Source organism: Bradyrhizobium nitroreducens (assembly GCF_002776695.1).
Classification (GTDB): domain Bacteria; phylum Pseudomonadota; class Alphaproteobacteria; order Rhizobiales; family Xanthobacteraceae; genus Bradyrhizobium; species Bradyrhizobium nitroreducens.
Genome location: NZ_LFJC01000003.1, coordinates 2541760 through 2654372, shown reverse-complemented (window position 1 = coordinate 2654372; position 112613 = coordinate 2541760). Strand labels below are relative to the sequence as shown.

The window sequence follows — 112613 nt, the reverse complement described above, 5'->3', positions numbered from 1 at the left end:
CTCTTTGGAATCATCCTGTCGACGTGCCTGATCGGATCGGCGCATGCGCAGTCGGTGAACTGGACCTGGACCAACCAGTACGGCTCGACGCTGGCCATCACCAGCTTCAACCAGAACACGGGCGCGATCGCGGGGACCTACACCAACAACGCGGCGAACAGTTGCGATGAGGGCAAGCCACAGGGCGTGACGGGCTGGCTGGCCTACGGCAACTCCGGCACCGCGATCAGCTTCTCGGTGAATTTCCTCGGCTGCGGCTCGACCACCGTCTGGACCGGACAGCTCAATAACTCGTCTGGATTCCAGGGCCTGTGGTATCTGTCCCTCGGCGAGGCCGTCGCATGGAACGGCATCAGCGCGGGCGCCGACACCTTCACGTTCAACAGCGGCGACAAGGCCCTGCTGACGAAGGGCGGCGTTGACCTGAAGGCCGCCACCGAAAAGCTGTCGAACACGAAGAAGTAGGCGAGCGGCGAAGGTGGTGCGGTGGATGAGCTCGCGGCTGCGCGAAGCGCAGTCCGCACCGCATCATCCACCACCTTCGCTCGGCAAACGCGAAGACATGGTGGGTTACGTCCTGCGCCTGCGCTTCGTGCAACCGCAAGGCTAACCCACAGTCACCCCCGTCGCGCCGCTTCCAATGCCTGCGGCGTGTCGATGTCGAGGAAGGCGCTCTCGCCGTCAACCGGCACTTCGGCCACCGCCTCGGTGTGCTTGGCGATCAGATGACGCGCGCCGACGTCGCCGTCGAGCGTCATCAACTCCCTGAAGAAGCGGCGCGACCACAGCACGGGGTTGCCGCGGCGCCCCTCGCTGACCGGCACGACGATGAGATTGCCGCGATCTGGCGCGAAGCCGTCGATGAGGCGGTCGATCAGGCCGGCATCGATCAGCGGCATGTCGCCGAGACAGACCAAGGCGCCATCGCAAGCCTCCGGCACGGCGGCGATGCCTGATTTGACCGAGCTCGCAATGCCGCCGGCGAAATCGGGATTCTTGACGAACCGGACCTTCAACCCCTGAAGCGCCTGCTCGACCAGCTCGGTCTGGTGGCCGGTGACGACGATCACCTCGGACGCCTTTGAAGCGAGCGCCTGCTCGGTCGCGATCCGCACCAGCTTCTTGCCGTCGAGCTCGGCGAGCAGCTTGTTCGGCCCGCCCATACGAGTGGAGCGTCCCGCCGCGAGCACGATGGCCGCGACGCGGCTGTTGCCTTCGACCGCGGGCGTCGCACGGGGCTGCGGGCGCGTCACGATCTCCATCAGCAGGCCGCCGACGCCCATGCCCATCAGCTCGGCGCGCGTCACCTTGATGCCGGCGAGCAGCCGCATCAAGACCCAGTCGAAGCCGTTCTCGACCGGCGAGCGCGCGCAGCCCGGTGCGCCCAGCACCGGCACGCCGCCGACCCGTGCGATCAGCAGGAGATTGCCGGGATCGACCGGCATGCCGAAATGCTCGATCTCGCCGCCGATTCCGGTGACGGCCGCAGGGATCACGTCGCGGCGGTCGGCGATCGCGGACGCCCCGAACACGATGACGAGTTCGGCGCCAAGCGCGAGCAATTCCTTGATCGCGGCCGACAGCGCGGCTTCGTCATGCTGGACCCGCCGCTCGGCGATGATGCCGGCGCCGGCCGGCGCAAGCCGCTCGGCGGTGACGCGCAGCGTCTTGTCGATCACCTTGGACGACAGGCCCGGCAGCAGCGTCGAGACCACGCCGACGCGCTTGATCACGTAAGGCGCGATTCTGAGCCCGTCCTTGCCCGCAGCCTTCACCGCGGCATCGCGCAAACTTCCCTCGACGCCGAACGGGATGATCTTGACGGTGCCGACCATCTCGCCCTCGACCACCGGCTTGTAGGCGGAGAGCGTCGCAAAGGTGATGGCCTCGTCGATGTTGTTGATGCGGTCGACCGCGGCGCGGTCGATCACCAGCACGCCCGGCTGTGCGGCGAACAGATTGGCGCGGCCGGTGAAGGCGCGCTCGACATGGATCCCTTCGCCGCCGACGGCCAGCGCGATGCTGGCGGCCGCAACGTCCTCGGAGACGTCGCCCGCCTCCATGCGCACAACGACGATGTCCTTGATGCCGGCGCGCGTGAGCTGCTCGACCTCAGTGGGGCCGATCGTCGTGCCCTTCTTCAGCACCAGCGGTCCCTGGCGCAGGGTGTGGACGGTCACCCCGCCGATCGCATCGTTGGGACTCGCCGGGCCGAATTTCATGCGGCTTCTTCTTTTTCTTTGGGAGGCAGACGGAGCACCGCCGTGATCTCCGCCATGATGGACACCGCGATCTCCGACGGGGAGACGGCGCCGATCGCCAGCCCGATCGGCGCGTGAATGCGCGCGATGTCGCTTTCCTTCGCGCCCTGCGCCCGCAGCCGGTCGCCGCGCTTGGCATGCGTCTTCCGCGAGCCGAGCGCGCCGATATAGAAGCAGCCGCGCTCGAAGGCATGCAGCAAGGCGGGATCGTCGATCTTGGGATCGTGCGTCACCGCGACGAAGGCGGTGTAGGCATCGACATTGAGCGGCGGCAACGCGGTGTCGGGCCACTCGGCCACCAGCGGAATGTCCGGAAAACGCTCGGGGCTTGCGAACGCCGTGCGGGGATCGACGACGGTGACGTCATAGCCGAGCGAGCGCGCCAGCGGCGCCAGGGCCTGGCTGATATGGACCGCGCCGATGATGACGAGCTTTGCGGTCGGCGCGTAGACGTTGAGGAACAGCTTCCTGCCGCCAACTTCGACATTGGCGCTCTTGCCCATGCGAAGCTGCTTTTCCAGCTCGGCCCGCAGGGGATCTCCGGCAAAATCCTTCGCCTTCACGAGGCGCTGCTCGCCGCTCTCGGTGTCGGTGACCAGGATCGCCGGCCGGCGCGCGGCCCGCTCGGCATTGAGTTCGTGCAGGATCTCGAGCTTCACGGCTAGCCGACCTTCTCGACGAAGACGCGGATGGTGCCGCCACAGGATAGCCCGACGTTCCAGGCGGTCTCGTCGGCGACGCCGAACTCCAGCATCCTGGGCTTGCCACTCTGGATCACGTCCATGGCCTCGGTGACCACGGCACCCTCGACGCAGCCGCCGGAGACGGAGCCCAAGAACGTGCCGTCGTCGTTGATGACAAGGCTCGAGCCCGCCGGGCGCGGCGCCGAACCCCAGGTCTCCACAACGGTCGCCAGCGCGACGCCATGACCGGCCTTCTGCCAGTCCTCCGCCGCCTTCAGGATATCCTCGTCGCGATCGAGCATCGGTGGCCTCTCAAGCTGCGGAGCGGATCAGGCTGCGGTGATGCGGCGGCAGCGGCCGGGAGAGCGTGGTGATCAGCTCCTGGATCGAACTCAAATTATGCACGGGGCGGAATTCGTCAACGTGCGGGAGCATCATTTTGATGCCCTGCGCCTTGGCCTCGAAGCCGCCGAACCGGAGCAGCGGGTTGAGCCAGATCAGCCGGCGGCAGGACCGGTGCAGCCGGTCCATCTCGAAGGAGAGCTTGGAATCGGCCTCCCGCTCCAGCCCGTCGGAGATCAGGAGCACGATGGCGCCCTGGCTCAGCACCCGCCGCGCCCACAATTTGTTGAAGTTGTGCAGCGAGGCCGAGATGCGCGTGCCGCCGGCCCAGTCCTCGACCGAGGCCGAGCAGCTCGCCAGCGCCTCGTCCGGATCGCGCTGGCGCAGCGCGCGGGTCACGTTGGTGAGGCGGGTGCCGAACAGGAATACCGAGACGCGCTTACGCGCGTCGCCGATGGCGTGGAGGAAATGCAGGAACAGGCGGGTATATTCGCTCATCGAGCCCGAGATATCGAGCAGCGCCACGATCGGCGCCGGCTTCTCGATCCGCCCGAGGCGATGGATGTCGATGATGTCGCCGCCGGTGCGCAAGGACGCGCGCAACGTGCGGCGCAAATCGAGGCGCAGCCCGCGCGGATCGGTCAGGTAGCGGCGCGTCAGGAGCTCGGCCTGCGGCAAGTGCATCCGCTCGATGGCACGCAGCGCCTCGGTGATCTCGGCGGCGCTCATCTGCGCAAAATCCTTCTTCTGAAGGATCTCCTTGTCGGAGACCGACAGGCGCAGATCCTGCTCCTGGTGCTGCGGCGTCTCCGTCATCCGCGGCTGCGACATCGCCTCCTGCACGCGGCGCGAGCCGGCTTTCGGCTTCTTCTTGGCCTCGTCCGGCAGCGGCACCGAATCCAGCATGTGCTTCCATTCTTCCGAGGCCCGGAAGAACAGGTTGAAGGCCTGGCTGAAGATCAGCGCATGCTCGTGGCGCTTGACGAAGATCGCCTCCAGCGTGGTGAAGACGTCGGCACGGTTGCCGATGTCGATCACCTGCAGCGCGCTCATGGCATCGATGACAGCGCCCGGCCCGACCGGCATGCCCGCCGCGCGCAGCGCGCGGGCGAAGCCGACGATGTTGTCGGCGAACTGCTCGGTCTGCTCGGGGGCAAGGTGGTTGATGGCCATGTTTCAGCACTCTCAGCCGTCATTCCGGGGCGCGACGAAGTCGCGAGCCCGGAATCCATTCATCCACTAACTCTGCGGCCCGATGGATTCCGGGCTCGACGCTTACGCGTCGCCCCGGAATGACGAGTTAGTTATGACGCGCGAACGTCAATTCTCGCTCGTCGCTTCCTTCAGCACCTTCTGCAGCGTGTCGCCCTGCATGCGGGTGATGTCGTCCTGGTACTTGAGCAGCGCGCCCAGCGTGTCGCCGACCACTTGCGGGGTCAGCGAGCGGGCATCCAACTCGGACAGGGCGGTGGCCCAGTCGATGGTCTCCGCAACGCCCGGGGACTTGTAGAAGTCCTGGTTACGCAGCGCCTGCACGAAGCGCACGACCTGCTGCGACAGCTTGGCCGAGATGCCGGGCACGCGCGTCTTGACGATCGCGAGCTCGCGCTCGGCGGCGGGATAATCCACCCAATGATAGAGGCAGCGCCGCTTCAGCGCGTCGTGAATCTCGCGGGTGCGATTGGACGTGATGATGACGATCGGCGGGGCCGGTGCCTTCACGGTGCCGAATTCGGGGATGGTCACCTGGAAGTCGCTGAGGATTTCGAGCAGGTACGCCTCGAACGCTTCGTCCGCACGGTCGAGCTCGTCGATCAGCAGCACCGGCGGTCCCGCGACGTCGGGCTCCAGCGCCTGGAGCAACGGACGCTTGATCATGTAGCGGTCGGCGAAGATGTCGCTCGAGAGCTGATCGCGATCGGTATCGCCGGCGGCTTCCGCCATCCGGATCGCGATCATCTGCGCAGCGCTATTCCACTCGTAGACCGCGGAGGAGACGTCGAGGCCCTCGTAGCACTGCAGGCGGATCAGCTTCCGCCCCAGCGCCGCCGACAGCACCTTTGCAATCTCGGTCTTGCCGACGCCGGCCTCGCCTTCCAGGAACAGTGGCCGGCCCATGCGCAGCGAGAGGTACGTCACCGTCGCCAGCGATCGCTCGGCGAGATAGCCGCGCGACGTCAGGAGTTCGAGCATCGCATCCACCGATGCCGGCAAAGCACCGGAAGAATTGGTCGCTGAAGTCATGAAAAAGCCAGTCTCGCTACGCCCTCACCGGGACAAGTTTTGCCGTGGCGTGAGATGAACTCACCCCTTGGCATTGGCGGCATCGAGGGCACGCCGCGTCAGCACCCCGATGAGGTGCGCGCGGTATTCGGCGCTGCCATGGATGTCGCTGTTGAGCCCTTCCGCCGGCACCTCGATGCCTTCGATCGCCTTCGACGCGAAGCGCTTCTTCAGCGCTTCCTCGAACGCCTCGACGCGGAACACGCCCTCGGAGCCGGCGCCGGTCACGGCAACCCGAACGTCCGACGGACGCCGCGCCACGAACACGCCGACCAGCGCATAGCGCGAGGCCTGGTTGCGGAACTTGATGTAGGCCGCCTTCTTGGGCAGCGGGAACATCACCTTGGTGATGATCTCGTCGGCTTCCAGCGCGGTCGAGAACAGGCCCTGGAAATACTCCTCGGCCTTGAGACGGCGCTTGTTGGTGACGATGGTCGCGCCCAGCGCGAGCACGGCGGCCGGATAGTCCGCGGTCGGATCGTTGTTGGCGAGCGAGCCGCCGATCGTGCCCTTGTGGCGCACGGCGGGATCGCCGATCTGGCTCGCGAGATTCGCGAGCGCCGGGATCGCTTCGCCGACGATCGCGGAGCCCGCGACCTCGGCGTGCCTGGCGGTGGCGCCGATCACGAGCGAACGGCCTTTCATCTCGATCGTGTTGAGCCCCTCGATATGGGAGAGGTCGACCAGATGCGGGGGGCTGGCGAGGCGCTGCTTCATGACGGGAATCAGCGTGTGACCGCCGGCGATCACCTTGGCGTCTTCGTTCTTCACCAGGAGGTTGGCGGCCTGCCGCACGGTCCCGGGGCGATGATATTTGAATTCGTACATCTGAATGTCCTGGTCGCGGGAGGCGCGTTACGCGAGATCGGATTTCGCCATCGCCTTGGCCCCGGCGGAGATCGAGGTGACGATGTTCTGGTAGCCGGTGCAGCGGCAGAGATTGCCTTCCAGTTCTTCCCGGATCGTATGGTCGTCCAGCTCGTGGCCCTTGCGATGCACGATGTCGATCGCGGTCATGATCATGCCCGGCGTGCAGAAGCCGCACTGCAGGCCATGATGCTCGCGGAAGGCCTCCTGCATCGGATGCAGCGGCGCCCCGTCGGCGGCCAGTCCCTCGATCGTCTTGACCTCGTGGCCATCGGCCATCACGGCAAGCGTGGTGCAGGACTTCACGGCCTTGCCGTCGAGATGCACGACACAGGCGCCGCACTGCGAGGTGTCGCAGCCGACATGGGTGCCGGTCAGGTGCAGATTCTCGCGCAGGAACTGCACCAGGAGGGTGCGGGGATCGACGTTGGCGGTAACAGGATTGCCGTTCACGATGAGGGAGATTTTTGCCATAAGCACTCTCTATCAGCGCCCCGACGGGTCCCGTCGAAGCGGTTCTTATAATTATTCCAACCCATCATATGGGCCATTATGCCCCGGGGCAACATCGCCCGGGGTGCAAGGCGCCATGCCGAAGGCGATGACCTTCAGCTCTGTACCGCCTTGGCGAAGTTCGCGAAAAACTCGTCGGCCAGCTTCTTGGCGGCGCCGTTGATGAGGCGCTGGCCGAGCTGCGCCAACTTGCCGCCGATCTGCGCCTCGACCTCGTAGGAGAGCAGCGTGCCGCCGTCCTTCTCCGCGAGCTTGACCACCGCGCCACCCTTGGCGAAGCCGGCGACCCCGCCCTCGCCCTCACCCGAGATTCTGTAGCCGTTCGGCGGGTCGAGATCGCTGAGCGTGACCTTGCCCTTGAAGCGTGCCGACACCGGGCCGACCTTCATTTTCGCCGTTGCGCGGAAGCCGCCGTCGTCGGTCTTCTCGAGCTCTTCGCAGCCGGGGATGCAGGCCTTCAGCACCTCGGGATCGTTGAGCTTGGCCCACACGGCCTCGCGCGGCGCCGCAAGCTGGACTTCGCCGTTCATCGTCATGGCCATGAGGGTACCTCCCGGATCGCGCAACTATAGTGCTGATCAAGTAACGCAGGGACGCGGCAAAGGAAAGGGCGGCGCCCGGTCACGAGCAATGCATATTCGCAACTGCAAAAAGACGTGTGCGGGCGGTGGGGGATTGGCACGGCCGGGCCATGATGATTAGGTCGCGCGCACCATGAGCACTTCCCTCTCCCCCCTGCTCGCACCGATGCTGTCGAGCGCCGCCATGCGCGCGGTCTGCGACGACCGGTCGACGCTCCTGTACATGCTTGATTTCGAGGCAGCCCTGGCACGCGCCGAGGCCGCCACGGATGTGATTCCCGTATCGGCGGTGGGCCCGATCGAGGCCGCGTGCAGGGCCGATGGCTTTGACGTGGCCGCGTTGGCGGAGGCCGCGACGCGATCGGGCAATCTCGCCATTCCCCTGGTCAAGATGCTGACCGCCAATGTCGGCAAGGCTGACAAGGAGGCCGCGCGCTACGTGCATTGGGGCGCGACCAGCCAGGATGTGATCGACACCGCGACCATGCTCACGCTTCGCGCCGGCATCGATGCGCTGGACGCCGACCTCAGCCGCGCCATCAAGGGCTTTGCGGCGCTGGCGCGCAGCCATCGCAACACTGCGATGGTGGCACGGACCTGGCTCCAGCACGCGCTGCCGATGCCGTTCGGTCTCAAGGCCGCCGAATATGCCTCGAGCCTCGCCCGCACCCGCTGCCGCCTGCGGCGGCTGCGCCGCGAGGGCCTCGCGCTGCAATTCGGCGGCGCCGCCGGCACGCTCGCCGCCCTCGGCGACAGGGGGCTCGCGGTGGCCGAACGGCTTGCGCAGGAGCTGAACCTGCCGCTGCCGGAGGCGCCCTGGCACACCCATCGCGACCGCATCGCGGAGGCCGCGTCCGGCCTGGCCATTCTGGCCGGAAGCTGCGGCAAGATCGCGCGCGACGTCTCGCTGCTGATGCAGACCGACGTCGCCGAAGCATTCGAGCCCGCCGGCGAAGGCCGCGGCGGCTCCTCGACCATGCCGCATAAGCGCAACCCGGTCGCCGCGGCCAGCGCGCTGGGCGCCGCGACAATGGCTCCACAGCTTGCGGCGACGATCTTCGCGGCCCAGGTGCAGGACCACGAGCGCAGCGCCGGCCCCTGGCACGCGGAATGGCCGACGCTGCCGCAACTGATGCTGGTCGCCTCGGGCGCGCTGGCCGCGATTGTCGACATTGCGGAGGGCCTGGACGTCGACGCCGCGCGCATGCGCAGCAATCTCGATGCGACGCATGGCCTGATCATGGCGGAAGCCGTCACCTTTGCGCTGGCGGAGAGGATCGGCAAGAGCGATGCGCATCATCTCGTCGAGGCCGCCAGCAAGCGCGCGGTTGCCGAGAAGAGGCACCTGCGCGAAGTGCTGTCGGCTGATTCGCAGGTCACCGTGCATCTCTCGCCGGAAAAACTTGCGGCATTGTTCGAGCCGATGGCCTATCAAGGGGCTTCCCAAGCCCTGATCGACCGGCTGCTTGACAGCCTCGACCGCGAATAAGAACTGAACAATACGACGGAGACGCCGCATGCCCATGATCGATGCCGACGGATGCCTGCTCAACGTCTCCGTCGAGGGCCGCGACGGCGGGCCGACCCTGATGCTCTCCAACTCGCTCGGCTGCACGCTTCAGATGTGGGAGCCGCAGATGAAGGCGCTGACGCAGGTGTTCCGCGTCATCCGCTACGACCGCCGTGGCCACGGCAAGTCCCAGGTGCCGCAAGGCCCCTACACGATGGAGCGCTTCGGCCGCGACGTGCTCGCGATCCTCGACGATCTCAACATCGAGAAGGTGCACTGGTGCGGCCTGTCGATGGGTGGCATGGTCGGGCAATGGCTGGGCGCCAATGCCCCTGAAAGATTCGGCAAGCTCATCCTCGCCAACACCTCCTGCTACTATGCCGAACCGACGAAATGGCTGGAGCGCATCGACGCCGTGAAGAAAGGCGGCATCGCCGCGGTCGCCGACGCCGTGATCGCAGGCTGGCTGACGCAGGATTTTCGCGAGCGCGAGCCTGACATCACCGCGAGGATGAAGTCGATGCTGCTTGCCTCGCCCGTCGAGGGTTATCTCGCCTGCTGCGAGGCGCTATCGACGCTCGACCAGCGCTCGCTGCTGCCGAAGATCAAGAGTCCGACACTGGTGATCGCCGGCCGCCACGACATGGCGACGCCGATCTCCGCGGGAGAGCTGATCCGCTCGAACATTCCCGGCGCCAGCATGACCATCATCGACGCCGCGCACATTTCCAACGTCGAGCAGCCGCATGCATTCACCGACGCAGTGGTGGGCTTCCTGACGCAGCGCTAACCACCATCACCGTCATTCCGGGACGATGCGGAGCATCGAACCCGGAATCTCGATCCGCATTCATCACCTCGAGATTCCGGGCTCGCCTCTCCGAGGCGCCCCGGAATGCCCGATCCGGAGAAACACAATGGACGACCAGAAGCGCCGCGATGCCGGCATGAACGTTCGCCGCAGGGTGCTGGGCAATGCCTGGGTCGACAAGTCGATCGCGAACCGCAACGCGTTCAACACCGATTTCCAGGACATGATCACGCGCTATGCGTGGGGCGAGATCTGGACGCGACCGCATTTCGACGAGCGCACGCGGCGGGTGCTGGTGATCGGCACCATGGTCGCGCTCGGGCAATGGGACGAATTCCGCCTGCATGTGCGCGCGGCGCTCGCCGAGGGCGGCTTCACGCCCGAGGACATCAAGGAAATCCTGCTCCAGCAAGCGATCTATTGCGGCGTGCCGGCTGCCAACCACGCCGTGAAGGAAGCCTCAGCGATTGTGCAGGAGCTCGGCCTGCTCAAGAGCTAGCGGCTGAAGACTTGCCGGCTGAAGGTTTGGCGGCGCGCCGGCCTCGACCGTCTTCGGCGGCGCCACCGGCTTTTCGATCACGAGCACAATCGCGGCACCGAGCAGCAGCAAAAGTTCGGTGGCGTGCAGCCGGAGCGCAGCCATCTCGCCGACTTTCGAGGCCATCACCATGCTGGCAAACGAGAGCAGGCTGCCGATCGCCAGCGCAATGCCGAGCGCCTCGTCGCTGCCGCCACTCTTCCGCGTGCGGGGAATGCAGAGCAGCGCGAGATAGATCACGAAGAACGCCACAACGGTCAGCCGTCCCAGCGCCAGCAGCCAGGCGGCGCGCACCGTGTCCATCCCTGCCATCTGGAGATGATCGCTGAGATACAGCGCAACGGCGACGCTCGGCCGCTCGTAGAGCCCGTGCACCGGTGCCACGATGATACTGAAGGCGACGAGGGTCCATACGGGAATGAAATAGGCTGCCAGCAGCGCGCCGTTGACCGAGCCGATCCGCCAATTCCTGAACATGCCGCTTCCCGCTTGATCTGGCCGTAGGCCTTCGACGGAAGGCAGCGGCTTCGCCGGAGCTAACTCGCATCAGACTGTGGCGGCAATTTAAACCCTTTGTTTACCTTAACCGGGCCCCTGGGACGTCGTCATTCCGGGATGGTGGTCAGTACCCGGAATCTCGAGATCCCCGGGGGGCTCTTCGAGCCGTTCCGGAATGACGGAGTGAGACCCAAAAGAAAGAAGGCCCCGCCTTCCGGCGGGGCCCTCGTCACCCTCAATTACTCCTGGGCTCCCAAACTAATTGTCCTGATCGCGCTGGCCGCCCTGATGCTGGCCGGGCCTGTCGCCCTGGCGCATCGGGTCGTTCTGCTGCTGCTGTCCGGGTTTCTGACCGCCGCCCTGCTGCTGCCCGGGGCGCTGCTGGCCGGGGGTCTGACTCTGCTGGCCCGGATTCTGGTTCTGCTGCTTCGTCATTCGGGGAACTCCCTTGTTGGACGTCAGAGACGAGATAACCGCCGCGATCCATATTGGTTGCCCCGGGAACCCAGTTCCTCGCAGGTGCGGAACCCGAAAACGCAAATGACCTCTGTACAAGACCTTCTGCCGAGAGGTTGACCTGTTGCAGCCGCCAGTTCCCTCCTGTTACAAAACCGGAAGAATGCTTAGGGGCTGCCGGGGCCCAAAGAAACGGCCCAATAAACCCACTCTCCTAAGAGCTCTTCCTTTGAGCCCGCGTCAGGTTTGGTACGGCAGCCCATGGATTATTTCGCCCAGCAGCTCATCAACGGCCTCGTGCTCGGCTCCATCTACGGCCTGATCGCGATCGGCTATACGATGGTCTACGGCATCGTCGGCATGATCAACTTCGCCCATGGCGACGTCTTCATGATCGGCGGCTTCATCGCCCTGATCACCTTCCTGATCCTGATCTCGCTCGGCCTCACCGCGATCCCGCTGATCCTGCTCGTGGTGCTGCTGGTGTCGATGGCGATCACCGCGCTCTATGGCTGGACCATCGAGCGCATCGCCTACAGGCCGCTGCGTCACTCCTTCCGCCTCGCCCCGATGCTGTCGGCGATCGGCATGTCCTTCGTGCTGACCAATTACTCGCAGGTGGCGCAAGGCGCACGCGTCAAGCCGATCCCGCCCGTCATTACCGGCGGCTATACCCTGCACGAGAGCGCGGACGGCTTCGTCATCCAGCTCTCCAACATCCAGATCATCGTGGTCATCACCACCATCGTGCTGCTGGCGATCTTCACCTGGCTGGTATCGCGCACAAGGCTTGGCCGCGACATGCGCGCCTGCGAGCAGGACCAGACCATGGCGGCGCTGCTCGGCGTCGACGTCGACCGCACCATCTCGATGACCTTCGTGATCGGTGCGGCGCTGGCCGCGGTGGCGGGCCTGATGTACCTGCTCTATTACGGCCTGGTCGATTTCTTCATGGGCTTCGTCGCCGGCATCAAGGCGTTCACCGCTGCCGTGCTCGGCGGCATCGGCTCGCTGCCGGGTGCCATGCTCGGCGGCCTCGCGATCGGCCTGATCGAGACGTTCTGGTCGGCCTATTTCTCGGTCGAGTACAAGGACGTCGCGGCGTTCTCGATCCTGATCGTGGTACTGATCTTCATGCCGACCGGCCTGCTCGGCCGTCCCGAAGTCGAAAAAGTCTGACGGTCGCACGCGTGAAAGCTCCCTCGACCCACCCGGCTAAACCTGCAACGAGCATCCCCGCTCTCCTGAAGACAGCCTTCGTCAACGCGCTGATCGCGCTGGTGCTGTTTTCGCTGATGATCGGCATCCGCACCGAGGCGGGCTCCTCGGGCCAGCTCACCTATTGGACCCGCTTCGGTGACCTCGCATCCATCGTCGCCGCCGTGTTCGGCGGCTCGATCGTGATCGAGCTGCTCAGGCAATGGATCGGCCCGACCGGCGCCGAGAACCTGGTGCCGCCCGCGGTGAAGAGCGGCGTGTCGTTCATCGGCCGCTACCTTGCGCCCGCGCTCCTGATCTTCACGCTGCTGGTGCCGGTGATCTTCTATAACCAGCGCTATATTCTCGATCTCGCGATCCTCGTGCTCACCTATGTCATGCTGGGCTGGGGCCTGAACGTCGTGGTCGGGCTCGCCGGCCTGCTCGACCTCGGCTACGTCGCCTTCTACGCGGTCGGCGCCTACTCCTATGGATTGCTCGCCACCAATTTCGGCTGGTCGTTCTGGATCTGCCTGCCGCTGGCCGGAATCCTCGCCGCGTTCTGGGGCGTCCTGCTCGGCTTCCCGGTGCTGCGCCTGCGCGGCGACTACCTCGCCATCGTGACGCTCGCCTTTGGCGAGATCATTCGTCTCGTCATCATCAACTGGCAGGATCTGACTGGCGGCCCCAACGGCGTCTCCGGCATTCCCCGCCCCTCCTTCTTCGGCATCCCGCTCGACAACAGCGATGACGGCCTCGCCGCCAAGCTCGGCATCGAATATTCGCCAACCCACCGCATTATCTTCCTGTTCTATCTGATCCTGGCGCTCGCGCTGCTCACCAATTGGGCGACGATCCGCCTGCGCCGCCTGCCGATCGGGCGGGCCTGGGAAGCCTTGCGCGAGGACGAGGTCGCCTGCCGCGCGCTCGGCATCAACACCACGACCACCAAGCTCACGGCGTTCGCGACGGGTGCGATGTTCGGCGGCTTTGCCGGTGCGTTCTTCGCCACCCGTCAAGGCTTCATCAGCCCTGAATCCTTTACCTTCCAGGAATCGGCGCTGGTGCTGGCGATCGTCGTCCTCGGCGGCATGGGCTCGCAACTCGGCGTCGCGCTGTCCGCGCTCGCCATGATCGGCGGCTTCGAGCTGTTCCGGAGCCTGGAGACCTATCGCATGCTGGTGTTCGGCATGGCCATGGTGCTGATCATGATCTGGCGGCCGCGCGGCCTGATTGGCCATCGCGCACCGACCGTCTATCTGACCAAGGCACAGGCGATCTCCTCCGACCTCGTCAAGGAAGGGCACGGATGAGCGGCGACAAGATTCTCACCGTCGACCGGCTCACCATGCGTTTCGGCGGCATCGTCGCCGTGCAGGACCTGTCATTCTCGGCGGCGCGCAAGAAGATCACCGCGCTGATCGGGCCGAACGGCGCCGGCAAGACCACGGTGTTCAACTGCATCACCGGCTTCTACAAACCGAGCGGCGGCGCCATTCGCCTCACCCATGACGACGGCAGAACGGTCGCGCTGGAGCGCCTGAACGATTTCCGCATTGCCAAGCAGGCCAAGGTCGCCCGCACCTTCCAGAACATCCGCCTGTTTCCCGGCATGACCGCGCTGGAAAACCTGATGGTGGCGCAGCACAACGCCCTGATGCGCGCCTCCGGCTTCACCTTCCTCGGCCTCATCGGTGCGCCCGGCTATCGCGACGCCGAGAAGCGCGCGATCGATCTCGCCACCGACTGGCTCAAGCGGGTCAATTTGCTCGACCGCGCCGACGATGCTGCCGGCAATTTCGCCTATGGCGACCAGCGCCGGCTCGAGATCGCGCGCGCGATGTGCACCGAGCCCGCGCTGCTGTGCCTGGACGAGCCCGCCGCCGGCCTCAATGCGCGCGAGAGCGCGGCCTTGAGCGAGCTCCTGCTCTCGATCCGCGACGAGCTCGGCACCTCGATCCTCCTGATCGAGCACGACATGTCGGTGGTGATGGAGATCTCCGACCACATCGTGGTGATGGACCATGGCGTCAAGATCGCCGAAGGCACTCCGCGCGAGGTCCGCGACGATCCCAAGGTGATCGCCGCCTATCTCGGCACCGACGAGGACGAGGCCGCAGCCGTGATGGAGAGCGGGTCGTGACGTCGCCCACTCCCCTGCTCGCGATCCGCAGCCTTCGCGCTGCCTACGGCAAGATCGAGGCGCTGAAGGGCGTCGACGTCGAGATCAATGCCGGCGAGATCGTGGCGCTGATCGGCGCCAACGGCGCCGGCAAGTCCACGTTGATGATGACGATCTTCGGCAAGCCGCGCGCCCGCGCCGGCCAGATCCTGTACGAAGGCCGCGACATCACCGATGTTCCCACTCACGAGATCGCGCATCTGCGCATCGCGCAATCGCCGGAGGGCCGGCGCATCTTCCCCCGCATGAGCGTGGCGGAAAACCTCCAGATGGGAGCGGATGCCACCGAATGCACGGATGCGGAACGCGAGGCGACGCTCCAACGCGTCTTCACGCTGTTTCCGCGGCTGAAGGAACGCTATGCCCAGCGCGGCGGAACCTTGTCCGGCGGCGAGCAGCAGATGCTGGCGATCGGCCGTGCCTTGATGAGCCGTCCCCGCCTGCTCCTGCTCGACGAGCCCTCGCTCGGTCTCGCCCCGCTGATCGCGCGCCAGATCTTCGATGCAATCCGGACCCTGAACCGGCAGGACGGCCTCACCGTGCTGATCGTCGAGCAGAACGCCAACCACGCCCTCAAGCTCGCCCATCGCGGCTATGTCATGGTCAATGGCCTGATCACCCTGGCCGGCACCGGCGCCGAATTGTTGCAGCGCCCGGAGATTCGGGCCGCCTATCTGGAAGGCGGCCGGCACGGCTGACGGAGCCGCAGGGCGCCCGCGTGCGGCCGAATGTGGCGAGATATCTGCGCCAATGCCCGTATTTTGCCGGTGACTTCTCCTCGAATTCATTCAAGAATGGCGCCCGGTTTGGACCGGGCATGCCCGGCAACTTCCACAGGCGACCACCCGCGAGGTATCTCATGAAATCACTGAAGCTCATCGGTCTGGCATTCGGCGTATCGATCGCGCTGTCGAGCGCGGCATTCGCGCAGGATGTCACCGTCGCAGTCGCAGGTCCGATGACCGGCGGCGAGTCCGCCTTCGGCCGCCAGATGAAGAACGGCGCCGAAATGGCCGTGGCCGATATCAACGCCGCCGGCGGCGTCAACGGCAAGAAGCTCGCGCTTTCCGTCGAGGACGATGCCTGCGATCCGAAGCAGGCGCGCTCGATCGCCGAGAAGATCGCCGGCGCGAAGATCCCGTTCGTGGCCGGGCACTATTGCTCGTCGTCGTCGATCCCCGCCTCCGAAGCCTATGCCGACGGCAACGTGCTCCAGATTACCCCCGCCTCCACCAATCCGAAGTTCACCGATGCGGGACTTTGGAACGTGGCGCGCGTCTGCGGCCGCGACGACCAGCAGGGCCTGGTCGCGGCGCAGTACATCGCCAAGAACTACAAGGGCAAGAACATCGCGATCCTCAACGACAAGACCACCTACGGCAAGGGTCTTGCGGACGAGACCAAGAAGGCGCTCAACAAGGCCGGCATCACCGAGAAGATGTACGAGTCCTACAACAAGGGCGACAAGGACTTCAACGCGATCGTCTCGCGCCTGAAGCGCGACAACATCGACCTCGTCTATGTCGGCGGTTACCACCAAGAGAGCGGCCTGATCCTGCGCCAGATGCGCGACCAGGGCCTCAAGACGATCCTGATGGCCGGCGACGCGCTCGCCGACAAGGAGTACGCCTCGATCACCGGCCCGGCCGGCGAAGGCACGCTCTTCACCTTCGGCCCCGACCCGCGCAACAAGCCGACCGCCAAGAAGATCGTCGAGGCCTTCAAGGCCAAGAACATCGACCCCGAAGGCTACACGCTCTACACCTATGCGGCGATGCAGGTCTGGTCGCAGGCGGCCAAGAAGGCCGGCACCACGGACGCCAAGAAGGTCATGGCTGCGATCAAGGCCGGCAAGTGGGATACCGTGATCGGCCCGATCGAGTATGACGCCAAGGGCGACATCAAGCAGCTCGACTATGTCGTCTACAAGTGGGACGCCAAGGGCGGCTACGCCGAGATCAAGGGCAACGGCACCTGAGCGCGGCGCGGGCCCTCGAGCCCGTCATGCGAACCTCGTCAACGCCCCGGCTTGCCCCGGGGCGTTTTTTTCGCGGCAGTATCAAACGGCTGCGGGCAGCTCGCCGGTAGCCGCGGTCTGGGCCTTGCGAAGCGCCTGCAGGAGATCGTTCGGTCGAAACGGCTTTTGCAGGCAAATCACGTTGGCGAGGTGGGGCGACTGTTCCATGAAATCCAGCGCCGTCATTCCGGACACCGCAACGATGGGAAGCCCCGGCGCGCGCTCCCGCAGGGCCGCGATGACGTCAACACCGCTGATGTCGCCAAGGAAGATATCGACGATCGCCGCGTCAAACGGGCTTTCCGCGAAGGTCTTCAGCCCGGCCGCGCCATTGTCGGCCTCGGCAACCTCGTAATGGTTGACCCGGAGCACGATCGCGACCATCGCGCGCACGTCCTTCTGGTCGTCGATGATGAGAACGCGAGGCATGGGAACAACTCCCGCAGATCGACCAAATCGTATGATTCAAACCTGGAACCCGGCACAGTAGCAGGGCATTATGACACCGCCCAGTAAAGCGCATCTTACCTGATCCCTGTTCCGCGTTCCCACCCAAATTAAGTAAACTGTAACCTTCGGTTGAGTCGTCGCTGCAACAGTTCGCGACACGCGCGCGGAACGGGTTACCGTGAAGGTCAGCCTGCCCGGATCTTGGAATGCGGAGATGCTCAAAACGGGTCTGCACGACATGAATGCGCCTGCGATCGACCGAAGCACCTTTCTTTCAACCCTGCCGGCCACGTCGGCCGACCGAACCGCGGCCTTATGGATCGTCGGCATTTCCTCGATCCTGTTCGCCCTGGCCGTTCCGTTCGCAGGTATCCCGTTACTTCCGATCCCGGCCTTCGTCGCGAGCTATCAATCGGCCCTGGCGGTCAGCGACATCGTCACCGCCGTGCTGCTGCTGTCGCAGTTTTCGGTGTTGCGGACCCGCGCGCTGTTGTGGCTGTCGAGCGGCTACCTGTTCACCGCCGCGGCGGCGCTGGTGCACGCCCTCACCTTCCCCGGCCTGTTCACGCCGACCGGGCTGTTTGGGGCGGGCAGCCAAACCACCGTCTGGCTCTACATGATCTGGCACGGCGGCTTTCCGCTCTTCGTCCTCGGCTATGCCTGGCTGAAGGAAAAGGACGGCGGCCCCAGGGTCAGAGGCACCACGCGCAACGCGATTTACGCCATCGTGCTCGGCGTGGTCGCGGCCATGGGGGCCTTCACCTGGATCGTCACCGGCCAGCACGATCTGTTGCCGGTGCTGCTTCGCGACGGCCGTTACACTGCGACCATGATCGGGGTCGTGTCCTTCGTGTGGTCGCTGAGCTTTGCCGCGCTCGTTTCACTGTGGTTCCGCCGCCCGCATTCGGTGATCGACGTCTGGCTCATGGTCGTGATGTGCGCATGGCTGTTCGACATCGCGCTGTCCGCGATCGTCAACGTCGCACGTTTCGATCTCGGTTTTTATGCCGGCCGTCTCTACGGCCTCTGCGCGTCGAGCTTCGTGCTCGCCGTGCTGCTGATCGAGAACGTTCGCCTTCAGGCCCGAACGGTGGGTCTCGTCGGCAGGCTGCGCGAGCAATCGGCATCGGATCGGGACTTCTACGGCAAGCGGCTGGCGCTCTATGGCGCCGTCGTCGAATCCTCCAACGATGCCATCATCACCCAGTCGCTCAACGGCGTCGTCACCGGCTGGAACCGCGCCGCCGAGGACCTGTTCGGCTATTCCGCGGCGGAGGCCATCGGCAAGCCGATCGACATCATCGTACCGAACGATCGCAAGCCGGAAGTCAGGAGCATTCTCAACCGCATCAGCGGCAACGAATCGATCGCCCAGCACGAGACGGTCCGAATCAGAAAGGACGGTCGCGAGATCGATGTCGTCCTCAATGTCTCGCCGCTGAGGGCGGAGGACGGGCAAATCATCGGCGCCTCCAAGATTGCCCACGACATCACCGAGGAGAAGCAATCCAGGGAAAAACTTCGCCGGGAGATCGAGGAGCGGCAACGCATCTTCGAGACCTCGCAGGACCTGATCCTGGTCACCGACGGTTTCGGCAATTTCATCCAGGTCAGCCCGAGCGTGAAGGACATCCTCGGCTTCAGCCCGGAAGACATGATCGGACACAGCGCGACCGAGTTCATCCACCCCGACGATCTCGACAAGACGCGGGAGGAGATGCGCGCGGCGCGGCGCGGTGCGGTCAAGCGCAGCTTCGAGGCGCGCTACTATCACTACGACGGTCACGAGGTCACACTGAACTGGATGGGCACCTGGTCGGAGCCCGTGAAGCGCCATTTCTTCATCGGACGAGATCTGACGGAGAAGCAGGCCGCCGAGGCTCAATTCCGCCAGGTGCAGAAGATGGACTCCATCGGCCAGTTGACCGGCGGCGTCGCGCACGACTTCAACAACGTGCTGACCGTCATCACCGGCACGATCGGTATCCTGGCCGACGCCGTCGCCGACCGCCCCGAGCTCGCTGCCATCACCAAGCTGATCGACGATGCCGCCGAGCGCGGCGCGCAGCTGACCAAGCATCTGCTCGCCTTCGCCCGTAAGCAGCCGCTCCAGCCGCGCGAGATCGACGTCAATGCGCTGGCGCTCGAAGCGGCCAAGCTGCTGCACCCCACCCTGGGCGAGCAGATCACCATCGTGCCGCAGCTCACCGAGGATGCATGGCCGACGCTGGTCGACCCCGGCCAGCTGTCCACGGCGATCCTCAATCTCGCGCTGAACGCCCGGGACGCCATGCCCGAGGGCGGGACCCTGGTGCTGGAAACCCGCAACATATTCCTCGACGACGGCTATGCCAGCATGAACCCGGACGTCGTTGCCGGCAGTTACGTGATGATTGCCGTCAGCGACACCGGCTCCGGAATCCCGCCGGAGCTGATTGACCGCGTGTTCGACCCCTTCTTCACCACCAAGGAGGTCGGCAAGGGCACCGGACTCGGGCTCAGCATGGTGTTCGGCTTCGTCAAGCAGTCGGGCGGCCACATCAAGATCTACAGCGAGCAGGACCACGGCACGAGCGTGAAGATCTACCTGCCGCGCTCGAGCGGCGTGCAGGAGACCGAGATCGAGGCGCTGCAGAATGCGCCCATCACCGGCGGCAGCGAGAAGATCCTGATCGTCGAAGACGATGCGCTGGTGCGGCAGTATGTGGTGACCCAGGTCAGGAGCCTCGGCTATACCGCGCTCGAGGCCGCCAACGGCGCGGATGCCCTGACCATCATCGACAGCGACAAGACCATCGACCTGCTCTTCACCGACATCATCATGCCGGGCAACATGAACGGTCGTCAGCTGGCCGACGAAGCCGCCCGGCGCCGCCCCGACCTCAAGACGCTGTTCACCTCGGGCTATACCGAGAATGCCATCGTCCATCACGGCCGGCTCGATTCCGGCGTGCTGCTGCTGGCGAAGCCCTACCGCAAGTCCGAGCTCGCCAAGATGCTCAGGACAGCCCTTGCCAGTTGAGCCTGCGGCATCCCTGCGCTATCGCTGAAGCGCAACGCCTTCAGCCGACGGAGCCGCCTTGAAGAATCTCCTCACCGATATCGCCGGCGTCCGCGTCGGCCATGCCGAGGATGCCAAGGTCGCCTCCGGCACCACCGCGATCATCTTCGACCAGCCGGCAGTCGCAGCCCTCGATGTGCGCGGCGGAGCCCCCGGCACGCGGGAGGATGCGCTGCTCGATCTTGCCAGCACGCAGGAACGCGTCGATGCGATCGCGCTGTCCGGCGGCTCTGCCTTCGGGATCGAGGCCGGCGGCGGCGTGCAGGCCTGGCTCGCCGAGCAGGGCCGCGGTCTCAATGTGCGCGGTGCGGTGATCCCGCTGGTGCCGGGTGCGATCATGTTCGACCTGCTCAACGGCGGCAACAAGTCCTGGGGCCGCTTCGCGCCGTATCGCGATCTCGGCTACGCCGCGGCGGCGGCCGCAGGTGACGATTTCGCACTCGGCAGCGCCGGCGCGGGCCTGGGAGCCACCACCGCGACCTTCAAGGGCGGGCTCGGTTCGGCTTCGGCGGTTCTCGCCAGCGGCATCAAGGTCGCCGCGATCATGGTCGTCAACGCGGTCGGCAGCACGACCGTCGGCGAAGGGCCGTGGTTCTGGGCGGCGCCGTTCGAGGAGAACGGCGAGTTCGGCGGGCGCGGCCTGCCGCCCAAATTCACGCCGGACATGCTGGCGATGCGCATCAAGGGCGGCCCCGCAGCGAGCGCGCGCGAGAACACCACGATCGGTGCGGTCGTCACCGATGCGACACTCACCAAGGCCCAGGCCAAGCGGCTCGCGATGATCGCGCATACCGGAATGGCCCGCGCGATCTATCCGGTGCATGCCCCGACCGACGGCGACGTGCTGTTCGCGGCTGCGACCGGTGAAAAGCCGATCGAGCCGCTGGTCGGCCTCACCGAGCTCGGCACCGTCGCCGCCAACGTGGTCGCGCGCGCCATTGCGCGGGGCGTGTACAACGCAACCGCGCTGCCGTTTACAGGTGCGCAAGCGGCGTGGAAGGACAGCTTCGGCTAGAAACGAAACGGCGAGCACAGCGCTACCTTGGCGGACCAGGGTGTAACACCATGCCGTCTTCGGTGATCCGCTTCTTTCGCTATGCGCCCGACACGCGCGAGCTGAAGGTGACCTTCGTCAACGGACGCCTCTATGTCTATGAGGACGTCCCGTCCGAGGTGGCCGCCGCGTTCAGGGAGGCACGCTCAAAGGGGGTGTTCTTCAATCACGAGATCCGCGACCGCTATGCCTGTCGTGACATCACGCACGAGCATGCCGGCTAATTCAGATGCCGCTTACACGCTCATCGACATGGACGAGCCGGCAGCCGCCGAAGCGCCCTGCCCCTGCCCACCTTGCTGCTGCATCAACTGCGCGAACAGATCGTAAGCCGAATTGCGGGGGCTGGAGGCGCCCGGGACCGTCGTCGACATCTTGAAGCCGTCTGCATAGGTGACGGTGGTGGTGGTCGAGCCGTCCGCGGCCGTCGTCGTGGTCGAGGTCGATCCGCCGCCGGACTTCGACGAGGAATCCGATCCATCGCCCGCGCCGCTGGCACCTTGCGCGTGATGGTGGCTGCCGTGCCCGCTCTTCAGCGCCTTCGACATCTCGTCCAGGCTCACATTGCCGTCCGCATTGGAGTCCAGCTTGGAGAACACGTCGTCAGCCTGCGCGAGGTTGGTCCCGCCGGCGCCCAGCGCGTCCTCGAACTCGGATTTGGTGATGCTGCCGTCGCCGTCCGCATCGATCTGCGAGAACAGATCCTTGAGTGCAGCATCCCGGCTGTTCGACGTCGAGGAGGTGGAGCTCGCGGAGGTCGAGCTCGTCGCACCGCTGGTGCTATCGGCCGATTGGCTCTGCGCGGCGATCAGCGCGCTCATGGTCTCCGGCGAAATTTGCGCGCAACTGCCTGAATTGACGGAGGAGGTCGCGCCGCTGGTCGTGCTGCTTTTGCCGCTGTCGATCGCAAACGGATTGGTCGCGCCCTGCGCAGACCCCGTCTTGTGCGTCGAGGAGGACGATTTCGAGTTCGTCAGTGACTGGATCGCGTCGAGGGCGCTCGAGACGGCACCAAGGGCGAACAACATTGCACAACTCCAACCAATGCGGCATGCCGCGGCCAATGTTCTGCAGGCGAGATCAGCAAGCGTCGTGCCAGCGCGAAAAGTTCAATGAAATCTGCTGCTGCCGCACCCCAGGCGGCCTCGGCACATCGGCAATTCGTGCCGGTCGCGGCAGAAATTTCCGCCCACAGGAAGCACGCCTCCCTGCATTGCCCGCCGTGGAGGCCCATGTTAGGCGAGGCCCATCTTTCACGGCTCCTTCCGGGAAACCGCGCCATGACCCAAGCCTTCGTCCCCCGCCCCCTGGCCATCGCACCCTCGATCCTGGCCTCGGATTTCTCCAGGCTCGGCGAGGAGGTGCGCGCGGTGGACGCCGCCGGCGCCGACTGGATCCATCTCGACGTGATGGACGGTCATTTCGTTCCCAACATTTCCTACGGCCCCGACATCATCAAGGCGATGCGCCCGCACACCAAGAAGGTGTTCGACGCGCATCTGATGATCTCACCCTGCGATCCCTATCTCGAGGCCTTCGCGAAAGCCGGCTGCGACCACATCACCGTGCATGCGGAGGCCGGTCCGCATTTGCACCGCTCGCTGCAGGCGATCCGCGCGCTCGGCAAGAAGGCCGGCGTCTCGCTCAATCCCGGCACGCCGATCAGCACGCTCGAATATGTCCTCGACCTCGTCGACCTCGTGCTGGTGATGTCGGTCAATCCCGGCTTCGGCGGCCAGGCCTTCATCCCCTCGGCGATCGGCAAGATCCGCGACATCCGCGCGATGACCGCGGGACGCCCGATCGACATCGAGGTTGACGGCGGCGTCGGCCCCGATGTTACGGGTGCGCTCGCCGCGGCGGGCGCCAACGCCTTCGTCGCCGGCACGTCCGTGTTCAGAGGCGGCACCCAGGACGCCTACAAGGCCAACATCGCCGCGATCCGCAACGCGGCGCTGGGAGCACGCGGCGAAGCGATTTGAGCCAGATCGAGCGGCGCAAGCGAACGACCGGAAATCTCGCGGCTTTTACGGGTGTTGCGACGCGCAATGCCTAAAATTGCAACCTTGATCCGTACTCATCCGGACTTCACTGATTCGCGCAAATCACCGCAAGTGACTCCTGCCTGCTTTTGACGGGAGCACATCATGGCAATGACCCTGATTTGGACTGGCGTAGCGTTGTGGCTCGGATTCAACGTGGCGGTTGCAGCTCGCAGCCTCTATGTGGCGCAACCGGTGAAGATCGCGACCTCCGCCCGCATCGTCCACCTTCATCGCCGCCGGAGCTGAGTGCCATGCAGATCGCACTCGTGAAGCGCCAGCCGAAACGCAGGTGCCGCATTCCGCGCCGTCCGCATCCGGGCCTCGATTACTTCTTCGGCCGCCTCGAGCGCACCGACGGCACGCTGGACGACGATGCGGGGCTCGACACGACGGACCTCGACCACTCCTTTCCGTCTCAACGCCGACACTGAGATTTACTTTCCGGACCGCCCCATGAAACCGCACTGCCCGAACTGCCTCAAGGAAATGACCAAGGCATCCGCGTCGCGTAATCTGTTCAATTGCGAGCCCTGCCGCGAGATCATCCAGTATTTCGGCGGTAGCGCAGATCACGGCGAGCCCGGCCCGCAGTTCTCCTGGCCGATCCGCCGCAAGCGCGTCGCCCACACCGCTCACGCGGCTTGAACTCGTCGCCTGCCGAGGTCGACCGGCAATGAGCCGAGCGGGCGCGGTCGCATCGCGCCCTCGAGATCATGCTCGGTTTGCCTGCCGCTGCGCGGCAAGAGGCGTACAAGAGGCGTAGAACTGCCGATGCCTCCCAATACCTTCGCTCACAGATTGTAGGACGATTACTTTTCGGCTAAATTACATCGGCTCTTAGCCAGATTAGCCAAAGGTCGCGTCTCATGCCTGGAGCGGTCTATCGGACCTTCGCGGTTCGCGTCTGGTGCGGCTCCAAGGAGGAGCCTGACGCGCGCATTATCCAGCAGCCGGATCACGTTGCGCCGCAAGCCCGGAGTGAACGGAAGGAGACCGCGCTCTGGGTCCAAGTGTGGGGCTCGACCCCGGGAGAAACGAACCCAGGCGAGCCGGAACGAGTTACGTATAGCCCCGACCTTTTTGTTCGGAAGGACGCAAGCGGCGAGCCGGTCAATCTGCTGGATCAAATCAAGGATCGGCAGGGAGGGGATGCGGTCCTCTATCAGGTAGGTGCGATCCTCGCCGAACTCATTTTCCCCAAGGCCGTACGCTCCAACTTTCTGGCGAGCAGGCGCAAGGTCAAGGACGTCGGCGAGCGGTTGCGGCTGCGGCTGGTGCTGCAGGTGCCCGAACTCAAGTCCCTTCCATGGGAGTATCTCTATCTGCCGCCGAAGGAGGAAATCTGCGACCCTTCGGGCTTTCTGGCGCTGGATCAGGACATCTCCATTGTCCGTCACGAAGACATCGGAGGTGAGGAACCATCGACGCCGCACGGCGGCAAGTACCGTTTGGTTGCCGCGTTCGCAGGCCCGGATGGTCAGCCAAAGCTGAACCTCGAGGGTGATCGCGAGGCCATCGCCGCCGCGCTTGAAGCAATCTCGAAGAATTCCAAAGGCGTCATCGTCTCGACGGCCTGGGGCGGACAGGGGACCCGCGAGGAATTGGAACGACTGCTCAAGGGCCCTTGCGACGTGTTCCATTTCTCAGGCCATGGCTATTTCTGGGAAGGAGAAGGCAGCCTGCTGCTCGTGGGGGCGGACAGGAAGAGCGAGAAATATGAGGGGAGCAAACTCGCGCAACTCCTCGGCGATGCCAAGGTGAAGGTGGCTATCCTGGAGGCCTGTGAGAGCGCAGAGCGCGGCGACAACCCGTATGGCGGAGTCGCCGCCGCACTCGTCCTCAAGGGGCTTGCGGCGGTGGTTGCGAGCCAATACCGGCTACGCGACAAGAACGCCGTTGCCATCGCCAAAGCGATCTATCCCCGCCTGCTGTCCGGCGAGACCATTGACCACTGCATCTTCCAGGCTCGCAAGAGCATCTTCCAGCAATCGGCCCTGGGAGATCGCGATTGGGGCGCGCTCGTACTCTACCTGCGGGGTGATCAAGGTGTGGTCTTTCCACAACAAGAAACCGAAGATCGAAAAGTATCGGCACCTTGCATCGAGGCGCCACCACTTCAAATGCCACTGATCGGTCGCGCCGACCAGCTCGAACAGCTCGCGGCGCAGGTCAAACCCGGCGTCAACCTGTTCCTGCACGGCAATTTCGGCGTTGGAAAGACCAGTCTGGCAGCGCAGCTGTTCAATCAGGTTTCGACCAGCGCGCCGATCGAACGCGGCCGCATCTGGCATCGCCTTGGAAAAACCACCCCCGAACGCGCCATCGAGTCTCTTGCGAGACTCTTTCCGGGCCGAAAAGTCTCGGAGGCCGACGGGCTGGCCGCCAAGACCGAGGCCTTCAAGGCTTTGTTGGCGAGCTTTCCGGGATTGCTGATCGGACTCGACGAAGTATCCGATCAGACGATCGGACGTGCCGTGCTGGATGCCACAAATGGCTGCGCTGTGATGATGAACGGCACCGCGCCGCTCAAGCTGAACGGAGTACAGGATGTCAAAGTTAAGCCGCTGAGTGCGGAGGCTGCCAGAGAGCTGTTCCTTTCACTATGCCAAGTGTCTGCAGCCGACCTGAACAAGGCTGACTTGATTTTGGTGGACAAGATCTGCAAGCGCATGGGTCGCCTTCCGCTCGGAATCAGGCTGGCGGCCTCCAAATGCGCGGAGGGCGACTCGTACAAGACCCTGTGGTTGCGGCTCGAGACGGCCCCCGAAACGATCTCGAACGACGAAGTTCAAGTTCTGTTCAAGGCAAATTACGACGAGCTGGCGTCGCTTCCATGTGCTCAAAGGCTTCTGGTCAGGATAGCGAGCTTCCCGGCTCTCGAGGCTTCGTTCGCAGCCTTGCAAGCCGGCGAGAAGATCAAGGAGTTCTTCCCAGCCAAGGACAAGCTGATATCACTGGGTCTGCTCGATGCCATAGGCCCCGATCGCCTCAGCCAGCACCCGCTGCTCGCCGAACACGGCAATCCTGCCCTGGATCGAGAGCAGGTCGCCTCCGAGCGTAGATATGCCGAACAATGGCTCGAAAAATACGCCAGAGACAATCGGAAAAACCATCCGATGCTGGAGAAGGAGCAAGACAACCTACTCGGACTGCTGGACGACTTCGTCCAGAGCGAAGAGCCAGGCCACCTCGACCGGGTCATCGCAACTTTGCGCAATCTATTCGACTTTCTGCGTATCAGGGGACTTTGGTCGGAGGCGTTCGAGAGGATCGATGCGTGCCTGAGCAGCGAGCAGTATCTGAGCGATGAAAATCGCGGATGGGCCTTCCTGCACCGCGCGATACTGCACACACTGCTCGCTCGCTATGACGATGCGCTCAGCGATCTGGTCAGGGCCGCGCAACGTTTCGAGTGTGATGGCGATAGCGTCAATCTTGGACGCGCGCTCTACCGACGAGGCGTCGTTCACGTTCTCAAGGGCGACCTGATGCTGGCAGACCAGGATCTCCGGGACGGCATTGCGCACATGTCGTTCGATCCGTTACTGGCTGGCGCCGATCTCGCGGGAGCATTTGCGCGACAAGGCGCTGTCCTGGCCCAGCAGGGACGCCGGACTGAGGCGCAGGAGGCGTATCGACGTTCCCTGCGATTGGCGGAGCAGATCGGCGACGACGAAGAGCAAACGCGCGCCCATCTCGGTCGGGGCGCCATGAATCAGGCTACCGATCCCGCGCAGGCACTAGCCGACTTCGACCAGGCGCGCCGCCTCGCGGAAAAGACCGGCGACCAGATCCAGCGCGCGAGCATCCTCCACCTGATCGGCTGCCAGCACTACTACTCGGAGCACTATGAAAAGGCGCAGGCGTGCTTCGCTGATGCGATGCGGCTGTTCCAACAGTTCGGCTACCAGAACGGTATTGCCAAGTGCCTCGTCGCCTTCGGCAACCTGGCGCTCGCGGAACGCCGCTACGACGAGGCCAGACGGAACTACGAACAGGCGATCGAGCTGAACACCTCGCTCAAACAGGCAGGAGCCGCGGCTTACGCCACCTACCAATTGGCCGTCGTAGCGCAGCGCGATGGGCGTTTGGACGATGCCGAGCGCGGCTACGATGAATGCCAGAAATATGCGCACGCGGAAAAGGATCGTGTACTCGAGGCCGCCGTGGCAGCGCAGCGCGCGAAATTGATGCTTCAGAGAGACAAACCACAAGCCGCCGCATTGCTCGCTCGGAAGGCCTCCGATCTGGCAAAGGCTCTGGACGACAAGCTGACGCAGATTACGGCTTCGTCGGCACTTGCCGTCGTGCTGGGGACGCTGAAGCAGGAGGGGGCCCAGGAGGCGATGGCCGCAGCCGCGACGGCCCGCGCAACGATCAAAGGTGTAGAGGGCGAGCTTCAGAGTTTGAGCGATGCCAAGACGACGACGGAGATTTCCGACCGAATTTTCAACTCTGAACTTCCCGCTCCAAGCAGTCCCGACAGAATTCCCGACCGGATCATCGCCAACGAAATACCCGATCGGGTTATGCATGATTTGACTTACGACGACAGCGACGATGATGGCGGCGGCCTGATATAGGGAGACGAACATGACGGCGTCAGCAGATAAGGCTTGGCACGATTATCGTGATGCGATCGAGGACGCTCGAAGTTCCGCGACCCCGGGGGTCGAGCGCTCCGGCGGAATTTCGGGCGAGATTGGCAATCTCGATCGGATCATGGAAGCGTCGGTCCGATTGCACGAGGAACTCGCGCTCGCGCAGACGACGAGGACCGCCGACATCCAGGATCTGGCGAGCATGAAGTTGCTGGCCGCCGCGGCGTATGATCTCGGCCTCGCAAAGGATCTCATCGACAAGAACAAGAGCGGCGGCGAGAAGTCGGAAACTGAACGATCGGCTGTCGCGGTCTTCGTCGACCCCACGCTGCGAGAGGTTCTCGACGCGCCGCTGGAACGTGGAATGAAATCGTTCCTGACCGAGCGATCGGCCGGGCCGCCGGACGTCAACGCGGCGCGCGCCGGCCTGGGCAAGAAAGCCGAGACCGTCATTCGTGGCATTGTCGATCGGTCAGCCAGGGTCCTGATGTTCACCGGGACTGGCGTGACGACCTTCGGCCTCGGGCCGGCCCAGGAATGGGCCTCGGCACTCGCTCAGGAAATCGGCGATATTTCGGGACGCCTCGGGACGTTTGTCCGCTATGCCGTCAGGCTGGTCCGTGAAGCCATTCAGAAACTGTGGAGCGCTTTCGGAAAGGACCAACAGAAGGAAATTCAATCCGAGGCGAAATCATGGATTGATAGCGTCCTCGGAAAGCCGCAGGACATCGTGAGCGGCCTCCTGAAAAGCGTTTACGCTGCGGACGAACTCGGCAAGGAGATCGCCGACGAAATCGCGGGCAAATCGCCATCAACCGCTGCCGAACAATGGAACAAGGCAACGGGTGACTTGGACGAGCTCCTCGCCCGCTACGAAAAATCGTGCGCCACACTCGAATGGGTGGTGCGCGGCATCGGTTGGGCCAAATCGGCGTTGATGACACTTTCACCGTGGGGACCCGCAATTGCCTACGCCGGCTATGTCGGGGCCGTCGGCTACACGGTGTATTCCGGAGGCGACTATCTTGACGCGAAGAGGTTCAGTGCGAGATGGCTCAATCAGGTCTCAGGCGTTCGCGGCATTATCAAAGCGATTTGACTTGCCCACGACATGAGACGCGGCGGATGTCGTCGTGTTCGACGGCAGTTCAGTCCGCGGCCGGATATTGGCTCCCGGTCACGGAAGCTTAAGCGGAGTCGCGTCCCGGCGTCGATATCGCGCCCGCCTCGTCGGCATCTCCTGCCATCCGCGGCGGCCGTACCACGGTGACCGTGCAACCGGCCTCCGAGGCCACCTTGGCCGAGACGCTGCCGAGCAGCGTGCGACGAAACGAGCTCTGCCGCGCGCCGATAATGACATGGTCGACATGGTTGACCTCGGCAAACTCCAGCAGCGCGGCCGCGGGATCGACGGCTTCCAGCACGTGAACCGATAGCCGGCTCTCATCCAGCTTGAGCGGCGTCGCCCAATGCCTGAGCGCGACCAGGCGGTCGATATGCTTGTTGGAGCCCTGCTCGTCCAGGGTCCGGTCGATCGCGATCCGGCTCAGCTTGAGCACGTTGACACAGGCAAGCCGCGCTGACGGCAAGGTGGCGAGGATGCGCTCGGTGGTCACGCGCAGCGCCTCGTTCAGCTCGGCTGCCCCTTCCACCGTATCGAGCGCGACAGCGAGGATCGGGCTCGACGCGATTTGGGCAGCGACATCCGATTTCACGCGCGGCGCCATGACGCCCAGATTGAAGCGGCGGCGCCAGGCGACGCTGAGCGGATCGCGCTTCATCCGCTCCGAGCGCGTCGTGAGTCTGATCTGATCCGGATGGGTGAGATCGAAGGCAAGCTGGGACGCCGTCGGATAGCGCCGCACCGGCTCGATCTCGAGGCACCGCAACACCACTTCCTGGAGCCATGGCGGATAGTCCGCGCGCAAGCTTCGCGGCGGATGCGGATCGCGCCACAGCCGGCGCCGCATCGCACGCAACGTCTCGCCCTCGCCGAACGGCCGCTCGCCGGTCGTGAAGAAGTACAGCAGCACGCCAAGCGAAAACAGATCGCTGCGCGGATCGTCGCGTACTCCCGACAGCCGCTCGGGCGCCATGTAGGGCGCGGTGCCGTAAGGCAGGCGGAACTCCTCCTGCAGCAGATCCGGCAGATGGTTGTGATGCGACAGGCCGTAGTCGATCAGCACCGCCTCGCCGCTTTCGCGGGACATGATGCTGCTCGGCTTGATGTCGTGATGGATCACGTTCTGCCGGTGCAGATCGGCGAGCGCGGTCGCGATCCTGGCGACGAGCTGCCGTGCCTCGTCATACGGCAGCGGCAGATCAGGCAGCCGCTTGTAGAGCGTCGTCCCGGAAATCCGCTCAATCACGACATAGGCTTGGTGCGCGAAATCGCCGGTGCCGAAACAGGCCGGCACGTGCGGCCCCGCGAGCCGCGGCAGGATCATCATCTCCATCTCGAAGGAGACGATCGCGGCGGGGTCCTCGCCCTCCGACACCCGCGGGATCTTCATCAGCAGCGGTACGTCGATGCCGGGATGGGTCACCGTCCATAACGTCGCCATGCCGCCGGCGTGAACGCATTCGCCGATGGTGTAACCGTCGATCTCCGCACCGGATTGGACCAGCGATTTCGGCATCGGCTCCTAGCGCCCCTGCGACAACCGATCGGCCAGCCAAGGCGGCAGGCCGTTGTCGCGGATCCTACCCGCCGCGGTCGCGATGTCATAGGGCGCGCGGCAATAGGTGATCTGGCACGATTCGGTGTCGAACAACACGAAGGCCGCCGACGGATCGCCGTCGCGGGGCTGGCCGACCGAGCCCATCACGGCGAGCCATTGCCGCCCGCGCAGCAGCTGCACCGGGACGTCGGTCTTCGGCACGAAGCTCGTCATCTTCGCCGTCACCGACATCGAATAGAGCGCGGGACGATGGATATGGCCGCAGAACGTGACATGGGCGGGGGTCGCGATCAGGCTCTTGGCCGCGTCCGCCGTCGAGCGGACGTAGTGCCAGCGCTGCGGGCTCGAGGCTTCCGCATGCACGAAGAGACAGTCGCCGTCGTCGACCAGCATCGGCAATTCGCTCAGGAACCGGCGCTGCGCGGTGTCGAGGCGGCCACGGGTCCATTCGATTGCGACCTGCGCCTCGGCGTTCATCGTCTCCGCCGATGAATTGACCGCCTGATCGTGATTGCCGCGCACGGCGATGGCCCCCTGGCCAACGAGCTCCATCGCGGTATCCACCACCCATTCGGGATCGGCGCCATAGCCGACGAAATCGCCGAGCAGCACGAACTGCTCCGCGCCCTTCGCACGGGCGGCCTTCAGGCAGGCCTCGAAGGCTTGCCGGTTGCCGTGGATATCCGAAAAGACAGCGAGAAGCACGCACCCTCCACCCCCCAATTCTTATTGAAGGCCGATAAGGCCAAATTGAGGGATGTCAACAAGATGCGCCAGCGCTGGGCGGTTGACCAGCGCCCGGCGACACGATGATGAAGGGCCTATTGCTCGTCTTTCGGGGGCATCCGGGGCGGCGGTATCGGCGTGAACACGGCGCCTTGCGCGCCGGCCGGCGGTGCCATGAACTCGCCGGTCGAGGAATCGCCGCCGCTCGTCTCCATGATCGTCTTGGGCGTCACATATTCGCGGACCATGTCGATCAGGCTGCCGTCGCCCCCGCCGAAATCCGCCGCCCGGCCACCTTGCGGATGTCCCTGAGCGATCTCGTTCTCCGCGGCATGAGTCTTCTCGGCGAGCCTGTCGTTGTAGGGCACGCGGAACGCCCGCGGGATACCGCTCGGACGATTGTCCTCATCCAGCTGCTCGACCCACAGATAGATCGAGCCCGGATCGCCCTGCAGCGAATGCGGCTCGACGATACGGGCCTTCAGCAGCTTGAAGGCCGTCGGCAACCGGTCGGAACTGGCCCAGCCGAGCAGCCCGCGCATCTCGGTGAAGCTCACGACATAGAAGGCGCTGGTCACGACCACCGCGACCGCCTTCAGCGACCAGTGCAGCCGCGCATAGACCAGCACCACCAGCAGCAGCGCGCCGATGACGGCGTAGGCGAGCGACAGCGTGAGGATGACCGTCTGCAGGTTAATCACGGCGGATCCTCACGGGGTTCTTGCTCACGCCGGTCCTCGGGTCGAGATCGGCGCCGTTGCGCCAGCCGCTACGGAACGTCTCCAGCAGCGATTTCGGCCGCTGGTCGACATTGACGACCTTGCCCTCGGCGTCGAGCCGGAACCGCACCGCGGTCTTCTCGTCGCCGGTGTGGTCGAGCGTGAACTTGTTGTCGAACACCACCTGCGCCGTCGGATTGAGCTTCTGCACTTTGATATTGGCCGTGACGGGCTCGCCGGTCGTCGCCACGAAATGCGAGACGTTGACGGTGTATTCGCCGGCGAGGATGCCGCGCACGGTGACGATCTCCTCGCGGATGGGCGAGGCGATCTTCTTGCCGGCGACCATGATGAAGTCGTTGGCTCCGCCGCGGTCGTCGCGGTCGAGGGTGAGGAAGCCGGCCTCGCGATGGCGATACCAGGCTATGTTTCCGGCGGGATCCTGCACGAACAGGTCGAGGTCGTCGGGGTGGTTGTCCGGCCAATCCAGCGTGATGATGAACTCGGCCTTGGAGTCGATCTTGCCTTCCTTGGCGTCCGGCGAGACCGCGAGCAGCGCGAGGAAGAACAGGAATGCGATCACCTGGAGCGCCTTGAACAGCATCACGCCCAGCGGATCGAACGGCTCCTCGCGCGGATAGAGACCGAAATCATCCATCATGGCGTTCCGGCACCCTTGCGCTCCAGCACCGGCGTCACGTAGGTCTCGGTCAGCACCACCGCGTCCGAGAACACCCGCTGGGTCGCGGCATCCAGCATGTAATACTGGATGCGGACCAGGATCGAGCCGACGAGGCCGGCCAGCGTCGTGTACATCGCGACCGCCATGCCATCGCTCATCAACCCCATCGAGGAGCGCATCGCCACCTTGTCGGCGGCATCCAGCCCCGCGATCGGCGCCAGCATGATGATGAAGCCGATGATGGTGCCGAGCAACCCGAGCTTCATCAGCGTATCCGAGACGAAGGCGCCGAACCCGTTGGAGCCGCGCAGGCGGTCGGCAAGCGTGCGCAGCAGCAGGGTCTGGTCGACGGGGCGATAATCCTGCGCGGCAGCCTTGGTCACCAGGCTCTCGATATGATCGCGCACCAGCCCGCGCGGCAGCGCCGTCGCACGCGCGTCGAGCACCTTGCCGCCGTCAGGCGCCGCGAGCGCCTCGCGGCAGCGCCGCGCCGCCGCCCCCTCCCGTGCGATCGCCCGGGTGCGCAGGAAGCAGTGACCGCAGGTGAGGATGTAGAGCACCGCGATGACGCTGGAGATGTAGGTGCGGTCGGAGGTCAGCATCAGGTTGATCAAGCCGAACCGCCACAGCAGCACGACGGCGAAGATGGAGAGACCGGTGAAGATCATCCAGAACAGCAACGCGCTGCGCTCGGACGGGTCGGTCGTTGCAGGCGCGATCGGTCCAATCGTCATCGAACTCATGCTGCACTGCTCCTCGCTCGCAACGTTCAGCCTATCAAGCTTCCTGTCCAATTAGATCAAAGCCGCCGTATCAGGTCCAAAGACCCATGCCCAATCCGGCTTGGGAAATTTGCCCGAGCTGCAATCCTGCCACACCCCGCAATTGGCAAGGCGCGGCGGCGTTGTTAGGCTGATCCTATCAAACGTCGGGGGTCATCGCATGCGCCTCGTGCTTCAGCTTGTCGCCCGTCTGCTGCTCATCGTGGCTCTGTGCCTGGGTGCCGCGACGGTATGGGCTACGTTCGACGCCTATCGCAGCGTCGACCGGGCGACTGCGGCCTCCGCGCAGCGGGTCGGGCAGGCCCTTCAGGCATTGTACTGGCATGAGTTCTTGTTGCGCAGCAGCAGAACGCGCGAGCAGCTCCTGCCGGTTCCGGAATGGCGCACCCTTGAGACGATGAAGCTGATCTCGCCGGGCGTCTGCGTCGAGTTCCAGCCGGCCATCGCATTTGAAAAGCCGCTCTGCGGCCAGAGCGAGGGGCTCGGCAAGACCCCGCCGCGCTGGTTCGCATCGATCGTGCCGATCTTCCTCGGCAGCCACGCCGAAGTGGTGCGGCCGGTTAGCCCCCGCGCTGCTTCGGCCGGAACGGTGGTTGCGACGCCGGACGCCGCGGCTGCGATTTCGCTCGCCTGGGAGTACATCCTCAACGTGATCGACGTCGCGCTATTGATGGCGGCGGCCATCGCGCTGCTGGCTTCGCTGGCGATCGCGCATGCGCTGGCACCGGCGCGGGCGATCGTGACCGCCCTGCAGCGCATGGCGCGCGGCCAGTATCGCACCAAGCTGCCGCGGTTCCGCTCGATGGAGCTGGCGATGATCGGCAGCGCCGTCAGCGAGCTCGGCGGCCGACTGGAGGAAGCCACCGAGCAGCGCGCCGCACTGACACGGCGCCTGATCGAGATCCGCGACGACGAGCGTCGTGCGCTCGCCCGCGAGCTGCACGACGAGTTCGGGCAAAATCTGTCGGCCATCCTCGCCTTTGCCAACACGATCGAGAACGCAAGCGCGAAGGACAGCAAGAACGATGGCGTCGCACAGGATGCCCGCATGATCTCGCAAGCCACCCATCACCTGATGGCCTCGCTGCGCGATGCGCTGAAGCGGCTACGCAATCCCCTGCCCGAGGAGCTCGGGCTGGAGGCCAGCCTCGTCAATCTCGTCGACAGCTGGCGCTCGCAGAGCGCGGCGCAGCCGACCATCCAGCTCGACCTCAGGGGCGATCTCACCGACATCAGCGGACCGGCCGCCACCACCGCTTATCGCGTCGCCCAGGAATGCCTGACCAATGCGCTGCGCCACAGTTCGGCGCGCGAGATCTCCTTGCGCGTCGAGCGCTGCGCCGGCGAGGACGACGCGCTGCTGATCCGGGTCGAGGACGACGGTGGCGGCGATGCGGAACGCGTCGCACAGTCGGCCGGGTTCGGCCTCACCGGCATCCGCGAGCGCGTCGCGGCCGTCGGCGGATCCCTATCGATCCTGCCGGCCCGCGGCGGCCTCAGCGTCGCCGCCACCATCCCGCTCGCCGCATGAGGCCGACATGAGCGAGGTGGCAGCAACAGGCATTTCCGTGCTGCTGGTCGACGACCATCCGATCGTCCGGCAAGGCTACCGGCGCGTGCTGGAAAGCCAGGGCGACCTCCATGTCGTCGCGGAAGCCGACAACGCGGCGGACGCCTACGGCGCCTTCAAGGCGCACGACCCCGACGTCGTCTTGCTCGATATTTCGATGCCGGGCGCGAGTGGGCTGGAGGCGATCCGCAATATCCGCGCGCGCAGCCCGCGGGCGCGGATCCTGGTTTTCACCATGCACAACGAGGCCGTGCTGGTGAAGGCCGCGTTCGGTGCCGGGGCCAGCGGCTTCGTCACCAAGAGCAGCGAGCCGTCCGCCGTGGTCGGCGCCATCCGCGCCGTCGCCCGCGGCGAGCGCGCCATGAGCGACGACATCGCGCATATTCTGGCCGAGGACAGTTTGTCGGCGGGCTCAGCGCTGGATCAGCTGGGCGAACGCGAGATCGAGATCCTGCGCCAGTTCGCCGGCGGCGCCACCACCGAGCAGATCGCCGCACACCTCAATCTCAGTGTGAAGACGGTGCAGAACTATCACTATTTGATCAAGACCAAGACGGGCGCCCGCACGGATGCGCAGTTGGTGCGCCTTGCCGCGACATGCGGGCTGACGAGGATCTAGGTGGGATATTGAGACGCGCGCTCTTCCTTCTTCCCCTTGTGGGAGAGGGAAAAAGCGTCAAGCCCTCACCCCCCGCAGCAACAGCGCGAGTGTTGCATCGACGCGCGCGGGAAGATCGGCATCCTTCCACTCGTCGGCATGGGCCGGATGGTGGAAGCGGCTGGTGGCATCGTAGATCGCGCGCGCGGTGGCCTTGACGTCGTCTATGGCGAAGACGCCCTGTGCCACACCGTCGGACAGGATGGCCACGACCTGGTCGGTCAGGGTATCCTTGTGGCATTTGACGGCCGCGCAGGCCTCGCGCGCCAGCGTCAGATAGGTATCGAACATCTCGGGGTCATCGAGCACGCGCGACCGCTTGGCCGCGAACAGCGTGCGCAGCCAGCGCTCCAGCCTCGCCGGCGCCGGGCCCTTCTCCTCGGCGATCTGGCGCAGCGGCGCATCGATGCGGTCCAGCCAGCGCTTGGCGACGGCCTCGCGCAGCGAGGCCTTGCTCGGGAAATGGCGATAGACGCTGCCGTGGCTCACATCGAGCGCACGGGCCACGTCGACCACGGTGGCCTTGGCAAGTCCAAAGCGCCTGAGCACGTCCTCGGTGACTTCGAGGATCCGCTCCGGCGTCAAGACAACGGCTTCATTCATGCCAGCACCATGTTCCCGTTCAGGGCTCAGTTACTCCGGCAGTAGGGCTGCTTCCGAAGCGCCCGTAGCCGGTCGGTTCGGAAAGCCTATGCCTTAATGAGGCAGTTTTGCAGCCTGCGCCGCGATCTGGCGCGCCACCAGTAAATTGAGCCATTGCCCAATCACACCGGTCAAATTGAGGATTTCGGTCGTCATCGTCGTAAGTCTCCATTCGTCCGCGGGTCCCCGTTCTTCAATTCGCCCTTCGATCCGAGCTTGGTTCGGATGTCGGGCTCCCCGGGGCTTGTCGCGGGACGCCCAATCGGAGCGTCCGGGAACGGATATACACGTCCCGCTGACAGATTTCAATATCTGTCAGTCAATGATCCGTGATTGACAGTTAATATTTGCGGGCCGGGGTCGCTCCCTGCCGACCGGGTCCGGTGGAAAGCTCGGCGATCCCCCTCGCCCAGGGCCCAGACCGTTTGTTTCGCCCTGCCCGCTCTGTTAAATCACGGCGTAAAAAGCATTTTGGCCGGCGTCGCCCCCTTCAGGACCGCCCGCCCACCTTCCTGGAGCCGTCAGATGATCCCCCGCTATACCCGCCCGGAAATGGCCTCGATCTGGGAACCGCAGACCCGGTTCAAGATCTGGTTCGAGATCGAGGCGCATGCGGCGGACGCCCTCGCCGAACTCGGGACAATTCCCAAGGAAGCCGCCAAGACGGTCTGGGCCAAGGCCAAGGACGCCGTCTTCGACGTCGCCCGCATCGACGAGATCGAGCGCGAGACCAAGCACGATGTCATCGCCTTCCTCACCCACCTCGCCGAGATCGTCGGCCCCGAGGCGCGGTTCGTCCACCAGGGCATGACCTCCTCCGACGTGCTCGACACCTGCCTCAACGTCCAGCTCACCCGCGCCGCCGACCTGCTGCTTGCCGACCTCGACAAGGTGCTGGCCGCGCTGAAGAAGCGTGCCTTCGAGCACAAGATGACGCCGACCATCGGCCGCAGCCACGGCATCCATGCCGAGCCCGTCACCTTCGGCCTCAAGCTGGCTTATGCCTATGCCGAGTTCACACGCGCCAAGGAGCGCCTGATCGCGGCGCGGAAGGAAGTCGCGACCTGCGCCATATCAGGCGCCGTCGGCACCTTTGCCCAGATCGATCCCCGCGTCGAAGAGCACGTGGCGAAAGCCATGGGCCTCGTTCCCGAGCCGATCTCGACCCAGGTGATCCCGCGCGACCGCCACGCCATGTATTTCTCGACGCTCGGGGTGATCGCCTCCTCGGTCGAGCGCATCGCGGTGGAGATCCGCCACATGCAGCGCACCGAGGTGCTGGAGGCCGAAGAGTTCTTCTCCGAGGGACAGAAGGGCTCCTCCGCCATGCCGCACAAGCGCAACCCGGTGCTGTCGGAGAATCTCACCGGCCTCTCCCGCATGGTGCGCGCCTATGTGACGCCGGCGCTGGAAAACGTCGTGCTCTGGCACGAGCGCGACATCTCGCACTCCTCGGCCGAGCGCATGATGGGCCCGGACGCCACCGTGACGCTCGATTTCGCGCTGGTGCGCCTCGCCGGCCTGATCGACAAGCTGCTGGTGTACCCCGCCAACATGCAGAAGAACCTCGACCGCCTCGGCGGCCTCGTGCACTCGCAACGCGTGCTGCTGGCGCTGACGCAGAAGGGCGCGAGCCGCGAGGATTCCTACAAGCTCGTGCAGCGCAACGCGATGCCGGTCTGGCGCGGCGAAGGCGACTTCCTCCAGCTCCTGAAGAAGGACGCCGAGGTCAGGAAATATCTGGGCGATGCCGAGCTCGATGAGCTCTTCGACCTCGGCTATCACCTCAAGCACGTCGACACGATCTTCAAGCGCGTGTTCGGCGAGAGCTGAGCACCGCTTGCGTCGCCCGGTGAGCCACGCACGTGGCTGCCAGGGCATGTGCCATTTCGGCCTATAGTCGCTTCAGCAGCCATTTCACCAGCGCAGGGCTGCCGATGGCGGCGGCGCTGAAGGCGCACATGTTGCCGTCGACATAGCCCGCACGGCCGCGCCCCTGCACGTAGCGCTTGCTGAAGAAGATCGTGTGCGGCTTGTTGCCGGCGTCATCGACGAAAACGAGCTGCCAGCGCAGATCGGGCTGGTAGGACAATCGGGCCGGCGCCAGCGCCTTGACAGCTGCCGCCAGTTCGGTCGCGTCGCGTTCGGCCAGAACCAGGGTCTTGCGTTCGCTGGCGTAGCTCGAAAAATGCTCCGGCGAGATCGGGATGCTGGCGAGCAGGCGATCGGAGATCTTCAGCACATCGATCCGCTTGATCCGGCCTGCCTGGATCTTCTGACCGATCGATGCGATCGCCGCCGCCGCCGATCCGATATCGCAGGCGAAGGCCGGACTGGTCACGATCGCGAGGCAGGCCGCCAGCACGAGACTATCGCGTCCAAACTTCATGGCTTGCCCCCGTCCCCGGCCTATTGAGGCCTCATCTTATAGTCGTCGAACGTCACGACGAAAGCCCGGCGACCATTTGCGGACTGCGATGCCGCGGAGTACGCTTGCCGTCGTCGCCCTCCTGCAAACACAGAAGAAACGGACCGTTCCCATGCCCATCGTCAACCGCGTTGCAGCCCTCTCCGACGAAATGGCCGCCTGGCGCCATGACTTCCACGAGAATCCGGAATTGCTCTACGAAGTCCACCGCACTGCCGGCATCGTCGCCGACAAGTTGCGCGAGTTCGGCTGCGACGAGGTGGTAACGGGTATCGGCAAGACCGGCGTGGTCGGCGTGATCCGCGGCCGCAAATCGGCGTCCGGCAAAACCATTGGGCTCCGCGCCGACATGGACGCACTGCCGATCATGGAGACCTCAGGCGTGCCTTACGCCTCGAAGGTCCCCGGCAAGATGCACGCCTGCGGCCATGATGGCCACACCGCAATGCTGCTGGGCGCGGCCAAATATCTCACCGAGACGCGCAATTTCGACGGCACGGCGATCATGATCTTCCAGCCCGCCGAGGAAGGCGGCGGCGGCGGCAAGGCCATGGTCGAGGACGGGCTGATGACGCGCTGGAACATCCAGGAGGTCTACGGCATGCACAACATGCCGGGCCTGCCGGAAGGCCATTTTGCAACCACCCCCGGTGCGATGCTCGCCTCCTCCGACAACATCCAGATCACGGTCCACGGCAAGGGCGGCCACGCCGGCGCGGGCCCGCACAAGTCCGTCGACAGCGTGCTGATCGGCTCGCAGATCGTCAACGCGCTGCAGTCGATCGTGGCGCGCAACGTCGATCCGCTCAAATCCGCCGTCATCTCGATCACGCAATTCCACTCCGGCACGGCCTTCAACATCATCCCTGAAGTCGCCGAGCTCGGCGGCACCGTGCGCACGCTCGATCCCGAAGTGCGCGATCTCGTCGAGCGCCGCATCGGCGAAGTCGCCGACAGCGTCGCCCGCGCCTATGGCGGCTCGGCCGAGACGAAGTACACGCGGATGTATCCGGTGACGATGAACCATGCGCGCGAGGCCGGCCTTGCCGCCGACGTCGCCCGCGACATCGTCGGCGCCGATCGCGTCAACGACAAGTTCATCCCGATGATGGGCGCCGAGGATTTCTCCTTCATGCTGGAAGCGCGTCCCGGCGCGATGGTGCTGGTCGGCATGGGCGACGGCAACGAATGCCACCACCCGGCCTACGTCTTCAACGACAACATATTGGGCCACGGCGCCTCGTTCTGGGTGCGCATGATCGAGACGCGGATGCCGGCGTAATCGTCACGCCGCCCGAATCGCCGCGAAGAAGCCTTCGACCTCGGAGCGGAGCACATCCGTCCGACTCGAAAGCTCCTTGGAGGCCGCCAGGAGCTCGGAGGCCGTGATGCCGGTCTCCCTGGCGGCATTGCTCACGCCCCCGATATTGCTCGATACGTCATGTGTGCCCTGCGCGGCCTCCTGTACGTTGCGCGCGATCTCGGCGGTGGCCACGCCCTGCTGCTCGACCGCAGCAGCAATCGCCGTCGCGACCTCGTCGACGGCGGCGATGGTTGCGCCGATCTGGCGAATGACGCCGACGGACTCCGTCGTCGCCTGCTGTATCGAGAGGACCTGCTGGCCGATCTCGCCGGTTGCCCTCGCCGTCTGCTCCGCGAGCGCCTTGACCTCGGATGCGACCACCGCGAAGCCGCGGCCGGCCTCGCCGGCGCGCGCAGCCTCGATTGTCGCATTCAGCGCAAGCAGATTGGTCTGGGCCGCGATCGTGTTGATCAGCTCGACGACGTCGCCGATTCTCTGAGCTGCCCTGGCCAGACTCTCGATGGCGGCACCGGAACGGGCAGCCTGATCGACGGCCTCGCCGGTCATCCTGGTCGATTCCGAAACCTGGCGGGCGATCTCCTTGATCGAAGACGCGAGCTCCTCGGTCGAGGCCGCCACGGCCTGCACGTTGGTCGAGGCCTCTTCCGAGCCGGCAGCCACCACGGTCGATTGCCGGATCGAGCGCTCCGCGCTTGCACTGAGTACATCGGCCACGCCTTGCAGACCGGCCGCCGAGCTGCCTAAGCCTCCCAGCACGATCTTCATCCGGCCGTCGAAATCCTGAATGGCGGCGGCGATGGTCTCCTGCTGCTTCTGTCTCTCCGCAAGCATCGCCTCCTGATAGGCGGAGATGGCAATGTCCATATCCAGCATCACGGCGGCGTTGAGGGCGCTGAGCACGCTGGCCATTCGCATCGGCGTCCATCGATATTTCCTGACGGCCAGCGCCACCAGCCGGCAGAGCACGAAATTGTACCCGCCGATATACCAGCGCGGCTCCAGCCCGATCTTGTTGTGCATCAGCCCGATCATGCGCACGCCGCGCATGTAGTCGTGATCGAAGCGGCCATTGAACAGCCGCGCCCAGTGCGAGCTCTGGGCCTTTTTCAGCCGCTGCATGTCATCGCCGATCAAGGCGGCAAGCCGCGGCTCGCTCGATACATGCTGGTAGAACCCGTCGAGGATATCCGGCAGCGCGGGCTCGGCCGCCGACCAGAATCCGCGCAGGAGTTCGCCTGTCTCGGCACCGATGCGCATGAAGCGCATGCGGCCGTCGCGATCCTGGCTCTCATCATTTGCGGTCTGCGCGAGTGTCATGATAACGCCCTTTGCAATTCATCGGAGGCGAAACGCTGCGAACGAACAATCACGCGGAGACTTCAATGCCGGCGATTATCATCGCTTTCGGTTAAGCTTGGCTGAGCGCGAAACAACACAGGTGACCCGGAGTTGATGCAGATTAATAACGCACATTAAAAACAGCGCCGCCGCATCGTCTCGCCCGGGCAATCGTCACAGGGGGCAATCGATGCGACGCTCTTCACGCTTCTTCAGACAACCTCCAAATTTCTGCCCTCCGAAATATGCAACAAAATGAGCGGTTGACTATGCGAAAATGTTACGGATCATAGTGGCCATGACCTCGGGAGAATCCGCGACGATGCGGCAGCACAGCGGCGACTTCAGCAGAATATGAAGGACCTTTCGCCTTGTGCAACGTGCCCGAAGAGCGGCGCCTCCGGATTCTGTGCGGCGATATTCGATAACGCGGCAGCGACTGAATCGATCGGCGCATCCGATTGGCAGCATCATCTCGTGGTCCCCGCCGGAAGGCAGCTGCTGACCGCTAACCAGGCCTCTCCCGACATCTATGTTTTTTGCGCAGGCTGGGGATTTCGATTTCTTCAGATGCCGAACGGACGGCGCCAGATCCTCGGCTTCCTGCTGCCAGGCGATGTCCTCGCCGGCTCGCTCCTTCACGAGCGCCTGCATTTTTCGGTCAAGGCGCTGACGGCGATCCAGGTCAGCACGATGAAGCGGACGGAAGTCCACGCACGTGTCGCGATGAACGTGCGCATTCTCTGGGCCGCGGCGGAGTGTTGCGCGAACGAGGCCAGGACGGCCGACGAGACCATTGCCGCACTCGGCCAGTTCTCGGCGGAGGAGCGCATCGCCCATCTGTTCCTGCAACTGATGAAGCGGATTGCGAGCCGTAACGTGATCCGCGACGAGCGCTATCGCGTGCCGCTCCGCCAGCAGCACATTGCCGACGCCGTGGGACTGACGCCGGTCCATGTCAGCCGCGTGCTCAGCGCCTTCAGGGAACGCCGCGTCGCGGATTTGTCGAACGGCGTGCTTGAAGTATTCGATCTGCGTGAGCTTCAGCGACTGGGTGCGCTGAACTGAGCCCGAGCCTCAATTCGCGGCGGCCATCGCCGTTCGCAGAACACGGCCCGAATCGTCCGGAATCGCCGCCGTGCACTTGAACTGGCGGTAGGGTACCGGGCGACCAAACAGATATCCCTGCGCGAAATCGATTCCCATGGAACGAACGTGCTCGAGCTGGGGTTCGGTTTCTATTCCCTCGGCCGTGACGCTGATGCCCAACCCCTTCGCCAGCACGACCGCCGACGCAATCACCGCCGCACATTCGCGCCTGGACAAGCCCTGTATGAAGGACTTGTCGATCTTGATCTTGTCGAACGGAAAATTCGTCAGATAGCTCGCCGACGAGAATCCCGTGCCGAAATCATCGAGCACGAGCGTGGCACCCATGGACTTCAACCGCCGGAACGTCTGCAATTGCTCGGACTGCTGCTCGAGCAGGACGGTTTCGGTGACCTCGATCTGCAGCCGCCGCGGATTCAAGCCCGACCGAAGCAGTGCCTGCAGGACGACATCGAACAGATCGCCGCGCTTGAACTGGGTCGCGGATACGTTGACCGCGAGCTGGACATGGGGCGGCCAGGACACCGCATCCAGGCACGCCCGTTGAATGATCCATTCGCTGAGCGGCTGAATCAGACCGGTGCGTTCGGCCAGCGCAATGAACCGGTCGGGCGCAACGAGACCATCGACGGGATGGCGCCACCGCACCAGCGCCTCGGCCGTATGGACCGTGCGGCTTTCGACGTCGAGGATGGGCTGGTAGTGCAATTCGAATTCCTGCGCCGAGATCGCGCGACGCAGCTCCGCCTCCAGGACTTTCTCCCCCTTGATCGCCTCGAGCATTGCAGGCTGATAGAGGCGATGGCCGTCACGGCCCGCGGCCTTGACTTCATAAAGGGCCAGATCCGCCTTTTTCAGGAGATCGGCGCTGCTCGAGCCGTGCTCCGGACAGAGCACGATCCCGACGCTTGCACTGATGTCGAGCTGATGGCCCTCGATCTCGAACGGCGCCGCCATGACATCGACGATGCGGCGACCGAGATCCTGCGCGGTCTCGTATGCGTCGTCACCCACACGCCGGATCATGGCGAACTCGTCACCGCCCAATCGCGCGACGAGATCCCGGTCCGTGGCGAGCGAACGCAGGCGCGAGGCGACCGCCTTGAGCAGGTGGTCACCGACGTCGTGCCCAAACGTATCGTTGATACGCTTGAAGCCATCGAGGTCGATCAGATGAACGCCCAGGCGGTCCGGCTGCACGTCAGGCTCGGGGCCAATTCCTGCCTGATCGAACAGCGCACACCGGTTCAACAGGCCGGTCAGGGAATCGTGCGTGGCGGCGAACGAGAGCTTGGCTTCGGCTTCCTTCCGCGCCGTGATATCGACCCGGATGGCCATATAGGCAACGGGCTTGCCGTCGGGACCGAGCTGCGGCGTGATCACGGTATCCACCCAATACAGCCTGCCGGATTTGGCAAGATTGCAGAGTTCGCCGCGCCAGACATGGCCGCCCGCCAGACAGCGGTACATGTCGCGAAAGAGCTCCTTGGAATGGACGCCCGATTTCAGAATCCGATGATTTTGCCCAATCAGCTCCTCGCGCGAATAGCCGCTGATCGAGCAGAAATTGTCGTTGACGTAGTTGATGATGCCCTTCACGTCCGTGATCGCGACGATGACGGCCTGATCGATGGCATATTGCTTCTCGATCAGCTCCTGCATCGTTTCGTTGGCCCGGATCTCGGCCAACCGCTCGCCGGTAACATCCCGATGCACCTCGACCAGGCCGCCGCCGGCCATCGGGTGCCGCGAGACCGAGATGAACCGGCCGTCGCGGAGCTCGTGGACCGACGTCGCCGCGGCGTCGAACCCATGGATGGCGTCGACGACGCTCTCCGAAAGGCCGCGCTTGGCCCTCCTTGCTTCGGTGATCTGGCGCAGTCGCGTTCCGGGTTTGACGTCGGCGCGCGTTAAGCCATACATGCTCGCGAATTGCTGGTTACTGGCGATGACCCGCAAGTCCGCCGCGAACACACAAAGGCCGGCGGGCACGCTTTCGATGGCGTGGTCCAGCACAGTTGTCGACTTGGGCCGGTCCGCCGATGCCAACAGCCAGACAAGCCCGACGCACAACAGCGCGACATAGGCGGCCAGCGCCCCCGTCCCGATCTGCATGACGATCGCCGCAGCAAGCAGCAGCACGAAGCCCGCCAAACCGCCGATTCTCTCCGAACGACCTAATGAGTGCATCAGAGTTCCCTCCCGGCTCTGATGCGAACACCCACCTATCTAAGATGAACTTAAAATCAAAACCTCGCGCCCGCGTTGCGGCCGCAAGCTTTGGTTGCGGTAAATGTTTGAATCGGCCGCTTGATCGGTGTTCTTAACCTGGATCAAGATCAGCTCCGGCCCTGCTGGTCTCGCCACCACGATCGTCACATGCAGGCGCAGGCGACTCTCCTGGCCAGCCCCGGATCCATGAACCCGGTCCAGCGCGCAGCAGCAATGACCGGCGGCGGAATCTCTTCGCCAGATCACGATGCGACGACATATCGCCGCATCATGCCTGGTCTGGAGATCGCACGCCGCCTTACGCCTGCACGACCTCGTGCCGCATCACGAACGGCGCGAGCAGCGTGTGCACCTCGCCAGCAACCGCCTCGCGCTGGTCCGCCGGCAGACCGGCGAGCGTGACGGTCGCGATTGACCCGTGACTGCCATGGGCACCGACCTTGACCTTGCAGTCGATGCCGCGCTCGACCAGCGGCGCAAGCACCTTGGTGAAGACGCGCTCGGCCGCGTCCCAGCGCAGCTGCGGCTTGAACACCTTGCCGACGCCGGTGACCGGCATCGGGTCGATCGGAATGACCTGGACCGGAACGGCGGCGCGCTCCGGCGTGCGCTCGCGCACCCACGTCTCCAATTCGCCCGGCTCGACGGTCGCGCCCGGCTTCAGCTGCACGTAACCTACCGGCAATTCTCCGGCATAGGCGTCGGGCTGGCCGACCACCGCGGCGAAGCCGACGGCGGGATGGCGGAACATGATCTCCTCGATCGGCGCCGGGTCGATGTTGTGACCACCGCGGATCACGAGGTCCTTGGCGCGGCCGGTGATCCAGAGATAGCCGTCCGCATCGAGGCGGCCGAGATCGCCGGAATTGACCCAGACGTCGTCGACGAAGGCACCCTTGTTGTGCTCGTCGTTGAGATAGCCGCCGAACACACCGGGCCCAGCCATGATGACGACGCCGATTTCGTCCGGCTTGCAGTCGCGGATCAGGCGGCCTTCCGCATCCAGCTGCACGATACGCACGCGCGCGTAGGGCATGGGCAGCCCGACCGAGCCGAGCCGGATCGGCCGGCCCGGGTAGGCGAGCGTGTGCACGCTCGATGTCTCGGTCATGCCGTAGACCTCGACCACCGGCAGCTTGAGCTTGTCCTGGATCGCCGAGCCGACCGCGACGGGGATCGCCGAGCCGCCACCGGCGGCATATTTCAGGCTGGAGATGTCGGCATTACCCGGCGGCACCGCGAGCGTCGCGGCGAGCACCGTCGGCACGCTCGACAGCGCCTCGGGCCTGAAGCGCTCGACCAGTCCCCAGATGTTCTTCACCGCATTCGGATTGCGCCAGCCACTCGGCGACAGCACGACCAGCGAGCCGCCGCTCGACAACGTCAGCAGCACCTGCGTCAGCGATCCCCCGACGTGAAACAGCGGCATGCCGAACAGCAGGTTCGAACCGGGCTTGGACTTCAGCAGCAGACTGAGCGCCCAGGCCTGGTAGACCTGATTGGTGTGAGTATGCCGCACCAGCTTCGGCGTGCCGGTGGTGCCGCCGGTGTGGAAATAGGCGGCGATGTCGCTGCCAAGAATCTTGCGCCCGCTGACCAGCCGATCCGACGGCTGCTGCCTGATCAGATCACTGAAGGCGAAGACGCCCTTGTCCGGATCGCCGCCGCCGAACACCTGCACGATTGCCTTGAGGTGCTTCAATTGCGGGCGGATCTGCTCGACCTTCTGCCAGATATCGGTGCCGGGCATCGGCCCAAGCGCGACCAGGATCTTGGTGTTCGCAGCCTCCAGAATCTCCGCGATCTGGTGCGGCTCCAGCAGCGGATTGACGGGATTGGCGATGCCCGCCACCTCCGCGCCGAAGAGCGTCACGAAGGCATCGGGCACCAGCGGCAGCATGAAGCTGATGACGTCGTCCTTCTCCGCGCCCAGCGCGTGATACATGTTGGCGGCCTGCGTGACGCGCGCGATGAAATCGCGGTACGTGACAACCTGCGGCGTGTCGGCCGGATCGGCGTTCTGCAGAAACTGGATCGCCGCCCCGTCGGGGTTGCGCGCCGCACCCAATGTGATCGCCTCATAGGTGCTCTCGGCCGCAACGCGCTCGGCGTAAGGGACTTGCTCGAAAGCGCGGACTTCCGCGTCCGTCAACAGATCCGGATAGTCGCTGCCGATGAGCCGATCGAGCGCGTGGATGCCCGCCATGGAATTCCGTCCTCCCTCAGATGCAAATCCCGGCCGCCCTGTCTTTTGACATTTTGGTTCGGCGCGGTCTCGACCGATGGCCGGTCGAGCGGGAACAGAATGATGGATGATCGAGCGTTCGTCCATGGCCCAGCGGCCGTGGCGATCAAACTTGCCTGTGAGATGTTTGAACCTCCGCGCCCGGTCCGGGGACCTAAAACAGGCATCAGCTTCGCCTGCCAGCGTCCTGCCGCAAGACTCGAGGTGATCATGACGAGGCCCCAGCAAGACCGCAAGACAGTGCTGATCGTCGCGCTCGCCGTTGCGGCCGCGATCGCCCTGCCCCGGGCCTCGCGCGCCGAGGACAGTCAGCTCGACAAGATGCGCGCCAAGATCGCGGCCTTCGTCGGCGACAAGATGGAAAAACTCGGCGGCTCGCGCATCGTCTACAAGGTCGATGCCGACGGCCTGCGCGAGAGCGTGATCACGGATTGGCGCGACGACGTCTACAAGACCCTGCGCGAGAACAAGATCGCCTTCTCCGGACTTGCGATCCGCGATGGCGGCGTCGAACTGAAGATCGCGGACGCCAGGGCCCGCGACATGCTCGCGCGCAAGCTCGCCTCAGCCGCGGAGGGATTGCCGTCGCATGCGCTCACCGTGACAGATGGCGGCGACGGACTGGTCCGGCTGGCACCGACCGAGGCCGCTTCCGCGGCACGGCTGCGCGATCTCGTTGAAGATTCCGTCGCCATGATCGAACAACGCCTCAAGGATTCAGGCATCAGGCTCGCCAGCGTCCAACCCGACGGCACCGACCGCATCCGCATCTTCGTGCCGGGCGAAATGAATCCGGAGCAGACGACTGCGATCTTTGCCCGGAAGATCAAGGTGGGCTTCCGCCTTGTGGACCTTTCGATGCCGGGCGAGCAGGCGCAATCCGGCACGCCGCCCGAAGGCAGCGAAGTCCTGCTCGGCTTCAAGGACAACAAGCCTTATCTCGTCGCCAAGGGCAGCGCGCTCGAGGGGGACGACGTCAGCTATGCGGGCCCGGGCTTTGCGACCGGCACGAAGGAACCGATCGCCTGGTTCCGCTTCAACGGCCGCGGCACGCGGCGCTTCGCCCACCTCACCGCAGAGAATGTCGGAAGGCCCTTCGCCATCGTGCTCGACGACAAGGTGGTTTCCGCCCCCGTGATCCGCGAGCCCATCACCGGCGGCTCGGGCCAGATCTCCGGCAACTTTACCCTGGAGGAAGCGAGCAGCGTCGCCATGTTGCTGCGCGCCGGCTCGCTCCCCGGTCACCTTGACCTCGTCGAACAGCGGGTCGTGCAGCCCGCCGCCAAGCCGTAAGGCGACGGTCGGCCTGCGCGCCAGGCTAGCCGGGGGCATGCAAGGTTGACTCAAGACCGGAGCCCGTGCCGCCAGTTCCGAATCACCGGCATTTCAAGGTCATACGCACAACCAACGGGCAATTGCCGAAACGCCCGATCGGGCTAAAATTTGCCTCTTGCGGCATGACGGCCGAAAGCGTCATTCAAGCGGTCGTCATTCGATTTCGGCTATACCAATACGGACCAGGACTGAAGGCCTTACGCGGGGTTAGTACCATGCCGTCCGGCAGCGCAGACATTTCCTCGATCCTCGACCGCATTCTCGAAGCGGCCACGGACAATCTCAGGATCGCAAAGATCCTGGTCCAGATGGGGCTCGATCCCAACGACGTCACCTGGGATGCGATCTTCAACCGGCTGCTGGAGATCTTCGTCCACAACATCACGCTCGCCAATATGTTCGCCGTGGTCGGTGCGGTCTTCTTCGTCGCCACCCTCTTGATGCGGACGATGGTGCCGCTGCGCGTCGCCAACATGATCGGCTGCGCATTCTTCGCCATTTTCGGCGCACTCTCCGCCAATGTCGCGACGTTCCTGCTCTACCTCCTGATGCTTCCGATCAACGCCCTGCGCCTGCGGCAGATGCTCAAGCTGGTCAAGAAGGCGCGCCATGCGGCCGAGGGCGACATGTCGATCGAGTGGCTCAAGCCGTTCATGACCGAACGCAAATATCGCCGCGGCGACACGCTGTTCAAGCTCGGCGATCCCGCCAAGGAGATGCTGCTCACCGTCACCGGCAAGTTCCTGGTCAAGGAGATCAATGTCGAGATCGGGCCTGGCGCGCTGATGGGGGAGCTCGGCTTCCTTACGCCGGACAACCGGCGCACCGGAACGATCGAATGCATCGAGGACGGACAGGTGCTCACGATCACCTACGACCGGCTGCTGGAGATCTACTTCCAGGATCCGCAGTTCGGCTATTACTTCCTGGTGCTGACCAGTCAGCGCCTGCTGCAGAACATCGATCGCCTGCAGAACCAGCTGAACGCAGCACGGGCCGCCACGACGAACCGGATCGCGTGACCGCGGCTCAACTCAAGAGCAGCGCCATGCCCGGATCGCCCTTTTCCATCGCTCGCCGGTAGGCAGGCCGCGCCCCGATGCGGCCGAGATATCTCACCACGTTCGGGCAACGCTGGAGGTCATAAGGCTGGAAGTAGCGCATCGTGGTGAGCGAGAAGCCGATCATGATGTCGGCGGTGGTGAAGGTGCTGCCGGCGAGATATTCGGCATCGCGGACGCGCGCATCGACCAGATCGAAGGCGCGGTCGACACGCCCCCTGGTCGCGACCAGCATCGGATTGTCCTCGGCGAGCTTGAGCCGGCTCAGGATCATCAGGCGCCCCATGCCGGCCTGCAGCGTGCCGTTGGCGAAGTGAAACCAGTACAGGAATTGCGCGAAATCAGGATCGTCGGGGCGGAGCACGAGCCGGCCATTGCCGTATCTGGCCATGATGTAGTCGACAATGGCGCCGGATTCGGCGAGCACGATATCGCCCTCGGTGATAACGGGTGCCGCCCCGATCGGATGCAGCGCCTTGTAGTCGGGCGGCGCAAGCATGGTGACGGGATCGCGGGCGTAGCGCTTCAGCTCGTAGGGAATTCCAAGCTCCTCGCAGAGCCAGACGATGCGCTCGGACTGCGACCTGCCAAGATGATGGACGGTGAGCATGACGCCTCCTGCGCGCGCAAATCGGACCAGCCGGAAGGCATCCTACCGCCTCGCGCCAGGAAAGCGCGCGCCGCACCTCCCTGTCCCCCCGGGAATTTGCGGATATGACGGGCCAAGCAAGAAATCAACCGGGCCAAACGCGTTCTGGGTGCCCTCGCCGCAAAACCGCCCCAAAAACCGAATGGTAACCATGCAGGGCTAGGGTAACCGTGTGACCAATTCTCCGACGATCCTGGTATTCGATTCCGGCCTTGGCGGGCTCACGGTGCTGCGTGAGGTCGTGGCGGCGCGCTCCGATGCCCATTTCGTCTACGTCGCTGACGACGCCTTCTTCCCTTACGGCCACCACAGCGAGGACGAGATCATCGCCCGCGTCGTGCCGCTGATGGGGGAGCTGATCGGCATGCATGATCCTGATATCGTCGTCATCGCCTGCAATACGGCGTCCACCCTGGTCCTGTCTCACCTGCGCGCCGCATATTCCGTGCCTTTCGTCGGCACCGTGCCGGCAATCAAGCCGGCCTGCGCGCAGTCGAAGACCCGCCGCGTCTCGGTGCTCGGCACCAAGGGCACGGTGAAGCGCGAATACACCAAGGCGCTGATCCGCGACTTCGCGCAAGGTTGCGAGGTGACGCTGGTCGGCTCGCCCGAGCTCGCTTCGCTCGCCGAAGCCGCGCTCGGTGGCCATCCGATCAGCGATAACGACATCCTTGCCGAGCTCGCTCCCTGCTTCGTCGGCGATGCCGAGGACGCCGGCGCGCGCACCGACACCATCGTGCTCGCCTGCACCCATTATCCACTGCTGCTCGACCGGCTGAAGCGGCTGGCGCCGTGGCCGGTCGACTGGATCGATCCGGCGCCGGCGATCGCCCGCCGCGTCTCGGATCTGCTGGGTGCGCCTGGCCGCGACATCGCGCAGGCCGGCGCCGCGATGATCTTCACCTCGAACCGCGTGCACGGTCTTTCGGCCACGCTGACGCCGTTCTTCGGCGGCCGCGCGCTGGCCTGAGCTTGCGCTGCGACGGCGCGCTGCTAGGTTTTGCCGTCACTCCCTAGCCGCAGGCCTTTCGATGCCAGTTCCGTCCACGCCACTCAACCGTCTCCGCCAGCTCTGGCGCGAGGGCCGTCCCGCCTTCGGCGCGATCGCGACGATCCCGAGCGTGCAGATGGTGCAGATCATGGCGCGCTCGCTCGACTGGATCATCGTCGATCTCGAGCATGGACCGATCGGTCTCACCGAAGCACACGCGATGATCGCCGCGACGACGGGCACGCCATGCACGCCCTTGGTGCGGATCGCCGCCAACGAGCCGTGGCTTGCGAAGGCCCCGATGGACATCGGCGCCTTCGGCATCAACTTTCCGATGATCACGAACCGCGCTGAAGCGGAGAAGGCGGTGCGCAGCGTGCGCTATCCGCCGCGCGGCGATCGTCTCTGGGGTCCGTTCCACGCGCCGTTCCGCTGGGGCCAGTCGATGCCGGATTACATGGCCAGTGCCGACGACGAGATGATCTGCATGGTCACCATCGAGCATATCGAGGCCGTCAACCGCATCGACGAGATCATGGCCACACCCGGAATCGACGTCGCGGTGATCGGCCCCGGCGATCTCGCGACGTCCATCAACAAGCGCGGACAGATGGACGATCCGGAGCTGCTGGAGCTGGTCGCACGGGCCGAGGCCGGCATCCTCAAAAGCGGCGTGCCGATCGGCGGCGTCGCTCGCACCGCCGATCAGGCCAACGCCCTCATCGACCGCGGCTATCGCGCCATCGCGCTCGGCTTTGACTGGTCGCTATTCCAGCGCGGCATCATGGCCGCGTTCGACGGGATCAGGCGCTAAACAAGCCGACGCGACCACCTTGCCGGGAACTGCCGCGCTGCTAGGGTCGTTCCCGGGAGGAAAACAACCATGCTCAAGAAGACTTTGCTCGCTCTGTCCTTTGCAGGACTTGCCTTTGCCGCCTTCGCCCAGCAGCCCGGCATCAAACGCACCCCGCTTCAGAAGGTCGAGTTCCCGGAGGGCTATAATACCATCACCGCCATTGCGGAAGTCCCGGCGGGCGGCGCCGCCGGACGCCATACCCATCCGGGTATCGAGACCGGCTACGTGCTCGAAGGCGAGCTCAATCTCCTCATCGATGGCCAGCCTGAGAAAACCCTGAAAGCCGGCGATTCCTACCAGATCCCGGCCGGCGTGGTGCACGACGCCAAGGCCCACGGCGACAAGGCCATGAAAGTGCTCGGAGTTTACGTCGTCGACAAGACCAAGCCGCTGGCTTCGCCGGCCCCCTGATTCGTCGAACCTACCGACCCTACGCGGGTTGGTTCGTGCTAGAGCAGGCGGCGAGCGGGAACTCCCTCTCGCTGCACGTATTTTGATCCGCGGGAACCGAAAGAGCGATGCGCGGGACGCCAAAAGCCATTTCGCTGCCGCGCCGCCTGATCTGCGACCTCATGCGCGCGTCGATGGACGTGCCGTTCGTGTCGCTGTCCCGTTCGCTCCATATCCGCCCCCTGCTGGAGGCCCGCGCCGGTGCGGCCGCACCGGCCGGCTGGGCGGCGATGTTCGTCAAGGCTTTCGCCCTCGTCGCCAGGGACGAGCCGATCCTGCGCACCGTCTATGCCAAATGGCCCCGTCCCACGCTCTATGAGCTGCCCAAGAGCGTGGCGCTGGTGGCCATTGCCCGGGTCGAGGACGGCGAGGAATGCGTCCTGCCGCAGCGAATCGCGGCTCCCGAGACCATGGCCATGGCCGCGATCGACGCCGAGATCCGGCGCGGCAAGACGGCGCCGATCGAGGACGTCCCGATGTTCCGCAAGATCATGCGGGCAACCCGCCTGCCGTGGCCGCTGCGGCGCCTGTCCTGGGCGATTGGCCTCAATTTCGGCCGGCAGCGCGGCAACTGGTTCGGCAGCTTTGCGGTGAGCTCGGTGGCCGCCTATGGCGGTGGCGAACTCCACCCGGTCACGCCGGGCCCCTTCATCGTCAGCTATGGGGTGGTCGAGGGCGACCAGACCATCCATGTCGTGATCCGCTGGGATCACCGGGTCACCGACGCTGCCCCGATCGCCCGGGTGCTCACCCGTCTGGAACAGGTCCTGAACACTGAAATCGCTGCCGAATTGCGGGCGGCTGGGCCAAAGCCGATCCGGGCCGTCGGGACCTGATTCCGGGCCATTCGCATTGACAGCGAACCCCAAACTCCCCTAAAAGGCGCCTGCTCGCGGGCCGATTTCGGCCCGCGAAGCGTTTCGCGACCCGTGGTCGGCTCCCTCTAGCTTTGGGGATCGGACCTGTCGGTGCCGGGCTTTGGCCCGTCACACAGGAGGGCGCGTTTCCTCAAACCATGCAACCGAAGAGGACGCGATGACTAAGCGCAGTGAGGCGAAGTACAAGATCGATCGCCGTATGGGCCAGAATATCTGGGGTCGCCCGAAGAGCCCCGTGAACCGCCGCGAGTACGGCCCCGGCCAGCACGGCCAGCGCCGCAAGGGCAAGCTCTCCGACTTCGGCGTGCAGCTGCGCGCCAAGCAGAAGCTGAAGGGCTACTACGCCAACATCAGCGAGCGTCAGTTCCACGGCATCTACGTGGAAGCCAGCCGCCTCAAGGGTGACACCGGCGAGAACCTGATCGGCCTTCTGGAGCGTCGTCTCGACGCGGTCGTGTATCGCGCCAAGTTCGTCTCCACCATCTTCGCCGCCCGCCAGTTCATCAACCACGGCCACATCAAGGTGAACGGCCGCAAGGTCAACATCTCGAGCTACCAGCTCAAGGTCGGCGACGTGATCGAGGTCAAGGAAGCCTCCAAGCAGCTCGCCCACGTCCTCGAAGCCAGCCAGCTCCCCGAGCGCGACACCCCCGACTATCTCGAAGTCGACCACGGCAAGATGACCGCGAAGTACATTCGCATCCCCGGCCTCTCCGACGTGCCGTTCCCGGTGCAGATGGAGCCCCATCTGGTCGTCGAATTCTATTCGCGCTAAGATCTGAATATCGAAAGGCCCCGGTTCGCCGGGGCCTTTTTGCTTAAGAGCCACACTTCAGTGGCCGCAATGCTTAGGAGCCGTCGCATGCTCTACACGCCTCCCCCGATCGATCCCAAGGCGCCGCCGGTGCGCATCAATCTGCTCTCGGACACGCAGACCAAGCCGACGCCGGGAATGCGCGAGGCGATGGCGCGGGCGGAGGTCGGCGACGAGCAGGTCGGCGACGATCCGACCGTGAATGCGCTGTGCGAGCGCGTGGCGAATCTGCTTGGCAAGGAAGCCGCCGTCTACATGCCCTCGGGCACCATGTGCAACGTCACCGCGACGCTGGTGCATTGCCGCCCCGGCGACGAGATTTTGGCGCACGAGACCGCGCATATCATCGCCCGCGAAGGCGGCGCGCATGCTGCGATCGGCGGTTTTCAGGTGACGCAGCTCAGGGGTCCCGACGGCCAGTTCACACCGGAAACGTTCCGGAAAGCCCTGCATCCGCGCACCCGCTACCAGCCGCCGCAGACCGTCGTCAGCGTCGAGCAAACTGCCAATATCGGCGGCGGGACGATCTGGAAGAAGGCCGCGCTCGACGAGATCGTCGCGATCGCGAAACAACACGGCCTCGTCACCCACATGGACGGCGCGCGCCTGCTCAACGCCACCGTGGCCAGCGGCATCTCCCCGCGCGACATGACCGCGGGCTGGGACTCGGCCTGGATCGACTTCTCGAAAGGACTGGGCGCACCGATCGGCGGCGTGCTGGCGGGCTCGCGCGCCTTCATCGACGCGGTCTGGCAGTGGAAGCAGCGCCTCGGCGGCTCGATGCGGCAGGCCGGCATCTGCGCCGCCGCCTGCATCTACGCGCTCGACCATCACGTCGACCGCCTCGCCGACGACCACGCCAATGCGCGTGCGCTGGCTCGCGGGCTGTCGCAGATCGCAGGCATCGAGGTGCAGGAGCCCGAGACCAATCTGGTGTTCTTCAAGCCTGACGGCGCCTGCATTGCCGGCGACAAGATGGTCGCCGCGCTACGCCAGCGCGGCGTGACGCTTGCGATGATGGACGGCCGCATCCGCGCCTGCACCCATCTCGACGTCAATGCGGCGCAGGTCGAGGAGACGATCGGATACGTCAGAGAGATCGTGCGCGGGGCGTAGTCAGCGCCCCATCGCCGCGTAGACCAGTCGCTTCAACTCGTCCTGGATGCGGCCACGCTGCGAGGGCGACTGCATCATGCAGATCACGAACATGTCGTCGGCGGGATCGATGAAGAAGAAGGTGCCGCCAACGCCGTCCCAGCGATATTCGCCTGCCGGCAGCCACGCCGTGGCTCGCCTGCGCACGGCAAAGCCGAGCCCGAAGCCGCTATCGGCCCCCGGGAAGTAGAATTCGGGGTCCTTGCGCACGCCGCTCCCCTCGCCGATCTGGTCGGATGTCATCAACGTCAGCGTCTGGCGCCTGAGATAGCGCCGGCCGTCGAGCTCGCCGCCGTTGAGCAGCATCTGCGCGAAGCGTGCATAGTCGCCAATGGTGCCGACCATACCGGCGCCGCCGGATTCCCAGCGCCGCGGCGCGGTCGCCTCCTTGATGCCGGCGACGGGACGATCGAACCAGTCGCCGGGCAAAGGTTCGGCGATCAGCGGCCGCTTGGCATCGTCGGCGACGAAGAACGCCGTATCCCGCATTCCCAGGGGATCGAGCAGCCGCTCCTTCTCGAATCGATAGAGCGACAGACCCGTGGCAACCTCGATGACACGCCCGAGCACGTCGGTGGAATGGCCATAGTCCCACAGCGTCGCCGGCTGTTCGGCCAGCGGCAGGCGCGCGAGCCGCGCGACGAATTGCGCGTTGTCGGGATCGCCGTCGAACAGGCCGGCCTGCGCATAGAGCTTGCGCACGGGACTGTCGCCATAGAATCCGTAGGTGATGCCCGAGGTGTGGCGGAGCAGGTCGCGCACCGTGATCGGCCGCGCCAGCGGCCGGAGTGCCAGCCCGCCATCGGCCTGCGCAACGCCGACCTTCACATCGGCAAGAGCCGGAATGTATTTCGCGACAGCATCGTCGAGCGCGAGCTTGCCATCGTCCACCAGCATCATCGCCGCGACCGAGGTGATCGGTTTCGACATCGAATAGAGGCGAAAGATGGTGTCGTCCGTCATCGGCTGCGCCGTCCTGGTATCGCGCAGACCGAACGTCTCGGAGAGCACGGGCTTGCCGTGCTGCTGGATCAGCAGGACCGCGCCGGGAATCCTGCCGGCGGCGACCTCGCCACGAAGAAAAGCGCTGATCCGCGCGAGCCCCGCAGTCGAGAAGCTGCGGATGACGGGGGCTTCAGCGCGGGCGGGGCCCGCCGCGCCGACCAGCAGTGCAAAGGCGATCGCGACGACGGCGCGGGCGAGCGCCTCACTTCTCCATGGCTTCATAGACCAGCTGCTTCAGTGTCCGCTGGACGCGCTGGCGCTCGGTCGGGGTCTGCTCCAGCAGCACGAAGAACATGTCCTGCTTGGGATCGATCACGAAATAGCAGCCGGAAGCGCCGTCCCATTTCAGCTCGCCGAGATCGCCGGGCGGCGGCGGCTTGGCGTTGCCGGGGTCGGTTCGGACCGCAAGGCCGAGACCGAAGCCGAAGCCGTCGCCCGGGAAGTAGAAATAGTCGCGGTCGACGCCCGAGCCCGGCCCGACCTGATCTGTCGTCATCAGCTTGAACGTCTCGGGCTTGAGAATGGTCTTGCCGTCGAGGCTGCCGCCATTGAGCAGCATCTGCGAAAAGCGCCTGTAGTCCGCCATGGTCGTGACCATGCCGCCGCTGGCAAACATGATCTTCTTGGGGACCGTCGGGTCGTTGATGCGGCCGACGCGGAAATCGGCATCGTTCGGCACCGGCTGGGCCACCAGCTTCTTCTTCTCGGGATCGGTGACGAAGAAGCCGGTGTCGACCATGCCGAGCGGATCGAGCAGCTTCTCGCGCATGATGTCGATCAGCGGTTTGCCGGCCGCAACCTCCATCACCCGCGCCAAGACGTCGGTGGAATGGCCGTATTGCCAGAGCGCGCCCGGCTGGTTGTGCAAGGGCAGCTTGGCGATGCGCTCGGCGAACTCGGCGAGATCGTAATCGCCGGCATAGATGTTGGCTTCGCGATAGGCCTTGCGGACCAGGCTGTCGCCGTAGAAGCCGTAGGTGATGCCCGAGGTGTGCGTCATCAGGTCGTGCACCGTCATCGGCCTGCTCGGCGGCACCAGCTCCAGCGACTTGGTGCCGTCCTCGGCCTTCTTCTCGACGCCGACCTTCACATTGGCGAAAGACGGGATGTATTTCGAGACTGGATCATCCAGCTTGATCTTGCCGTCTTCGATCAATTGCATCGCGACGACAGAAGTGATCGCCTTGCTCATCGAGAACAGGCGGAAGATGGTCTTGTCCGTGATCGGCGCCTTGCTGACTACGTCCTGCACGCCGAAGGCTTCGTGGTAGACCGGCTTGCCATGCTGCTGGATCAGGATGGTTGCGCCGGCGATCTTGCCGGTCGCGACCTCGTTCTTGAAGAACTCGCTGATCTTGCCGAGCTTGTCCTGATTGAAATGCGCGCCGACCGGAATCTCATAGGTGCCTTCGGCCCGCGCCAGCGACATCGCGCTGAGCGATAGCAATGCACCGCACGCAAATGAGCGCAGTCCAAAATGAAAAATCATATCCCCTCCCAGGAACATCGTCCGGCGGAGTGTACCGGCCGCGTGATCAGGCACAAGGGCTGGCGTACCGCGCCAAAGCGTCCGTATGCAGAGCGGCGCTCGATCCCGAGAAACAACAAAATATGACGCGGGCAACCAGCGGCGCAGCCGGCAGGGCTTCGATGGTCGCATGGACAGCGATCTTCGCGGCCTGATCGGCCGGGAAACGATACACGCCAGTCGAGATCGCGGAGAAAGCCAGCGAGTTCAGCCCATTGGCCTGGGAGATCTCGAGCGCGCGGCGATAACAGGAGCGCAGCGCCTCTGCCTCGCCGCGGGTGCCGCCGTGCCAGACGGGGCCAACCGCGTGGATCACATGACGTGCCGCCAGGAGGTAGCCCTTCGTGATCCTGGCGTCGCCGGTCGGGCATCCGCCCAGCGTCCGGCACTCGGCGAGAAGCTCTGGACCGGCAGCGTCATGGATCGCACCATCGACGCCGCCCCCGCTAAGGAGCGACGTGTTGGCGGCGTTGACGATGGCGTCAACGCTCAGCGTAGTGATGTCGGCGACGATGACCTCGAGCTCGGCGCCATCAATCCGGCGCGTCAGCACGGTCACGTCATCAGGCCGCGACGACGACGCCCTTGTCGGAGAAGAGCTGCTGCAATTCGCCGGCCTGGAACATCTCGCGGACGATGTCGCAACCGCCCACGAACTCGCCCTTCACATAGAGCTGCGGAATGGTCGGCCAGTTGGAGAAGGTCTTGATGCCGTTGCGCAGTTCGGCGGATTCGAGGACGTTGAGGCCCTTATAACCGACGCCGATATGGTCGAGGATCTGGACGACCTGGCCGGAGAAGCCGCACTGCGGAAATTGCGGCGTGCCCTTCATGAACAGAACCACATCGTTCGACTTCACTTCGTTGGCGATGAATTCCTCAATGCTCATTTCCATGTCCTTCCGGGGCGGAGCCCTCACCAATCATCTCGGGCCGGCCCAGCCGATTTAACCCGATACCTGCCTATATATGTAGCCCAAACCGTTGTGCATCCAAAGTAAAATGGCGGCGACAGGCCCCCTGCGGGTGGTCTGACCCCACCCTCGTCCATAGGCTGATGACATCAATATCATCGCTGAAGAGGACTTTCATACCGTAACGGAGCCCCTATCTAGGACGAACCCAGGTTGTGGAACCGGGCAACGCCAACAACGTTCTCTTGTCCTGTCTGGAGAAAAACGTGACGAAACAAGCCTCCGCCACGGCCACCGCCCCGCTTTCGTCATCGTCCGGTCAGGGCGGCCTCGTCCGGAGGCTTCAGGACGCCTTCGTCGCCGTCCGCGACGAGACCGAACGCCGGGCCGCGTCGCTATCGCCGGAGGACCAGCAGATCCAGTCCATGCCGGATGCGAGCCCGACGAAATGGCATCGGGCCCATACCACCTGGTTCTGGGAGCAATTCCTGCTCGGTGAGCACGCGGCTGGCTATCGGCCCTTCCACCCCGATTTCGCATTCCTGTTCAATTCCTATTACGTCAGCGCCGGCCCGCGCCATGCCCGCAATCATCGCGGCGACATCACCCGTCCGAGCGCCGATCAGGTCGGGGCCTACCGCCGATATGTCGATGCGGCTGTCGTCAAGTTCTTCGGCGAGGCCGGCGCGGACAAGCTGCGCGAGATCGCGCCGCTGGTCGAGGTCGGGCTCAACCATGAGCAGCAGCATCAGGAATTGATGTTCACCGACATCCTGCACGCCTTCGCGCAGAATCCGGTCTATCCGGCCTACGACCCGGACTGGCGCTTTCCGCCCGCAACGCGCGCCGGCGAGGACTGGCTGACGCTGAACGAAGGCATCCACACGGTCGGCCATGCCGATGACGGTTTTCATTTCGACAACGAGAGGCCGGCGCATCGCGCCCTGGTCGGCCCCGTCAAGGTCGCACGTAATCTCGTCACCAACGGCGAGTGGCTCGCCTTCATGCGCGACGGCGGCTACCGGGCCGCCACGCTGTGGCTGATGGACGGCTTTGCCGCCGCCAGCAAGGAAGACTGGCAGGCCCCCGGCTATTGGCGCGAGGTCGATGGCGCGTGGCAGGTGATGACGCTGGCCGGCCTCAAGCCGGTCGATCCCGACGCACCGGTTTGCCATATCAGCTATTACGAGGCCGACGCCTTCGCGCGCTGGGCCGGAAAGCACCTGCCGACCGAAATGGAATGGGAGGTCGCCGCGCGCACGGGCCAGCTCAACGACGCCTTCGGCATCGTCTGGCAGTGGACGCGATCGTCCTACTCACCCTACCCCGGCTACCGCGCCATCGAAGGCGCGCTCGGCGAGTACAACGGCAAGTTCATGGTCAACCAGCTGGTGCTGCGCGGCTCCTCGCTTGCAACTCCGGAAGGCCACAGCCGTATCACTTATCGGAACTTCTTCTATCCGCACCACCGCTGGCAGTTCACTGGACTGCGGCTCGCCGCCTACGAGTAAAATTCCGACGACAAATACGCGCCGGACAGCGCGTTCAGGAGAGTATCATGAATGTGCGCGCCAGCGCTTTAGCCGAAGCCCATCTTCCCGACGAGCAGACCACCGCCTTCGCTCGCGAAGCGATCGAGGATCTCTCGCAGCAGCCGAAAAAGCTGTCGCCGAAATATTTCTATGACGCGACGGGATCGGAGCTGTTCGAGGCGATCACGAAGCTGCCGGAATATTATCCGACGCGGACCGAGCTTGCGATCCTGAAGGAGCGCGGCAACGAGATCGCAAGGATCATCCCCGAGCACGCCGCACTCGTCGAGTTCGGCGCCGGCGCGACCACAAAAGTCCGCCTGCTGCTCAATCACTGCAAATTCGCGGCCTATGTGCCCGTCGACATCTCCGGCGACTTCCTGAAGGCCCAGGCCAACGGGCTCAAGCGGGATTTCCCCTCGCTCGGCATCTACCCGGTCGCCGCCGACTTCACCGCGCCCTTCGAGCTGCCCAAGCAGGTGGCATCCATGCCCAAGGTCGGCTTCTTCCCGGGATCGACCATCGGCAATTTCGAGCCGCATGAAGCGCAGGCGTTCCTGAAGAGCGCGCGCGCGATTCTCGGCCGCGGCGCGCAGATGATCATCGGCGCCGACCTCGAAAAAGACGAGCGCGTGCTGTTCGATGCCTATAACGACGCCGCCGGCGTCACCGCGCGCTTCAACCTCAACGTTCTCGTGCGCATCAACCGCGAGCTCGGCGGCAATTTCGATCTCTCCGCCTTCACCCATCGCGCGATCTACAATCGCGAGCGGCACCGCATCGAGATGCACCTGATCAGCAAGAAGAGCCAGAGCGTGCGCCTGCTCGGCACCAGCTTCTCGTTCCGCCAGGGAGAGAGCATCCACACCGAGAACAGCTACAAATACAGCATCGAGCGTTTTTCCGCGCTGGCGCAGGGCGCGGGTTGGCGTGTGCGCGAGAGTTGGACGGACGCGGCGAAGATGTTCTCGGTCCACGCGCTGGAAGTGGCGGAGTAGGACTCCGCACCATCGCTGTGGCGCATCCTTCGGGACGCCCGCCTTTGGCGGGCTCCTCAGGATGAGGGCAGAGTGTGTGGCAGCAGGTTCAATGGGCGCCGCCGCTCACCAGCCTCATCCCGAGGAGACCGCCACCGGGTCCGCGCCAAGCGCGGCCCGATGACAGGCTCCGCGGTCGTCTCGAAGGACGAGGCGCCTGCTCAGGCGCTCCAGGGCTCAGTGAGCCTCGGCCTCTTCGCCCTTCGATCCCAGCGACACCGATTCCCACACCGCAACCACGACCATGATCGCGCTCGTCGCCACCGACAGCCAGAGCGGCGACAAGTCCGGCGCGAACCAGCACAGCACCGCGAGCGCGATGATACCGATGCCGTGCGAGAGCTGGAGGAAGCCGCGCACCGAGTGCTTGAACAGGATGGTGCCGACCAGGAACACCAGCGGCCCGCCGATCGTGCTGACGATGGTGCGGATGTCGGAATGGCCGCTCGGGTGCTTCAGCACCAGTTCGTCCGACACCGCGGTCAGGATGATGCCGGCGACGATCGGCAGGTGCAGATAGGTGTAGGCGAGCCGCGCCAGACGACCCGATTCAGTGGACTTCGAGATCCGTTCGGCGCCGGCTTCCGCGCCCTTGTGAAAATAGACCCACCACATCGCGATGCTACCGACCAGCGCCGAGACGAAGGCGAGGATATTGCTCGCGGTCCATTCCAGCTCGGCAAAGGTCGCTCCGTTGACGACGACGGCTTCGCCGAGTGCGATGATGACGAAGAGCGAGCAGCGCTCGGCCATGTGGCCGCCCTCGACCGCCCAGGCCTCGATCGAGGAGAAACCGAGCTTGGGCACCCAGAAGCGCACCGCGGGCGAGATGTATTCGATCGTCAGGGCGACGATCCAGAACCACAGCCGGGCCTCGTCATGGGCGAGGCCGCCGAGGATCCAGAACACCGCGGACACGGAGAGCCAGACCAGGATGCGGATCGCATTGTGCCGCACCGCCGTCCGGTGCGCCGGCGTTGCCAACAGCCAGAACGCGGTGCGTCCGACTTGCATGGTCGCGTAGGCGATCGCGAACCACAGGCCCCGCCCCTCGAATGCGGTCGGAATCGTCGTCGACAGCACGAGGCCGCCCAGCATCATCAGGAAGAGCAGGATGCGAACCGGCGTCAGCTCGGGATTGAGCCAGTTGGTGACCCAGGCGGTGTAGACCCACACCCACCATAGCGCGAGGAACAGCATCGTGACATGCACGGCACCGAGCGGCGTAAAATGGTGCAGCAGCGTGTGCGAGACCTGCGTCACCGCAAAGACGAAGACGAGGTCGAAGAACAGCTCTACATTGGTGACGCGGCTGTGCTGGTCCGGCGTGATGACGCGAAACAACGCGCCGCGCGGATTGTCCGCAGCCATCATGGTCCCCCCTGGCGCAGGTCAGGTCAGGTGCAATCCCTTCAGGATCCGGGCACCCCGGTCTGCAGCGCCAGCGCGTGCAGGACGCCGCCCATCTGGCCGCGCAGGGACTGATAGACGATCTGGTGCTGCTGGACGCGGGACTTGCCGCGGAAGGATTCCGAGATCACGGTCGCGGCATAGTGATCGCCGTCACCGGCGAGGTCACGGATGGTCACCTCGGCATCGGGGATCGCCGCCTTGATCATCGCCTCGATATCGTGGGCGTCCATGGGCATTCGGGTCTAGCTCCTAATCTCATCGTCGAATCGTTTGCCGGGGTCCCCGGGCCGGCGCAGGCAAACTTAGCGTGAACGGCCTTCTACGTCACGCCTTCAGGCACTATATCTCTGATCCCATCAGGATAAAGGCACGACAAAGTGCCGCGCGCGGCAGATCGATCGAAAAGGCGTGAAATCATGAAGCTTCCAGGGCCGGACCACCCCATCACCATCACCCAGAACCCGAGGCGCGTCCGCGTCACAGCGGGCGACATCGTGATCGCCGAGACCAGCAAGGCGCTGACCTTGAAAGAGGCCAAATATCCGGCAGTGCAATATGTGCCGCGGGAGGACACCAACATGGCCCTCTTGGAGCGCACCGAGCGCACCACCCATTGCCCCTACAAGGGCGACGCCAACTATTACAGCGTCAAGGCCGATGGCAGGACGCTGGACAACGCGATCTGGACCTACGAGACGCCCTTCCCCGCGATGACCGAAATTTCCGGCCATCTCGCCTTCTATCCGGACAAGGTGAAGATCGAGGAAGTGGGGTAGCTCTGGATGTTGTCATTCCGGGGCGATGCGAAGCATCGAACCCGGAATCTCGAGATTCCGGGTCTGGTGCTTGCGCACCATCCCGGAATGACAACGCAGCCCCGCTACGCCCTGAAAATCGTGAGCCCCAGGATCAGCAGCACCAGGAAAATCACCACGAAGACGTAGAACAGGAAGCGGGCGATATCGGCGGAGGCGGCCGAGATGCCGGTGAAGCCGAGCACGCCGGCCACGATCGAGATCAGCAGGAAGATCAGCGCCCATTTCAGGATCGTCATCGCCAGCTCCAATCGGTGCCGCTCGCCTGCGGCCCTCCACGCCCTTTTCGCAAGCGCTAACTTCGCTGCGTGGAACTGGTTCCTAGTCCTGCCTGGCCTGAACACCAGCTCAAAAGAGACTAGAGCGTTTTCGAGCGAAGTGGACACCGGTTCGCGTGAAGAAAACGCGTCAAAACAAGCATCTAGAGCTTCGGTTCTGATTCAATCAGAACCGAAAATGCTCTAGACTTGCTGAATCCGGTTCCCGGCGGCACAGTCGCGCCCGGTAGCGAGAGCGCGGGGCGGCCATGACCACGATGTCACATTCAGCGACGATCGGCGCGGAAGCGCATGCCGCGCCAACGAGCAAATCGCGCAACCTCTCGCTCGATCGCGCCCGCACCTTCCTGACGCTGGTGGTGCTGCTGCATCATGCGGTGATCCCCTATACCCATTTCGGTCACACCGACCCGGCCTCCTTTGCCGGTTTCGACATGATCGTGCTCGCCACCGACAGCTTCTTCATGGCGATGTTCTTCTTCCTGTCCGGCCTGTTCACCTGGCCCGGCATCGCGCGCAAGGCGCCCTCGGTGTTCCTGCGCGACCGCCTGTTGCGGCTTGGGCTGCCGTTCGCGGTCGCGGCCCTCACCTTGATTCCGCTCGCCTATTACGCCATCGCGCTGCGGGCCGAGCCCGAGCTGACCTTCGCTGCGTTCTGGTGGAATACGGTGACGGCGGGCCCGTGGCCGAGCGGCCCGATCTGGTTCGTGTGGGTGCTGCTGGCCTTCGACCTGACCGCGAGCCTGCTCTACCGCGTCTCGGCGCATCTGGTCGATCCCGGCAACCGCGTTTCGCTGCGCGGATTCGAGCAGCCCGTCTTGTTCTGGTTGATGCTCGTCGCCGTCAGCGTCGTCGTCTATCTGCCGGCGCTGCTCTATTTCGGGACCAACAAATGGTTCGAGTTCGGACCGTTCTCGGTGCAGGCGAGCCGCATCCTGCTCTATTTCAGCTATTTCTTCATCGGCGCCAGCGTCGGTGCGGCGAATTTCGATCGCGGTATTCTCGGCGCTGACGGCCAATTGCCCAAGAGCCGCTGGTCATGGGTGATCGTCACGCTGGTCCCGTACAGCCTGATGTGGTGCATGATCTACATCAAGCGCGAGATCCTGGGTAATCCCGATCACCTGCCATACTGGTACCATTTGTTCTACGGCACGTTCTTCGTGCTGTTCTCGGCCTCGATCCTGCTCGCGATCCTCGCCTTCTTCCTGCATTCGAAGGCGCCGGGCCCGACCCTGCTCGACCGCATGCAGGCGGATGCCTATGGCATCTTCCTGGTGCACTACCCGATCGCGCTGTGGATCCAGTACGTGCTGTTCGACTACGGCCTGCCGGCGATCGTGAAGGCCGCTATCGGCTTCGTGCTCACGGTGATTTTGAGCTGGGGCCTGACGGCGGCATTGCGGAAGATTCCGGGCGCGTCGCACGTGTTGTAGACGTAGTCCGTAGCCCGGATGGAGCGTAGCGCAATCCGGGGTCTTGCCACACGCATTAGCGTTCCCGGATTACGCTGCGCTCCATCCGGGCTACGGCACTGAGTTCGCGGCGGGGTCTTACGCCGCCTTGCCGCCCATATATTCCGGCAGCCAGCCCTCGTGCGACTTGCGCAGGGCATCGATCGTGACGGGCGCTTCACCCGCGATCGCAATGGCATCACCGCCGGTGGTGCCGATGCGCACGCAGGGTACCTCGCAGCCGCGCATCTTGGCCAGCACGCGGCCGGCTTCAGTTTCGGGCACGGTGACGAGATAACGCGCCTGGTCCTCGCCGAACCAATAGGCCTGCGAGACCAGTGAGGTCGGCGCCGCCAGCAGCTTGGCCCCGATGCCGCTCGCCATCGCCATCTCGGCAAGCGCGATCAGGAGGCCGCCGTCGGAGAGGTCGTGCACGGCGGTCGCGGTGCCCGCATGGATCATGCCGCGCACGCAATCGCCGTTGCGCTTCTCGGCAGCGAGATCGACCGGCGGCGGCGCGCCTTCCTCACGGCCGCAGATGTCGCGCAAATAGACCGACTGGCCGAGCCAGCCATGGGTCTCGCCGATCAGCAGGATCGCCTCGCCCTCGGCCTTGAAGGCGAGCGACGCCGACTTGGTGAAATCGTCGAGCAGGCCGACGCCGCCGATCGAGGGCGTCGGGAGGATCGCGCGGCCGTTGGTCTCGTTGTAGAGCGAGACGTTGCCGGAGACGACCGGGAAGTCGAGCGTGCGGCAGGCTTCCGAGATGCCCTTCAGGCAGCCGACGAACTGGCCCATGATCTCGGGCCGCTCAGGGTTGCCGAAATTGAGATTGTCGGTGATCGCGAGCGGCTTGCCGCCGACGGCCGTGATGTTGCGCCAGGCTTCCGCCACCGCCTGCTTGCCGCCTTCGAACGGGTCCGCCTCGCAATAGCGCGGCGTGACGTCGACGGTCAGCGCGAGGCCCTTCGGCCCGTCCTCGACGCGCACCACGGCGGCATCGCCGCCCGGACGCTGCATGGTATTGCCCAAGATGACGTGGTCGTACTGCTCCCAGACCCAGCGCTTGCTGCACATGTCGGGCGTGCCGATCAGCTTCTCCAGCGCGGCACCGAGCGCCATCGGCGCCGGCACGTCGCGGGCGTGCACGACCGGCAGAGCGGCGGAGGGAACGTGCGGGCGGTCGTAGAGCGGCGCCTCGTCGCCGAGTTCCTTGATCGGCAGATCGGCCATGACGTCGCCGCCATGCTTGACCACGAAACGCTTGCTCGGGGTGGTGTAGCCGACCACGGCGAAGTCGAGGCCCCACTTCTTGAAGATCGCCTCGGCTTCCTTCTCCTTCTCGGGCTTGAGCACCATGAGCATGCGCTCCTGGCTCTCAGAGAGCATCATCTCGTAGGCGCTCATGCCGGTCTCGCGGGTCGGCACCGCGTCGAGATCGAGGTCGACGCCGAGGTCGCCCTTGGCGCCCATCTCGACTGCCGAACAGGTGAGCCCTGCCGCGCCCATGTCCTGGATCGCTATGACGCAGCCCTTCTCCATGATCTCGAGGCACGCCTCCAGCAGCAGTTTTTCGGCGAAGGGATCGCCGACCTGCACGGTCGGGCGCTTCTCCTCGGACTTGTCGTCGAACTCGGCCGAGGCCATCGAGGCGCCGTGGATGCCGTCGCGGCCCGTCTTGGAGCCGAGATAGACGATCGGCATGTTCACGCCGGAGGCGGCCGCGTAGAAGATCTTGTCGGCATCGGCGAGGCCGACCGCCATGGCGTTGACCAGGATGTTGCCGTCATAGCGGGTGTGGAAGCGAACCTGACCGCCGACGGTCGGCACGCCGAAGGAATTGCCGTAGCCGCCGACGCCGGCAACGACGCCGGAGACCAGATGCCGGGTCTTGGCATGCTCGGGCGCGCCAAAGCTCAGCGCGTTCAGGCAGGCGATGGGACGCGCGCCCATGGTGAAGACGTCGCGCAAAATGCCGCCGACGCCGGTGGTCGCGCCCTGGTAGGGCTCGATGTAGCTCGGGTGGTTGTGGCTCTCCATCTTGAAGACCACGGCCTGGCCGTCGCCGATGTCGATCACGCCGGCATTCTCGCCGGGGCCCTGGATCACCCAGGGCGCCTTGGTCGGCAGGCCCTTGAGATGGATGCGCGAGGATTTGTACGAGCAGTGCTCGTTCCACATCGCCGAGAAGATGCCGAGCTCGGTGAAGGTCGGCTCCCGCCCGATCAGCTTCAGGATGCGCTCGTATTCGTCGGGCTTGAGCCCGTGGGCGGCAACCAGTTCGGGGGTGATCTTGGGTTCGTTCTTCATGGCTTCAGGGGCTTTCGGCGGCGGTTTGGCCGTTCTTAGGAACATCCGGGGCTCGCGAAAAGCCCTTTATGGCCCATTTTCCCGCTGTCCCACGTTTTGCAGGCGGGGGCAGCGGGAACAGGAATTGCACGGCGCGGACGGATCGGATTTAAGGGCTAAAGACCCGCAATTGAAGGCCCATTTCCTTGCACGAATTGACCAAAGCGCCCCCGCCCCGCCGCCCTGACCTCCACGTTGCCACCGAGGGCGAATTTGTGGGCTGGCGGACCTGGATTCGCGACAGTTTTGAAGCCCATGTCGGCCCCTTCTGGCACCGGATCGAGGCCGACGGCAACGTCCGCAGCGCCTTCCGGGTCGAGAAGAAGCACCTCAACGGCTCCGGGAACGTCCATGGCGGCTGCTATATGGCCTTTGCCGACTACTCGTTGTTTGCGATCGCCACCCATGTCCTGGACAGCCGGGCGGTCACGACCAATTTCGCCTGCGAATTCCTCGACGCGGCACGCGAGGGCGAGCTGATCGAATGCACCGGCGAGGTCACCCGCGCCGGCGGTTCGCTGATCTTCCTGCGCGGCAAGATGACGTCCGGCGAGCGCGTGCTGCTCACCTTTTCCGGCACGATCAAGCGGATGAAGCGGAAGGCGCTCCCTCAGCCAAACGCATAGCTCGGCGCCTTCCCTTTTCGCGCGCCCTCGCCCAGACTTCCCGGCAAGCGCGATCGCGCCGGGGAGCAGGAACAAGGTGCCGCAGAGCACATCGGAGGCGGGTCGCGCGACGGCGTCCGCAGCAACGCCGTTGCCATCCATCGCCAACGGTGCGCGCAACTGGCGCGACTATGCGCTGCTGCTCGCGCTCGCGTTCTGCTGGAGCTCGACCTATCCGCTGACGAAGCTGGCGCTTCCCACCATCCCGCCGATCACCTTCATCTCGGTACGCTCGCTGATCGCCGCCGCCTTCCTGTTCGCGATCCTGTGGATGCGCGGCATCAAGGTCCCGACCGACGCGAAAGCCTGGAAGCTGTTCGCGAGCCAGCAGCTCATCAACTCCACCTTTCCGTTTCTGGTCATCACCTGGTCGCAGCAATATGTACCGGCGTCGAACACGGTGGTGCTGGCCTCGACGACGCCGATCTTCGCCTTCCTGATCACCTCGCTGATCACGCGGCACGAGCCGGCGATGCTGTTGAAGCTGGCTGGCGCGATCCTCGGCCTTGCCGGGACCGTCGTCATCGTCGGCCTCGACGCGATACGCGGCCTCGGGAGCGAGATCGTGGCGGAGATCGCGATCCTGCTCGCCACCATCTCGTTTGCCTGCGCGAGCATCTTCGGCCTGCGCCTGTCCGACTATGATCCGATGGTGGTGGCGGCGGGCTCAGTGCTGTTCGGCGGCCTCGTGCTGCTGCCGCCGGCGCTGATCATCGACCAGCCCTGGACGCTGCAGCCGACGCTCGAAGCGATCGTCGCCACCATCGTCATGGGCATCGTCTCGAGCGCATTCGGCTTGATGCTGTTCTATGTCTGCCTCAGCCGGCTCGGCACGCTGACCACGAATGCGCAAGGGTACTTGCGCATTCCGATCGGCGTGGGGCTGTCGGTGGTCCTGCTCGGTGAGAGCGTACCGTCGAACCTCGCACTCGGCCTGCTGCTGGTGATGGCGGGCGTTGCGGCGATGACGGTGCCGGCGGAGCGGCTCAAGCTGCGCTAGAGCTTCGGTTCTGATTGAATCAGAACCGAAGCTCTAGACTCCCGCAAGCGGGAGAGGTTAGCGAACCCGTAGCCACTGGGGTGATTCAACCCACCGCCGGCGCTCAAGTCGACAGCTGCTTCTCCGCAATCGACAGCCACTCCGCCTGCGCCTTGCGCAGATATTTCGGCGCTCGCCGCATCTGGATCAGAAGCTCGTTGAAGACCATGCGTGCCTCGGCGCTGCGGCCGACCGTTTGCAGCAGCATGCCGTAACGCACCCGCGCTTCGGCGCCGGGAAAGTAGCCGGCGAGCGCGTGATATTCCTCGAGCGCCTCGTCGAGACGTCCGACCTCGGCGAGCGCACGGGCATAGAGCAGATGCGCGTCGGCGGAGTCGAAATCCGGCCATTGCTTCTGGAGATCATCCAGCGTCGCGAGCGCGTCAGCGGGGCGCTTTGCGGAAAACTCCGCCTGGGCCTTGCGAAGCGCATAGGCGGGATCGTGCCCCATCGGCAGCTTCAGAATGTGGTCATAATGCGCTTCCGCTTCGCTGAACCGGCCGATATTCAGGCACTCCTCGGCCAGCGCCGCGCGGTTGGCGATGGTATCGGTACCGGCCAGGCGATCGGACAGCTCACGATAGCGCTTCTCGGGATCGAGCCGGTTGGCGACGCGCTGGCGCGCCTGCCGCGCGCCGGGGCTTGAAAACCATTCGGGGATGAGCTCCACCGCAATATAGGCAATCGCGCCCATCATCGGCACCAGCAGGATGATGAAGGCCCACGGCCGCAACCGCCCGGTTCGCGAAGCGTGATAGATCAGCGTGATATCCAGCAACAGAACGACGAGAGCAACGGGCATGTGACATCCGGAGCACGATGATGCGCAAGCATTCCGGATACAACAACTATCGCGGCGAAACAACTTTGAGTTGCCCTTCTCCGCACAAATTCGGCACCCGGAGCGCGCGCGCCTTGACGGCGACGACCAATCAGTCGCTTCGATCGCGATGGAGGTTCACGAAGGGAGGGAGCCGCGGTGCGGCCCCGCAATCACTTGGCGTCGTCCGCCAACATTTTCCGGTATTTCTCGACGTCGCGCGTCACCAGCTTCTGCAGCACTTCCGGCGCATGCTCGTCGGCATCGGGCGCGACGGTCGACAAATCCGCAAAGCGCTTCTTGACCGCGTCGGTCTCCACGGCGGCGCGCGCGGCCGCGTTCAGCTTGGCGATGATCGCCGGCGGTGTGCCTTTCGGCGCGAACAGACCATTCCAGCCCTGCGCCTCGAATTCAGGCAGGCCCGCTTCCGCCGACGTCGGCAGGTCGGGCAGCGTGGCGAGCCGCACGGTCGAGCCGACCACGAGGCCCTTCACCAGCTTCTCGTTGATCGATTGCGAGACCGAGGCTGCGGCATCGCAGACGCCATCGATCTGGCTGCCGACCGCGTCAGTCAGCGCAGGCGCGGCGCCGCGATAGCCGACCAGCGTCGCGTCGATCCCGGCGGCGGTAACGAAACTCTTGCAGATCAGGTAGTTCGAGGAGCCGACGCCGGCATGGCCGAGATTGATCTTGCCGGGATTGGCCTTGGCGTAGGCGATGAACTCTTTCAAATCCTTCGCCGGAAAATCCTTGCGCAGCGCGACGATGCCGAACGTCTTCGCCACCATGGCGATCGGCACGAAGGACTCAGGCGTGAACGGCAACTTGGGATAGATCGTGTAGGTCGCGGCATTGGTGCCGGCATTGCCGATCGCGATGGTGTAGCCGTCGGGCTCGGCGCGGGAGGCGCGCGCCAGCGCGGTCGAGCCGCCGGCCCCCGCAACGTTCTCGATCACGATGGTCTGGCCGAGCGCGATGCCCATCTGCTCGGCCACCGCGCGCGCGATCACGTCCGAGGTGCCGCCGGCCGCGAACGGCACGATCATGGTGATCGGACGCTTGGGGAAGTCCTGTGCGAAGGCGCCGGTTGCGAGCGACAATGACGCCAGCGACAGCGCCGCGATCGCGGCGAGCGAACGCTTCAGCACGAAGGAAATCACGCGGCCTTTTCCAGATGCTGGGCGAGACCTGCAAACAGGCCGCGGCCGTCGGTGCAGCCCATGATGTCTTCGACGTGGTTCTCCGGATGCGGCATCATTCCGAGCACGTTGCCCTTGTCGTTGACGATGCCGGCGATCGAATGTGCCGCGCCGTTGATGTTGTGCGCCTCATCCACAACGCCGTCGGCGGAGCAGTAGCGATAGAGCACCCGCCCCTCGCCTTCGAGCCGCTTGATGGTCTCCTCGTCCGCCTCGTAATTGCCCTCGCCATGGGCGACCGGCACCCGGATCACCTGCCCGGCATTGTAGCCGCGGGTGAAGGGCGTGTCGGAACGCTCGACGCGCAGATGCACGTCATGGCAAATGAACTTCAGCCGCGCGTTGCGCATCAGGACGCCCGGCAGGAGGCCGGACTCGCAGAGGATCTGAAACCCGTTGCAGACGCCGAGCACGAGGCCACCCTTGGCCGCATAGTCGCGCACCGCGTCCATCACCGGCGCGCGGGCCGCGATCGCACCGCAGCGCAGATAGTCGCCATAGGAGAAGCCGCCGGGCACCACCACGAGGTCGGTGCCTGATGGCAGCGAGGTCTCGGCATGCCAGACCATCGCCGGCTCGTGGCCCGAGATCAGCCTCAAGGCGCGCGCCATGTCGCGCTCACGGTTGATTCCGGGAAAGACGAGGATGGCGGCTTTCATGTTCGGGTTCCGATGGTGACGGGAATCGGGCTGGCCAAAGGGCCATTTCGTCAAGAGACATAGCCATTTGACGGGGATTTTACCAGTGCTAGCCTTGCCGGGCGGCCTTGTACACAGGCCATAGCCAGGGCACTTCTGCCTGGCCATTTGCCCGGGATTGAAGCCATGAACGTCCCGTCGCTACCCGCATCACCCTCCCAGCCGGTATCCACCGAGGGCATCGTCGCCGCCGGCGCCTATGTCGATGGAAGGCGCGTCGCTAATATCGCCATCAGCGAAGCCTCGAGCTGGCGGGCCAAGCCCGGCCACGTGGTCTGGATCGGACTGCATGAGCCCGACATGGCGCTGCTCGAAGCGGTGCAGAAGCAGTTCGACCTGCACGAGCTCGCCATCGAGGACGCCAACCACGCCCATCAGCGGCCCAAGATCGAGCAATATGGCGAGGCCCTGTTCATCGTCGCGCGCACCGCGCAATTGATCGAGGGCCGCATCGCCTTCGGCGAGACGCACATCTTCGTCGGCGAAGGTTATCTCGTCTCCGTGCGCCACGGCGCTTCGACGTCCTACAAGCCTGTGCGCGAACGTTGCGAGAGCTGCCCGCGGGCGCTCGCCCGCGGCGAGGACTACATCCTCTACGCCATCCTCGATTTCATCGTCGACAATTACTCGCCCGTGCTCGAGAGCATCCACGACGAGGTCGAGGGCATCGAGGACGACGTCCTCTCCAAGCCGATCAGCAAGGCGCAGATCGAGCGGCTCTACATGCTGCGCCGCGACCTGTTGCGGCTGCGCAACGCGATCGGACCGTTGGTGGAGGTCTGCCGGCGGCTGGAGCATGACGAGCTGTCGATGGTGCGGCAGGCCATGCAGCCGCTGTTCCGCGACGTCACCGACCACGTCCGCAACATCCAGGAGCGCATCGATTCCATGCGCGAGGTGCTGGCCTTCGCCTTCGAAGCCAGCCTTCTGGTCGGCCAGGCCCAGGAGACGGCGGTGTCGAAGAAGCTCGCCTCCTGGCTTGCGATCATCGCGATCCCGACCGCCCTCGCCGGCATCTACGGCATGAACTTCAAGCACATGCCGGAGCTGGAGTGGGAGTACGGCTATTATCTGCTGCTCGGCGTGATGCTGACGGCCTGCGGCGCGCTGTACTGGCGGTTTCGCAGGGCGGGCTGGCTGTGACGGAATTGCTCCGTAGCCCGGATGGAGCGCAGCGCAATCCGGGACAGTGTCACCGCAGATGCAAACCCGGATTTCGCTTCGCTCCATCCGGGCTACAAGAGCTGGCCTAAAGCATGATCCGGAAAAGTGCGAAACGGTTTTCCGAAAAGATCATGCGCAAACAACAACCTAAAGCGCGATGATGATTCATCCAAACCTCATCGCGCTTTAGCCGAGCAGCTCCACCCGATAGTTCTCGATCACGGTGTTCGCCAGCAGCTTGTCGGCGGCTTCCTTCAGCGCGGCCTCGGCCTTGGCCTTGTCGGCAGCGGCGAGCTCGATGTCGAACACCTTGCCCTGCCGGACGCTGGCGACGCCGTCGACGCCGAGCGACTTCAGCGCGCCTTCAATGGCCTTGCCTTGCGGATCGAGAATGCCCGTCTTCAAGGTAACGGTGACACGTGCCTTCACGTCAAAATCCCCTTTAGCTCTTCACCAGCACCGGGCCGGAGCCCTGCGGACGCTCGTTCTCCATGAGGATGCCGAGGCGCTTTGCAACTTCAGTGTAGGCCTCGAGCAGGCCGCCGAGGTCCCTGCGGAAGCGGTCCTTGTCGAGCTTCTCGTTCGACTTGATGTCCCACAGACGGCAGCTGTCCGGCGAGATCTCGTCGGCGACGATGATGCGCATCATCTCGTTCTCGAACAGACGCCCGCACTCCATCTTGAAGTCGACGAGGCGGATGCCGATGCCGAGGAAGAGGCCGGTGAGGAAGTCGTTGACACGGATGGCGAGCGCCATGATGTCGTCGATCTCCTGCGGCGTCGCCCAGCCGAAGGCCGTGATGTGCTCTTCCGACACCATGGGGTCGTTGAGCTGGTCGTTCTTGTAGTAGAATTCGATGATCGAACGGGGCAGCTGGGTGCCCTCCTCGATGCCGAGGCGCTGCGACAGCGAGCCGGCGGCGACATTCCGCACCACCACTTCCAGCGGCACGATCTCGACCTCGCGAATCAACTGCTCGCGCATGTTGAGACGGCGGATGAAATGGGTCGGCACCCCGATGTCGTTGAGGTGCTGAAACAGGTACTCCGAGATCCGGTTGTTGAGGACACCCTTGCCCTCGATCACCTGATGCTTTTTCGCGTTGAACGCGGTGGCGTCGTCCTTGAAGTGCTGGATCAGGGTACCGGGCTCCGGGCCTTCATAGAGAACCTTTGCCTTGCCTTCATAAATGCGACGCCGACGGCTCATGGGGATGTACCGTGTTCTGTTGAAATCCATGAATTTGGTGTGCTCCGGTTGACTAGGATTACGACCCACAGCGGAGCTGCCGTGAACGGCTGGGAACCCCATCCATGCCCTAAGGAAACCTGAGGAAACAGAACGGGAACCAAGCCTTTAGGCAACCTATCCGATTGGCTGTCCGAGCACAATCGATCCGGCCGTCCGGCGCCAACTTATACCATCTTGCCTGCGGCTTAACGGCCCGTTGTTTTGCCGATTCGTGCTATCTATGTAGGCATGCAGCCGGGTCGCCGCAACGGAAGGCTCCCGCTCCATTCAGCAGGGGATTTGGAACAAGGTATGAGCGAGATCAACAAGCGCGAGGAAGGCTTTGAGAAGAAGTTTGCCCTCGACGAGGAGCAGAAATTCAAGGCGGAGGCCCGCCGCAACCGGCTGCTTGGGCTGTGGGCGGCCGAGAAGCTCGGCATCTCCGGCGACGCCGCCACCGCCTATGCCAAGGAGGTCGTCGCGGCTGATTTCGAGGAGGCCGGCGATGCCGACGTCGTGCGCAAGTTGACGGCCGATTTCGCCGCCAAGAACGTCGCCGTCACCGAGCAGACGATTCGCGCCAAGATGAGCGAGCTGCTCGCAGTCGCGGCCGCCGAGGTGAAGGCCGGGAAATAAGTGACTTAGACGAGGCGCCGGCGCGCAATACCCTTGCGCGCCGGCGATCGTTTTCCGATGTCCCGTGTAATCGAGGCGTCCAGCCCGGCATAGTTGCGCCGGATGGTCTCGAGCAGGCTTTCAGCCGCAGTGCTCAGAAAGCCGCCGCGACGCGTGACGAGGACGATGTCCTGCTCCGCTGCAAGGTCGCCCACGGCGATCGTCGCGAGCGAGGCCGCACGCAGCTCTTCCGCCATGTGGCTTCGCGCCAGCAGCGCGAGACCGAAGCCCGCCTCCACGAGCCGCTTCTGCGCGGTGAGGCTGTCCACGGCCGTCCACTCCACTTCGCCAAGCCCCTGCGTGAGAAACAGCGCGAATACGTGAGCCGCAGCGATCTCGCGACGCCCGCGCGTTTCCGGGAATGCGATCCAGCGTTCACCGCGAAGCTCCGCGAGGCGCTTCACGCGCTTGCCGGCCAGCGGATGGTCGGGCGCACAAGCGACCTGCAGCGCCTCGGTCAGCACCAGCTCGCAGGCGAGATCGCCGGAACGATCGGCATTGTAGCGCAGGCCGATCGTGGCCTCTCCGCGCCGGATGAGATCGCTGACCTCCGTGCTGGTCGCCGTCCGCAAGGTCAACGTGACCGCCGGATTTTCCCTGGCGAACCGCTTCATGATGGTCGAGAGGCGACCATCGGCGAGCGTGCCGGTCACGGCCAGCGAAACCGGCCCCGCATTCTGCTTCGTCAATGCACGTATCGCCTGTTCGGCATCCTGCGCCGCGGCGACCGCGCGCTCGGCATAGGGGATCAGCACGCGCCCGGCATCGCTGAGCCGGGTGCGGCCTGCCACGCGTTCGAACAAGGGCACGCCGAGCTCCTGCTCCAGCAACGCGATACGGCGCGAAATCGCCGGCTGCGAACGGTGCAGGAACTTCGCGGCATTCGAAATCCCGCCCCTGCGATGAATGGTCAGAAAGGTGTTGAGGGCGTCACTGTCCATCCCAACCTCATGCAAAAAGCTGATGATAGCTGCAAAGATAACAAATTTGGCGGATGGAGAAAACGCGCCTAAGGCTGCCTGGACCGACAACACGGAGACGAGCCATGACGAGCCAGTTGGACAAGGCGACGGCGTTTCGCGCGCTGCACGAGCGGCGCGGCGCCTTCATCATTCCCAATCCATGGGATGCAGGCACGGCCAAGCTGCTCGCGGCGATGGGCTACGAAGCCCTGGCAACCACGAGCCTCGGGGTCGCCAACACGGTCGGCAGTAGCGGCGTCAGCCTCGATGTCATCCTCGCCAACGCGCGCGCGATCGTCGATGCCACCGAACTGCCGGTCAGCGTCGATCTCGAGAATTGCGGCGCAGACGAGCCGAAGCGTGCTGCCGAAGCAATTCGGCGTGCCGCCGAGGCCGGCGCCGTCGGCGGCTCGATCGAGGATTTCAGCGGCGACCGCGATCGCCCCATCTACGACTTTTCCCACGCCGTCGAGCGCGTCCAGGCCGCCGTGGAAGTGGCGCGCGCGCTGCCAATTCCGTTCACGCTGACTGCACGGGCCGAGAACTTCCTGCACGGCCGCAAGGACATCGACGACACGGTTCGCCGCCTGCAGGCCTTCGAGGCCGCGGGAGCCGACGTGCTGTATTCGCCGGGGCTATACGATCTCGCCACGATCCGGACTGTCGTCTCCTCGCTAAGTAAGCCATTCAACCACGTGATGGGCTTTGCCGACCCGACGCTGACAGTCGGACAATTGTCCGCGGCCGGCGTCAAGCGCATCAGCGTCGGTGGCGCGATGTCGCGTTACGCGCTCGCCGCGTTCCTGAGCTGCGCGCGCGAGATGAAGGACAAGGGATCCTTCACCTACATTCGCGAGATGGCAGACGTCGGCGCGCTGCGCAGCGCCTTCGCCGCGGTCACTCCTCCTTGAAGCCGTATTCCGGCACGTTGCCGCTGGCGCCGTAATATTTGTACGGCAGGAACTTGCCGCTCATGGTGATCTTGACGCGGTCGCCCTTGGGGTTGGGCAGGCGTTCCATCACCATGTCGAAGTCGATCGCCGACATGATGCCGTCGCCGTACTCCTCCTCGATCAAGGCCTTCCAGGCCGGACCATTCACCATGACCAGTTCATAGAAGCGGTAGATCAGGGGGTCGGTCGGGGGCATCGGCATGCCGCGCATCGGCGTCTCGTTCAGCATCGCGACTTCCGCCTTCGACAGGCCGAACAACTCGCCGGCATTGGCAGCCTGCGGCTTGGTCAATTTCATCTGGCCGAGGATGGCGCCGACGATCAGCACCTCCGAATAGCCGCCGATCTTGTCGCAGATGTGCTTCCAGCTCCAGCCCTTCTCGCGCTTGATGTCGAGCAGCTTCTCGGTGAGGTCTTCGCGTTTCATGTCAGGGTCTCCTCGTTAGGCGGTCAATCCGGGATTGGTCCCGGGTGTCCAGGTCTGTCGTTGCTCTTCACCGCTTGCTGCGATCGAGAGGCCAGGCTTGCCGATGCGCACCACCGGCACGTTGCGCGGATCGTGATCCGGCGTCTCGGCGGCGAAGGTCTTGCTGCGCGTCACCAGAAAATCGATGATGTGGTTACGCAGCGCGTAGTACAGCGGATGGCGGTGCAGGTCGGTGCGGCCGCGATCCCTGGGCAGCGGATTCTCGACGACCTCGGCCAGCACCGCGCCGGGCCCGTTGGTCATCAGGAAGATCTTGTCGGCGAGATAGATCGCCTCGTCGACGTCATGGGTGATCATGAAAGCGGTCTGCCCGGTCTCCAGGCAGATGCGCCGGACCTCGTCCTGCAGCGTGCCGCGCGTCAATGCGTCCAGCGCCGAGAACGGCTCGTCCATCAGCATCATCTTCGGTGTAATCGAGAGAGCGCGCGCGATGCCGACGCGCTGCTTCATGCCGCCCGATAGCTCCGACGGTCGCTTGTGCTCGGAGCCGGCAAGACCAACGAGCTCGATGAATTTCTGCGCGTGCGCCTTGACCTTGGCCCGGTCCCAGCTCCGCCATTTCGAGCTGACGGCATAGGCGACGTTGCCGAGCACGGTGCGCCAGGGCAGCAGCGCGTGGCTCTGGAAGATGACGGCACGGTCGAGGCTGGTGCCGGAAATCGCCTGCCCGTCGACGATGACGGCGCCCTCGTTCGGCGCATCGAGGCCGGCGAGGATGTTGAGCACGGTGGTCTTGCCGCAACCGGAATGCCCGATCACGCAAGCAAACTCGCCGCGCGCCATCGACAGCCAGAGATTCTCGAAGACGGTCGTGGTGGCTCCCCCAGCGCCAAGATAGCGCTTCGCGATGCCTTCGATGGAGATGAATTTGTCGGACACCGCCCCTACTCCGGAAACGTGACCATGCGCGTGAAGCGCGCGAGGATCTGGTCAAGCAGCATGCCGACGATCCCGATCAAGAGGATCGCGATGATGACATTGGTGATCGAGAGGTTATTCCACTCGTTCCAGACGAAATAGCCGATGCCGGTGCCGCCGACGAGCATCTCGGCCGCGACGATCACCAGCCAGGCGATGCCGATCGAGATGCGCATGCCGGTCAGGATCGTCGGCGCCGCCGCGGGCAGGATCACCGTGAAGGCGCGCCTGACGGTGCCGACCTCCAGCGTGCGCGCGACGTTGATCCATTCCTTGCGGACGCTGGCGACGCCGAACACGGTGTTGAGCAGCATCGGCCAGATCGAGCAGATGAAGATGACGAAGATCGCCGAGATCGAGGAATCCTTGATGGTGTAGAGCGCGAGCGGCATCCAGGCCAGCGGTGAGATCGGCTTCAGCACCTGGATGAAGGGATCCAGCGCCTTGCTCAGCAGCGGCGACATGCCGATCAGGAAGCCCAGCGGGATCGCGACCAGCACCGCCAGCAGATAGCCGGTGCCCACACGCGCAATGGAATAAGCGAGCTGGATCCCGAGCCCCTTGTCGTTCGGCCCGTTGTCGTAGAACGGTCGCTTCAAATGCTCCCAGAGCTTTGCGCCGACATCGAGCGGACCGGGCATGGCGGATTTGCCCTGCGTGGCGGTCAGGCCCATCAGCTTGGCATATTCCGGGCTCATCGTCGCCACCGACGCCGTCGAGCGCGTGGCGAGATGCCAGATGCCGAGGAACGCGGCGAGCAGCACGATGGAGACGAGGCCGGCACGGAGACGGAGGGAGGTGGTGGTCATCTCCCTCTCCCCGCGTGAGGGGAGAGGGTTGGGGTGAGGGGGGCCCTCCGCAAGGGAGGTGACAGACGGACTCGCGGAGAGCCCCCCTCACCCGCCGCGCTACGCGCGTCGGCCTCTCCCCGCACGCGGGGAGAGGCGAAGAGAGCGCGGCTCACCATCACGACGCCTTCCTGATCTTGAAGCTCGCAACGTAATCCTCCGGCTTGGCCGGATCGAAGGTCTTGCCCATCACCGCAAATGATTTGTAGGCGGTCGCCGGCGGCGACAGGCCCATCTCGGTCATCAGCTTCTTGGTGTCGGTCGCCAGATACACCTGCTCGGCGACCGCCTTGTAGTCGACGTCGCCCTTGATCTGCCCCCAGCGCTTCATCTGCGTCAGCATCCACACCGCAAAGGACTGCCAGGGGAACGGATCGAAATCGACGCGCTTGGCGTCGGTCTTCACCCCGCCGAGGCCGTCGGCATAGGTGCCGGTCAGGACCTGCTCCAGCACCGTGACCGGCGCGTTGATGTAGTTCGCCGGCGCGATCGCCTCCGCGATCTGCTTGCGGTTCTCCGCCTTCGAGGCGTAGGCGGTGGCGTCGACGATGGCGCGGGTCAGCGCCGCAAAGCTGTTCGGCGCGGTCGTAATGAATTCCTTGCTGGCAGCAAAACTGCAGCAGGGATGGCCGTCCCAGATCTCCTTGGACAACAGATGCATGAAGCCGACGCCGTCATAGATCGCGCGCTGGCAGATGTTGTCGGGAGCGAGGAAACCGTCGATGTTGTCGGCGCGCAAATTGGCGACCATTTCCGGCGGCGGCACCGAGCGCAGCTGCACGTCGGTATCGGGGTCGAGACCGTGCTCGGCCAGATAATAGCGCAGCAGGTAATTGTGCATGGAATAGTCGAAGGGGATGGCGAACTTCATTCCCTTCCAGTCCTTGGGATCGCGCTTGTCCTTGTGCTTGGCCGCCAGCACGATGCCTTGCCCGTTGATGTTCTCGATCGCAGGGACAGCGAAGGGAATGGCGTTGGCACCGAGGCCAAGCGAGATCGCGATCGGCATCGGCGCCAGCATGTGCGCGGCGTCGTATTCCTTGTTGATGGTCTTGTCGCGGATCACGGCCCAGCCGGCGGTCTTGACCACTTCGACATTGAGGCCGTGCTTGGCATAGAAGCCCATCGGCGCGGCCATGATGATGGGCGTTGCGCAGGTGATCGGGATGAAGCCGACCTTGAGGTCCTTCTTCTCGGGCGCGCCTCCTTGCGCGAACACTTCGGTCGCCGTCTTGAGCGGGAAGAACTGCGACAGTGCGGCCAGCGCAGTGGAGGCTCCGACCGATTTCAGGAAGGCGCGCCGCGCCACGTCCTGCGGAAACATCGCGCGCATCACCGCCGAGGCGACGACGCCCTCGTAACGCTTCTCCTCGCTCTCGACGGGATCGCAGCGCAGCGCCGTGGCCTGCTCATGCTCCGCTGCGGATTGATGCTGACCGCAGACGCAGCCGGCTCGAAGGTTGCGGTCGGGATCAAACGGATTGTCGAACGTAGACATCGGACCTCCTGCGCGTCATTGCGAGAAGGAATTACGCAAGGAGCATGCCATGCCCCTACGGCCGGCCAGTGCCTTGATGACGCAGCACTTTCACCCGCGCTTGGCTGCTACGAAAACTCGTGATAAACGAGATTTCGTAGCTCAATTACGAGATTTCGCAATGGCAACGACGCCAATGCCCGTCCACGACGATGTGGCCCCCGCCATCGACCCGCGCATCACCGCGTTCGAATCCTCGGTCGAGGCAATCCTTCTGGTCGATCCCTATGGCGACCAGATCGTCGATGCCAATCCGGCCGCCTGCGCCCTGCTCGGCTACGACCGGGCGCTGCTGCGGCAAACCAGGGCGAGCGCCCTGCACGCCGGCGAGCTCCCGGCCCTTACCGTCTTCACCCAGGCCGTGCTGCACAAGGGTGCCTGGTGGACCACGGCGCTGAAGCCCCGCCATGCCACAGGACAACACCTCAGCCTGGAATACGCGGGCTGCGTCCTGCCCCAGGACGAACGCACGCTCGTGCAGATCACCCTCACCGACCTCGAAGCGCGTCGCCGCCGCAATGTCGATGCCGCCGCCGAAGACCACATGCGCAGCGGCATTGCGACCTGGCAGCGGGTCGAACGCGTATTCCAGGACATCGAACGCGAGAACCAGCTGATCCTGCGCGCCGCCGGCGAAGGCATCTATGGCGTGAATGCGGAGGGCAAGACGACGTTCGTGAACCCCGCGGCCGAACGCATGTTGGGCTGGACCGCAGAAGAGCTGGTCGGCAAGGAAATCCACCCCATCATGCACCACACGCATCACGATGGCCGGCACTATCACAACCATGATTGCCCGATCTACGCGGCGTTCCGCGACGGCGCGGTGCATCAGGTCGACGGCGAGGTGTTCTGGCGCAAGGACGGCTCGCCGGCCTGGGTCGAATACACTTCGACCCCGATCCGCGACCGCGGCGTCGTGGTCGGCGCCGTCGTGGTATTTCGTGACGTCAGCCAGCGCCGCGAGGCCGACGAGAAGCTGCACGCCGCGCTCAGCGAGGTCGATCGCCTGCGCGAGCGTCTGGAGCTGGAGAACGCCTATCTCCAGGAGGAAATCCGCATCGAGACCAACCCGCGCGGCATCATCGGTCAAAGCGAGGCGATCCAGAAGACGCTGCGCCAGGTCAAGCTGGTGGCACCGACCACCGCGGCGGTGATGATCACCGGCGAGTCCGGCACCGGCAAGGAGCTGATCGCGCGCGCCATCCACGAGGATTCCACCCGCAGCGACCGGCCGCTGATCCGCGTCAACTGCGCCGCGATCCCGCGCGAACTGTTCGAGAGCGAGTTCTTCGGCCATGTCCGCGGCGCCTTCACCGGCGCAACGCGCGACCGCATCGGCCGCTTCGAGCTCGCCGACGGCGGCACGCTGTTCCTGGACGAGGTCGGCGAGATCCCGCTCGAACTGCAGGGCAAGCTGCTGCGCGTGCTGCAGGAGGGCCATTTCGAACGCGTCGGCCAGGAGCGCACCCGGGCGGTCGACGTCCGCGTCATCGCCGCGACCAATCGCGACCTCAAGCAGGAGGTGCAGCGTGGGCGCTTTCGCGAAGACCTCTATTTCCGCCTCAACGTGTTCCCGATCGAGACCGTCCCGTTGCGCGAACGGCGCGAGGACATTCCCCTGCTCGCCCAGCATTTCCTGACGCGGGAGGGCAAGGCGCTGAAATCGAGCTTGCGGCTGTCGGAGGGCGATGCGCGGCGGCTGACACGCTACGACTGGCCCGGTAATGTCCGCGAATTGCAGAACGTGATCGAGCGCGCGGCGATCCTGTCGCAGAACGGCCGCCTGCGCATCGACCTGCCGGACACATCCGGCGTGCAAGCACCGAGCGGCGCCACGCGCGCGAAGACCGACGCGCGCCCTGCGGTGATGACCTCATCCGAGATGCGCGACCACGAGCGCGCCAATATCCAGGCCGCGCTCGAGGCCTGTGCCGGAAAGGTGTTCGGCCCCGGCGGCGCGGCCGAGATGCTCGACATCAAGCCGACCACGCTGGCCTCGCGGATCAAGGCGCTGGGAATCGCGCCTCGTCCGCGGGCCATGTGATTGCAGCAGTCACGCTGCCTTGGTCGTCACCTCCGATGCAATCGGCAGCCCCTGCTCGATCGGCAGCGACGGATCGCGCGACCACTCGTTCCAGGAGCCGAAATACATCCGCACGTCCTTCACGCCGGCGTTCTTCAGCGCGAGGAAGGTGTTCGAGGCGCGCGCCCCCTTGAAGCAGTAGAGATAGACCGGCGTACTCGGGGTGATGCCGACGGTGGCGCATTCCGCCAGGATTTCATCCTTGGACTTGAAGCGCGGGCCTTCCGCTGTCGGCTTCATCATGCGGTACCACTCCAGCCATACCGCACCGGGAATGCGCCCCTTACGCGGGCAGAAATCCTTGCCGTAGGGCGACGAGCTGTCGCCGATCCATTCGTCGACATCGCGCACGTCGAGAATGGCGATACCGGGCTTACCGACCGCGGCGAGCATCGTCTTCGCGTCGATCAGGATCTCGCCCGCTTCGGGCACGATCGCGAACGAGGCCTTCGCCGGTGTCGGGACATCCTTGGTCACCGGCAGACCCGCGGCGGCCCACGCATCGAAGCCGCCATGCAGCACCTTGACCTTGGGATAGCCGAGCATGGTGAGCAGGTAGTAGCCGCGGCAGGATTGGCCGAAGCCGGAATTCATCGACTGCTCGTAGATCACGGCCGTCTCCTTGCCGGAGAGACCGGCAGCACCAAAGGCGTCGGCGAATTTGGTCTTGAGCTCGCTGATACCCTCCGGTGTCGAGGTCGCAAGGAACGTGAAGATCTCGTGCACGTTCACGGCATTGGGCAGGTGCCCGGCGGCGTAGGCGTCGGGATTGCGGGTGTCGATCACGACACAGGGTTCTGTCTTCAAGAGATCGGCAAGTTCGCTGGCAGAAATCAGAACGTCCGTCATTGGCAGCCTCTCCGTTGAGGTTAAGTGGTCTTCTGGGGTGGACTCGTGAAGCTCAGCAATCGGCGAGCATCTTGCGCAGCTGCTTGGTGGCCGGCGTGACGATCGCGACGAAATAGGCCTCGCGCAGGCGTCGCTGCGCGCGGTGGCTTTTGAGGTAGCCGCGCGCGCCACAATGCAGCATCGCCGCATGCGCCGCCGCGACGCTGGCTTCGCCGGCGCGAAGCCTGAGCGCGATCACCTTGCGCCAGTAAGTCTCCTCTTCGTTGTAGGGATCGCGCGCCAGCGCCATGGTCTCGGCTTCGAGCTCGGCGGCGAGATCGCGGAAATGCACCGGCTGCTGCGGCAGGTAGCGGTTGATGTGACCGAGCGAACCATCGACCTCGCCCATGATGTTGATGCAATCGCGGATGAGGCCGAGCGCCATGCCGGCCTGCAGCAGGATGAACCCGGCGCGAATCTTCTTGACGAAGGGGCCGGCGGAATCGGCGAGGATCAGCTCATCCGGCACGAAGGCGTCGCGAAACTGCACACCATAGGTGCCGGTGCCGTCCATCGCCATGAACGGCTTGCACGGCGTCAGCGTGATCGCGGGGGCGGAGCAATCGGCCAGGAACATCACTTGCCCCGGCTCGTCCTCGCGCTCGAAGATCGTGCCGAAATAATGACCGGGGCCGAGATTGGAGACCCAGGGCAGCGCACCCCGCACGAGATAGCCGCCCTCGACCTTGCGCCCCTTCAGCTTCAGTTTCTCGATGCCGAAGAAGCTCTTCATCGGGTTGGAAAGCCCGGTGCCGCCGAGCACGCGGCCGGTCGAGAAGCCATCGCCGAAGCGCTTTGCGAGCTTCAGATTGGTCGAGTTGGCGGCGTACCAGACCAGCGTGTTCTGGCACCAGGCCATGAAGGCAGTCGCCCCGCAGACCTCGCCGATAGCAGCCATCGCCTGGATCGCGCAGCGCAGATCGGCGGGGCCTTCGTGAGGGACGTGACTCCCCCACGCCCCGACCGCGCCGAACTTGCGCAGCACCTCTGCCGGATAGACCGAGCCGTCGTCGATCCCGGCGGCAAGCGGCGCGAGATCTTCGCGCGCGATCCGCGCCACCTCGCCTGCAATGGACGGTGCGGGCTGATCCGAAACTTCGACCCGCGATAAAGCCAGTGAACCCATGATCGTCTCCCGCACCTTGTCCTGATTGCCGTCTGCTAGATGCCGACCTCGAGATTGACCGGGCGCGTGAAGGTGTTGGCCACCGGCGACCATTTCTTCACATGGGCGACGAGCGCGTTGATCTCGTCCTGCGCGATGCCCTCGCACTCCATGTCGACCTTGACGCGCACATCGGTGAAGCCGACCGGCTTGTCCGAGGTATCGCCGGTGCCCCAGACCGCGGTGATGTTGAGGTCGCCTTCGAGCTCGAGCTCGAGCTTGTTGACGATCCAGCCGCGATGCACGGCGTTGGCGTGCAGGCCGACGGCAAGGCAGGAGCCGAGCGCGGCGAGCGAAGCCTCCGACGGATTCGGCGCGGTGTCGTCGCCCAGAAGGCCCGGCGGCTCGTCGACGATGTAGGGCGGCAGGTTGCGGATGTAGTTGGCGTGGCGGAATTTTCCTTCCGCGACCGTCTTGCATTTCAAGGTCTTGATGACCTTCGGATTGGCCTTGCCGCTCGCGATCAGTTGCTCGAGGCCATTCTTGTCGATGGGTGCAAGGCACCCCGTCAGCACTGTCTTTTGAACGACGGCAGTCATCATCTTCTCCCTGGCAGCCGCGGAACGCGGCAGGATACCGAACGGTCTGTTTCCTTGCATGGAGCGTGCCAGAGACGGCCAAAAACAAAAGGCGAAGCATTGGAGCCGGTTAGCGAACCCTGCCTGCGGATTGATCAGCGCACCCTTGCTCAAAGGCGATGCAGATGGGCCCTGCCATGCGAATCTTTTCGGCGCGGAACAGATGCGGCTTGCTGATGCGGCGTCGCTGCAGGTAAGTTTGGACTCATGGCAAAGACGTCATCAAAGAAGACCTCGCCCCACGCCGCCGCTGGCGACGACGAATCCGCGCGCGGGCGGCTGCTCAGTGCCGCGTCGCATCTGTTCTGCAAGAACGGCATCAACGCCACCGGCATCGATGCGATCATCGAGGAAGCCGGCACGGCGAAGACGACGCTCTACAAACTGTTCGGCTCCAAGACCAATCTCGTCAACGCAGTGCTTGAGAGCGAAGGCAAGCAATGGCGCGAATGGTTCATCGCCGCCATGGAAGACGGCGGCGGCGACGCGCAGGCCAAGCTGACGCGCATCTTCCCGGCGCTGAAGAGCTGGTTCGCGGAAGAACGCTTCTACGGCTGCCCCTTCATCAACGCGGTCGGCGAGCATGACAAGGACGCCAAGCAGTTCCGCAACATCGCGATGAAGCACAAGAAGATCGTGCTCGGTCACATCGAGAAGCTCGCGGGCGAGCTCGGATCAGCCGAGCCCGCCGTGCTGGCGCACCAGCTCGGCCTCATCATCGACGGCGCCATCGTCGCCGCGATGATCTCGCGGGACCCGGGCGTGGCAGATACCGCAGCACTCACCGCCAGCCCGCTGCTCGGCCAGGCGAAGGCGAAGAAGAAGCGAGCGACGGAGCAGTTAGAACCGGTGTGACTTTGCCGTAATCTCGAAGGGTGGGCAAAGGCGCAAAGCGCCGTGCCCACGATCTGCCTCCACATCGCGAGAATGCGTGGGCACGCTCCGCTTTGCCCACTCTACGAGATCCGTTTCGTGAATCCGTCGATCGCCTCCAGCACCGGCCGCTGGTCCCCCGCGAAGAACCAGTGATCATTGCCGTCGAGCTCGACGAACTCTGCCCCCTTGATCCGGCTCGCGATGTCGCGGCCGGCCGCGATCCGCACGGCCTGGTCGCCGCGCCGGTGCAGCACCAGTGTCGGCACGGAGATCTCAGGCAGGAGATGCCGCACGTCGGCGTCACGAAAGGCCTCGAGCACGGCCGAGATGCCGCCGGGACTGGAGGCCGCACGCAACAGCCCGGCCCACCAGGCGCGCGCCTGGGAATCGGCGGCCAGGCTCGGCGCAAAAGTCTCGATCCCGGCCGGGCCACCCCATTGCGCCACGAGCTGCTTGCTCCAGGCGTCATACTGGCTGGCGCGCAACGCATAAGGATAGTCCTGCGACCAGCAGCCCTTGGCCAGCGCACCGAACAGGATGAGCCCGGCCACGCGGCGCGGTTCGTCGACCGCAAATTTGATGCAGGCCGGCCCGCACTCGGAAGCCCCGAACAGCACGACGCGGCGCGCGTCCAGCGCGCGCAGCACGGTGCCGATATCCGCGGCGGTGACGTCGATGCCGGGCGCAGATCCAACCCGGTCCGACAACCCGATGCCGCGACGATCGAACACGATGAGACGCCCGAGCTTCATCAACGATGACAGAAAGGTCCGGCTCGCCGGATGCTCCCAGGCGCGCTCCACATGCGACACGAAGCCGGGCATCACCAGAATATCGAGGGGGCCGCTGCCATAGGTCTGGTAGGCCAGATGCACAGCGTCGCCCTTCACGTAGCGCGTCATGGGTACGGCATGCGGCGCCGAAGCGGGGGTCATCAGCGCCTCGGTCTCGGCTTCCGGCGCAACGCCAAGCTCGTCCCGCAGCCGCTGTGTCAGGGCCGCGTGTTGACGCTCCGCCGTGCTGCGGTCGCCGGCCAGCAGCAGGCTGCGGATCAGATGCCGGCCATACACTTCGCTGAGCGGATCGAGCTCGACCAGACGATGCGCATGCACTGTGGCGGCAAAATGCTCGCCGGCGGCATTCTTGTCCTGCACAAGGCGCTCCAGCGCGTGCATCAGCCGGCCTCGCAGCGCCTCCCGGCGGAAGAACGCCCAATCGTCGAATTCTGGACAGTCCTCCGGAGCGAAGCCCGCCAGGAAGTCGCCCCGGTAGATCAGACAGGCCTGTTCGAACGCGCCGCGATCGCAGGCCTCCTCGAACAGATGCGAGTCGAGCTTCAGCTCGACGTCCGGCGACCATCGCAGACTGGTGCGGTCCGTCTCGAACACCGACTGGCCGAGCGTGAGCTCGACGCGGTGAAGCAGCCGCCGCAAGCGCGCAAGGCCCGTCTCGCGGGGCGTCTCCGGCCATAGCAGCGTGGCCATGATTTCGCGCGCCACGACGCCCTTGGCCTCGGCGAGATAGACCAGCAGCGCAAGCCCCTTGCGCAAGGCCAGCTTGATCGGGCGGCCATCGGCGTGGACCTCGGGGAACCCGAACGTCCTCAGCGAGAAAGCCGTCATCGAAATCCTCTTCTTCCGGCCCAGGTCTCCCGGGGGACGCGCAGGGGACGGTCCGGTGGGTACGGTCGGGCCAGGTCGAGCCTGCCCGCCGGCGGGCGCCCCGGCTCTGCATGCGGCACCGTCGCCATCGGCACAAGAGGAAAACCCATGTTCGCACGCCTCGCAATCCTGCTCTACGCCATCGTGAGCTATGCCATCTTCACGGTTTCATTTCTCTACGCGCTTGGTTTCGTCGGCAATTATGTCGTGCCGAAGTCCATCGACGTCGGCCCCGCTTCGAATCTGGTCGAAGCCATCGCCGTCAACCTGCTGCTGATGAGCCTGTTCGCCGTCCAGCACACCGTGATGGCGCGCCCGGCCTTCAAGCGATGGCTGGGCGAATTCATTCCCGCGGCCTGCCAGCGCAGCACCTATGTGTTGCTCTCCAGCCTGATCCTCCTCCTGCTGTTCTGGCAGTGGCGGCCGATCCCTGCACCGGTCTGGCAGGCGAGCGGAATTGCAGCCTGGGTGCTGACCTCCGTGCATTGGCTCGGCTGGCTGATCGCGTTCGCCTCGACCCACATGATCGATCATTTCGATCTGTTCGGCTTGCGCCAGGCTGTTCTCGCGTGGCGCGGGGCCGAGATGACCGACCAGTCGTTCCGGACGCCCCTGCTCTACAAGATCGTACGGCATCCGATCATGCTCGGTTTTCTGCTCGCGTTCTGGGCCACGCCCGCGATGACGGAAGGTCACCTGCTTTTCGCGCTCGCCAACACGGCCTACATCCTGGTCGCGTTGCAGTTCGAAGAGCGGGACCTGATCGCCGTGTTCGGCGCAACGTATCAGGAGTATCGCCGGCGCGTTCCGATGCTGGTGCCGGGCCTCCTCGCACGCCGCCGCAACGAAGATCGTCGGCCTGTCGGAGCGCCGCGATGAAAGCCATTCTGTGCCACGCATTCACCGGCCCCGGCGATTTGCGTCTCGGCGAGATTGCCGAGCCCCGGCCCGCCGCTGACGAGATTCTCATCGACGTTCATGCAGCGTCGGTAAGCTTCATGGACCAGCTGCTGGTTTCCGGTCTCTACCAGATGCGGCCGCCGACGCCTTTCGTACCCGGCACGGAAGCCTCCGGAACCGTCGTCGCAATGGGCGACAAGGTGACGAAATTCGCGCCCGGCGATCGTGTGGCCTGCAGCAGCTGGACCGGCGGCTACGCCGAACGGATGATCGCGAAGGAATCCAAGTGCGTCCGCCTGCCTGACGGAGTTGCGTTTGAAGCGGCGGCCACGGTGCTGCACAATTACGGCACGGCCCATTATGCGCTGGTCGAGCGGGCACGCGCGGCGCGGGATGAGACGCTGCTCGTCACCGGCGCTGCCGGCGGGGTCGGGCTTGCCGCGGTCGATCTCGGCCGTCACCTCGGCCTGCGTGTCGTCGCCGGTGTCGGCTCCGACGACAAGGCGGCCCTGGTGCGCGATTACGGCGCCAGCGAGGTCATCAACTATCGCAGCGGAGATCTGCGGGAGCGGATCAAGTCGATTACATCAGGAGAAGGCATCGATATCGGCTTCGACAATGTCGGTGGCGCGATCTTCGAGCAGATGGCGAGACTGATGAGATGGGGCGGACGGCTGCTGCCGATCGGCTTCACCGGCGGCGCGATTCCGTCCCTCCCGATGAACCTGCCGCTGCTGAAGAACTATTCCATCGTCGGTGTCTTTGCCGGTGCCTGGGCGGAGAAATTTCCCGATGAAGCCGCGCGGATGAACGACACGCTGATGCAATTGCTGGCCGGCGGGCAAATCCGCCCCCATATCGACCGCATCCTCCCTTTGGAGGAAGCCGGCAACGCCATGCGCGCCGTGGCTGGCCGCACGGTTCAGGGGCGAATTGTGCTCAGGATCAGGTAGAGTGCGCGCCATGACGGAGATCATCATCGACAAGCGCTATTGCGGCCCGCCGAACTCCGGCAATGGCGGCTATGTCTGCGGCCGGCTCGCCCGTCACATCCCCTCGGCTGCGGAAGTGACGCTGCGCGCACCGCCTCCCCTCGACAAGCCGCTCGATGCAATCGCGCGGGACGACGGCACATGGGAGCTTCGCGACGCCGGCAAGACCGTCGCCACCGGCCGCGCCGTGAGCTTCGAGCTTGCGCAGGTCGAGACAGCGACCTTGCCGGAAGCGCGCGCGGCCGAATTGCTGGCGCTGTTCAGGCCAGACGAGCATCCGCTGCCACACTGTTTCGTCTGCGGGCCCGCAAGGAAAGAAGGCGACGGCCTGCGCATCTTCGCCGGCCCGCTCAACCGTCGTGGACAGACTCCCGTTCTCGCCGCGAGCTGGGCGCCCGATCCGAATCTCGCCGCCGGGGATGGCCTCATCGCACCCGAATTCCTCTGGTCCGCGCTCGACTGCCCCACCGGCTTTGCCTGCAATTACGATCAGCAGAGCTTGAGCTTCGAGAAGACCCCGCTCCTGCTCGGACGGATGTCAGCCCGCATCGAAGCCCGGCCCCGCCCCGATGAGCCCTGCATCATCACGGCCTGGCCCACCGGCCGCGACGGCCGCAAGCGCACGGCCGATGCCGCGCTCCATGATGAAGCCGGGAGGCTGCTGGCCGTGGCTCGCACGACCTGGATCGCGGTGGAGCGCGAGGTGCAGCTCGGGCGCGGCTGATACAAATTCGATTCCGCAGGATGACAAGACCGCACTACGCCAACGTCTTGGAGAAACCCGCCGCAAGATGATCGATCAGAGCGCGCACGGCCCTCGGCAGGCCGCGTCGTGTCGTGAACACGAGATGCACGATGCCCTGGTGACCGCGCCAGTCTGACAGCACATGGACGAGCTTGCCCTGATCGAGCGCCTCCCGGCAGAGGTGATCCGGCAGCAGTGCGATACCGAGACCGGCAACCGCCGCATCACGCACGGCGCTGAAGTCACCGCATCCCATCCGCGGCTCGTGCCTGTGGATACGAGCTTGCCCGTCATTCGTTTCCAAATGCCATTCGACCATCGCGTCGTCATCGGACGTCGCGAGCGTCGGAAGCGCAGCAAGATCGTCGAGAGTTCGCAGCCGGCTTGCCAATTGCGGGCTTGCGACGAGGATCCGCATCGAAGTGCCCAGCGTCCGCATCGTGAGTGCCGCGTCGCCGACGAGCACAGAACGGACCCGCAGGGCCACGTCGATCCGCTCCTCGATCAAGTCCACGGGCCGGTCGATGGCGACGAGCTGCAGGCGTACCTTGGGATACCGCGTCAGGAAGCTCGTCACGAGTCCGGACATCTCCCCGACCATGCCGGTCGGACAGCTGAAACGAATGCGGCCGTGCGGCTCGGCCTGCGCTTGCGTGACCAGCGCCTCGGCCTGTTCGGCCTCCGCCATGATGGCCCGACAACGCTCGTAGAAGGCCTGGCCCACCTCGGTGACGCGAAAGCGTCGACTTGAGCGTTCGATCAGGCGCAACCCCAGGCGTTCCTCCAGCCCGGCAATCCGCCGGCTCAGCTTTGATTTGGGCTCGCGCAGCGCCCTTCCTGCGGCGGCAAATCCACCGTGCCCGACCACCTCGGCAAAATAGGCAAAGTCGTTCAAATCAGCTTTCATCGTTCCTCCCATAGAACGCTAAGTACCAGATTTGCGTTCTACCGGCACCATCGTTCCGAAAGCATATACGACAAGCGACGGCGCTTTTGCCGGGAGCTTCCAAAGGAGACGGACGATGACGAACAGGTTCAACAACAAGGTCGTGGTGGTGAGCGGCGGCACGAGCGGCATCGGCCTCGCCACCGCGAAGGCTTTTGCGGCTGAGGGCGCCTCGGTGTTCATCACCGGTCGCCGCCAGGACACTCTGGACGCGGCGGTGAAGTCGATCGGCGGCCGCGTGACCGGCGTGCAGGGCGACATGGCCGTCCTTGCCGACATCGACCGGCTCTACGACGCTGTTCAGAAAAAGCATCAGCAGATCGACGTGATCTTCGCCAATGCCGGCGGCGGCGAGTTCGCACCGCTCGGCGCGATCACGGAGGAGCACTATCAACGCACATTCGACACCAACGTGAAGGGCGTCCTCTTCACCGTGCAAAAGGCGCTGCCCTTGCTCCGCGACGGCGCTTCGATCGTCCTGAACGCATCGACCACGAGCGTGTCGGGGACACCCGCCTTCAGCGTCTATTCGGCGACCAAGGCCGCCGTCCGCAACTTCGCGCGCAACTGGATCCTCGATCTGAAGGACCGGCGCATCCGCGTCAACGCGGTCAGCCCCGGCGTGACTGAGACGCCCGCGTTGAACCATCTGTTCGGCGGCGGTGAGCAGGCCGAAGGCACCAAGTCATATCTGGCGGGACTCATCCCGGCCGGCCGCATAGGCCAGCCCGAGGAGATCGCCAAGGCCGTGCTGTTCCTCGCCTCCGACGACGCAAGCTTCGTCAACGGCGTCGAGCTGTTCGTCGACGGCGGTCAGGTTCAGATCTGAACGGACCTTGCACAGGATCAATCACGGAAATGCCAATGACCCAGACAAATGAATCGGCGGATCGCATCCACGAGCTCCTTCGCCGCAACCTTCAGGAAGTCTTCGGCGAGGGCGACGCAAAGCGCCGCCGCGCCGCAATCGACGAGCTCTGGACGGAGAACCCCACTCTGTATGTCCCGCCCGGCGTGATTGCCGGCCGCGACGCGATCGACAAGTTCGCCGGCGATCTGCGCGGCACGCATCCACACTTCGTCTACACGCCGACGGGCGAACCGCAGGCGCTTCACAATGCAGGCCGGTTGGCCTGGAGATCTGGCCCCCGCGGCGAGGCTCCCGACTACACCGGATGGGACGTCATCATCGTGGAGAGCGGCAGGATCGCCGCACTCTATGTGTTTCTCGACCAGCCCGCGACGTGAACGCTGCCTCGCGCTTCCCTGCCTCCGCAAGGTTGATCGGCATGGTGGCACGCCCAGCTTCGGCCGCCGGACATTCCGTCCGGCGGCAAGGCGAACCGCGTGAATTTACCTTCCATGAAGCACGGCTTGCGATCGGGGAACCCTGTAAACACGGCTTTAGGCCCCCCTGCGCCTTATCATCCGCCGGACAAGGGGATTTGGGATGCGGTCCGACGCTGGACGATATAGCTTGCCACGCTGGCGCCTGATGCGGTGGTTGACGGACGTCGGCCCCGACGTACCGGCCGACATTCGTGCGGCCCTCATCGCCCAACTCTTCGGTGCGGTCCCGATCTTTGCCGGCGGCGCCATAAATTCGGTCGCGATCGCGGCCATCATCGCCTATCGACAGCAGACGGCGCCGCTCATTGCCTGGTTCGTGCTTGAACTCGTGATTTGCCTGGCGCGTCTCGCGATCCTGCTCGCGGCGCATCGCGCGATCCGGCTGCACCGGCCGACCCCGACCGATCTTCATCTCCTGTTCTCGATGGCCTGGAGCCTGAGCCTCGGCCTCGGCGCGATGGCGAGCATCGCGAGCGGCGACTGGCTCGTGGCGATGCTTGCTTGCATGTCCACGGCGGCGATGATCGGCGGCATCTGCTTCCGCAATTTCGGTGCGCCGCGATTTGCCGGGCTCATGATCCTGATCAGTCTCGGCCCGATCGCCGTCTACATCCCGTTTCTCGGCGAGCCGGTGTTGTACATCATGATCTATCAGATCCCGATGTATCTCGCGGCCATGGCCGGCGCGGCCTTCCGGCTCAACCGGATGCTGATCACGACCATGCGGGCCGAGCGCGAGAACAGCCACCGCGCGGACCACGATGCACTTACCGGGCTCTTGAACCGCGCCGGATTCCTCGATGCGTTGGAGGCGAAGCTCGCGCGCCCGCTTCGCGAAGACCGTCCCTTTGCCCTGTTCTTCTCCGACCTCGACGCGTTCAAGCCGATCAACGACACGTTCGGACATGCAGCCGGCGATCAGGTGCTCAAGGTGGTCGCCGAGCGGCTGCGCAAGGCGGTGCCCGGAGGCGCAGCCGTGGCGCGGATGGGCGGCGACGAATTCGTCGCGCTGGTCGATGGCATCACGGCCGATCAGGCGCTGGCGATGGGACAACGCATCGTCGACGAGATCGCAGCCCCCTGCCAGATCGATGGCGAGACCCCTGTCACCATTGGTGCGAGCGTCGGCATCGCAATGGCGCCCGATCACGGATCTCAGGTCGACGAATTGCTCGTGGTCGCGGATATGGCCCTCTACGAGGCGAAATCCGGCGGCAAGTCACGCTGCTGCCTAGCCGGGCTCGATATCGGCCTGACCGCGCTGCGCCGGCTTCAGCACAATGGCAGGCGGCCTGCGAACGCGGCCAGCGTCGCCGCCTGAGCCGCAAGCGCACCCCTTTGCCCACTATGTGGAGCCTCAAGCCGTCGAGCGGCGTTGAACCCGCGGTTGATCAAAGATACGCTCGCAAATGTTGGTCAACCGACAGCGCCAGGGGGACGCGATGGTTCGCAAGTTTGCGGCATCTGCAATCGTTGCCACGGTCATTTGGATCTCTGGCGTCGCATCCGCCGCCGCCCAGCAGCGGGAGTTCAACGCGCCCGATCTGGTGATCCTCAACGGAAAGGTTCTGACGCTGGATGACCGGTCCACGGTCACGGAGGCCGTGGCCGTCGCGGATGGCAGGATCATCGCAACGGGGACCAGCGCTTCGATGAGATCGCTTGCCGGCGCTCGGACCCGCGTGCTCGACGTGTCAGGCAAGACCGTCATTCCCGGGTTGATCGATACGCACGCTCACTTCAAGGCCGCTGGTCTGGGCGACTACGTCGTCATCATGGGCCGCGCCAAGACCGTCGCCGAAGCGCTCGAGGCCATCAAGTCATTCGCTGCGAAGAGGAAGCCGGGCGAGTGGATCGTGGGTGGCGCGTGGCATCCGCCGTCTCAACTGGCCGAGAAGCGCTACCTGACGCGGCAGGAGATCGATAGCGTGGCGCCGGACAACCCGGTCTATCTCCGCACCGTCGGGCATTTCTCGATGGCGAACACCATGGCTCTGCAACGGGTCGGCGTCGACAAGACCACCGAGGATCCGAGTGGTGGAAAGTTCGAGCGCGATGCGGCCGGAGAGTTGACCGGCCTGCTGGTGGAGACGGCGATCGATCGGGTCGAGAAGGCGGTGCCGCCCTGGACGGAAGACGACGAGATGCGGCAATTCACCATTGCCGAAGGCGTGCTGAACAGCTTCGGCATCACCAGCGCGATCGAAGGCGCGACAGAGCCACGCGATATTCGCACGCTGCAGAAGCTTGTCGCATCCGGCAAAGCCACCTTGCGCACAGGTGTGATGTTTCGACCTGAGCCTCCGGCCGATCTGACCGCATGGGAAGCGATCGTGTCGGGCAACGGAGCCTCTTCGGGCTTCGGCGACGATTGGCTCAAATTCGCCGGCATCAAGATCTTCTACGACGGCGGCATGACGTTGAAGACGGCGCTCATGCGCGAGGTGTATCCGGATTCACATGACAACTACCATGGCATCGCGCAGCAGACGCCCGAGCGGCTGAAGCAACTCATCTCCATCTGCAACCGGTATGATTGGCGCGTCGGTGTTCACGTCGTGGGCGACCTCGGTATCGACCAGGTGCTCGATGCGTTCGAGGCCGTGGATAAGGAAAAATCGATCCGCGACCGGCGCTTCGTCCTCATTCACGCCAGCCTGATCCGGCCGGAGCAGATGGAACGTGCGCAAAGGCTGGGTGTCCGCATCGATTTCCAGAACGTTTTCATGTGGGACAAGGCAGCGACCGTCGAACGTTTTCTCGGGAAAGCGATCGCCGACCGCGCCGTGCCGACCAGGACGTTGATCGAAAAAATGGGGCTCGACAACCTCGGCGCCGGGACGGATTTTCCCGTCAACCCGATCAACCCCTTCCTCAACATGTACATCATGGTGACCAGGAAGGACCCCGCCGGAAAAATCTACGGCGCGACGGAAGCCATCACCCGCGAGCAGGCCCTGCGCCTCTACACCAGTGCGGCCTCGCGCTACACCTTCGATGAAGCGCGCAAAGGGACCATTGAGCCCGGAAAGCTTGCGGACATGGTCGTGCTCTCCGCCGACTACACGGCCGTGCCGGAGGAGCAGATCAAGGACATCAAGGCGGACATGACGCTCGTGGGCGGCAAGGTTGTCTTTCAGCGCTGAGCCGGTGCGGAGGCAGCTATTGCACCGGACGTGAATCGCTGCCGGGTTTCGTCTCGAGCTTGTGAAGTTCTGCCTTGGCTGCAGCCCATTCCAAAAAGCGCTTCGGACATTCGTCCGCGGCGGCGCGCAGCAGCCGTACGGCTTGATCAGCTCCCTGCTCCAGCCCCAGCTCGCCGGCATAGAAGTTCGCTTCGCAGAGCCGCTCCCTTGTCTTTTGCACGGAATTGTCTTGCGCAGACGCGAGCAAGGCTTCGAAACTTATCTCGCCCAGGAAGAAGCTAAGGATGGGCGCGGGCCAACGAGACGGGTCGAGCAGCTTTACACCTTCACCGAGCTCACTCCCGCTGCCGCTCTTTCGTTGGGCGAGATCGAACCACAGCTGCGTATAGGCATCCTTCCGATCCAGTTCGTTCGATCGACGGAGGTCGGCAAGTGCCTCCGTCAGATGGCCGGACTGGAAGTGGATGGCCCCACGCAAGCGATGGAATCCGGGGTTATTGGAATTGATCTCGATGGCCATGTCGAGGTTCGACAATGCCTTTTCCAGATCGCCTCGGACCTGAAAAGCCCTGGCGCGACCGACATAGGGCCGCGGGTCCTTCGGGGTGAGCTGGACCGCGCGGTCGAAGTCGGCCAATGCAAGATCAATCTGGCCGCGCGCGAGATAGATGTCGGCCCGGCAGAATTGGCCAATCCAACGGTCTGGGCCGATCTCGATCGCCCGCGCACAATCGGCCAAGGCGCGATCCGGCTCGCCCTTTGTCTCATAGGCAAAGCTGCGACCGATATAGGCATGGACATTGTCCGGATGGATCAGAAGGGCACGGTCATAGTCGGCGATGGCGCGATCGACATCGTCGTTCGCGTACAGCCGCGCACGCCCAAGATACGCATAGGTATTCCTGGGATCGAGCCCGATGACCTTGTCGTAATCCGCAAGCGCGGCTTCGTTGTCGCGTCTCTGGACGTATATGGAAGCACGATTAAGTCGCGCATTCACATTGCCCGGATCGCGCTCGATGATCTGGTCGTAGTCCGCAAGCGCAAGATCGACCTCACCCTTCTGGCGGTAGAACATGGCGCGGCGGAAGCGCGCCATGACGACACCTTGCTGCATGCCGGTCGCCGACTGGATAATGGCGGTGCAGCCCGCAATGCGGTCGTCGACGCTGAGATTGCCGACGGCGTTGCACTTGGAGGGCAAAGGCGTTTCGGCGCGGGCGCCTGATATCAGGACGATCAGCGCCACAACACCGAAGCTTGCTGCCGCACAGGCTTGTGCGCGGCCGACGGTCCCAAACATGTCGTTCCCACTCAATTGCCGGGAACGACATAGCAATCGATCCTGTCTCTGCACAGCCCTTGGTTGAAGCCGTGTACAGAGCGGGAGTCGTTTGGCCCAAACGCTCAAGCCGGCTCCCCGCACCCTGCCAGACTTGCGCGACCTACGCGCCCTGCTCCATCATCCCCTGCAGCCGCACCAGTTCCGCCTCCAGATCCCGCTCCACATCGGCCGCGCGGATGTCGAGCACGCGATAGTCCCGCGCCTCGAGCCAGCTCCGCCGTCCCGCACGATCGGCCGCGATCGCCTCGCCCTCGCCCGGGTTGACCAGCTCGATCGCGATCCGGTGCGGGAAGGAGACGAAGTCGGGAATATGCCGCCCCACCGGGGTCTGGCGCTTGAACTGGCCCGCAAAGCGGCGGTCGCGGGTCAGGGCCTGCCAGAGCAGGCGCTCGGCATCGGTCGGGTTGCGGCGGAGCAGGCGGGCCAGGCCGCGCACGGTCGAGCCGCTGTCGGGAACGCCGCCGCCCTGCCCGTGCTCGGCGAGCAGCGCGCGCAGGCGCGTGGCCTGCTCGCCGTCGAGCACGCCGCCCTTGGCCGGGCCCTTGCGCCCTTCCGCGATCGCCATGATCACCCCGTGCAGGGTGTGCATGTCCTGCTTGGTCGGCTCCATCCGGCTGAAGATGTTGCGCAGGTTGACCAGCATGGTGTCGCGCTTCTCGGCCGGCCGCAGGAATTCCACCTTGTCGAGCTCGCGGATGAGGTTGTCGAAGAAGGCCTGCATCTGGTGCTGCGAGGCGCGCTCGGACCGTTCCGGCATGGCATGCGGCAGCTCACCGGACGTGGCGCGCTTGAACCATTCATAGCCGACCAGGAGCACGGCCTGGGCCAGGTTGAGCGAGGCAAACCCCGGATTGACCGGGAAGGTGATGATGCGGTTGGAGAGCCCGACCTCCTCATTGGTCAGTCCCCAGCGCTCGCGGCCGAACAGGATGCCGGCCTTGCCGCCGCTCGCGACGTGGCCGGATATCTCGGCCGCGGCGGCCTCAGGCCCCACCACCGGCTTGGCCTGGTCGTGGGGGCGCGCGGTGGTGGCAAACAGCAGGTCGAGGTCGGCGACCGCCTCTTCGACCGTGCCGAACAACTGGACCTTTTCCAGGATGTGGTCGGCACCGGCCGCCGCCCGCTGCGCCGCGATGTTGGGCCAGCCGTCCCTGGGGTTGACGATGCGCAGGGCGCCGAGCGCGAAATTGCCCATGGCGCGCGCGGCCATGCCGATGTTTTCGCCGAGCTGCGGCTCGACCAGGATCACGATGGGACCGTCGAGGGACAGGCCGGCCTTGCTCTTGTCAGTCCCCGACATCTCGTTTCGCCTTCACGCTGTCCCTCAAGGCCTTGGCAAGGCCGCCTCAGGAATTGATTCAAGCCGGTCACCAAGATCTCCTTGGGACCGGCTGCCCGTTCGCCTGTCGTTTGCCTGTCCTGACGAAATTCTCAAGGGAAATAACGGGTTGGAATCGACTTTTGAATCTCGTCTGAAGCCTGAGGCGCGCCCCGGCCTGGGGGCCGCTCCCCGCCCCTCGTCTGTGGAGGCTGGATGGGCTAAAAGTGCATAATCCCTTGGCTTTCGCCCGCCGCGTCTGGGTGCTATGAGGCGGCGGATATTCCCGTGGCGCGCCAAAAGCGCCGTTCCCAAGAGGCTTCCCCGATCATGGCAAAAATCAAGGTATCCAATCCCGTCGTCGAACTCGATGGCGACGAGATGACCCGGATCATCTGGCAGTACATCAAGGACAAGCTGATCACCCCGTTCCTGGATGTCGAGCTGATGTATTTCGACCTGGGCATGGAGTACCGCGACCACACCAACGATCAGGTCACCATCGACGCCGCCGAGGCCATCAAGAAAGTCGGCGTCGGCGTCAAATGCGCCACCATCACCCCGGACGAGGCCCGGGTGAAGGAGTTCAACCTCAAGCAGATGTGGAAGTCGCCGAACGGCACCATCCGCAACATCCTCGGCGGCGTGATCTTCCGCGAGCCGATCATCTGCAAGAACGTGCCGCGCCTGGTTCCCGGCTGGACCAAGCCGATCATCATCGGCCGCCACGCCTATGGCGACCAGTACCGCGCCACCGATTTCAAGTTCCCGGGCAAGGGCACCCTGTCGATGAAGTTCGTCGGCGAGGACGGCACCGTGATCGAGAAGGAAGTGTTCAAGGCGCCGGGCGCCGGCGTCGCCATGGAGATGTACAATCTCGACGACTCCATCATCGACTTCGCCCGCGCCTCGCTCAATTACGGCCTGCTGCGCAACTACCCGGTCTATCTCTCGACCAAGAACACGATTCTGAAGGTCTATGACGGCCGCTTCAAGGACATCTTCCAGGACATCTACGACCGCGAGTTCAAGAAGGAATTCGAGGCCAAGGGCCTGACCTACGAGCACCGCCTGATCGACGACATGGTGGCCTCGGCGCTGAAATGGTCCGGCGGTTACGTCTGGGCCTGCAAGAACTACGACGGCGACGTGCAGTCCGACACGGTCGCGCAGGGCTACGGCTCGCTCGGCCTGATGACCTCGGTGCTGCTCACCCCCGACGGCAAGACCGTCGAGGCGGAAGCTGCCCACGGCACCGTGACCCGCCACTACCGCGAGCACCAGAAGGGCAAGGAGACCTCGACCAACTCGATCGCGTCGATCTTCGCCTGGACCCGTGGCCTCGCCCACCGCGCCAAGCTCGACAACAACGCCGAGCTCGCCAAGTTCGCCAATACCCTGGAGAAGGTCTGCGTCGACACCGTCGAGGCCGGCTACATGACCAAGGACCTCGCGCTGCTGGTCGGTGCCGACCAGCGCTGGCTCTCGACCACCGGCTTCCTGGACAAGGTCGCCGAGAACCTCGGGAAGGCGCTGGCGGCCTGAGCCGTCCGCAATTTCGCCCGACTGGGCCAGACATCATCGCGGGCCGCGCAACAGCGCGGCCCGTTTCTTTTTGGGACCTTGCCCGGAGATGCCACCATGTTGATCAAGCTTGCCGGCCCCGCAATGCTGCTCGCGGCCCTGATCGGACCGGCCGGAGCTGCCGAGCCGCTTCCCGACGCTATCGCCGCCCCCGGCGAGAGCGTCGTGCTCAGCGTCCACGCCGAGGGCGCGCAGGTCTATGAATGCAAGGCCGCCGCCGACGGCAAGCTCGCCTGGGCCTTCCGCGAGCCGATCGCGACGCTGCTCTCCGAAGGCAAGACGATCGGCCGGCACTATGCCGGCCCGAACTGGGAGCTCGCCGATGGCAGCGCGGTGGTCGGCAAGGCTATCGGCAATGCGCCGGGCACAACAGTGGCCGACATCCCCTGGCTGAAGCTGGAAGTGACCGCCCACCGCGGCAGCGGCACGCTGACGCCGGTCGACACAGTCCAGCGCATCAACACCCAGGGCGGCAAGCTGGACGGCGCGTGCGACAAGGCCGGCGAGTTCAGAAGCTCACCCTACTCCGCCGATTACGTCTTCCTGAAGAAGGGCTGAGACCGATGCTCTTCATGGTGATCGAACGCTTCAAAGACCGGGACCCCATTCCGGTCTATCGCCGCGTCCGCGACGAAGGCGTCAAATTCCCGGACGGCCTGAAATATCACGGCAGCTGGATCGAGCCGAATTTCGACCGCTGCTTCCAGCTGATGGAATGCGACGACGCCCGCCTGCTGCAGGAATGGGTGCTGAACTGCCAGGGCAATGGCATGACCTTCGAGATCGTGCCTGTGGTGCCCAGCAAGGAGACGCGCGAGGTCGTCGCGCCCTTCCTCGACCGGAGCTGAGCGCTACGTAGCCGGACCCTCGTCCTGTTCCGCCTGTGCCAGCTCGGCCAGCGCGAGATCCCCGGTGTCGGCGAGCCGGGCCTTGGCGGTGGTGTGGACGTGATCGGCCAGCGTCGGCATGCGCGCGATCAGGGCGTGGAAATCCTGGGCGTCGAGCACCAGGAGGCGCGTCTTGCGCGTCGCGGTCACCGTGCCGCTGCGTTTTGTCTTGTGCAGCAGCGCGATCTCGCCGAAGAAGGTGCCGTCGGCAAGCCGCACGTGCTGGCTCGGCAGCGCGATCTCGACCTCGCCGGCGGTGATGAAGTACATCGACGATGCCGTATCCCCCCGTCGCACCAGGATCTCGCCCTGCTCGACCGTGCGCGCGCGCAACAGCCGCATGATGTCGGCGATCTCCGCGGCCGAAAGATGCGAGAACAGCGGCACCCGCGCCAGCATGCCCCAGGTGACGACGAAGTCGCGCCGCTTCACCTCTTCGGCGAAGGCGGTGGAGATGATCGCAACCGGCAGCGCGATCATCGCAAAGCCCGAGATGATGGCGAAGGTCGAGACGAGCTTGCCGAGCGGCGTCACCGGCACGACGTCGCCATAGCCGACGGTGCCGAGCGTCACGATCGCCCACCACATCGCCTGCGGGATGGTGCCGAGCTTGTCCGGCTGCACGTCGCGCTCGATAGCGTAGAGCAGCGAGGCGAACGTCAGCACCGCGCCGATCAGAATCACGATGCAGCCGATCAGCGCGCGCCGCTCGGCATGCACGGCGGCGAGCAGCGAGCGCATCGCCGGCGAATAGCGGATCAGCTTGAAGAACGGCAGCATGCCGAGGGCTGCCAGCGTCGCGTGCCGGCCGGTGGCGAGCACGATTGCTCCAGGCAGGAACGCCATGAGGTCGATGATGCCGAGCGTCGACAAGGCATAGCCGAGCCGGTCGGACAGTGCCGAGCCCTTGCGCTGGGTGTGTCCCGCCACGGTCCATAGCCGCGCCAGATATTCCAGCGCGAACACCATCAGGGACAGGATGGTGACGGCCTCGAACAGCGTGCCGAATTGCGCGTCGAGCTCCGGCACCGAGGTGAGGATCATCGTGACGACGTTGAGCACGATGACGCCGATGATGAACTTGATGAAGCGCGACCCGGCCGAATAGGCCAGCGGGTCGTGCTCCAGCAATTCGTAGAGGCGATCCCGAAGATCGGGATCGCGAAGCCCACGTCCTCGCGGAACGGGGCGCATGATCTTCAAGCGCCTGCCATCGCTTTTTCGATCGCGGCCAGCGCCTCGGTCGCCTTGGCCCCATCGGGGCCGCCGGCCTGCGCCATGTCCGGCCGGCCGCCGCCGCCCTTGCCGCCAAGCGCCTCGGAGGCGACGCGCACGAGGTTCACGGCGTTGAAGCGCGAAACGAGGTCCTGCGTGACGCCGACCACGACGCCAGCCTTGCCATCCCCGGTGACGCCGACGATGGCGACCACGCCGGAGCCGATCTGCTTCTTGGCCTCGTCCGCGAGGCTCTTGAGATCCTTCATCTCGATGCCCTCGACCGCGCGCGCCATCAGCTTGACGTCGCCGACCTCACGCACGCCGCTCGCTGCGCCGTTGCCGCCGGCCGAAGCGCCGCCGCCCATCGCCAGCTTCTTGCGGGCGTCGGACAATTCGCGCTCGAGCTTCTTGCGCTCCTCCATCAGGGCTGTGATGCGCGCCGGCACGTCGTCGATCGAGGTGCGCAGCTCGTTCGCCGCGGTCTTCGCCAGCGCCATGGTGTCGTTGGCATGCCGGCGCGCGTAATTGCCGGTCAGTGCCTCGATGCGGCGCACGCCGGAGGCCACCGCGCTCTCGCCGGTGAGCGTGATCAGGCCGATATCGCCGGTGCGCCTGACATGAGTGCCGCCGCAGAGCTCGACCGACCAGCCGAGCGCGTTGGCGCCGCGCTCGCGCGCGGTCCGGCCCATGGAGACGACGCGGACCTCGTCGCCATATTTCTCGCCGAACAGCGCGCGCGCGCCGGCCTCGCGGGCCTCGTCGACGCCCATGACGCGCGTGGTGACCTCGTCGTTCTCCAGCACTACGTCGTTGGCGATGTCCTCGACGCGGGCAAGCTCCTCGGCCGTGATCGGCTTCGGATGCACGAAGTCGAAGCGCAGCCTATCAGGCGCGACCATCGAGCCGCGCTGGGCGATGTGGTCGCCGAGCACCTGGCGCAGCGCCTCGTGAATGAGATGCGTCGCCGAGTGATGTGCGCGGATCGAGGAGCGCCTGGAATGATCGACCTCGAGCTGCAGCGCGGTGCCGAGCTTCAGCTCGCCTTGCTCGACCTTGCCGATATGGACGAAGAGATCGCCGAGCTTCTTCTGCGTGTCGGTGACGCGGAACTTGATGCCGCCCTCGCCCGTGAGCACGCCGGTGTCGCCGACTTGGCCGCCGGACTCCGCGTAGAACGGCGTCTGGTTCAGCACGATCGCGCCCGTCTCGCCGGCCTTGAGGCCCGTCACCTCGGCGCCATCTTTCACCAGCGCGGACACCACGCCTTCGGCGCTCTCGGTCTCGTAGCCGAGGAATTCGGTCGCCCCCAGCTTCTCGCGCAACGGGAACCAGATCGCCTCGGAGGCCGCCTCGCCGGACCCCTTCCAGGACTCGCGCGCCTTGGCCTTCTGCCGCTCCATCGCGTCGGTGAACGCGGCCTGATCGACGCCGATGCCGCGCGACTTCAGCGCGTCCTGCGTCAGGTCGAGCGGGAAGCCATAGGTGTCGTACAGCGTGAAGGCGACGTCGCCGTCGAACATGTCGCCCTTCTTCAGGGACGCGCTCTTCTCGTCGAGGATGGCGAGGCCGCGCGACAGCGTCTTGCGGAAGCGGGTCTCTTCCAGGCGCAGCGTTTCCTCGATCAGATTCTCCGCGCGCATCAGATCGGGATAGGCCTGGCCCATCTCGCGCACCAGCGCCCAGACCAGCCGATGCATCAGCGGCTCTTTCGCGCCCAGCAGCTGCGCATGGCGCATCGCGCGGCGCATGATCCGGCGCAGCACATAGCCGCGGCCCTCGTTCGAGGGCAGCACGCCGTCGGCGACCAGGAAGGCGGACGAGCGCAAATGGTCGGCGATGACGCGGAACGAGGCGACGTTCTGCTCGGTCGGCCCGCTGCCGAGCGCGGACGAGGTCGCGTCGATCAGATGGCGGAACAGGTCGGTCTCGAACACGCTCTCGACGCCCTGCATGATGCAGGCCATGCGCTCCAGGCCCATGCCGGTGTCGATCGAGGGACGCGGCAGATCAACGCGCTCCTCTTTCGTCACCTGCTCGTATTGCATGAACACGAGATTCCAGAATTCGAGGAAACGATCGCCGTCCTCTTCCGGCGAGCCCGGAGGGCCGCCCCAGATGTGCTCGCCGCGGTCGATGAAGATCTCCGAGCACGGGCCGCACGGGCCGGTGTCGCCCATCGCCCAGAAATTGTCCGAGGTCGGAATGCGGATGATGCGGTCGTCGGAGAAGCCGGCGATCTTCTTCCAGAGCCCATGCGCCTCGTCGTCGGTGTGGTAGACCGTGACCAGCAGCTTGTCCTTGTTGAGCCCGAAATCCTTCGTGATCAGCTTCCAGGCGAGCTCGATCGCGCGCTCCTTGAAGTAATCGCCGAACGAGAAGTTGCCGAGCATCTCGAAGAAGGTGAGATGGCGCGCGGTGTAGCCGACATTGTCGAGGTCGTTGTGCTTGCCGCCGGCGCGCACGCATTTCTGCGAGGTGGTGGCGCGCTGATAGGGCCGCTTCTCGACGCCGGTGAAGACGTTCTTGAACTGCACCATGCCGGCATTGGTGAACATCAAGGTCGGGTCGTTGCGCGGCACCAATGGCGAGGACGGCACGATCTCGTGGCCGTTCTCGGCAAAGAAGTTCAGAAAGGTCGACCTGATCTCGTTGACGCCGCTCATGTTCATCCAATCGGGTGTGCTAGAGCATGATCCGGAAAAGTGTGAAGCGGTTTTCCGAAAGATCATGCTCAAACAAAGAGCTAAAGCGCGACAACTCTCATCGCGCTTTAGGACCCGCTACTCGCCATCCAAACCGGAACGTTAAGGCTGATATCTGCGGGCCAAAGCGCTTTTAGACAAGGCCAGCTTTCCTGTCCAGAAACTGTGCAAGGAGATGTGCAAGCAGATCAGAGGGTTGCCGCAGGCGCGTCGTCCCGTATTCAATCCCGTTGAAAGGCATCGATGCCGCGTTGACAGGCTTGGCCGCCCTGTGGTCTGTACCCATCTGTATCGTACGGCCACGTCGGGAGAGACCGGCTTTAGGCAGCCGGCGCCGAAGGAGCAACCGCCCCGGAAACTCTCAGGCAAAAGGACCGCGTGGCTTTGACAGCATCTGGAAAGAGGCGCTGACGGGTGTAGACCCGGACCAGCGTCCGCCGACGGGATAATACTCTCAGGCACAGCGACAGATGGGGCTTCGACTGGTTTGTCTCGGGGAATCGTCCCCGGGGAACCGCCGAGGGCCCCTGAGATGCTTGCACGCGACGACCAAGACTCCCTGAAACGTACGCCCCTTCATGGGCTTCATGTCTCCCTGGGCGGCAAGATGGTGCCGTTCGCGGGCTATGACATGCCCGTGCAATACCCCGCCGGCGTGCTGAAGGAGCACCTCCATACCCGGGCCTCCGCGGGCCTGTTCGACGTCTCCCACATGGGCCAGATCGCGCTTCGGCCGAAATCCGGCAAGGTCGAGGACGCCGCCCGCGCGCTGGAGCGGCTGGTGCCGCAGGACATCTTGGCGATCGCGCCGGGGCGGCAGCGCTACGCCCAGTTCACCAATGAAGACGGCGGCATTCTCGACGATCTCATGGTCGCCAATTTCGGCGATCACCTGTTCCTGGTCGTCAATGCCGCCTGCAAGGACGCCGACGAGGCGCATCTGCGCGCGAATCTCTCCGAGGACTGCATCGTCGATTCGCTCGCCGACCGCGCGCTGATCGCGCTGCAGGGCCCGAAGGCGGAAGCGGCGCTGGCGAAATTGTGTGCAGCGACGCCCGCCATGAAGTTCATGGATTCGGGCCCGCATGAGGTTGCCGGTCTCGCTTGCTTCGTGTCGCGCTCGGGCTACACCGGCGAGGACGGGTTCGAGATCTCGGTCCCCGCTGCGGACGCCGAGCGCCTCGCCAAGACGCTGCTCGAAAACCCCGACGTGCTGCCGATCGGCCTCGGGGCCCGCGACAGCCTGCGGCTGGAAGCCGGGCTCTGCCTCTACGGCCACGACATCGACACCGCCACCACGCCGGTCGAGGCCGCGCTGGAATGGTCGGTGCAGAAGAGCCGCCGCAGCGGCGGCGCGCGCGCCGGCGGCTTTCCCGGCGCGGAGAAGATTCTCGCCCATTTCGATCGGGGCGCATCCCGCCGCCGTGTCGGCCTGCGCGCGGAAGGGCGCGCACCGGTGCGCGAAGGCGCGCGGCTGTTTGCGGATGAGGCGGGCGGCGAGCCGATCGGACAAGTCACCTCGGGCGGCTTCGGCCCGAGCCTGAGTGCGCCGGTCGCAATGGGTTACGTGCCAACGCCTCTCGCCGCACTCGGCACGAAACTGTTCGCCGAGGTGCGCGGCCAGCACCTGCCGCTCACTGTTGCCGCAATGCCCTTCGTCAAGAACACCTACAAACGCTGAGGATTCGAAATGACCACGACGCTGTACACCTCCGACCACGAATGGCTGGCGATCGACGGCGATGTCGCCACGGTCGGTATCACCGACTACGCCCAGCAGCAGCTCGGCGACGTCGTATTCGTCGAGCTTCCCAAGGTCGGCCGGAGCTTGAAGAAGGCGGAAGCCGCCGCCGTCGTCGAGTCCGTCAAGGCGGCCTCGGACGTGTACGCGCCAATCTCCGGCGAAGTGCTCGAGACCAATGCGGAGCTCGCGGCCGAGCCGGCACTGGTGAACTCGGACGCGCAGGGCAAGGCCTGGTTCTTCAAGCTCAGGATTGCCGACAAGAGCGAGCTCGGCGGCCTCATGGATGAAGCCGCGTACAAGGCACATACGGCTTGAGGACGATGGAGCAAGCGATGACCGCGCACCGCAAGACCAACGGCGACACCGCCGCAAGTTTCGTTCGCCGCCACATTGGCCCCTCCGCGCGTGATGTCACCGCAATGCTGGAGGCCGTCGGCGCCAGGAGCGTCGATGCGCTGATGGCGGAGACACTGCCGGCCTCGATCCGGCAGGCCGCCCCGCTCGATCTCGGCAAGCCCTTGAGCGAGACCGAGGCGATCGCGCACATGACGGAGCTTGCGCGTCAGAACCAGGTCTTCACCTCGCTGATCGGCCAAGGCTATTCCGGCACGATCCTGCCCGCGGTGATCCAGCGCAACATCCTGGAGAATCCGGCCTGGTACACGGCTTACACGCCCTACCAGCCGGAGATCAGCCAGGGCCGGCTGGAAGCGCTGCTCAACTTCCAGACCATGATCTGCGACCTCACCGGGCTCGACGTCGCCAACGCCTCGCTGCTCGACGAGGCCACCGCCGCGGCGGAAGCGATGGCGCTGGCGGAGCGGCACTCGCAGGTGAAGGCGCAAGCCTTCTTCGTTGACAAGGATGTGCATCCCCAGACGCTGGCCGTGATGCGCACCCGCGCCGAGCCGCTCGGCTGGAATTTGATTGTCGGCGACCCCCTCACCGATCTCGACAAGGCCGACGTGCTCGGCGCGCTGCTGCAATACCCCGGCTCTTCCGGCGCATTGCGCGACCTCCGGCCCGCGATTGCCACGCTGAAGGCCAAGGGCGCGCTCGCGATCGTGGCCGCCGACCTGCTGGCGCTCACCCTGCTCGCCTCGCCCGGCGAGCTCGGCGCCGACATCGCGATCGGCTCGGCGCAGCGCTTTGGCGTGCCGATGGGCTATGGCGGGCCGCACGCGGCCTATATGGCGGTGCGCGATGCGCTGAAGCGCTCGCTGCCCGGCCGCATCGTCGGCCTCTCCGTGGATTCCCGCGGCGCACCTGCCTATCGGCTCGCGCTGCAGACCCGCGAGCAGCACATCCGCCGCGAGAAGGCGACCTCCAACATCTGCACCGCGCAGGTGCTGCTCGCCGTGATCGCCTCGATGTATGCGGTTTATCACGGCCCCGAAGGCCTGACCCAGATCGCGCGCAATGTGCATCGCCGCGCCGCCGTGCTGGCCGCCGGCCTGCGCAAGCTCGGCTTCGCACCGCAATCCGACAGCTTCTTCGACACGCTCAGCGTCGATGCCGGCGCCAGGCGCGCCGAAATCGTCGCGCGTGCGGCGGCCGAGAAGATCAATCTCGGCGTTGGCGAGACGAACCTGCGCATCGCGCTTGACGAGACCACCACGCCTGCGACGGTCGAAGCGGTCTGGCGCGCCTTCGGCGGCAATCTCGCCTATGCCGAGTTAGATGCGACCACGCGCGAAGCGCTGCCGGAGGCGCTGAAGCGCACCACCGCGTTCCTCACCCATCCCGTGTTCCACGCGCACCGCTCGGAGACCGAGATGCTGCGCTACATGCGCAAGCTCAGTGACCGCGACCTCGCGCTCGACCGCGCCATGATCCCGCTGGGATCCTGCACCATGAAGCTGAACGCGACCACCGAGATGATGCCGCTGACCTGGCCGGAGTTTGCATCGCTGCATCCGTTCGTCCCGCGCGAGCAGGCGAGCGGCTATCACGCGCTGTTCGCGCGGCTGGAAAAATGGCTGTGCGACATCACCGGCTACGACGCGATCTCGCTGCAGCCGAATTCGGGCGCGCAAGGCGAATATGCCGGATTGCTCGCGATCCGCGGCTATCACGCCGCGCGCGGCGAGGCACACCGCAAGATCTGCCTGATCCCCTCCTCCGCCCACGGCACCAACCCGGCCTCGGCCGCGATGGTCGGCATGGAGGTGGTGGTGGTCGCCTGCGAGAAGAACGGCGACGTCGACGTCAATGATCTCCGCGCCAAGGCGGAGAAACATTCCAATGATCTCGCCGCGGTCATGATCACCTATCCCTCGACCCACGGCGTGTTCGAGGAGCACATCCGAGAGATCTGCGACATCGTGCATGGCCATGGCGGCCAGGTGTATCTCGACGGCGCCAATCTCAACGCGCAGGTCGGCCTCAGCCGGCCCGGCGATTACGGCGCCGATGTCAGCCATCTCAACCTGCACAAGACCTTCTGCATCCCGCATGGCGGCGGCGGCCCGGGCATGGGCCCGATCGGCGTCAAGGCGCATCTGGCGCCGTTCCTTCCCGGTCACCCCGCGACGAATGGCGACGCTCCGGTCGGCCCGGTCTCGGCCGCGCCGTTCGGCTCGGCCTCGATCCTGACCATCTCCTACATCTACATCCTGATGATGGGCGGCGACGGTCTGAAGCGCGCCACCGAGATCGCGATCCTCAACGCCAACTACATCGCAGCGCGCCTCGATGCGCACTTCCCGGTGCTCTACAAGAACGCCAAGGGCCGCGTCGCGCATGAATGCATCGTCGATCCGCGTCCGTTGAAGACGACCTCAGGCGTCACCGTGGACGACATCGCAAAGCGCCTGATCGATTACGGCTTCCACGCGCCGACCATGAGCTTCCCGGTGCCGGGCACGCTGATGATCGAGCCGACCGAGTCGGAATCCAAGGCCGAGCTGGATCGTTTTTGCGACGCCATGATCGCGATCCGCAAGGAGATCGCCGAGGTCGAGGCCGGCCGCTTCAAGATCGAGGCCTCGCCGCTGCGTCACGCCCCGCACACCGTGCACGACATCGCGGACGACGCGTGGGCGCGCGCCTATACCCGCAGCGAAGGTTGCTTCCCCGCGGGCACTTCGCGCACCGACAAATACTGGAGCCCCGTGGGCCGCGTCGACAACGTCTATGGCGACCGCAATCTGGTGTGCTCCTGCCCGCCGGTGAGCGACTACGCAGAAGCGGCGGAGTAAGGCCGCGACGAAGGTCTCGTAGAGTGGGCAAAGCGCAAGCGTGCCCACCACCTTTGCATGACGTGAAAGATCGTGGGCACGGCACTGCGCGCCTTTGCCCACCCTACGGCACTATCTCCACAGACATAAACAGTGGTGGATTACACCTTCGGCTAATCCACCCTACGGCCTGCCCTACGGCGCAACCAACGATCGGCTTTCGCGATCCCATCGCCACAGCCGCTCGTTGCTGAGCTCAGTCCCGCCCCACCAGCGATAGATCCGGTTGTGGCGCCACATATCGTCCTCGCGTGCAAGAATTGAACGTCCGAATTCGGTCAGCGTGACCTTCCACTCGCTCCTGCCGAAGTAGCGATCCTCGTTGTCGAACGCCGAATCACCCAACAGGACCACCGGCGCCGGATGTGCCCCCAATTCGAGCAACGCATCGCCCGCGTCGTTTTCGTCGAGCACATCGCGTATCCACCTCGCCTCGGTGACATGCCTCGGGTTGGTATGCCCATCGTTCACAAAGTCCAGAATATCCATTTCGGTGGCACCGAGCCCGGTCACGCTGTCCGGAAGCTCTTCGAGCAAAGCAATGAGCGCCGGTCGAAGTCCCGGCAGGATCGTCAAATCCGTCATCAGCAAATCGAAACAGGATTGTGGCGTCTCAGCCTGATAGGCCTGCCAGGCGCGGCTTGCCATCGCGAAATGGTTGTCGGTCACCTTGAAGGCCGGCAGCTTCCATTTTGCGATAGACTCGGGAGCATAATTCGCAACCTGATCGTCCGTATGCACAAGGCTGAGCTTCGTGGTGACCTCCTTGTAGGGGCGGAGAAGGTCCAGCAGCCAGACCAGCACGAGCTGATCATTGGCTTTAGGGTCGACCCATATTTCAATTGAGTCGAACTTTGCGCACAGCTCGAAGAAACCGATATCGCGCGTGCCGAAGCCGTCGAGCGAGCCACAGCGAGCGTGATCAAGCCAATGGTCGCCCGGATTGCAGTGCCTGTCCGACCGACGTTTCAGCCCCATCGAAAGCTGCTCTTGGGAAGGCAATTTCCTCCAGACGAAGCGCGAAGAGAAACCAAGCACGACGTTCGCCAGGCGCGACTGGCGAAGAGCGTCCTCCGCGCGGTCGTTCGTCGTCAGGATCAAATGGGACACGATTGCCCTCTCGAAATTGTTGCGCAATACGGGAGCACACGAGTTAGTCAGGCGCAATCAACGCGTGGTTCTCGGCGTCCCACCGCCACAGCCGCTCGCTCGTGAGGAACGTACCGCCCCACCAGCGTCGGATCGGGTTGTGACGCCGAAAATCCTCCCGACCTTCCAGAACCGCCTTGCCGAATTCGGTCAGCGACAGCCGACTCCGGCGATAGGCGGCGTTGCGGCCTCGCGTGTTGTCCGGATCGAGTGTCAGCAGCTTGCCGTCCAGCCCTGCAATCGCAGGTACCGGGCCGAATGCGAGCCCTTCGAGCAGCGCGCCCAACTCCCAGGGATCGAACACACGAACCTCAGGCGTGCCTGGCCGAAACAGCTCATCGGCGCGACTGCGTCCGCTTGCGATCAGTTCGAGAAGCCGCGTCTCGGTCGCTCCCAGTCCCGTCACCGGCGACGGCAGTTCCGAGAGCAGGTCTTCCATGGCCGGCTTCAGAAAAGACAGCTTGCCGAGCGGCCTGTCGAGCAGCGCGGCGCAAAGCTCGGGTGTCGGCGCGCGGTAGGCCTCCCACGCCAGAGTTGCGATCTCGACGTCGCTTTCCGCAACATCGAGCTGCTCCACGTCACGATGACGAAGCTCTGCTGGATCTGCTCCCCGTAGACTGAAATCGACGTGTCGAAGTCTCAGATTCTCCGTCAGTGACGGCCTGAAACGCAGGTAATCGAGGATCCAGATCAACTGCAATTGGCTGTTGGGTTCAGGATCAAACCACAACTCGATGAGATCGACCGCGTAATTCTCGCATATCCAGAGCAACGCCCCTGCCCGATCCTGGCGCCTGATGAGAGGCGATTGGCGCACGGGGACACAATCTGACCAGTGCATTTCGTCGATCAACGTCCTGAATTCGCGCCAGCCGAGATAGCGGATGAGGTGGTCAGGCGTTGGAAGCGGCCCCGAAACAAAGCGATAGATGAAGGGGATGACCATGTCGGCGCGATCGGCATAGGTAAGACCGACGCCGGACGAACTGGTCAGGATCATACGCTTCAACTCGCGCGCTCCCCAAAACGAAACGGGCACCGAAGACGTCGGCAACTCAACGTCCTCAGCGCCCGCTCCTCGCGAAAAACTCTTCGCGTTAAGGCTTACTCCTCCGCCGGCTCCTCGCCGTCGGCGTCGCGCTCCGGCGTGCCGGCGAGAATCTGCTCGGCGATCAGGCCGGAGTTCTGGCGGATCGAGGTCTCGATCTTGGCGGTGATGTCGGGGTTGGCCTTCAGGAATGCTTTCGAGTTCTCGCGGCCCTGGCCGAGGCGCTGGCTGTCGTAGGAGAACCAGGCG

Annotated in this window: 108 protein-coding genes and 1 riboswitch (2 of these 109 only partly in view); of the genes, 55 read left to right on the top strand and 53 right to left on the bottom strand. The window is 64.7% G+C overall.

Annotated features, from left to right (window positions below; all coding sequences use genetic code 11):
* A protein-coding gene (locus TSA1_RS13035) for an avidin/streptavidin family protein (protein ID WP_100176721.1) crosses the window boundary here: on the top strand, window positions 1–465 show its 3' portion. Its footprint begins 21 nt before the window's first position; 465 of the gene's 486 nt are visible here — the last part of the coding sequence; its start codon lies beyond the left edge, outside the window; its stop codon occupies window positions 463–465.
* Window positions 466–617: 152 nt separating this feature from the next.
* Here TSA1_RS13035 and TSA1_RS13030 read toward each other — a convergent pair whose 3' ends face one another.
* The 8 genes from TSA1_RS13030 to TSA1_RS12995 form a co-directional block, all read right to left on the bottom strand.
* Window positions 618–2222, bottom strand: a complete 1605-nt coding sequence (locus tag TSA1_RS13030) for an NTP transferase domain-containing protein (protein WP_100176720.1) — start codon at window positions 2220–2222, stop codon at window positions 618–620.
* On the bottom strand, window positions 2219–2920 hold the full coding sequence (locus TSA1_RS13025) for an XdhC family protein (protein WP_100176719.1): 702 nt from the start codon (window positions 2918–2920) through the stop codon (window positions 2219–2221). Before TSA1_RS13025 ends, TSA1_RS13030 begins: the two co-directional genes overlap by 4 nt.
* 2 nt (window positions 2921–2922) lie before the next feature.
* Complete coding sequence (locus TSA1_RS13020) at window positions 2923–3246, bottom strand: XdhC family protein (protein ID WP_015685128.1); 324 nt, start codon at window positions 3244–3246, stop codon at window positions 2923–2925.
* Window positions 3247–3256: 10 nt separating this feature from the next.
* Window positions 3257–4459, bottom strand: a complete 1203-nt coding sequence (locus TSA1_RS13015) for a vWA domain-containing protein (protein ID WP_100176718.1) — start codon at window positions 4457–4459, stop codon at window positions 3257–3259.
* Between the two features lie 147 nt (window positions 4460–4606).
* On the bottom strand, window positions 4607–5530 hold the full coding sequence (locus TSA1_RS13010) for an AAA family ATPase (RefSeq protein ID WP_100176717.1): 924 nt from the start codon (window positions 5528–5530) through the stop codon (window positions 4607–4609).
* Between the two features lie 60 nt (window positions 5531–5590).
* On the bottom strand, window positions 5591–6397 hold the full coding sequence (locus TSA1_RS13005; RefSeq protein ID WP_100176716.1) for an FAD binding domain-containing protein: 807 nt from the start codon (window positions 6395–6397) through the stop codon (window positions 5591–5593).
* 27 nt (window positions 6398–6424) lie between these two features.
* On the bottom strand, window positions 6425–6910 hold the full coding sequence (locus TSA1_RS13000) for a (2Fe-2S)-binding protein (protein WP_097658276.1): 486 nt from the start codon (window positions 6908–6910) through the stop codon (window positions 6425–6427).
* A 134-nt stretch (window positions 6911–7044) separates the two neighbouring features.
* Window positions 7045–7491, bottom strand: a complete 447-nt coding sequence (locus TSA1_RS12995) for an SRPBCC family protein (RefSeq protein ID WP_100176715.1) — start codon at window positions 7489–7491, stop codon at window positions 7045–7047.
* A 172-nt stretch (window positions 7492–7663) separates the two neighbouring features.
* Between TSA1_RS12995 and TSA1_RS12990 the strand changes: the two genes are divergently transcribed.
* From TSA1_RS12990 to TSA1_RS12980, 3 genes are all read left to right on the top strand, one after another.
* Window positions 7664–9019, top strand: a complete 1356-nt coding sequence (locus TSA1_RS12990; RefSeq protein ID WP_100176714.1) for a 3-carboxy-cis,cis-muconate cycloisomerase — start codon at window positions 7664–7666, stop codon at window positions 9017–9019.
* 28 nt (window positions 9020–9047) lie between these two features.
* Window positions 9048–9830 (top strand): 3-oxoadipate enol-lactonase, encoded by a 783-nt coding sequence (pcaD, locus tag TSA1_RS12985; protein WP_100176713.1) that lies wholly within the window; start codon window positions 9048–9050, stop codon window positions 9828–9830.
* A gap of 127 nt (window positions 9831–9957) precedes the next feature.
* A complete protein-coding gene (locus TSA1_RS12980) occupies window positions 9958–10350 on the top strand; it encodes a carboxymuconolactone decarboxylase family protein (protein ID WP_100176712.1) in 393 nt (130 codons plus the stop codon).
* Here TSA1_RS12980 and TSA1_RS12975 read toward each other — a convergent pair.
* Window positions 10312–10866 (bottom strand): hypothetical protein, encoded by a 555-nt coding sequence (locus TSA1_RS12975; RefSeq protein ID WP_100176711.1) that lies wholly within the window; start codon window positions 10864–10866, stop codon window positions 10312–10314. The two genes, TSA1_RS12980 and TSA1_RS12975, sit on opposite strands and share 39 nt — an antisense overlap.
* Window positions 10867–11145: 279 nt before the next feature.
* Window positions 11146–11322 carry a hypothetical protein gene (locus TSA1_RS39650; RefSeq protein ID WP_174718886.1) on the bottom strand — a complete coding sequence of 59 codons (177 nt, stop codon included), beginning with the start codon at window positions 11320–11322 and terminating at the stop codon, window positions 11146–11148.
* Between the two features lie 282 nt (window positions 11323–11604).
* Here TSA1_RS39650 and TSA1_RS12965 point away from each other — a divergent pair, with 282 nt between their 5' ends.
* From TSA1_RS12965 to TSA1_RS12945, 5 genes are all read left to right on the top strand, one after another.
* Window positions 11605–12522: an ABC transporter permease subunit gene (locus tag TSA1_RS12965; protein ID WP_100176710.1), complete on the top strand. Its 918-nt coding sequence runs from the start codon at window positions 11605–11607 to the stop codon at window positions 12520–12522.
* 11 nt (window positions 12523–12533) lie between these two features.
* Window positions 12534–13853, top strand: a complete 1320-nt coding sequence (livM, locus tag TSA1_RS12960) for a high-affinity branched-chain amino acid ABC transporter permease LivM (RefSeq protein WP_100176709.1) — start codon at window positions 12534–12536, stop codon at window positions 13851–13853.
* A complete protein-coding gene (locus TSA1_RS12955; protein ID WP_100176708.1) occupies window positions 13850–14683 on the top strand; it encodes an ABC transporter ATP-binding protein in 834 nt (277 codons plus the stop codon). Before livM ends, TSA1_RS12955 begins: the two co-directional genes overlap by 4 nt.
* Complete coding sequence (locus TSA1_RS12950; protein ID WP_100176707.1) at window positions 14680–15420, top strand: ABC transporter ATP-binding protein; 741 nt, start codon at window positions 14680–14682, stop codon at window positions 15418–15420. Before TSA1_RS12955 ends, TSA1_RS12950 begins: the two co-directional genes overlap by 4 nt.
* Before the next feature lie 161 nt (window positions 15421–15581).
* Entirely contained in the window at window positions 15582–16700 is a 1119-nt protein-coding gene (locus TSA1_RS12945) for a branched-chain amino acid ABC transporter substrate-binding protein (RefSeq protein ID WP_100176706.1), read from the top strand.
* An 81-nt stretch (window positions 16701–16781) separates the two neighbouring features.
* Here the strand turns inward: TSA1_RS12945 and TSA1_RS12940 are convergent, their stop codons facing one another.
* Window positions 16782–17168 (bottom strand): response regulator, encoded by a 387-nt coding sequence (locus tag TSA1_RS12940; RefSeq protein ID WP_174718885.1) that lies wholly within the window; start codon window positions 17166–17168, stop codon window positions 16782–16784.
* Between the two features lie 235 nt (window positions 17169–17403).
* Between TSA1_RS12940 and TSA1_RS12935 the strand changes: the two genes are divergently transcribed.
* Genes TSA1_RS12935 through TSA1_RS12925 form a run of 3 tightly spaced genes read left to right on the top strand, consistent with a single transcriptional unit; the run spans window position 17404 to window position 21528 of the window.
* Window positions 17404–20211 carry a PAS domain S-box protein gene (locus TSA1_RS12935; protein WP_100176705.1) on the top strand — a complete coding sequence of 936 codons (2808 nt, stop codon included), beginning with the start codon at window positions 17404–17406 and terminating at the stop codon, window positions 20209–20211.
* Between the two features lie 58 nt (window positions 20212–20269).
* Entirely contained in the window at window positions 20270–21265 is a 996-nt protein-coding gene (locus TSA1_RS12930; RefSeq protein ID WP_100176704.1) for a P1 family peptidase, read from the top strand.
* A 50-nt stretch (window positions 21266–21315) separates the two neighbouring features.
* Complete coding sequence (locus TSA1_RS12925) at window positions 21316–21528, top strand: KTSC domain-containing protein (RefSeq protein ID WP_097658250.1); 213 nt, start codon at window positions 21316–21318, stop codon at window positions 21526–21528.
* A gap of 12 nt (window positions 21529–21540) precedes the next feature.
* On the opposite strand, the gene TSA1_RS12920 is transcribed toward TSA1_RS12925, so the two are convergent.
* Window positions 21541–22332, bottom strand: coding sequence for an EF-hand domain-containing protein (locus TSA1_RS12920; protein ID WP_100176703.1), 792 nt, complete (start codon window positions 22330–22332; stop codon window positions 21541–21543).
* Between the two features lie 252 nt (window positions 22333–22584).
* Here TSA1_RS12920 and rpe point away from each other — a divergent pair, with 252 nt between their 5' ends.
* The 6 genes from rpe to TSA1_RS12895 all read left to right on the top strand — a co-directional run bounded on the left by rpe (window position 22585) and on the right by TSA1_RS12895 (window position 29049).
* Window positions 22585–23286, top strand: coding sequence for a ribulose-phosphate 3-epimerase (gene rpe, locus TSA1_RS12915; protein ID WP_100176702.1), 702 nt, complete (start codon window positions 22585–22587; stop codon window positions 23284–23286).
* A gap of 165 nt (window positions 23287–23451) precedes the next feature.
* Entirely contained in the window at window positions 23452–23595 is a 144-nt protein-coding gene (locus TSA1_RS39645) for a hypothetical protein (protein ID WP_174718884.1), read from the top strand.
* 5 nt (window positions 23596–23600) lie between these two features.
* Window positions 23601–23780 carry a hypothetical protein gene (locus TSA1_RS12910; RefSeq protein ID WP_100176701.1) on the top strand — a complete coding sequence of 60 codons (180 nt, stop codon included), beginning with the start codon at window positions 23601–23603 and terminating at the stop codon, window positions 23778–23780.
* A 22-nt stretch (window positions 23781–23802) separates the two neighbouring features.
* Entirely contained in the window at window positions 23803–23994 is a 192-nt protein-coding gene (locus TSA1_RS12905) for a hypothetical protein (protein WP_063195324.1), read from the top strand.
* A 221-nt stretch (window positions 23995–24215) separates the two neighbouring features.
* Window positions 24216–27932: a CHAT domain-containing protein gene (locus tag TSA1_RS12900; RefSeq protein ID WP_100176700.1), complete on the top strand. Its 3717-nt coding sequence runs from the start codon at window positions 24216–24218 to the stop codon at window positions 27930–27932.
* Window positions 27933–27942: 10 nt separating this feature from the next.
* A complete protein-coding gene (locus TSA1_RS12895; RefSeq protein WP_142251038.1) occupies window positions 27943–29049 on the top strand; it encodes a hypothetical protein in 1107 nt (368 codons plus the stop codon).
* Between the two features lie 88 nt (window positions 29050–29137).
* Here the strand turns inward: TSA1_RS12895 and TSA1_RS12890 are convergent, their stop codons facing one another.
* From TSA1_RS12890 to TSA1_RS12870, 5 genes are all read right to left on the bottom strand, one after another.
* Entirely contained in the window at window positions 29138–30589 is a 1452-nt protein-coding gene (locus TSA1_RS12890; RefSeq protein ID WP_100176698.1) for a serine/threonine protein kinase, read from the bottom strand.
* A gap of 6 nt (window positions 30590–30595) precedes the next feature.
* Window positions 30596–31336: a metallophosphoesterase family protein gene (locus TSA1_RS12885; RefSeq protein WP_100176697.1), complete on the bottom strand. Its 741-nt coding sequence runs from the start codon at window positions 31334–31336 to the stop codon at window positions 30596–30598.
* Window positions 31337–31452: 116 nt separating this feature from the next.
* The gene (locus tag TSA1_RS12880; protein WP_100176696.1) at window positions 31453–32058 is read right to left on the bottom strand and encodes a hypothetical protein; all 606 of its coding nucleotides are present in this window, start codon (window positions 32056–32058) and stop codon (window positions 31453–31455) included.
* Complete coding sequence (locus tag TSA1_RS12875; protein ID WP_100176695.1) at window positions 32051–32737, bottom strand: DUF2135 domain-containing protein; 687 nt, start codon at window positions 32735–32737, stop codon at window positions 32051–32053. The genes TSA1_RS12880 and TSA1_RS12875 overlap by 8 nt, the downstream gene beginning before the upstream one ends.
* On the bottom strand, window positions 32734–33501 hold the full coding sequence (locus TSA1_RS12870) for a MotA/TolQ/ExbB proton channel family protein (RefSeq protein WP_100176694.1): 768 nt from the start codon (window positions 33499–33501) through the stop codon (window positions 32734–32736). The genes TSA1_RS12875 and TSA1_RS12870 overlap by 4 nt, the downstream gene beginning before the upstream one ends.
* A gap of 199 nt (window positions 33502–33700) precedes the next feature.
* Here TSA1_RS12870 and TSA1_RS12865 point away from each other — a divergent pair, with 199 nt between their 5' ends.
* Window positions 33701–35071 carry a sensor histidine kinase gene (locus TSA1_RS12865; protein ID WP_100176693.1) on the top strand — a complete coding sequence of 457 codons (1371 nt, stop codon included), beginning with the start codon at window positions 33701–33703 and terminating at the stop codon, window positions 35069–35071.
* A gap of 7 nt (window positions 35072–35078) precedes the next feature.
* Window positions 35079–35729, top strand: coding sequence for a response regulator (locus TSA1_RS12860; RefSeq protein ID WP_100176692.1), 651 nt, complete (start codon window positions 35079–35081; stop codon window positions 35727–35729).
* A 57-nt stretch (window positions 35730–35786) separates the two neighbouring features.
* On the opposite strand, the gene TSA1_RS12855 is transcribed toward TSA1_RS12860, so the two are convergent.
* On the bottom strand, window positions 35787–36371 hold the full coding sequence (locus TSA1_RS12855; RefSeq protein ID WP_174718883.1) for a TetR/AcrR family transcriptional regulator: 585 nt from the start codon (window positions 36369–36371) through the stop codon (window positions 35787–35789).
* Window positions 36372–36935: 564 nt separating this feature from the next.
* Between TSA1_RS12855 and purB the strand changes: the two genes are divergently transcribed.
* Window positions 36936–38243 carry an adenylosuccinate lyase gene (purB, locus tag TSA1_RS12850; protein WP_100176690.1) on the top strand — a complete coding sequence of 436 codons (1308 nt, stop codon included), beginning with the start codon at window positions 36936–36938 and terminating at the stop codon, window positions 38241–38243.
* Window positions 38244–38304: 61 nt separating this feature from the next.
* Here purB and TSA1_RS12845 read toward each other — a convergent pair whose 3' ends face one another.
* Window positions 38305–38799 carry a hypothetical protein gene (locus TSA1_RS12845; protein WP_100176689.1) on the bottom strand — a complete coding sequence of 165 codons (495 nt, stop codon included), beginning with the start codon at window positions 38797–38799 and terminating at the stop codon, window positions 38305–38307.
* Window positions 38800–38950: 151 nt separating this feature from the next.
* Between TSA1_RS12845 and TSA1_RS12840 the strand changes: the two genes are divergently transcribed.
* Complete coding sequence (locus TSA1_RS12840; RefSeq protein ID WP_100181103.1) at window positions 38951–40120, top strand: M20 aminoacylase family protein; 1170 nt, start codon at window positions 38951–38953, stop codon at window positions 40118–40120.
* Between the two features lie 3 nt (window positions 40121–40123).
* On the opposite strand, the gene TSA1_RS12835 is transcribed toward TSA1_RS12840, so the two are convergent.
* Window positions 40124–41479, bottom strand: a complete 1356-nt coding sequence (locus TSA1_RS12835) for a globin-coupled sensor protein (protein ID WP_100176688.1) — start codon at window positions 41477–41479, stop codon at window positions 40124–40126.
* A gap of 498 nt (window positions 41480–41977) precedes the next feature.
* Here TSA1_RS12835 and TSA1_RS12830 point away from each other — a divergent pair, with 498 nt between their 5' ends.
* Entirely contained in the window at window positions 41978–42568 is a 591-nt protein-coding gene (locus tag TSA1_RS12830; RefSeq protein WP_100181102.1) for a Crp/Fnr family transcriptional regulator, read from the top strand.
* A gap of 9 nt (window positions 42569–42577) precedes the next feature.
* Here TSA1_RS12830 and TSA1_RS12825 read toward each other — a convergent pair whose 3' ends face one another.
* Both TSA1_RS12825 and TSA1_RS12820 read right to left on the bottom strand, forming a co-directional pair.
* Window positions 42578–44800 carry a putative bifunctional diguanylate cyclase/phosphodiesterase gene (locus TSA1_RS12825; protein ID WP_100176687.1) on the bottom strand — a complete coding sequence of 741 codons (2223 nt, stop codon included), beginning with the start codon at window positions 44798–44800 and terminating at the stop codon, window positions 42578–42580.
* A gap of 340 nt (window positions 44801–45140) precedes the next feature.
* Window positions 45141–47048: an acyl-CoA synthetase gene (locus tag TSA1_RS12820; protein WP_100176686.1), complete on the bottom strand. Its 1908-nt coding sequence runs from the start codon at window positions 47046–47048 to the stop codon at window positions 45141–45143.
* Window positions 47049–47297: 249 nt separating this feature from the next.
* On the opposite strand from TSA1_RS12820, the gene TSA1_RS12815 reads away from it, so the two are divergent.
* Both TSA1_RS12815 and TSA1_RS12810 read left to right on the top strand, forming a co-directional pair.
* Window positions 47298–48380, top strand: a complete 1083-nt coding sequence (locus TSA1_RS12815; RefSeq protein ID WP_100181101.1) for a SecDF P1 head subdomain-containing protein — start codon at window positions 47298–47300, stop codon at window positions 48378–48380.
* 257 nt (window positions 48381–48637) lie between these two features.
* Window positions 48638–49444: a Crp/Fnr family transcriptional regulator gene (locus TSA1_RS12810; protein ID WP_174718882.1), complete on the top strand. Its 807-nt coding sequence runs from the start codon at window positions 48638–48640 to the stop codon at window positions 49442–49444.
* 7 nt (window positions 49445–49451) lie between these two features.
* On the opposite strand, the gene TSA1_RS12805 is transcribed toward TSA1_RS12810, so the two are convergent.
* Entirely contained in the window at window positions 49452–50093 is a 642-nt protein-coding gene (locus TSA1_RS12805; RefSeq protein ID WP_100176684.1) for a glutathione S-transferase family protein, read from the bottom strand.
* A 211-nt stretch (window positions 50094–50304) separates the two neighbouring features.
* Here TSA1_RS12805 and murI point away from each other — a divergent pair, with 211 nt between their 5' ends.
* The 6 genes from murI (at window position 50305) to TSA1_RS12775 (ending at window position 55237) form a co-directional block, all read left to right on the top strand.
* Window positions 50305–51102, top strand: a complete 798-nt coding sequence (gene murI, locus TSA1_RS12800) for a glutamate racemase (protein WP_100176683.1) — start codon at window positions 50305–50307, stop codon at window positions 51100–51102.
* Window positions 51103–51163: 61 nt separating this feature from the next.
* Window positions 51164–51937 carry an HpcH/HpaI aldolase family protein gene (locus TSA1_RS12795; RefSeq protein WP_100176682.1) on the top strand — a complete coding sequence of 258 codons (774 nt, stop codon included), beginning with the start codon at window positions 51164–51166 and terminating at the stop codon, window positions 51935–51937.
* A gap of 69 nt (window positions 51938–52006) precedes the next feature.
* The gene (locus TSA1_RS12790; protein WP_100176681.1) at window positions 52007–52390 is read left to right on the top strand and encodes a cupin domain-containing protein; all 384 of its coding nucleotides are present in this window, start codon (window positions 52007–52009) and stop codon (window positions 52388–52390) included.
* Between the two features lie 107 nt (window positions 52391–52497).
* Window positions 52498–53265 carry an acyltransferase gene (locus tag TSA1_RS12785; protein ID WP_100176680.1) on the top strand — a complete coding sequence of 256 codons (768 nt, stop codon included), beginning with the start codon at window positions 52498–52500 and terminating at the stop codon, window positions 53263–53265.
* A 199-nt stretch (window positions 53266–53464) separates the two neighbouring features.
* Window positions 53465–54082, top strand: a complete 618-nt coding sequence (gene rpsD / locus TSA1_RS12780; protein ID WP_027548656.1) for a 30S ribosomal protein S4 — start codon at window positions 53465–53467, stop codon at window positions 54080–54082.
* A gap of 87 nt (window positions 54083–54169) precedes the next feature.
* Entirely contained in the window at window positions 54170–55237 is a 1068-nt protein-coding gene (locus TSA1_RS12775) for a threonine aldolase family protein (RefSeq protein ID WP_100176679.1), read from the top strand.
* On the opposite strand, the gene TSA1_RS12770 is transcribed toward TSA1_RS12775, so the two are convergent.
* The 4 genes from TSA1_RS12770 to grxD are packed head-to-tail and all read right to left on the bottom strand — an operon-like array spanning window position 55238 to window position 58699.
* Window positions 55238–56503, bottom strand: a complete 1266-nt coding sequence (locus tag TSA1_RS12770) for a serine hydrolase domain-containing protein (protein ID WP_100176678.1) — start codon at window positions 56501–56503, stop codon at window positions 55238–55240.
* Window positions 56484–57770, bottom strand: a complete 1287-nt coding sequence (locus tag TSA1_RS12765) for a serine hydrolase domain-containing protein (protein ID WP_174718881.1) — start codon at window positions 57768–57770, stop codon at window positions 56484–56486. Before TSA1_RS12765 ends, TSA1_RS12770 begins: the two co-directional genes overlap by 20 nt.
* 46 nt (window positions 57771–57816) lie before the next feature.
* On the bottom strand, window positions 57817–58368 hold the full coding sequence (locus TSA1_RS12760; protein WP_100176676.1) for an O-acetyl-ADP-ribose deacetylase: 552 nt from the start codon (window positions 58366–58368) through the stop codon (window positions 57817–57819).
* Window positions 58369–58372: 4 nt separating this feature from the next.
* Window positions 58373–58699 carry a Grx4 family monothiol glutaredoxin gene (gene grxD, locus TSA1_RS12755; RefSeq protein WP_174718880.1) on the bottom strand — a complete coding sequence of 109 codons (327 nt, stop codon included), beginning with the start codon at window positions 58697–58699 and terminating at the stop codon, window positions 58373–58375.
* Between the two features lie 239 nt (window positions 58700–58938).
* On the opposite strand from grxD, the gene egtB reads away from it, so the two are divergent.
* Entirely contained in the window at window positions 58939–60234 is a 1296-nt protein-coding gene (gene egtB / locus TSA1_RS12750; protein ID WP_174718879.1) for an ergothioneine biosynthesis protein EgtB, read from the top strand.
* Window positions 60235–60281: 47 nt separating this feature from the next.
* On the top strand, window positions 60282–61253 hold the full coding sequence (gene egtD, locus TSA1_RS12745) for an L-histidine N(alpha)-methyltransferase (protein WP_174718878.1): 972 nt from the start codon (window positions 60282–60284) through the stop codon (window positions 61251–61253).
* A gap of 216 nt (window positions 61254–61469) precedes the next feature.
* Here the strand turns inward: egtD and TSA1_RS12740 are convergent, their stop codons facing one another.
* Window positions 61470–62663 carry a low temperature requirement protein A gene (locus tag TSA1_RS12740; protein WP_174719301.1) on the bottom strand — a complete coding sequence of 398 codons (1194 nt, stop codon included), beginning with the start codon at window positions 62661–62663 and terminating at the stop codon, window positions 61470–61472.
* Window positions 62664–62704: 41 nt separating this feature from the next.
* Window positions 62705–62941 carry a BolA family protein gene (locus tag TSA1_RS12735; protein ID WP_027525381.1) on the bottom strand — a complete coding sequence of 79 codons (237 nt, stop codon included), beginning with the start codon at window positions 62939–62941 and terminating at the stop codon, window positions 62705–62707.
* 180 nt (window positions 62942–63121) lie between these two features.
* Here TSA1_RS12735 and TSA1_RS12730 point away from each other — a divergent pair, with 180 nt between their 5' ends.
* Window positions 63122–63481 (top strand): DUF427 domain-containing protein, encoded by a 360-nt coding sequence (locus tag TSA1_RS12730; protein ID WP_100176673.1) that lies wholly within the window; start codon window positions 63122–63124, stop codon window positions 63479–63481.
* Window positions 63482–63585: 104 nt separating this feature from the next.
* Here the strand turns inward: TSA1_RS12730 and TSA1_RS12725 are convergent, their stop codons facing one another.
* Window positions 63586–63759: a DUF1328 domain-containing protein gene (locus tag TSA1_RS12725; RefSeq protein WP_027548646.1), complete on the bottom strand. Its 174-nt coding sequence runs from the start codon at window positions 63757–63759 to the stop codon at window positions 63586–63588.
* Window positions 63760–64046: 287 nt separating this feature from the next.
* Here TSA1_RS12725 and TSA1_RS12720 point away from each other — a divergent pair, with 287 nt between their 5' ends.
* Window positions 64047–65234, top strand: coding sequence for an acyltransferase family protein (locus TSA1_RS12720; protein WP_100176672.1), 1188 nt, complete (start codon window positions 64047–64049; stop codon window positions 65232–65234).
* Between the two features lie 117 nt (window positions 65235–65351).
* Here the strand turns inward: TSA1_RS12720 and purL are convergent, their stop codons facing one another.
* Window positions 65352–67562 (bottom strand): phosphoribosylformylglycinamidine synthase subunit PurL, encoded by a 2211-nt coding sequence (purL, locus tag TSA1_RS12715; RefSeq protein WP_100176671.1) that lies wholly within the window; start codon window positions 67560–67562, stop codon window positions 65352–65354.
* Window positions 67563–67747: 185 nt separating this feature from the next.
* Here purL and TSA1_RS12710 point away from each other — a divergent pair, with 185 nt between their 5' ends.
* The gene (locus TSA1_RS12710) at window positions 67748–68227 is read left to right on the top strand and encodes a PaaI family thioesterase (protein ID WP_174718877.1); all 480 of its coding nucleotides are present in this window, start codon (window positions 67748–67750) and stop codon (window positions 68225–68227) included.
* A 76-nt stretch (window positions 68228–68303) separates the two neighbouring features.
* Window positions 68304–69266, top strand: a complete 963-nt coding sequence (locus tag TSA1_RS12705; protein WP_100176670.1) for a DMT family transporter — start codon at window positions 68304–68306, stop codon at window positions 69264–69266.
* Window positions 69267–69369: 103 nt separating this feature from the next.
* On the opposite strand, the gene TSA1_RS12700 is transcribed toward TSA1_RS12705, so the two are convergent.
* The 3 genes from TSA1_RS12700 to purQ form a co-directional block, all read right to left on the bottom strand.
* Window positions 69370–70107, bottom strand: coding sequence for a tetratricopeptide repeat protein (locus TSA1_RS12700; RefSeq protein WP_100176669.1), 738 nt, complete (start codon window positions 70105–70107; stop codon window positions 69370–69372).
* A gap of 191 nt (window positions 70108–70298) precedes the next feature.
* Complete coding sequence (locus TSA1_RS12695) at window positions 70299–71285, bottom strand: tripartite tricarboxylate transporter substrate binding protein BugD (RefSeq protein ID WP_100176668.1); 987 nt, start codon at window positions 71283–71285, stop codon at window positions 70299–70301.
* Window positions 71282–71983, bottom strand: a complete 702-nt coding sequence (purQ, locus tag TSA1_RS12690; RefSeq protein ID WP_100176667.1) for a phosphoribosylformylglycinamidine synthase subunit PurQ — start codon at window positions 71981–71983, stop codon at window positions 71282–71284. Before purQ ends, TSA1_RS12695 begins: the two co-directional genes overlap by 4 nt.
* Before the next feature lie 165 nt (window positions 71984–72148).
* Between purQ and TSA1_RS12685 the strand changes: the two genes are divergently transcribed.
* Window positions 72149–73165, top strand: a complete 1017-nt coding sequence (locus TSA1_RS12685) for a magnesium and cobalt transport protein CorA (RefSeq protein ID WP_100176666.1) — start codon at window positions 72149–72151, stop codon at window positions 73163–73165.
* 207 nt (window positions 73166–73372) lie between these two features.
* Here the strand turns inward: TSA1_RS12685 and purS are convergent, their stop codons facing one another.
* Window positions 73373–73615 (bottom strand): phosphoribosylformylglycinamidine synthase subunit PurS, encoded by a 243-nt coding sequence (gene purS, locus TSA1_RS12680; protein WP_100176665.1) that lies wholly within the window; start codon window positions 73613–73615, stop codon window positions 73373–73375.
* 13 nt (window positions 73616–73628) lie between these two features.
* Complete coding sequence (gene purC, locus TSA1_RS12675) at window positions 73629–74396, bottom strand: phosphoribosylaminoimidazolesuccinocarboxamide synthase (RefSeq protein ID WP_173015815.1); 768 nt, start codon at window positions 74394–74396, stop codon at window positions 73629–73631.
* 333 nt (window positions 74397–74729) lie between these two features.
* Here purC and TSA1_RS12670 point away from each other — a divergent pair, with 333 nt between their 5' ends.
* Window positions 74730–75053 carry a DUF1476 domain-containing protein gene (locus TSA1_RS12670; protein ID WP_100176663.1) on the top strand — a complete coding sequence of 108 codons (324 nt, stop codon included), beginning with the start codon at window positions 74730–74732 and terminating at the stop codon, window positions 75051–75053.
* A gap of 5 nt (window positions 75054–75058) precedes the next feature.
* Here the strand turns inward: TSA1_RS12670 and TSA1_RS12665 are convergent, their stop codons facing one another.
* On the bottom strand, window positions 75059–76126 hold the full coding sequence (locus tag TSA1_RS12665; protein ID WP_245448226.1) for a LysR family transcriptional regulator: 1068 nt from the start codon (window positions 76124–76126) through the stop codon (window positions 75059–75061).
* Between the two features lie 11 nt (window positions 76127–76137).
* Here TSA1_RS12665 and TSA1_RS12660 point away from each other — a divergent pair, with 11 nt between their 5' ends.
* Window positions 76138–76965 carry an isocitrate lyase/PEP mutase family protein gene (locus TSA1_RS12660; protein WP_100176661.1) on the top strand — a complete coding sequence of 276 codons (828 nt, stop codon included), beginning with the start codon at window positions 76138–76140 and terminating at the stop codon, window positions 76963–76965.
* On the opposite strand, the gene cynS is transcribed toward TSA1_RS12660, so the two are convergent.
* From cynS to TSA1_RS12640, 4 genes are all read right to left on the bottom strand, one after another.
* Window positions 76952–77434 (bottom strand): cyanase, encoded by a 483-nt coding sequence (cynS, locus tag TSA1_RS12655; protein ID WP_100176660.1) that lies wholly within the window; start codon window positions 77432–77434, stop codon window positions 76952–76954. The two genes, TSA1_RS12660 and cynS, sit on opposite strands and share 14 nt — an antisense overlap.
* A gap of 15 nt (window positions 77435–77449) precedes the next feature.
* Entirely contained in the window at window positions 77450–78373 is a 924-nt protein-coding gene (locus tag TSA1_RS12650; protein WP_100176659.1) for an ABC transporter ATP-binding protein, read from the bottom strand.
* 5 nt (window positions 78374–78378) lie between these two features.
* On the bottom strand, window positions 78379–79221 hold the full coding sequence (ntrB, locus tag TSA1_RS12645) for a nitrate ABC transporter permease (protein WP_100176658.1): 843 nt from the start codon (window positions 79219–79221) through the stop codon (window positions 78379–78381).
* Window positions 79222–79378: 157 nt separating this feature from the next.
* The gene (locus tag TSA1_RS12640; protein WP_100176657.1) at window positions 79379–80758 is read right to left on the bottom strand and encodes a CmpA/NrtA family ABC transporter substrate-binding protein; all 1380 of its coding nucleotides are present in this window, start codon (window positions 80756–80758) and stop codon (window positions 79379–79381) included.
* A gap of 160 nt (window positions 80759–80918) precedes the next feature.
* Here TSA1_RS12640 and TSA1_RS12635 point away from each other — a divergent pair, with 160 nt between their 5' ends.
* Window positions 80919–82844 carry a sigma 54-interacting transcriptional regulator gene (locus tag TSA1_RS12635; protein WP_100176656.1) on the top strand — a complete coding sequence of 642 codons (1926 nt, stop codon included), beginning with the start codon at window positions 80919–80921 and terminating at the stop codon, window positions 82842–82844.
* Window positions 82845–82853: 9 nt separating this feature from the next.
* Here TSA1_RS12635 and TSA1_RS12630 read toward each other — a convergent pair whose 3' ends face one another.
* The 3 genes from TSA1_RS12630 to TSA1_RS12620 are packed head-to-tail and all read right to left on the bottom strand — an operon-like array spanning window position 82854 to window position 85475.
* Entirely contained in the window at window positions 82854–83732 is an 879-nt protein-coding gene (locus TSA1_RS12630) for a sulfurtransferase (protein WP_100176655.1), read from the bottom strand.
* Between the two features lie 52 nt (window positions 83733–83784).
* Complete coding sequence (locus TSA1_RS12625) at window positions 83785–84897, bottom strand: acyl-CoA dehydrogenase family protein (protein ID WP_174718876.1); 1113 nt, start codon at window positions 84895–84897, stop codon at window positions 83785–83787.
* A gap of 35 nt (window positions 84898–84932) precedes the next feature.
* Complete coding sequence (locus tag TSA1_RS12620; protein WP_100181097.1) at window positions 84933–85475, bottom strand: OsmC family protein; 543 nt, start codon at window positions 85473–85475, stop codon at window positions 84933–84935.
* Between the two features lie 246 nt (window positions 85476–85721).
* Between TSA1_RS12620 and TSA1_RS12615 the strand changes: the two genes are divergently transcribed.
* Window positions 85722–86369: a TetR/AcrR family transcriptional regulator gene (locus TSA1_RS12615; RefSeq protein WP_100176653.1), complete on the top strand. Its 648-nt coding sequence runs from the start codon at window positions 85722–85724 to the stop codon at window positions 86367–86369.
* 101 nt (window positions 86370–86470) lie between these two features.
* Here TSA1_RS12615 and TSA1_RS12610 read toward each other — a convergent pair whose 3' ends face one another.
* Entirely contained in the window at window positions 86471–88012 is a 1542-nt protein-coding gene (locus tag TSA1_RS12610) for a bifunctional AfsR/SARP family transcriptional regulator/alpha/beta hydrolase (RefSeq protein ID WP_100176652.1), read from the bottom strand.
* A 147-nt stretch (window positions 88013–88159) separates the two neighbouring features.
* Here TSA1_RS12610 and mddA point away from each other — a divergent pair, with 147 nt between their 5' ends.
* From mddA to TSA1_RS12595, 3 genes are read left to right on the top strand one after another with little or no spacing between them, the layout of a single operon-like run.
* The gene (mddA, locus tag TSA1_RS12605; protein WP_100176651.1) at window positions 88160–88930 is read left to right on the top strand and encodes a methanethiol S-methyltransferase; all 771 of its coding nucleotides are present in this window, start codon (window positions 88160–88162) and stop codon (window positions 88928–88930) included.
* Window positions 88927–89904: an NADPH:quinone oxidoreductase family protein gene (locus TSA1_RS12600; RefSeq protein WP_100176650.1), complete on the top strand. Its 978-nt coding sequence runs from the start codon at window positions 88927–88929 to the stop codon at window positions 89902–89904. Before mddA ends, TSA1_RS12600 begins: the two co-directional genes overlap by 4 nt.
* Before the next feature lie 10 nt (window positions 89905–89914).
* On the top strand, window positions 89915–90667 hold the full coding sequence (locus TSA1_RS12595) for a PaaI family thioesterase (protein ID WP_100181096.1): 753 nt from the start codon (window positions 89915–89917) through the stop codon (window positions 90665–90667).
* Between the two features lie 34 nt (window positions 90668–90701).
* On the opposite strand, the gene TSA1_RS12590 is transcribed toward TSA1_RS12595, so the two are convergent.
* Window positions 90702–91595, bottom strand: a complete 894-nt coding sequence (locus TSA1_RS12590) for a LysR family transcriptional regulator (protein WP_100176649.1) — start codon at window positions 91593–91595, stop codon at window positions 90702–90704.
* A 115-nt stretch (window positions 91596–91710) separates the two neighbouring features.
* On the opposite strand from TSA1_RS12590, the gene TSA1_RS12585 reads away from it, so the two are divergent.
* The 4 genes from TSA1_RS12585 (at window position 91711) to TSA1_RS12570 (ending at window position 96130) form a co-directional block, all read left to right on the top strand.
* On the top strand, window positions 91711–92463 hold the full coding sequence (locus TSA1_RS12585; RefSeq protein WP_100176648.1) for an SDR family NAD(P)-dependent oxidoreductase: 753 nt from the start codon (window positions 91711–91713) through the stop codon (window positions 92461–92463).
* Between the two features lie 35 nt (window positions 92464–92498).
* Entirely contained in the window at window positions 92499–92882 is a 384-nt protein-coding gene (locus TSA1_RS12580; RefSeq protein WP_100176647.1) for a nuclear transport factor 2 family protein, read from the top strand.
* Window positions 92883–93129: 247 nt separating this feature from the next.
* Window positions 93130–94305 carry a GGDEF domain-containing protein gene (locus TSA1_RS12575; protein ID WP_100181095.1) on the top strand — a complete coding sequence of 392 codons (1176 nt, stop codon included), beginning with the start codon at window positions 93130–93132 and terminating at the stop codon, window positions 94303–94305.
* A gap of 121 nt (window positions 94306–94426) precedes the next feature.
* A complete protein-coding gene (locus tag TSA1_RS12570) occupies window positions 94427–96130 on the top strand; it encodes an amidohydrolase (RefSeq protein ID WP_100176646.1) in 1704 nt (567 codons plus the stop codon).
* Window positions 96131–96146: 16 nt separating this feature from the next.
* On the opposite strand, the gene TSA1_RS12565 is transcribed toward TSA1_RS12570, so the two are convergent.
* Together TSA1_RS12565 and TSA1_RS12560 are read right to left on the bottom strand one after the other, a co-directional pair.
* Window positions 96147–97433: a tetratricopeptide repeat protein gene (locus TSA1_RS12565; protein WP_100176645.1), complete on the bottom strand. Its 1287-nt coding sequence runs from the start codon at window positions 97431–97433 to the stop codon at window positions 96147–96149.
* A gap of 142 nt (window positions 97434–97575) precedes the next feature.
* Window positions 97576–98775, bottom strand: a complete 1200-nt coding sequence (locus TSA1_RS12560) for a TrmJ/YjtD family RNA methyltransferase (RefSeq protein ID WP_100176644.1) — start codon at window positions 98773–98775, stop codon at window positions 97576–97578.
* A gap of 348 nt (window positions 98776–99123) precedes the next feature.
* Here TSA1_RS12560 and TSA1_RS12555 point away from each other — a divergent pair, with 348 nt between their 5' ends.
* The 3 genes from TSA1_RS12555 (at window position 99124) to TSA1_RS12545 (ending at window position 101225) form a co-directional block, all read left to right on the top strand.
* Entirely contained in the window at window positions 99124–100338 is a 1215-nt protein-coding gene (locus TSA1_RS12555) for an NADP-dependent isocitrate dehydrogenase (RefSeq protein ID WP_100176643.1), read from the top strand.
* A 96-nt stretch (window positions 100339–100434) separates the two neighbouring features.
* Window positions 100435–100935 carry a DUF3455 domain-containing protein gene (locus TSA1_RS12550; protein ID WP_100176642.1) on the top strand — a complete coding sequence of 167 codons (501 nt, stop codon included), beginning with the start codon at window positions 100435–100437 and terminating at the stop codon, window positions 100933–100935.
* A gap of 5 nt (window positions 100936–100940) precedes the next feature.
* On the top strand, window positions 100941–101225 hold the full coding sequence (locus tag TSA1_RS12545; RefSeq protein ID WP_100176641.1) for a DUF3303 domain-containing protein: 285 nt from the start codon (window positions 100941–100943) through the stop codon (window positions 101223–101225).
* Between the two features lie 3 nt (window positions 101226–101228).
* Here the strand turns inward: TSA1_RS12545 and TSA1_RS12540 are convergent, their stop codons facing one another.
* Both TSA1_RS12540 and alaS read right to left on the bottom strand, forming a co-directional pair.
* Window positions 101229–102458, bottom strand: coding sequence for a cyclic nucleotide-gated ion channel (locus tag TSA1_RS12540; protein WP_100181094.1), 1230 nt, complete (start codon window positions 102456–102458; stop codon window positions 101229–101231).
* Window positions 102459–102463: 5 nt separating this feature from the next.
* A complete protein-coding gene (alaS, locus tag TSA1_RS12535; protein ID WP_174718874.1) occupies window positions 102464–105145 on the bottom strand; it encodes an alanine--tRNA ligase in 2682 nt (893 codons plus the stop codon).
* A 334-nt stretch (window positions 105146–105479) separates the two neighbouring features.
* Window positions 105480–105570: riboswitch (glycine riboswitch) on the top strand.
* 146 nt (window positions 105571–105716) lie between these two features.
* Here alaS and gcvT point away from each other — a divergent pair.
* From gcvT to gcvP, 3 genes are read left to right on the top strand one after another with little or no spacing between them, the layout of a single operon-like run.
* Window positions 105717–106865 carry a glycine cleavage system aminomethyltransferase GcvT gene (gene gcvT, locus TSA1_RS12530; RefSeq protein WP_100176639.1) on the top strand — a complete coding sequence of 383 codons (1149 nt, stop codon included), beginning with the start codon at window positions 105717–105719 and terminating at the stop codon, window positions 106863–106865.
* Between the two features lie 9 nt (window positions 106866–106874).
* Complete coding sequence (gene gcvH, locus TSA1_RS12525; protein ID WP_100176638.1) at window positions 106875–107243, top strand: glycine cleavage system protein GcvH; 369 nt, start codon at window positions 106875–106877, stop codon at window positions 107241–107243.
* A 17-nt stretch (window positions 107244–107260) separates the two neighbouring features.
* Window positions 107261–110128 carry an aminomethyl-transferring glycine dehydrogenase gene (gene gcvP / locus TSA1_RS12520; RefSeq protein ID WP_100181093.1) on the top strand — a complete coding sequence of 956 codons (2868 nt, stop codon included), beginning with the start codon at window positions 107261–107263 and terminating at the stop codon, window positions 110126–110128.
* A gap of 174 nt (window positions 110129–110302) precedes the next feature.
* Here the strand turns inward: gcvP and TSA1_RS12515 are convergent, their stop codons facing one another.
* The 3 genes from TSA1_RS12515 to recA all read right to left on the bottom strand — a co-directional run.
* Window positions 110303–111277, bottom strand: coding sequence for a hypothetical protein (locus tag TSA1_RS12515; RefSeq protein ID WP_245448224.1), 975 nt, complete (start codon window positions 111275–111277; stop codon window positions 110303–110305).
* Window positions 111278–111320: 43 nt separating this feature from the next.
* Window positions 111321–112316 (bottom strand): hypothetical protein, encoded by a 996-nt coding sequence (locus TSA1_RS12510; RefSeq protein WP_245448546.1) that lies wholly within the window; start codon window positions 112314–112316, stop codon window positions 111321–111323.
* Between the two features lie 104 nt (window positions 112317–112420).
* A protein-coding gene (gene recA, locus TSA1_RS12505; RefSeq protein ID WP_100176636.1) for a recombinase RecA crosses the window boundary here: on the bottom strand, window positions 112421–112613 show its 3' end. 896 nt of this gene lie beyond the right edge of the window; the window shows 193 of its 1089 coding nt (coding positions 897–1089); the start codon falls outside the window, past its right edge — the gene reads right to left on this strand; it ends in the stop codon at window positions 112421–112423.

Bases quoted from the DNA above. Each gene is read 5' to 3' on its own strand.
- TSA1_RS13030 (WP_100176720.1), bottom strand. From the start codon at position 2,222: ATGAAATTCGGCCCGGCGAGTCCCAACGATGCGATCGGCGGGGTGACC.
- TSA1_RS13020 (WP_015685128.1), bottom strand. From the start codon at position 3,246: ATGCTCGATCGCGACGAGGATATCCTGAAGGCGGCGGAGGACTGGCAG.
- TSA1_RS13015 (WP_100176718.1), bottom strand. From the start codon at position 4,459: ATGGCCATCAACCACCTTGCCCCCGAGCAGACCGAGCAGTTCGCCGAC.
- TSA1_RS13010 (WP_100176717.1), bottom strand. From the start codon at position 5,530: ATGACTTCAGCGACCAATTCTTCCGGTGCTTTGCCGGCATCGGTGGAT.
- TSA1_RS13005 (WP_100176716.1), bottom strand. From the start codon at position 6,397: ATGTACGAATTCAAATATCATCGCCCCGGGACCGTGCGGCAGGCCGCC.
- TSA1_RS13000 (WP_097658276.1), bottom strand. From the start codon at position 6,910: ATGGCAAAAATCTCCCTCATCGTGAACGGCAATCCTGTTACCGCCAAC.
- TSA1_RS12995 (WP_100176715.1), bottom strand. From the start codon at position 7,491: ATGGCCATGACGATGAACGGCGAAGTCCAGCTTGCGGCGCCGCGCGAG.
- TSA1_RS12990 (WP_100176714.1), top strand. From the start codon at position 7,664: ATGAGCACTTCCCTCTCCCCCCTGCTCGCACCGATGCTGTCGAGCGCC.
- pcaD (WP_100176713.1), top strand. From the start codon at position 9,048: ATGCCCATGATCGATGCCGACGGATGCCTGCTCAACGTCTCCGTCGAG.
- TSA1_RS12980 (WP_100176712.1), top strand. From the start codon at position 9,958: ATGGACGACCAGAAGCGCCGCGATGCCGGCATGAACGTTCGCCGCAGG.
- TSA1_RS12975 (WP_100176711.1), bottom strand. From the start codon at position 10,866: ATGTTCAGGAATTGGCGGATCGGCTCGGTCAACGGCGCGCTGCTGGCA.
- TSA1_RS39650 (WP_174718886.1), bottom strand. From the start codon at position 11,322: ATGACGAAGCAGCAGAACCAGAATCCGGGCCAGCAGAGTCAGACCCCC.
- TSA1_RS12965 (WP_100176710.1), top strand. From the start codon at position 11,605: ATGGATTATTTCGCCCAGCAGCTCATCAACGGCCTCGTGCTCGGCTCC.
- TSA1_RS12955 (WP_100176708.1), top strand. From the start codon at position 13,850: ATGAGCGGCGACAAGATTCTCACCGTCGACCGGCTCACCATGCGTTTC.
- TSA1_RS12945 (WP_100176706.1), top strand. From the start codon at position 15,582: ATGAAATCACTGAAGCTCATCGGTCTGGCATTCGGCGTATCGATCGCG.
- TSA1_RS12940 (WP_174718885.1), bottom strand. From the start codon at position 17,168: ATGCCTCGCGTTCTCATCATCGACGACCAGAAGGACGTGCGCGCGATG.
- TSA1_RS12935 (WP_100176705.1), top strand. From the start codon at position 17,404: ATGCTCAAAACGGGTCTGCACGACATGAATGCGCCTGCGATCGACCGA.
- TSA1_RS12925 (WP_097658250.1), top strand. From the start codon at position 21,316: ATGCCGTCTTCGGTGATCCGCTTCTTTCGCTATGCGCCCGACACGCGC.
- TSA1_RS12920 (WP_100176703.1), bottom strand. From the start codon at position 22,332: ATGTTGTTCGCCCTTGGTGCCGTCTCGAGCGCCCTCGACGCGATCCAG.
- rpe (WP_100176702.1), top strand. From the start codon at position 22,585: ATGACCCAAGCCTTCGTCCCCCGCCCCCTGGCCATCGCACCCTCGATC.
- TSA1_RS39645 (WP_174718884.1), top strand. From the start codon at position 23,452: ATGGCAATGACCCTGATTTGGACTGGCGTAGCGTTGTGGCTCGGATTC.
- TSA1_RS12910 (WP_100176701.1), top strand. From the start codon at position 23,601: ATGCAGATCGCACTCGTGAAGCGCCAGCCGAAACGCAGGTGCCGCATT.
- TSA1_RS12905 (WP_063195324.1), top strand. From the start codon at position 23,803: ATGAAACCGCACTGCCCGAACTGCCTCAAGGAAATGACCAAGGCATCC.
- TSA1_RS12900 (WP_100176700.1), top strand. From the start codon at position 24,216: ATGCCTGGAGCGGTCTATCGGACCTTCGCGGTTCGCGTCTGGTGCGGC.
- TSA1_RS12895 (WP_142251038.1), top strand. From the start codon at position 27,943: ATGACGGCGTCAGCAGATAAGGCTTGGCACGATTATCGTGATGCGATC.
- TSA1_RS12890 (WP_100176698.1), bottom strand. From the start codon at position 30,589: ATGCCGAAATCGCTGGTCCAATCCGGTGCGGAGATCGACGGTTACACC.
- TSA1_RS12875 (WP_100176695.1), bottom strand. From the start codon at position 32,737: ATGATGGATGATTTCGGTCTCTATCCGCGCGAGGAGCCGTTCGATCCG.
- TSA1_RS12870 (WP_100176694.1), bottom strand. From the start codon at position 33,501: ATGAGTTCGATGACGATTGGACCGATCGCGCCTGCAACGACCGACCCG.
- TSA1_RS12865 (WP_100176693.1), top strand. From the start codon at position 33,701: ATGCGCCTCGTGCTTCAGCTTGTCGCCCGTCTGCTGCTCATCGTGGCT.
- TSA1_RS12860 (WP_100176692.1), top strand. From the start codon at position 35,079: ATGAGCGAGGTGGCAGCAACAGGCATTTCCGTGCTGCTGGTCGACGAC.
- TSA1_RS12855 (WP_174718883.1), bottom strand. From the start codon at position 36,371: ATGAATGAAGCCGTTGTCTTGACGCCGGAGCGGATCCTCGAAGTCACC.
- purB (WP_100176690.1), top strand. From the start codon at position 36,936: ATGATCCCCCGCTATACCCGCCCGGAAATGGCCTCGATCTGGGAACCG.
- TSA1_RS12845 (WP_100176689.1), bottom strand. From the start codon at position 38,799: ATGAAGTTTGGACGCGATAGTCTCGTGCTGGCGGCCTGCCTCGCGATC.
- TSA1_RS12840 (WP_100181103.1), top strand. From the start codon at position 38,951: ATGCCCATCGTCAACCGCGTTGCAGCCCTCTCCGACGAAATGGCCGCC.
- TSA1_RS12835 (WP_100176688.1), bottom strand. From the start codon at position 41,479: ATGACACTCGCGCAGACCGCAAATGATGAGAGCCAGGATCGCGACGGC.
- TSA1_RS12825 (WP_100176687.1), bottom strand. From the start codon at position 44,800: ATGCACTCATTAGGTCGTTCGGAGAGAATCGGCGGTTTGGCGGGCTTC.
- TSA1_RS12820 (WP_100176686.1), bottom strand. From the start codon at position 47,048: ATGGCGGGCATCCACGCGCTCGATCGGCTCATCGGCAGCGACTATCCG.
- TSA1_RS12815 (WP_100181101.1), top strand. From the start codon at position 47,298: ATGACGAGGCCCCAGCAAGACCGCAAGACAGTGCTGATCGTCGCGCTC.
- TSA1_RS12810 (WP_174718882.1), top strand. From the start codon at position 48,638: ATGCCGTCCGGCAGCGCAGACATTTCCTCGATCCTCGACCGCATTCTC.
- TSA1_RS12805 (WP_100176684.1), bottom strand. From the start codon at position 50,093: ATGCTCACCGTCCATCATCTTGGCAGGTCGCAGTCCGAGCGCATCGTC.
- TSA1_RS12795 (WP_100176682.1), top strand. From the start codon at position 51,164: ATGCCAGTTCCGTCCACGCCACTCAACCGTCTCCGCCAGCTCTGGCGC.
- TSA1_RS12790 (WP_100176681.1), top strand. From the start codon at position 52,007: ATGCTCAAGAAGACTTTGCTCGCTCTGTCCTTTGCAGGACTTGCCTTT.
- TSA1_RS12785 (WP_100176680.1), top strand. From the start codon at position 52,498: ATGCGCGGGACGCCAAAAGCCATTTCGCTGCCGCGCCGCCTGATCTGC.
- rpsD (WP_027548656.1), top strand. From the start codon at position 53,465: ATGACTAAGCGCAGTGAGGCGAAGTACAAGATCGATCGCCGTATGGGC.
- TSA1_RS12775 (WP_100176679.1), top strand. From the start codon at position 54,170: ATGCTCTACACGCCTCCCCCGATCGATCCCAAGGCGCCGCCGGTGCGC.
- TSA1_RS12770 (WP_100176678.1), bottom strand. From the start codon at position 56,503: ATGAAGCCATGGAGAAGTGAGGCGCTCGCCCGCGCCGTCGTCGCGATC.
- TSA1_RS12765 (WP_174718881.1), bottom strand. From the start codon at position 57,770: ATGATTTTTCATTTTGGACTGCGCTCATTTGCGTGCGGTGCATTGCTA.
- grxD (WP_174718880.1), bottom strand. From the start codon at position 58,699: ATGAGCATTGAGGAATTCATCGCCAACGAAGTGAAGTCGAACGATGTG.
- egtD (WP_174718878.1), top strand. From the start codon at position 60,282: ATGAATGTGCGCGCCAGCGCTTTAGCCGAAGCCCATCTTCCCGACGAG.
- TSA1_RS12740 (WP_174719301.1), bottom strand. From the start codon at position 62,663: ATGGCTGCGGACAATCCGCGCGGCGCGTTGTTTCGCGTCATCACGCCG.
- TSA1_RS12735 (WP_027525381.1), bottom strand. From the start codon at position 62,941: ATGCCCATGGACGCCCACGATATCGAGGCGATGATCAAGGCGGCGATC.
- TSA1_RS12730 (WP_100176673.1), top strand. From the start codon at position 63,122: ATGAAGCTTCCAGGGCCGGACCACCCCATCACCATCACCCAGAACCCG.
- TSA1_RS12725 (WP_027548646.1), bottom strand. From the start codon at position 63,759: ATGACGATCCTGAAATGGGCGCTGATCTTCCTGCTGATCTCGATCGTG.
- TSA1_RS12720 (WP_100176672.1), top strand. From the start codon at position 64,047: ATGACCACGATGTCACATTCAGCGACGATCGGCGCGGAAGCGCATGCC.
- purL (WP_100176671.1), bottom strand. From the start codon at position 67,562: ATGAAGAACGAACCCAAGATCACCCCCGAACTGGTTGCCGCCCACGGG.
- TSA1_RS12700 (WP_100176669.1), bottom strand. From the start codon at position 70,107: ATGCCCGTTGCTCTCGTCGTTCTGTTGCTGGATATCACGCTGATCTAT.
- purQ (WP_100176667.1), bottom strand. From the start codon at position 71,983: ATGAAAGCCGCCATCCTCGTCTTTCCCGGAATCAACCGTGAGCGCGAC.
- TSA1_RS12685 (WP_100176666.1), top strand. From the start codon at position 72,149: ATGAACGTCCCGTCGCTACCCGCATCACCCTCCCAGCCGGTATCCACC.
- purC (WP_173015815.1), bottom strand. From the start codon at position 74,396: ATGAGCCGTCGGCGTCGCATTTATGAAGGCAAGGCAAAGGTTCTCTAT.
- TSA1_RS12670 (WP_100176663.1), top strand. From the start codon at position 74,730: ATGAGCGAGATCAACAAGCGCGAGGAAGGCTTTGAGAAGAAGTTTGCC.
- TSA1_RS12660 (WP_100176661.1), top strand. From the start codon at position 76,138: ATGACGAGCCAGTTGGACAAGGCGACGGCGTTTCGCGCGCTGCACGAG.
- cynS (WP_100176660.1), bottom strand. From the start codon at position 77,434: ATGAAACGCGAAGACCTCACCGAGAAGCTGCTCGACATCAAGCGCGAG.
- ntrB (WP_100176658.1), bottom strand. From the start codon at position 79,221: ATGACCACCACCTCCCTCCGTCTCCGTGCCGGCCTCGTCTCCATCGTG.
- TSA1_RS12640 (WP_100176657.1), bottom strand. From the start codon at position 80,758: ATGTCTACGTTCGACAATCCGTTTGATCCCGACCGCAACCTTCGAGCC.
- TSA1_RS12635 (WP_100176656.1), top strand. From the start codon at position 80,919: ATGGCAACGACGCCAATGCCCGTCCACGACGATGTGGCCCCCGCCATC.
- TSA1_RS12630 (WP_100176655.1), bottom strand. From the start codon at position 83,732: ATGACGGACGTTCTGATTTCTGCCAGCGAACTTGCCGATCTCTTGAAG.
- TSA1_RS12625 (WP_174718876.1), bottom strand. From the start codon at position 84,897: ATGGGTTCACTGGCTTTATCGCGGGTCGAAGTTTCGGATCAGCCCGCA.
- TSA1_RS12620 (WP_100181097.1), bottom strand. From the start codon at position 85,475: ATGACTGCCGTCGTTCAAAAGACAGTGCTGACGGGGTGCCTTGCACCC.
- TSA1_RS12615 (WP_100176653.1), top strand. From the start codon at position 85,722: ATGGCAAAGACGTCATCAAAGAAGACCTCGCCCCACGCCGCCGCTGGC.
- TSA1_RS12610 (WP_100176652.1), bottom strand. From the start codon at position 88,012: ATGACGGCTTTCTCGCTGAGGACGTTCGGGTTCCCCGAGGTCCACGCC.
- mddA (WP_100176651.1), top strand. From the start codon at position 88,160: ATGTTCGCACGCCTCGCAATCCTGCTCTACGCCATCGTGAGCTATGCC.
- TSA1_RS12600 (WP_100176650.1), top strand. From the start codon at position 88,927: ATGAAAGCCATTCTGTGCCACGCATTCACCGGCCCCGGCGATTTGCGT.
- TSA1_RS12595 (WP_100181096.1), top strand. From the start codon at position 89,915: ATGACGGAGATCATCATCGACAAGCGCTATTGCGGCCCGCCGAACTCC.
- TSA1_RS12590 (WP_100176649.1), bottom strand. From the start codon at position 91,595: ATGAAAGCTGATTTGAACGACTTTGCCTATTTTGCCGAGGTGGTCGGG.
- TSA1_RS12585 (WP_100176648.1), top strand. From the start codon at position 91,711: ATGACGAACAGGTTCAACAACAAGGTCGTGGTGGTGAGCGGCGGCACG.
- TSA1_RS12580 (WP_100176647.1), top strand. From the start codon at position 92,499: ATGACCCAGACAAATGAATCGGCGGATCGCATCCACGAGCTCCTTCGC.
- TSA1_RS12575 (WP_100181095.1), top strand. From the start codon at position 93,130: ATGCGGTGGTTGACGGACGTCGGCCCCGACGTACCGGCCGACATTCGT.
- TSA1_RS12570 (WP_100176646.1), top strand. From the start codon at position 94,427: ATGGTTCGCAAGTTTGCGGCATCTGCAATCGTTGCCACGGTCATTTGG.
- TSA1_RS12565 (WP_100176645.1), bottom strand. From the start codon at position 97,433: ATGTTTGGGACCGTCGGCCGCGCACAAGCCTGTGCGGCAGCAAGCTTC.
- TSA1_RS12560 (WP_100176644.1), bottom strand. From the start codon at position 98,775: ATGTCGGGGACTGACAAGAGCAAGGCCGGCCTGTCCCTCGACGGTCCC.
- TSA1_RS12555 (WP_100176643.1), top strand. From the start codon at position 99,124: ATGGCAAAAATCAAGGTATCCAATCCCGTCGTCGAACTCGATGGCGAC.
- TSA1_RS12550 (WP_100176642.1), top strand. From the start codon at position 100,435: ATGTTGATCAAGCTTGCCGGCCCCGCAATGCTGCTCGCGGCCCTGATC.
- TSA1_RS12545 (WP_100176641.1), top strand. From the start codon at position 100,941: ATGCTCTTCATGGTGATCGAACGCTTCAAAGACCGGGACCCCATTCCG.
- TSA1_RS12540 (WP_100181094.1), bottom strand. From the start codon at position 102,458: ATGCGCCCCGTTCCGCGAGGACGTGGGCTTCGCGATCCCGATCTTCGG.
- alaS (WP_174718874.1), bottom strand. From the start codon at position 105,145: ATGAGCGGCGTCAACGAGATCAGGTCGACCTTTCTGAACTTCTTTGCC.
- gcvT (WP_100176639.1), top strand. From the start codon at position 105,717: ATGCTTGCACGCGACGACCAAGACTCCCTGAAACGTACGCCCCTTCAT.
- gcvH (WP_100176638.1), top strand. From the start codon at position 106,875: ATGACCACGACGCTGTACACCTCCGACCACGAATGGCTGGCGATCGAC.
- gcvP (WP_100181093.1), top strand. From the start codon at position 107,261: ATGACCGCGCACCGCAAGACCAACGGCGACACCGCCGCAAGTTTCGTT.
- TSA1_RS12510 (WP_245448546.1), bottom strand. From the start codon at position 112,316: ATGATCCTGACCAGTTCGTCCGGCGTCGGTCTTACCTATGCCGATCGC.